Annotated in this window: 111 protein-coding genes and 1 other RNA gene (1 of these 112 running past the window's edge); 32 read left to right on the top strand and 80 right to left on the bottom strand. The window is 44.8% G+C overall.

Translation table 11 applies throughout. From position 1 onward, the window contains the following. From Q4549_RS16595 to ampD, 9 genes are all read right to left on the bottom strand, one after another. Positions 1 to 757, bottom strand: partial view of a winged helix-turn-helix domain-containing protein gene (locus Q4549_RS16595; protein WP_303513841.1) — the 5' portion only. 62 nt of this gene lie to the left of the window's left edge; the window shows 757 of its 819 coding nt (coding positions 1-757); its start codon is at positions 755 to 757; the stop codon falls past the left edge of the window. A 229-nt stretch (positions 758 to 986) separates the two neighbouring features. Next, the gene (gene acnB, locus Q4549_RS16590; protein ID WP_303513844.1) at positions 987 to 3,584 is read right to left on the bottom strand and encodes a bifunctional aconitate hydratase 2/2-methylisocitrate dehydratase; all 2,598 of its coding nucleotides are present in this window, start codon (positions 3,582 to 3,584) and stop codon (positions 987 to 989) included. 234 nt (positions 3,585 to 3,818) lie between these two features. Beyond that, positions 3,819 to 6,035: a patatin-like phospholipase family protein gene (locus Q4549_RS16585; protein WP_303553466.1), complete on the bottom strand. Its 2,217-nt coding sequence runs from the start codon at positions 6,033 to 6,035 to the stop codon at positions 3,819 to 3,821. 80 nt (positions 6,036 to 6,115) lie between these two features. Continuing rightward, positions 6,116 to 7,546 (bottom strand): dihydrolipoyl dehydrogenase, encoded by a 1,431-nt coding sequence (gene lpdA / locus Q4549_RS16580; protein ID WP_137673704.1) that lies wholly within the window; start codon positions 7,544 to 7,546, stop codon positions 6,116 to 6,118. Between the two features lie 131 nt (positions 7,547 to 7,677). Continuing rightward, positions 7,678 to 9,540, bottom strand: a complete 1,863-nt coding sequence (gene aceF / locus Q4549_RS16575; RefSeq protein WP_303553465.1) for a pyruvate dehydrogenase complex dihydrolipoyllysine-residue acetyltransferase — start codon at positions 9,538 to 9,540, stop codon at positions 7,678 to 7,680. Between the two features lie 11 nt (positions 9,541 to 9,551). Then, positions 9,552 to 12,209, bottom strand: a complete 2,658-nt coding sequence (aceE, locus tag Q4549_RS16570) for a pyruvate dehydrogenase (acetyl-transferring), homodimeric type (RefSeq protein WP_303553464.1) — start codon at positions 12,207 to 12,209, stop codon at positions 9,552 to 9,554. A 56-nt stretch (positions 12,210 to 12,265) separates the two neighbouring features. Next, entirely contained in the window at positions 12,266 to 13,030 is a 765-nt protein-coding gene (pdhR, locus tag Q4549_RS16565; protein WP_303553463.1) for a pyruvate dehydrogenase complex transcriptional repressor PdhR, read from the bottom strand. A 257-nt stretch (positions 13,031 to 13,287) separates the two neighbouring features. Beyond that, positions 13,288 to 14,142, bottom strand: a complete 855-nt coding sequence (ampE, locus tag Q4549_RS16560; RefSeq protein WP_303553462.1) for a beta-lactamase regulator AmpE — start codon at positions 14,140 to 14,142, stop codon at positions 13,288 to 13,290. 74 nt (positions 14,143 to 14,216) lie between these two features. Next, positions 14,217 to 14,756: a 1,6-anhydro-N-acetylmuramyl-L-alanine amidase AmpD gene (gene ampD, locus Q4549_RS16555; protein WP_303553461.1), complete on the bottom strand. Its 540-nt coding sequence runs from the start codon at positions 14,754 to 14,756 to the stop codon at positions 14,217 to 14,219. Between the two features lie 157 nt (positions 14,757 to 14,913). Here ampD and nadC point away from each other — a divergent pair, with 157 nt between their 5' ends. From nadC to yacG, 8 genes are all read left to right on the top strand, one after another. After that, on the top strand, positions 14,914 to 15,753 hold the full coding sequence (gene nadC, locus Q4549_RS16550) for a carboxylating nicotinate-nucleotide diphosphorylase (protein ID WP_303553460.1): 840 nt from the start codon (positions 14,914 to 14,916) through the stop codon (positions 15,751 to 15,753). A 254-nt stretch (positions 15,754 to 16,007) separates the two neighbouring features. After that, a complete protein-coding gene (locus tag Q4549_RS16545; protein ID WP_303553459.1) occupies positions 16,008 to 16,466 on the top strand; it encodes a prepilin-type N-terminal cleavage/methylation domain-containing protein in 459 nt (152 codons plus the stop codon). A gap of 6 nt (positions 16,467 to 16,472) precedes the next feature. After that, on the top strand, positions 16,473 to 18,179 hold the full coding sequence (pilB, locus tag Q4549_RS16540) for a type IV-A pilus assembly ATPase PilB (RefSeq protein WP_303553458.1): 1,707 nt from the start codon (positions 16,473 to 16,475) through the stop codon (positions 18,177 to 18,179). Positions 18,180 to 18,265: 86 nt separating this feature from the next. Further along, positions 18,266 to 19,513, top strand: a complete 1,248-nt coding sequence (locus tag Q4549_RS16535) for a type II secretion system F family protein (RefSeq protein WP_303553457.1) — start codon at positions 18,266 to 18,268, stop codon at positions 19,511 to 19,513. A gap of 2 nt (positions 19,514 to 19,515) precedes the next feature. Further along, positions 19,516 to 20,394 carry an A24 family peptidase gene (locus tag Q4549_RS16530; RefSeq protein ID WP_303553456.1) on the top strand — a complete coding sequence of 293 codons (879 nt, stop codon included), beginning with the start codon at positions 19,516 to 19,518 and terminating at the stop codon, positions 20,392 to 20,394. Continuing rightward, on the top strand, positions 20,394 to 20,996 hold the full coding sequence (gene coaE / locus Q4549_RS16525; protein WP_303553455.1) for a dephospho-CoA kinase: 603 nt from the start codon (positions 20,394 to 20,396) through the stop codon (positions 20,994 to 20,996). The genes Q4549_RS16530 and coaE overlap by 1 nt, the downstream gene beginning before the upstream one ends. Before the next feature lie 58 nt (positions 20,997 to 21,054). Next, a complete protein-coding gene (zapD, locus tag Q4549_RS16520) occupies positions 21,055 to 21,795 on the top strand; it encodes a cell division protein ZapD (protein ID WP_303553454.1) in 741 nt (246 codons plus the stop codon). Further along, positions 21,795 to 21,995, top strand: a complete 201-nt coding sequence (gene yacG / locus Q4549_RS16515) for a DNA gyrase inhibitor YacG (protein ID WP_303553453.1) — start codon at positions 21,795 to 21,797, stop codon at positions 21,993 to 21,995. The genes zapD and yacG overlap by 1 nt, the downstream gene beginning before the upstream one ends. Here the strand turns inward: yacG and mutT are convergent. The 3 genes from mutT to Q4549_RS16500 all read right to left on the bottom strand — a co-directional run bounded on the left by mutT (position 21,992) and on the right by Q4549_RS16500 (position 26,134). After that, positions 21,992 to 22,399 carry an 8-oxo-dGTP diphosphatase MutT gene (gene mutT, locus Q4549_RS16510; protein WP_303513883.1) on the bottom strand — a complete coding sequence of 136 codons (408 nt, stop codon included), beginning with the start codon at positions 22,397 to 22,399 and terminating at the stop codon, positions 21,992 to 21,994. The genes yacG and mutT overlap by 4 nt on opposite strands. A gap of 61 nt (positions 22,400 to 22,460) precedes the next feature. Then, entirely contained in the window at positions 22,461 to 25,175 is a 2,715-nt protein-coding gene (gene secA, locus Q4549_RS16505; RefSeq protein WP_303553452.1) for a preprotein translocase subunit SecA, read from the bottom strand. A gap of 35 nt (positions 25,176 to 25,210) precedes the next feature. Then, a complete protein-coding gene (locus Q4549_RS16500) occupies positions 25,211 to 26,134 on the bottom strand; it encodes a peptidoglycan DD-metalloendopeptidase family protein (RefSeq protein WP_303553451.1) in 924 nt (307 codons plus the stop codon). A gap of 18 nt (positions 26,135 to 26,152) precedes the next feature. Here Q4549_RS16500 and Q4549_RS16495 point away from each other — a divergent pair, with 18 nt between their 5' ends. After that, positions 26,153 to 26,608, top strand: a complete 456-nt coding sequence (locus Q4549_RS16495) for a DUF721 domain-containing protein (RefSeq protein ID WP_137673687.1) — start codon at positions 26,153 to 26,155, stop codon at positions 26,606 to 26,608. Between the two features lie 22 nt (positions 26,609 to 26,630). Here Q4549_RS16495 and lpxC read toward each other — a convergent pair whose 3' ends face one another. The 18 genes from lpxC to rsmI all read right to left on the bottom strand — a co-directional run bounded on the left by lpxC (position 26,631) and on the right by rsmI (position 45,790). Further along, on the bottom strand, positions 26,631 to 27,548 hold the full coding sequence (gene lpxC / locus Q4549_RS16490; protein WP_137673686.1) for a UDP-3-O-acyl-N-acetylglucosamine deacetylase: 918 nt from the start codon (positions 27,546 to 27,548) through the stop codon (positions 26,631 to 26,633). Positions 27,549 to 27,655: 107 nt separating this feature from the next. After that, positions 27,656 to 28,804 carry a cell division protein FtsZ gene (ftsZ, locus tag Q4549_RS16485; protein WP_137673685.1) on the bottom strand — a complete coding sequence of 383 codons (1,149 nt, stop codon included), beginning with the start codon at positions 28,802 to 28,804 and terminating at the stop codon, positions 27,656 to 27,658. Between the two features lie 38 nt (positions 28,805 to 28,842). Then, a complete protein-coding gene (gene ftsA / locus Q4549_RS16480; RefSeq protein WP_137673684.1) occupies positions 28,843 to 30,099 on the bottom strand; it encodes a cell division protein FtsA in 1,257 nt (418 codons plus the stop codon). Further along, the gene (locus Q4549_RS16475) at positions 30,080 to 30,838 is read right to left on the bottom strand and encodes a cell division protein FtsQ/DivIB (RefSeq protein WP_303553450.1); all 759 of its coding nucleotides are present in this window, start codon (positions 30,836 to 30,838) and stop codon (positions 30,080 to 30,082) included. Before Q4549_RS16475 ends, ftsA begins: the two co-directional genes overlap by 20 nt. Then, positions 30,838 to 31,761, bottom strand: coding sequence for a D-alanine--D-alanine ligase (locus Q4549_RS16470; RefSeq protein ID WP_303553449.1), 924 nt, complete (start codon positions 31,759 to 31,761; stop codon positions 30,838 to 30,840). The genes Q4549_RS16475 and Q4549_RS16470 overlap by 1 nt, the downstream gene beginning before the upstream one ends. Next, positions 31,761 to 33,215, bottom strand: coding sequence for a UDP-N-acetylmuramate--L-alanine ligase (gene murC / locus Q4549_RS16465; RefSeq protein WP_137673681.1), 1,455 nt, complete (start codon positions 33,213 to 33,215; stop codon positions 31,761 to 31,763). Before murC ends, Q4549_RS16470 begins: the two co-directional genes overlap by 1 nt. Next, positions 33,216 to 34,301: an undecaprenyldiphospho-muramoylpentapeptide beta-N-acetylglucosaminyltransferase gene (gene murG, locus Q4549_RS16460; RefSeq protein WP_303553448.1), complete on the bottom strand. Its 1,086-nt coding sequence runs from the start codon at positions 34,299 to 34,301 to the stop codon at positions 33,216 to 33,218. It abuts the gene before it with no gap. Then, positions 34,294 to 35,502, bottom strand: a complete 1,209-nt coding sequence (ftsW, locus tag Q4549_RS16455) for a cell division protein FtsW (protein ID WP_303553447.1) — start codon at positions 35,500 to 35,502, stop codon at positions 34,294 to 34,296. The genes murG and ftsW overlap by 8 nt, the downstream gene beginning before the upstream one ends. Next, complete coding sequence (gene murD / locus Q4549_RS16450; protein WP_303553446.1) at positions 35,499 to 36,803, bottom strand: UDP-N-acetylmuramoyl-L-alanine--D-glutamate ligase; 1,305 nt, start codon at positions 36,801 to 36,803, stop codon at positions 35,499 to 35,501. Before murD ends, ftsW begins: the two co-directional genes overlap by 4 nt. A 21-nt stretch (positions 36,804 to 36,824) precedes the next feature. Then, positions 36,825 to 37,907 carry a phospho-N-acetylmuramoyl-pentapeptide-transferase gene (mraY, locus tag Q4549_RS16445; RefSeq protein WP_137673678.1) on the bottom strand — a complete coding sequence of 361 codons (1,083 nt, stop codon included), beginning with the start codon at positions 37,905 to 37,907 and terminating at the stop codon, positions 36,825 to 36,827. Beyond that, complete coding sequence (murF, locus tag Q4549_RS16440) at positions 37,901 to 39,280, bottom strand: UDP-N-acetylmuramoyl-tripeptide--D-alanyl-D-alanine ligase (RefSeq protein WP_303553445.1); 1,380 nt, start codon at positions 39,278 to 39,280, stop codon at positions 37,901 to 37,903. Before murF ends, mraY begins: the two co-directional genes overlap by 7 nt. Then, positions 39,277 to 40,752 (bottom strand): UDP-N-acetylmuramoyl-L-alanyl-D-glutamate--2,6-diaminopimelate ligase, encoded by a 1,476-nt coding sequence (murE, locus tag Q4549_RS16435; protein WP_303553444.1) that lies wholly within the window; start codon positions 40,750 to 40,752, stop codon positions 39,277 to 39,279. Before murE ends, murF begins: the two co-directional genes overlap by 4 nt. Further along, entirely contained in the window at positions 40,739 to 42,469 is a 1,731-nt protein-coding gene (locus Q4549_RS16430; protein ID WP_137673675.1) for a penicillin-binding transpeptidase domain-containing protein, read from the bottom strand. The genes murE and Q4549_RS16430 overlap by 14 nt, the downstream gene beginning before the upstream one ends. Then, positions 42,469 to 42,786: a cell division protein FtsL gene (gene ftsL / locus Q4549_RS16425; RefSeq protein ID WP_137673674.1), complete on the bottom strand. Its 318-nt coding sequence runs from the start codon at positions 42,784 to 42,786 to the stop codon at positions 42,469 to 42,471. Before ftsL ends, Q4549_RS16430 begins: the two co-directional genes overlap by 1 nt. Further along, a complete protein-coding gene (gene rsmH, locus Q4549_RS16420) occupies positions 42,786 to 43,721 on the bottom strand; it encodes a 16S rRNA (cytosine(1402)-N(4))-methyltransferase RsmH (RefSeq protein WP_303513902.1) in 936 nt (311 codons plus the stop codon). The genes ftsL and rsmH overlap by 1 nt, the downstream gene beginning before the upstream one ends. A gap of 1 nt (position 43,722) precedes the next feature. After that, the gene (mraZ, locus tag Q4549_RS16415; protein WP_137673672.1) at positions 43,723 to 44,178 is read right to left on the bottom strand and encodes a division/cell wall cluster transcriptional repressor MraZ; all 456 of its coding nucleotides are present in this window, start codon (positions 44,176 to 44,178) and stop codon (positions 43,723 to 43,725) included. Between the two features lie 347 nt (positions 44,179 to 44,525). Continuing rightward, positions 44,526 to 44,909: RNase P RNA component class A (gene rnpB / locus Q4549_RS16410), an RNA gene on the bottom strand. A gap of 41 nt (positions 44,910 to 44,950) precedes the next feature. Then, entirely contained in the window at positions 44,951 to 45,790 is an 840-nt protein-coding gene (gene rsmI, locus Q4549_RS16405; protein WP_303553443.1) for a 16S rRNA (cytidine(1402)-2'-O)-methyltransferase, read from the bottom strand. Positions 45,791 to 45,929: 139 nt separating this feature from the next. Between rsmI and Q4549_RS16400 the strand changes: the two genes are divergently transcribed. Genes Q4549_RS16400 through dolP form a run of 4 tightly spaced genes read left to right on the top strand, consistent with a single transcriptional unit; the run spans position 45,930 to position 49,312 of the window. Next, a complete protein-coding gene (locus Q4549_RS16400) occupies positions 45,930 to 47,804 on the top strand; it encodes a penicillin-binding protein activator (protein WP_303553442.1) in 1,875 nt (624 codons plus the stop codon). Further along, positions 47,797 to 48,144: a YraN family protein gene (locus Q4549_RS16395; RefSeq protein WP_303553441.1), complete on the top strand. Its 348-nt coding sequence runs from the start codon at positions 47,797 to 47,799 to the stop codon at positions 48,142 to 48,144. The genes Q4549_RS16400 and Q4549_RS16395 overlap by 8 nt, the downstream gene beginning before the upstream one ends. A 1-nt stretch (position 48,145) precedes the next feature. Next, positions 48,146 to 48,736 (top strand): SIS domain-containing protein, encoded by a 591-nt coding sequence (locus Q4549_RS16390; protein WP_303553440.1) that lies wholly within the window; start codon positions 48,146 to 48,148, stop codon positions 48,734 to 48,736. Positions 48,737 to 48,739: 3 nt separating this feature from the next. Next, the gene (dolP, locus tag Q4549_RS16385; protein WP_303513911.1) at positions 48,740 to 49,312 is read left to right on the top strand and encodes a division/outer membrane stress-associated lipid-binding lipoprotein; all 573 of its coding nucleotides are present in this window, start codon (positions 48,740 to 48,742) and stop codon (positions 49,310 to 49,312) included. Positions 49,313 to 49,356: 44 nt separating this feature from the next. Here the strand turns inward: dolP and Q4549_RS16380 are convergent, their stop codons facing one another. The 8 genes from Q4549_RS16380 to zapE all read right to left on the bottom strand — a co-directional run bounded on the left by Q4549_RS16380 (position 49,357) and on the right by zapE (position 55,421). Beyond that, the gene (locus Q4549_RS16380; protein ID WP_303553494.1) at positions 49,357 to 49,758 is read right to left on the bottom strand and encodes a ClpXP protease specificity-enhancing factor; all 402 of its coding nucleotides are present in this window, start codon (positions 49,756 to 49,758) and stop codon (positions 49,357 to 49,359) included. 11 nt (positions 49,759 to 49,769) lie between these two features. Then, positions 49,770 to 50,405, bottom strand: a complete 636-nt coding sequence (gene sspA, locus Q4549_RS16375) for a stringent starvation protein SspA (RefSeq protein ID WP_303553439.1) — start codon at positions 50,403 to 50,405, stop codon at positions 49,770 to 49,772. Positions 50,406 to 50,491: 86 nt separating this feature from the next. Beyond that, positions 50,492 to 51,226 (bottom strand): cytochrome c1, encoded by a 735-nt coding sequence (locus Q4549_RS16370; RefSeq protein ID WP_303514037.1) that lies wholly within the window; start codon positions 51,224 to 51,226, stop codon positions 50,492 to 50,494. Further along, positions 51,226 to 52,437: a cytochrome bc complex cytochrome b subunit gene (locus tag Q4549_RS16365; protein WP_137673665.1), complete on the bottom strand. Its 1,212-nt coding sequence runs from the start codon at positions 52,435 to 52,437 to the stop codon at positions 51,226 to 51,228. Before Q4549_RS16365 ends, Q4549_RS16370 begins: the two co-directional genes overlap by 1 nt. A gap of 1 nt (position 52,438) precedes the next feature. Then, on the bottom strand, positions 52,439 to 53,029 hold the full coding sequence (gene petA / locus Q4549_RS16360) for a ubiquinol-cytochrome c reductase iron-sulfur subunit (protein WP_137673664.1): 591 nt from the start codon (positions 53,027 to 53,029) through the stop codon (positions 52,439 to 52,441). Between the two features lie 242 nt (positions 53,030 to 53,271). Next, positions 53,272 to 53,664: a 30S ribosomal protein S9 gene (gene rpsI, locus Q4549_RS16355; RefSeq protein ID WP_040306930.1), complete on the bottom strand. Its 393-nt coding sequence runs from the start codon at positions 53,662 to 53,664 to the stop codon at positions 53,272 to 53,274. Positions 53,665 to 53,681: 17 nt separating this feature from the next. Beyond that, a complete protein-coding gene (rplM, locus tag Q4549_RS16350) occupies positions 53,682 to 54,110 on the bottom strand; it encodes a 50S ribosomal protein L13 (RefSeq protein ID WP_137673663.1) in 429 nt (142 codons plus the stop codon). 192 nt (positions 54,111 to 54,302) lie between these two features. Beyond that, on the bottom strand, positions 54,303 to 55,421 hold the full coding sequence (gene zapE, locus Q4549_RS16345; protein ID WP_303553438.1) for a cell division protein ZapE: 1,119 nt from the start codon (positions 55,419 to 55,421) through the stop codon (positions 54,303 to 54,305). Positions 55,422 to 55,528: 107 nt separating this feature from the next. Here zapE and Q4549_RS16340 point away from each other — a divergent pair, with 107 nt between their 5' ends. The 3 genes from Q4549_RS16340 (at position 55,529) to degS (ending at position 58,576) form a co-directional block, all read left to right on the top strand. After that, positions 55,529 to 55,936 (top strand): YhcB family protein, encoded by a 408-nt coding sequence (locus Q4549_RS16340; protein WP_137673661.1) that lies wholly within the window; start codon positions 55,529 to 55,531, stop codon positions 55,934 to 55,936. A gap of 80 nt (positions 55,937 to 56,016) precedes the next feature. Beyond that, positions 56,017 to 57,384 (top strand): DegQ family serine endoprotease, encoded by a 1,368-nt coding sequence (locus tag Q4549_RS16335; RefSeq protein WP_303553437.1) that lies wholly within the window; start codon positions 56,017 to 56,019, stop codon positions 57,382 to 57,384. Positions 57,385 to 57,430: 46 nt separating this feature from the next. Continuing rightward, the gene (gene degS, locus Q4549_RS16330; protein WP_336622628.1) at positions 57,431 to 58,576 is read left to right on the top strand and encodes an outer membrane-stress sensor serine endopeptidase DegS; all 1,146 of its coding nucleotides are present in this window, start codon (positions 57,431 to 57,433) and stop codon (positions 58,574 to 58,576) included. Here the strand turns inward: degS and murA are convergent. The 7 genes from murA to Q4549_RS16295 are packed head-to-tail and all read right to left on the bottom strand — an operon-like array spanning position 58,560 to position 63,080. Continuing rightward, positions 58,560 to 59,825, bottom strand: a complete 1,266-nt coding sequence (murA, locus tag Q4549_RS16325; protein WP_303553436.1) for a UDP-N-acetylglucosamine 1-carboxyvinyltransferase — start codon at positions 59,823 to 59,825, stop codon at positions 58,560 to 58,562. The genes degS and murA overlap by 17 nt on opposite strands. Positions 59,826 to 59,840: 15 nt before the next feature. Next, positions 59,841 to 60,095, bottom strand: coding sequence for a BolA family protein (locus tag Q4549_RS16320; RefSeq protein ID WP_137673657.1), 255 nt, complete (start codon positions 60,093 to 60,095; stop codon positions 59,841 to 59,843). Between the two features lie 22 nt (positions 60,096 to 60,117). Continuing rightward, complete coding sequence (locus Q4549_RS16315) at positions 60,118 to 60,396, bottom strand: lipid asymmetry maintenance protein MlaB (RefSeq protein WP_137673656.1); 279 nt, start codon at positions 60,394 to 60,396, stop codon at positions 60,118 to 60,120. After that, positions 60,396 to 61,034 (bottom strand): phospholipid-binding protein MlaC, encoded by a 639-nt coding sequence (locus Q4549_RS16310; RefSeq protein WP_303553435.1) that lies wholly within the window; start codon positions 61,032 to 61,034, stop codon positions 60,396 to 60,398. Before Q4549_RS16310 ends, Q4549_RS16315 begins: the two co-directional genes overlap by 1 nt. Positions 61,035 to 61,036: 2 nt before the next feature. Beyond that, the gene (mlaD, locus tag Q4549_RS16305; RefSeq protein WP_303513935.1) at positions 61,037 to 61,504 is read right to left on the bottom strand and encodes an outer membrane lipid asymmetry maintenance protein MlaD; all 468 of its coding nucleotides are present in this window, start codon (positions 61,502 to 61,504) and stop codon (positions 61,037 to 61,039) included. 14 nt (positions 61,505 to 61,518) lie between these two features. Beyond that, positions 61,519 to 62,295 (bottom strand): lipid asymmetry maintenance ABC transporter permease subunit MlaE, encoded by a 777-nt coding sequence (mlaE, locus tag Q4549_RS16300; protein ID WP_303513937.1) that lies wholly within the window; start codon positions 62,293 to 62,295, stop codon positions 61,519 to 61,521. Further along, positions 62,292 to 63,080 (bottom strand): ATP-binding cassette domain-containing protein, encoded by a 789-nt coding sequence (locus Q4549_RS16295; protein ID WP_303553434.1) that lies wholly within the window; start codon positions 63,078 to 63,080, stop codon positions 62,292 to 62,294. Before Q4549_RS16295 ends, mlaE begins: the two co-directional genes overlap by 4 nt. Positions 63,081 to 63,239: 159 nt before the next feature. Here Q4549_RS16295 and Q4549_RS16290 point away from each other — a divergent pair, with 159 nt between their 5' ends. The 12 genes from Q4549_RS16290 (at position 63,240) to mgtE (ending at position 72,436) form a co-directional block, all read left to right on the top strand. After that, entirely contained in the window at positions 63,240 to 64,208 is a 969-nt protein-coding gene (locus Q4549_RS16290) for a calcium/sodium antiporter (RefSeq protein ID WP_303553433.1), read from the top strand. Between the two features lie 40 nt (positions 64,209 to 64,248). Next, a complete protein-coding gene (locus tag Q4549_RS16285) occupies positions 64,249 to 65,214 on the top strand; it encodes a KpsF/GutQ family sugar-phosphate isomerase (protein ID WP_303553432.1) in 966 nt (321 codons plus the stop codon). Next, on the top strand, positions 65,214 to 65,765 hold the full coding sequence (kdsC, locus tag Q4549_RS16280; protein ID WP_303553431.1) for a 3-deoxy-manno-octulosonate-8-phosphatase KdsC: 552 nt from the start codon (positions 65,214 to 65,216) through the stop codon (positions 65,763 to 65,765). Before Q4549_RS16285 ends, kdsC begins: the two co-directional genes overlap by 1 nt. Next, positions 65,762 to 66,319: an LPS export ABC transporter periplasmic protein LptC gene (gene lptC, locus Q4549_RS16275; RefSeq protein WP_137673648.1), complete on the top strand. Its 558-nt coding sequence runs from the start codon at positions 65,762 to 65,764 to the stop codon at positions 66,317 to 66,319. The genes kdsC and lptC overlap by 4 nt, the downstream gene beginning before the upstream one ends. Further along, entirely contained in the window at positions 66,282 to 66,821 is a 540-nt protein-coding gene (lptA, locus tag Q4549_RS16270; protein ID WP_303553430.1) for a lipopolysaccharide transport periplasmic protein LptA, read from the top strand. Before lptC ends, lptA begins: the two co-directional genes overlap by 38 nt. Positions 66,822 to 66,823: 2 nt before the next feature. After that, positions 66,824 to 67,549, top strand: a complete 726-nt coding sequence (lptB, locus tag Q4549_RS16265) for an LPS export ABC transporter ATP-binding protein (RefSeq protein WP_303513952.1) — start codon at positions 66,824 to 66,826, stop codon at positions 67,547 to 67,549. A 50-nt stretch (positions 67,550 to 67,599) separates the two neighbouring features. Next, positions 67,600 to 69,102, top strand: coding sequence for an RNA polymerase factor sigma-54 (locus Q4549_RS16260; protein ID WP_303553429.1), 1,503 nt, complete (start codon positions 67,600 to 67,602; stop codon positions 69,100 to 69,102). Between the two features lie 23 nt (positions 69,103 to 69,125). Next, a complete protein-coding gene (gene hpf / locus Q4549_RS16255) occupies positions 69,126 to 69,413 on the top strand; it encodes a ribosome hibernation promoting factor (protein WP_137673645.1) in 288 nt (95 codons plus the stop codon). Between the two features lie 8 nt (positions 69,414 to 69,421). Continuing rightward, positions 69,422 to 69,865, top strand: a complete 444-nt coding sequence (gene ptsN, locus Q4549_RS16250; protein WP_137673644.1) for a PTS IIA-like nitrogen regulatory protein PtsN — start codon at positions 69,422 to 69,424, stop codon at positions 69,863 to 69,865. A gap of 26 nt (positions 69,866 to 69,891) precedes the next feature. Further along, positions 69,892 to 70,749 carry an RNase adapter RapZ gene (gene rapZ, locus Q4549_RS16245; RefSeq protein ID WP_303513958.1) on the top strand — a complete coding sequence of 286 codons (858 nt, stop codon included), beginning with the start codon at positions 69,892 to 69,894 and terminating at the stop codon, positions 70,747 to 70,749. Further along, complete coding sequence (locus tag Q4549_RS16240) at positions 70,715 to 71,005, top strand: HPr family phosphocarrier protein (protein ID WP_174235950.1); 291 nt, start codon at positions 70,715 to 70,717, stop codon at positions 71,003 to 71,005. The genes rapZ and Q4549_RS16240 overlap by 35 nt, the downstream gene beginning before the upstream one ends. Before the next feature lie 69 nt (positions 71,006 to 71,074). Continuing rightward, on the top strand, positions 71,075 to 72,436 hold the full coding sequence (gene mgtE / locus Q4549_RS16235; protein ID WP_303513962.1) for a magnesium transporter: 1,362 nt from the start codon (positions 71,075 to 71,077) through the stop codon (positions 72,434 to 72,436). Between the two features lie 82 nt (positions 72,437 to 72,518). Here the strand turns inward: mgtE and pmbA are convergent, their stop codons facing one another. Then, a complete protein-coding gene (gene pmbA / locus Q4549_RS16230; RefSeq protein WP_303553428.1) occupies positions 72,519 to 73,856 on the bottom strand; it encodes a metalloprotease PmbA in 1,338 nt (445 codons plus the stop codon). A gap of 104 nt (positions 73,857 to 73,960) precedes the next feature. Here pmbA and yjgA point away from each other — a divergent pair, with 104 nt between their 5' ends. Further along, positions 73,961 to 74,464: a ribosome biogenesis factor YjgA gene (yjgA, locus tag Q4549_RS16225; protein WP_137673639.1), complete on the top strand. Its 504-nt coding sequence runs from the start codon at positions 73,961 to 73,963 to the stop codon at positions 74,462 to 74,464. 25 nt (positions 74,465 to 74,489) lie between these two features. Here yjgA and tldD read toward each other — a convergent pair whose 3' ends face one another. The 32 genes from tldD to Q4549_RS16065 all read right to left on the bottom strand — a co-directional run bounded on the left by tldD (position 74,490) and on the right by Q4549_RS16065 (position 109,818). Next, complete coding sequence (tldD, locus tag Q4549_RS16220) at positions 74,490 to 75,935, bottom strand: metalloprotease TldD (protein WP_303553427.1); 1,446 nt, start codon at positions 75,933 to 75,935, stop codon at positions 74,490 to 74,492. Between the two features lie 5 nt (positions 75,936 to 75,940). Then, positions 75,941 to 76,765: a carbon-nitrogen hydrolase family protein gene (locus tag Q4549_RS16215; protein ID WP_303553426.1), complete on the bottom strand. Its 825-nt coding sequence runs from the start codon at positions 76,763 to 76,765 to the stop codon at positions 75,941 to 75,943. Beyond that, the gene (locus tag Q4549_RS16210) at positions 76,765 to 80,631 is read right to left on the bottom strand and encodes a YhdP family protein (RefSeq protein ID WP_303553425.1); all 3,867 of its coding nucleotides are present in this window, start codon (positions 80,629 to 80,631) and stop codon (positions 76,765 to 76,767) included. Before Q4549_RS16210 ends, Q4549_RS16215 begins: the two co-directional genes overlap by 1 nt. A gap of 4 nt (positions 80,632 to 80,635) precedes the next feature. Further along, positions 80,636 to 82,105, bottom strand: coding sequence for a ribonuclease G (rng, locus tag Q4549_RS16205; protein ID WP_303513977.1), 1,470 nt, complete (start codon positions 82,103 to 82,105; stop codon positions 80,636 to 80,638). A 6-nt stretch (positions 82,106 to 82,111) separates the two neighbouring features. Further along, positions 82,112 to 82,687 (bottom strand): nucleoside triphosphate pyrophosphatase, encoded by a 576-nt coding sequence (locus Q4549_RS16200; protein WP_303553424.1) that lies wholly within the window; start codon positions 82,685 to 82,687, stop codon positions 82,112 to 82,114. Next, a complete protein-coding gene (mreD, locus tag Q4549_RS16195; protein ID WP_303553423.1) occupies positions 82,687 to 83,172 on the bottom strand; it encodes a rod shape-determining protein MreD in 486 nt (161 codons plus the stop codon). The genes Q4549_RS16200 and mreD overlap by 1 nt, the downstream gene beginning before the upstream one ends. A 27-nt stretch (positions 83,173 to 83,199) precedes the next feature. Next, positions 83,200 to 84,015, bottom strand: coding sequence for a rod shape-determining protein MreC (gene mreC, locus Q4549_RS16190; RefSeq protein ID WP_137673633.1), 816 nt, complete (start codon positions 84,013 to 84,015; stop codon positions 83,200 to 83,202). Positions 84,016 to 84,091: 76 nt separating this feature from the next. Then, positions 84,092 to 85,135, bottom strand: coding sequence for a rod shape-determining protein (locus Q4549_RS16185; protein ID WP_016400728.1), 1,044 nt, complete (start codon positions 85,133 to 85,135; stop codon positions 84,092 to 84,094). Positions 85,136 to 85,316: 181 nt separating this feature from the next. Continuing rightward, on the bottom strand, positions 85,317 to 89,222 hold the full coding sequence (locus tag Q4549_RS16180; RefSeq protein ID WP_303553422.1) for a DUF6701 domain-containing protein: 3,906 nt from the start codon (positions 89,220 to 89,222) through the stop codon (positions 85,317 to 85,319). Then, complete coding sequence (locus Q4549_RS16175; RefSeq protein WP_303553421.1) at positions 89,219 to 89,683, bottom strand: hypothetical protein; 465 nt, start codon at positions 89,681 to 89,683, stop codon at positions 89,219 to 89,221. The genes Q4549_RS16180 and Q4549_RS16175 overlap by 4 nt, the downstream gene beginning before the upstream one ends. Further along, on the bottom strand, positions 89,655 to 90,488 hold the full coding sequence (locus Q4549_RS16170) for a PilW family protein (RefSeq protein ID WP_303553420.1): 834 nt from the start codon (positions 90,486 to 90,488) through the stop codon (positions 89,655 to 89,657). The genes Q4549_RS16175 and Q4549_RS16170 overlap by 29 nt, the downstream gene beginning before the upstream one ends. Further along, on the bottom strand, positions 90,488 to 91,015 hold the full coding sequence (locus Q4549_RS16165) for a prepilin-type N-terminal cleavage/methylation domain-containing protein (RefSeq protein WP_303553419.1): 528 nt from the start codon (positions 91,013 to 91,015) through the stop codon (positions 90,488 to 90,490). Before Q4549_RS16165 ends, Q4549_RS16170 begins: the two co-directional genes overlap by 1 nt. Next, complete coding sequence (locus Q4549_RS16160; RefSeq protein ID WP_303553418.1) at positions 91,002 to 91,478, bottom strand: type II secretion system protein; 477 nt, start codon at positions 91,476 to 91,478, stop codon at positions 91,002 to 91,004. The genes Q4549_RS16165 and Q4549_RS16160 overlap by 14 nt, the downstream gene beginning before the upstream one ends. Before the next feature lie 47 nt (positions 91,479 to 91,525). After that, entirely contained in the window at positions 91,526 to 91,987 is a 462-nt protein-coding gene (locus tag Q4549_RS16155) for a prepilin-type N-terminal cleavage/methylation domain-containing protein (protein WP_303553417.1), read from the bottom strand. Positions 91,988 to 92,023: 36 nt separating this feature from the next. Next, on the bottom strand, positions 92,024 to 92,674 hold the full coding sequence (locus Q4549_RS16150; protein ID WP_303553416.1) for a Tfp pilus assembly protein FimT/FimU: 651 nt from the start codon (positions 92,672 to 92,674) through the stop codon (positions 92,024 to 92,026). A gap of 25 nt (positions 92,675 to 92,699) precedes the next feature. After that, positions 92,700 to 93,191 (bottom strand): hypothetical protein, encoded by a 492-nt coding sequence (locus Q4549_RS16145; RefSeq protein ID WP_303553415.1) that lies wholly within the window; start codon positions 93,189 to 93,191, stop codon positions 92,700 to 92,702. After that, the gene (locus Q4549_RS16140; RefSeq protein WP_137673625.1) at positions 93,192 to 94,421 is read right to left on the bottom strand and encodes a type II secretion system F family protein; all 1,230 of its coding nucleotides are present in this window, start codon (positions 94,419 to 94,421) and stop codon (positions 93,192 to 93,194) included. It abuts the gene before it with no gap. Then, positions 94,421 to 96,169 carry a GspE/PulE family protein gene (locus tag Q4549_RS16135; RefSeq protein WP_303553414.1) on the bottom strand — a complete coding sequence of 583 codons (1,749 nt, stop codon included), beginning with the start codon at positions 96,167 to 96,169 and terminating at the stop codon, positions 94,421 to 94,423. The genes Q4549_RS16140 and Q4549_RS16135 overlap by 1 nt, the downstream gene beginning before the upstream one ends. 2 nt (positions 96,170 to 96,171) lie before the next feature. Further along, positions 96,172 to 97,377 (bottom strand): lipopolysaccharide assembly protein LapB, encoded by a 1,206-nt coding sequence (locus Q4549_RS16130; protein ID WP_303553413.1) that lies wholly within the window; start codon positions 97,375 to 97,377, stop codon positions 96,172 to 96,174. Next, entirely contained in the window at positions 97,374 to 98,279 is a 906-nt protein-coding gene (locus tag Q4549_RS16125) for an ExeA family protein (RefSeq protein ID WP_303553412.1), read from the bottom strand. Before Q4549_RS16125 ends, Q4549_RS16130 begins: the two co-directional genes overlap by 4 nt. A 9-nt stretch (positions 98,280 to 98,288) precedes the next feature. Continuing rightward, the gene (mshL, locus tag Q4549_RS16120; RefSeq protein WP_303553411.1) at positions 98,289 to 100,004 is read right to left on the bottom strand and encodes a pilus (MSHA type) biogenesis protein MshL; all 1,716 of its coding nucleotides are present in this window, start codon (positions 100,002 to 100,004) and stop codon (positions 98,289 to 98,291) included. Between the two features lie 3 nt (positions 100,005 to 100,007). After that, positions 100,008 to 100,349, bottom strand: a complete 342-nt coding sequence (locus Q4549_RS16115) for a hypothetical protein (protein ID WP_303553410.1) — start codon at positions 100,347 to 100,349, stop codon at positions 100,008 to 100,010. Next, complete coding sequence (gene gspM, locus Q4549_RS16110) at positions 100,342 to 100,995, bottom strand: type II secretion system protein GspM (protein WP_303514012.1); 654 nt, start codon at positions 100,993 to 100,995, stop codon at positions 100,342 to 100,344. The genes Q4549_RS16115 and gspM overlap by 8 nt, the downstream gene beginning before the upstream one ends. After that, positions 100,988 to 101,599 carry a PilN domain-containing protein gene (locus Q4549_RS16105; protein ID WP_303553409.1) on the bottom strand — a complete coding sequence of 204 codons (612 nt, stop codon included), beginning with the start codon at positions 101,597 to 101,599 and terminating at the stop codon, positions 100,988 to 100,990. Before Q4549_RS16105 ends, gspM begins: the two co-directional genes overlap by 8 nt. Further along, positions 101,596 to 102,477 (bottom strand): hypothetical protein, encoded by an 882-nt coding sequence (locus Q4549_RS16100; RefSeq protein ID WP_303514016.1) that lies wholly within the window; start codon positions 102,475 to 102,477, stop codon positions 101,596 to 101,598. The genes Q4549_RS16105 and Q4549_RS16100 overlap by 4 nt, the downstream gene beginning before the upstream one ends. A 185-nt stretch (positions 102,478 to 102,662) precedes the next feature. Further along, the gene (locus tag Q4549_RS16095; protein WP_303553408.1) at positions 102,663 to 104,555 is read right to left on the bottom strand and encodes an EAL domain-containing protein; all 1,893 of its coding nucleotides are present in this window, start codon (positions 104,553 to 104,555) and stop codon (positions 102,663 to 102,665) included. Positions 104,556 to 104,705: 150 nt separating this feature from the next. Beyond that, positions 104,706 to 105,200, bottom strand: a complete 495-nt coding sequence (gene ilvN, locus Q4549_RS16090; RefSeq protein ID WP_137673615.1) for an acetolactate synthase small subunit — start codon at positions 105,198 to 105,200, stop codon at positions 104,706 to 104,708. Beyond that, complete coding sequence (locus tag Q4549_RS16085) at positions 105,200 to 106,918, bottom strand: acetolactate synthase 3 large subunit (RefSeq protein WP_303553407.1); 1,719 nt, start codon at positions 106,916 to 106,918, stop codon at positions 105,200 to 105,202. The genes ilvN and Q4549_RS16085 overlap by 1 nt, the downstream gene beginning before the upstream one ends. A 285-nt stretch (positions 106,919 to 107,203) precedes the next feature. Continuing rightward, a complete protein-coding gene (locus tag Q4549_RS16080) occupies positions 107,204 to 107,359 on the bottom strand; it encodes a hypothetical protein (protein WP_174235948.1) in 156 nt (51 codons plus the stop codon). Positions 107,360 to 107,376: 17 nt separating this feature from the next. After that, positions 107,377 to 108,483: an MJ1255/VC2487 family glycosyltransferase gene (locus Q4549_RS16075; protein ID WP_303553406.1), complete on the bottom strand. Its 1,107-nt coding sequence runs from the start codon at positions 108,481 to 108,483 to the stop codon at positions 107,377 to 107,379. A 10-nt stretch (positions 108,484 to 108,493) separates the two neighbouring features. After that, positions 108,494 to 108,982: a phosphatase PAP2 family protein gene (locus tag Q4549_RS16070; RefSeq protein ID WP_303553405.1), complete on the bottom strand. Its 489-nt coding sequence runs from the start codon at positions 108,980 to 108,982 to the stop codon at positions 108,494 to 108,496. A 182-nt stretch (positions 108,983 to 109,164) separates the two neighbouring features. Then, positions 109,165 to 109,818, bottom strand: coding sequence for a short chain dehydrogenase (locus Q4549_RS16065; protein WP_303553404.1), 654 nt, complete (start codon positions 109,816 to 109,818; stop codon positions 109,165 to 109,167). A 180-nt stretch (positions 109,819 to 109,998) separates the two neighbouring features. Here Q4549_RS16065 and leuA point away from each other — a divergent pair, with 180 nt between their 5' ends. Next, complete coding sequence (gene leuA / locus Q4549_RS16060; RefSeq protein ID WP_303514029.1) at positions 109,999 to 111,573, top strand: 2-isopropylmalate synthase; 1,575 nt, start codon at positions 109,999 to 110,001, stop codon at positions 111,571 to 111,573. Positions 111,574 to 111,598: 25 nt separating this feature from the next. Further along, positions 111,599 to 112,564: a hypothetical protein gene (locus Q4549_RS16055; protein WP_303553403.1), complete on the top strand. Its 966-nt coding sequence runs from the start codon at positions 111,599 to 111,601 to the stop codon at positions 112,562 to 112,564. Here the strand turns inward: Q4549_RS16055 and Q4549_RS16050 are convergent. Together Q4549_RS16050 and Q4549_RS16045 are read right to left on the bottom strand one after the other, a co-directional pair. Then, a complete protein-coding gene (locus Q4549_RS16050; protein WP_137673608.1) occupies positions 112,548 to 112,826 on the bottom strand; it encodes a PilZ domain-containing protein in 279 nt (92 codons plus the stop codon). The genes Q4549_RS16055 and Q4549_RS16050 overlap by 17 nt on opposite strands. Before the next feature lie 10 nt (positions 112,827 to 112,836). Next, complete coding sequence (locus Q4549_RS16045) at positions 112,837 to 114,222, bottom strand: PhoH family protein (protein WP_303514033.1); 1,386 nt, start codon at positions 114,220 to 114,222, stop codon at positions 112,837 to 112,839. A 221-nt stretch (positions 114,223 to 114,443) separates the two neighbouring features. On the opposite strand from Q4549_RS16045, the gene Q4549_RS16040 reads away from it, so the two are divergent. After that, a complete protein-coding gene (locus Q4549_RS16040) occupies positions 114,444 to 114,938 on the top strand; it encodes a hypothetical protein (RefSeq protein WP_303553402.1) in 495 nt (164 codons plus the stop codon). The last annotated feature ends 405 nt before the right edge of the window (positions 114,939 to 115,343 follow it).

The raw sequence follows: 115,343 nt of genomic DNA, 5'->3' as shown, positions 1-115,343 counted from the left end.
CAAGATCGTACGCTACATTAGGCTTTAGTTTGAAACGAGCCGCTAACGCAGATTTAATCTGTTTTTCTAGCACTTCGTTATTAACCGGTTTAACCACTAAGCCCTGCACGTCCATCAACACGTTAAAGCCTAGCAACTGCTTGCTAGCCTCCGACGCCATTGACAAAATAGCAATGTCTGAACTGGCAAGTGTTTGCCCAGTACGGATAGCTTTAATTAGTTTTAAGCCTTCGGCATTCGCCAAATCAGTATCTACAATCACAACCTGAAACTCATTGGTCATTAGGCGATCATGTAATAAGCCTGCATTAGAAAACATTTCCAAATGCTTTAATTCGCCATCTTCCATATGTGATTGGATCTGTTGGCATGTTGCAGGGTCACTCAACAGCAGCGCTTTAGCTTGCACTTGAGCCGGTTCAGCTTTAGTTCGGTTAGGTTGACCTACTGACTCACATCTAGCGATATAGCCCTTTTTAGGGATCGTCGCAATGGTTAAGTCGGTATTGTTTAGCGTGGTAATCACTTTACGTAACTGGGATATATGTTGATTAATAGTATGGTCGGAAACACTACGTCCCCATACTGCGTCAGACAAGTCGTCTCTCCCCACAACTTGATTGACATGTTTACATAAATATCCCAATAAATGGGTTCTCAATGGTCCTAAATAGGCACTTTTATCCTTAAACGTAATACTATTTTGGCTCATATCTACGGCCAAAGGGCCAACTACAACAACATCATTAAAGGACATATAGTTTTCCAACAGCAAGTAAATGAGCTAGTCAAATCTAGCATGCACTTTATACCAGTAAATACTAAAATATCCTATGACAAATAGCGCAAAATAGCAAAAAATTACAAAAAACTTACATAAAAACAGCTACAAATTGACAAATGCGGCATAAAAAATGTAAAAAAGGTAAAGTGAAAGGCAAAAAAAAAGCACAGCTATTAGCTGTGCTTGTCGATTTTGCAGAAGGTTAAACTGCAGCTTGAACGATTACCTCATCAGCGACTTTGGTGTAGTCACTAATTTGATCAAAGTTTAAGTAGCGGTAAGTATCTGCTGCAGTTGCATCAATTTGTTTAGCGTATTCTAAGTACTCGGCTGGAGTAGGAAGCTTACCTAAAATGGCTGATACAGCGGCTAACTCTGCCGACGCAAGATATACATTGGCGCCAGTACCTAAGCGGTTCGGGAAGTTACGTGTAGACGTAGACACCACCGTTGAGTTGTCGGCTACGCGTGCTTGGTTACCCATACACAATGAACAACCTGGGATCTCGGTGCGAGCACCTACACGGCCATAGATTCCGTAATAGCCTTCTTCAGTTAACTGCTTTTGGTCCATACGTGTTGGCGGAGCAACCCACATGCGTGTAGGTAACGAGCCAGTATGTTTATCAAGTAGTTTACCAGCAGCTCGGAAATGACCAATGTTGGTCATACAAGAGCCAAGGAACACTTCATCAATTTTTTGGCCGGCCACTTCAGACAGCAAACGTGCGTCATCTGGGTCGTTTGGTGCACACAATACAGGCTCACCAATATCAGCTAAGTCAATCTCGATAATTTCAGCGTACTCTGCGTCTTTATCGGCTTCCATTAACTCTGGATTAGCTACCCACTCTTGCATTGCAGTAATACGGCGCTCAATGGTACGGCGGTCGCCATAACCTTCAGCAATCATCCACTTCAACATAACAATGTTAGAGTTTAAGTACTCAATGATTGGCTCTTTCGCAAGCTTGATGGTACAACCCGCGGCACTACGCTCAGCAGAAGCATCAGACAATTCAAAAGCTTGTTCAACTTTTAAGTTTTCTAAGCCTTCAATTTCTAGAATGCGACCAGAGAAAGCGTTTTTCTTGCCTTTCTTCTCAACAGTTAACAAACCGTTTTGAATCGCTGCGTAAGGAATGGCATGAACCAAATCACGCAATGTGATACCAGGCTTCATCTCACCTTTAAAACGCACCAAGATTGACTCAGGCATATCCAATGGCATAACACCGGTTGCAGCTGCAAATGCCACAAGGCCAGAACCCGCAGGGAATGAAATACCAATTGGGAAACGTGTATGTGAATCACCACCAGTACCCACAGTATCTGGTAACAACATACGGTTTAGCCAAGAGTGGATAACACCATCACCAGGGCGTAATGAAACACCACCACGGTTCATGATGAAGTCAGGCAAAGTATGGTGAGTGGTTACGTCTACTGGCTTAGGGTAAGCCGCCGTGTGGCAGAATGACTGCATGGTTAGGTCTGCAGAGAAACCTAAACACGCTAAATCTTTAAGTTCATCACGGGTCATTGGTCCGGTTGTATCTTGCGAACCCACAGTTGTCATTTTAGGTTCACAGTATTGGCCAGGACGGATCCCTTCAACACTACATGCTTTACCTACCATTTTTTGCGCCAGCGTAAAGCCTTTGCTTGAAGCAGCAACATCTTGAGGACGTTTGAATACTTCTGATGGTGCTAAACCTAAAGAAACACGGGCACGGTCAGTTAAGCCACGGCCAATAATTAGAGGAATACGGCCACCAGCACGTACTTCGTCTAACAACACCTCTGTTTTAAGTTCGAAGGTTGATATCACTTCATCACTACCGGCTTTTTTCACTTCACCAGCAAATGGGTAAATGTCGATAACATCGCCCATTGCAAGTTGCTCTACATCTAGCTCAATCGGCAACGCACCCGCATCTTCCATGGTGTTGAAGAAGATAGGGGCAATTTTACCACCTAGACAGAAACCACCACCGCGCTTGTTTGGTACATTAGGGATATCGTCACCCATCAACCACAGCACTGAGTTAGTCGCAGATTTACGTGAAGAACCAGTACCAACAACATCACCTACGTAAACTAAAGGGTGACCTTTTTCTTGTAGTGCTTCAATTTGCTTCATTGGCCCAATAGTGCCCGCTTGATCAGGTTCAATACCTTCTCGTGCGTTTTTAAGCATGGCTAAAGCATGTAATGGAATGTCTGGACGTGACCAAGCATCAGGTGCTGGAGACAAGTCATCGGTATTGGTTTCACCGGTTACTTTAAATACAGTTAGTGTCGATTTCTCAGCTAACTCAGGACGGTTTAAGAACCATTCTGCGTCAGCCCAACTTTGCATCACTTGTTGTGCAAAGTTGTTCCCCGTTTTGGCTTTTTCTTCCACGTCGTGGAAAGAATCAAACATTAGCAGGGTATGTGATAAGGCTTTAACTGCTATCGGGGCTAATTCGGCGTTATCCAATAATGAGATAAGCGGCTCGATGTTGTAACCACCTTGCATGGTGCCTAACAACTCTGTTGCATAAGCAGCTGACACGATAGGTGAAGTCACCTCTCCAGTAGTAACAGCGGCAAGAAAACCAGCTTTTACATAGGCGGCTTCGTCTACACCAGGGGGAATTCGATTAGCTAATAAATCCAGAAGGAATGCGTCTTCACCTGCTGGCGGAGCTTTTAATAACTCTACTAATCCTGCAGTTTGTTCAGCATCTAGGGGTTTAGGTACAATACCTTCAACAGCACGCTCTTCGACGTGTTTGCGGTAGCTTTCTAGCACGGCTCGCTCCTTATTGTAATAATGCCCGTAGGGGATATCCATATATATGGGCCATTGGGTTAGCTGGCCTCATCGGGCTGAGATTATAGCGGTTTTAACTATAAATTAAAATATCGGCATTTTTAATAAACCACCAAAAATCAAACAAAAACCTTTAATTACAATAAGATAAATGCATTATTATACTTTAGCCACAAAGCCTAAAGTTACAATTTATTCACATTTGTCACGTATTTAGAAGTCATTGCCAATAAACAAATATAACGTTTGCTCAGTTTGATTATGCCCATAAGCCAACACTATCGGCCCTAGCATGCTGGTATCTAGAGCCATAAATACGCTCCCAGCCCAAATAGCGCTTTCATATGAAATGTCGCTAGAGTTGTTCCACACCCCACCATTTTCTAGTGAGCCGCCAACAAATACAGGCGCTTGAAAAGCCGGCGATTGGTAATGATGAAGTTGGTAAAAATACATTAAGCCGGTTAGCGCTTTGTAGCGGCCAGATAACTGCTCGTAGGTAAAACCAGACAACCTTAGGAAGCCACCAAGATCTTGAGCATCAGTAGGAATAATAAAATCACTGCCGGTGCTTCCGTATTCACCAAACCAATTGAAATTGTGCTTATCCCAACCAAACGGCACCTTCCAACGCGTTTCAAAACTGGGTGCTAGTACGCTAGAAAACTCATCCACATCCTCATGATAAAGCGTGAAATTAACATCGAGCATTTTCCCCTGAGTTGGAAAGGCCCAACTATTTAGGGTGTCGTAATCAAACTTAAAATAAGGCCCATACAGCCAATAATTTGCTTCTGCTGCGATACCATTAACTTTAATATTGCCATGTTTTGCCGCTAGACCTACCGCCCATTCTTGCCAAGGTTGATAATTCCACGCCAAGTGAGTGCGAAACTGCAGATCAGAGAAACTAGCCTCTAGGTACTCAAAGTCTTCAGATATTCCGTAAAGGCGACGATTACGTTTATCGTATTCTGCCGAAATCGCCCAAGAGTACTTTAAGCTTTCGGTTATTGGTGAGTAGTATTCGGTATACAGTCGTTTAATCGAACCTATTTCAACTTCATTGCGCCACTCGGCGCCCAAATCGTTTAAATTAGTTAAGGTAAAACCTAAGCCAATATTGGCTTCAGTTCTATCGGAGAAGTTCTCTTGTAAGCCTATCTTCATGTCAAAGTAGCCCGGACCCCAGCTTTTCTCCTGAGTGTCCACATGAATTACATTCTCGCCTTGCTCTGTGCTAATGCGATAATCTACCCGCTCAAATGTTCCTAAGGCATACAGCTGGCTAATTTTTTCTTCTAGCTCAGCCTTAGATAAAAGCTCACCTTGATTGAGTTTCAAACGCGCCAAAATAACCTCATCACTAAGGCTTGAGTCGTTGTTTAGCTCGATACGGTTAACTACAAACTCTTCATGTAACTTGAGCTGTGCTTTACGCTCAGTAACAGTTTGCCGATAGGCTAAATACTCTTGATGCTGCTCGATAACACCTATCCGTTTAGCTAGTTCGGCAATAGGCTCCCTGCCCGCTTCTTTACCTCGCTGTAACGCTAGCGGCATAGCAGAGAAGTCTGCGGTATCTACTCCCGTCATATCAGGAGAAATTAATAAATCATCGGCGCTTAACAACGCTATTTGTCGTTCGGTGCCTGAGCGAGTTAAAAAGATAGATAGCTGGTCCACCACATCAACCGCGGTATTAAGTTGGCCCTGCTTTTTAAGCCGTGAACCAATATCAACTGCGATAATAATATCGGCACCCATCTCTTTAAGTACATCTACCGGCATGTTGTTTACTACCCCTCCATCAGACAGCTGTTTACCGTCTAACTCCACTGGACGTAGTGCTCCCGGCACCGACATACTGGCTTGCATGGCGACAGCTAAATCACCTCGCTCAAGTATATAAGGTTTCATTTCAGCCATATCGGTGGCGACTGCGCGATAGGGAATTGCGAGCTCGTCAAAGCTTGCTAGTGCTTCTAGATTACTGGTGGCAAAACGGAGAATTTCGGCCATGGTTTGACCTTGTACAGCGCCTTTGGGTATTTGAATACCTTGCTCATTTAGCCCCAAAGGTAGAGAGATCTGATAATCGTCTTGTTGTTTTTTACTGCGTAGCGACAACTCGCTTCGTGTTACGTCGTCAACAAAGCCGCTTTCCCAATGAATAGAAAATGTTAATGCTTCTATTTCTTCAGCGGTATAGCCCATTGCCAACATAGCGCCGAAGTAAGCGCCCATACTGGTACCTGCTACATAATCAACGGGAACATTGTATTCTTCTAAAAGTTGCATAACCCCAAGATGCGCAGCACCTTTAGCGCCACCACCACTTAACGCTAAACCTATTTTAGGGCGCGCTACTACGCTAAAAGCAGTAGATAAAAAAACTAACAGTAATAGGCTATTGCGCAAACGCGGCATCAAGAGTCATTCCTTTGAAAACAAACAATAAAGGCAGCCAAGGCTGCCTTTATAACTTTAGTTTTTAAAACTATCTGAGTCTATTTTTTCTTTTTCTTAGCTTTGGCATTTGGAAGGTCGGTAATGCTGCCTTCGAAAATTTCTGCCGCTAAACCTACAGACTCATGCAAGGTTGGGTGAGCATGAATAGTTAATGCAATATCTTCGGCATCACAACCCATCTCAATGGCTAGGCCAATTTCACCAAGCAATTCACCGCCATTAGTACCCACAACTGCGCCACCAATTACACGACCAGATTCTTTATCAAAAATCATCTTAGTCATGCCGTCTGGGCAATCTGATGCGATAGCGCGACCAGAAGCAGCCCAAGGGAATACCGATGCTTCGTAGTTAATACCCTGTGCTTTAGCTTCTTTCTCGGTTAAGCCAACCCATGCCATCTCGGGCTCGGTATAAGCAATAGAAGGAATCACTTTAGGATCAAAGAAGTGCTTCTTGCCAGAGATAACTTCGGCAGCAACATGGCCTTCGTGCACACCTTTATGGGCCAACATAGGTTGACCAACAATGTCACCAATAGCATGAATGTGCGGTACGTTTGTACGAAGCTGCTTATCAACTTCAATGAAACCACGTTCGGTTACTTCGATGCCTGCTTTTTCAGCTTCTAAGCCCAAGCCATTTGGTACACGGCCTACAGCTACTAGTACTGCGTCGTAACGTACTGGTTCATGTGGCGCTTGCTTACCTTCGTAAGTCACGTATAAACCATCAGTTTTAGACTCTACGGCTATCACTTTGGTTTCTAACATGATGTTGAACTTGTCTTTCACCTTCTTGGTGTAAGCACGCACAACGTCTTTATCTGCAGCAGGTACTAGCTGGTCGGCAAATTCAACTACATCAATTTCACTGCCTAATGCGCCGTATACTGTACCCATTTCTAGGCCAATAATACCGCCGCCTAATACCAACAATTTGCCTGGAACTTCTTTTAGTTCTAGTGCATCTGTTGAATCCCAAACACGTGGATCATTGTGTGGGATAAATGGCAATTTTACTGGGCGAGAGCCCGCAGCAATAATCGCGTTATCGAAGTTGATAGTTGTAACGCCTTCGTCACCTTCAACTTGCAATGAGTTAGCGCCAGTAAACTTACCTAGGCCCTGAACTACTTTAACTTTACGCATTTTAGCCATACCGTCGAGGCCGCCAGTCAGTTGACTGATGACTTTTTCTTTCCAGGTACGGATTTTATTAATGTCGGTTTGTGGCTCACCAAATACAATGCCGTGCTCAGCCAGTGATTTTGCTTCTTCAATCACTTTAGCTACGTGCAATAGCGCTTTTGATGGGATACAGCCCACATTCAAACATACTCCGCCGAGGGTGGCGTAGCGTTCTACAATTACTGTTTCCAAACCTAAATCGGCAGCACGGAAGGCAGCAGAATAACCTGCAGGGCCTGCACCCAGTACTACCACCTGGGTCTTGATTTCCTTACTCATTGATGACCTCTTGGTATTGTTATGTTGTAAAGCTGCTGTAGGGTAAATCTGTTAACCATGCAGCTAAACTGAGTTTACGGTTAATCGGTATAAAAAAGAAGAGCCGGGTGATAAACACCCAGCTCTTATTACTAAAGTACTAGTCGGCGAATATCACCTAACAAGCCACTTAAGGTGGAGATGAATCTTGCTCCATCAGCACCATCAATCACTCGATGGTCATAAGACAATGCCAGCGGTAGCATTAACTTCGGAACAAAGTCTTTACCATTCCACTTAGGTTTCATCTCACTGCGTGATACACCTAAAATGGCCACTTCAGGCGCATTTACAATAGGCGTAAACTGCGTACCACCAATGCCACCAAGGCTAGAGATAGTGAAACAGCCACCTTGCATGTCTGAGGCAGTTAGTTTACCTGCTCGTGCTTTCTTCGAAATTTCTACTAACTCTTCTGAAAGCTGGTAAACACCTTTCTTATTCACATCACGTACTACCGGTACAACCAAGCCGTTTGGCGTGTCTACCGCAATACCAATGTGAATGTATTTCTTCATGATAAGGCTATTGCCATCATCAGAAAGCGCCGAGTTAAACTTAGGCATAGCTTCTAGGGTTTTAGCTGCTGCTTTTAGCATAAATACCAGCGGCGTAATCTTAAAGCCAAGCTGTTGCTTCTCAGCAATCACATTCTGCTCTTTACGGAAGGCTTCCATTTCTGAAATGTCAGCTTCGTCAAACTGAGTAACGTGTGGGATCTTCACCCAGTTACGGTGTAAAGCAGGGCCAGAGATTTTCTGAATACGTGATAACGGAACTTCTTCCACTTCACCAAATTTAGAGTAATCAATACTCGGCCAAGCTGCTACAGCCATACCCGCGCCACCAGCAGAAGCACCAGACTCAAGTACTTTAACTGCTTGTTTAACGTAAGCTTGTACGTCTTCTTTAACGATACGGCCCTTACGACCAGACGCTTTAACCTTGGCTAAATCAACCCCGAATTCACGAGCTAAACGACGAATAACCGGTGAAGCATGTACGTAGGCACTGTTTTCAACAAACTCACCCGCTTTTGCTGGCACACTCGCAGGCTTACTAGCTGACGCAGGAGCCGCTGCAGGTTTAGCTACTTCGGCTGGTGCCGCCGCTGGTGCGCTAGCAACAGGCGCTGCAGATGTAACTTCAAACACCATAATCAGCGAGCCAGTTTTTACTTTATCGCCAGTCGCAACCTTAAGCTCTTTAACCACACCAGCAAACGGTGCAGGTACTTCCATAGCGGCTTTGTCACCTTCTACAGAAATCAGAGTTTGTTCAAGCTCAACAGTGTCGCCAACCGATACTGTTACTTCGGTTACTTCAACTTCGTCGTCACCAATATCAGGGATTAGAACTTGCTGCTCTTGCTTAGCTGCTGGAGCGGCAGGTGCGGCCTCAGCAACAGGAGCTGAAGCAGGCGCGGAACCAGCTACTTCAAATTCCATAATAAGAGAACCGGTAGTCACTTTATCGCCTACCGTTACGCTAATCGCTTTTACCGTGCCAGCAAATGGTGCAGGTACTTCCATAGCGGCTTTATCGCCTTCTACAGAAATAAGCGTTTGCTCAGCGTCAATAACGTCACCCACACTCACTGCGATTTCAGTAATTTCTACTTCATCATCGCCAATATCTGGTACGTGCACTAACTCTACCGAGCTAGCGGCAGGCGCTGCTGATGCAACCGGTGCTTCTGCTGCTGGCGTTGCAGCTGCAGCACCTTCGGCTTCAAAGATCATAATCAGTGCGTTTGTCGCAACACTGTCACCCACCGCTACTTTAATTTCTTTTACAACACCCGCTTGAGATGCTGGTACTTCCATAGCGGCTTTGTCGCCTTCTACCGAAATAAGCGATTGCTCTAACTCTACGCTGTCGCCCACATTGACAAGAATTTCGGTAACTTCTACTTCATCATCGCCAATATCTGGTACAAAAATTTCAATACTCATATCACTCGCCCTTACGCGTAGAGAGGGTTAACTTTGTCAGTGTCGATGCCATATTTTTCAATCGCTTCTACCACTAACTTCTTATCAATAGTTCCAGCTTTAGCTAACTCAGCTAACGAAGCTACAACAATGTAATCGGCATTCACTTCAAAGTGACGACGTAAATTTTCTCGGCTATCACTGCGACCAAATCCATCGGTACCTAATACTTTGTAACTACCAGGAATGTAAGCACGTACTTGCTCGGCGTATTGCTTCATGTAATCGGTAGCGGCAATGGTCGGTAAATCACTTAAAGCTTCAGTAATAAACGGTACTTGCTCTTCCGCTTCTGGCTTAAGCATGTTCAAACGCTCAACAGCTTGGCCTTCGCGGGTCAGTTCGTTAAACGAGGTAACACTGAATACTTCAGAGGCTACGTCATATTCTTCACTCAACACTTTAGCGGCCTTAAGTACTTGCTGCATGATAGTGCCAGAGCCCAATAACTGAACCTGCGCCTTGCTGCCTTTATTACTCTCAAACTTGTAGATACCTTTGCGGATACCGTCAGCTGCGCCTTCTGGCATAGCTGGTTGATGATAGTTTTCATTCATCAAGGTCAAGTAGTAGTAAACATTCTCTTGCTCACCGTACATACGGCGCAAACCATCTTGCAGAATTACGGCGACTTCAAAGGCAAAGCTTGGGTCGTAAGAAATACAGTTTGGAATGGTGTTAGCTAAAATTAAGCTGTGACCATCTTCGTGCTGCAAGCCCTCACCATTTAGCGTGGTTCTACCGGCAGTTGCGCCTAATAAGAAACCGCGCGCTTGTTGGTCGCCCGCCATCCAACACATATCACCTACGCGTTGGAAACCAAACATAGAGTAATAGATGTAGAACGGAATCATTGGTACATCGTTGGTGCTGTATGACGTAGCAGCAGCAACCCACGAGCTCATGGCACCTAATTCGTTAATCCCTTCTTGCAATACTTGACCGCTTGTATCTTCTTTATAGTAAGACACTTGCTCTCTGTCTTGCGGGGTATAAACCTGACCGCCTGGGTTGTAAATACCCACTTGGCGGAACAAACCTTCCATACCAAAGGTACGTGCTTCATCGGCAATAATCGGCACGATGTTTTTACCAATGCCTTTGTTCTTAAGCATGACATTTAATGCTCGAACGTAAGCCATGGTGGTAGATATTTCGCGCTTTTGCTCACCTAATAAGGCATCAAACTCGCTCAACTCAGGGATCTCTAAGTCTTTAGTAAATTTAGGCAAACGTGTTGGCGTGTAACCTTTTAACTCTTTACGGCGAGCATGTAGGTAATCGTATTCTGCTGTACCAGGTTTAAGCTCAATGTAAGGCAGATTAGGTAAGTCAGCATCACTTACATCTACACCTAAACGGTCACGGAATTGCTGAACATAGTTCATGTCCATTTTCTTAACGCCGTGAGCAATGTTTTTACCTTGAGCTGCTTCGCCCATACCGTAACCTTTAACCGTTTTGGCTAAGATAACAGTAGGTACGCCGGCTGTTTTACGTGCTTTATCAAAGGCGGCGTAAAGTTTAACCGGATCGTGACCACCACGACGCAGAGCAAAAATTTCGTCGTCACTCATATCTTTAACTAATTCAGCGGTTTCGCTGTATTTACCAAAGAAGTGCTCACGCACATAAGCGCCATATTTTGCTTTAAAGGTTTGGTAATCGCCGTCAATGGTTTCGTTCATCAACTGCAACAACTTACCAGAACTGTCTTTCGCTAGCAGGCTGTCCCACTCACTACCCCAAACCACTTTAATCACATTCCAGCCAGCACCTTTAAATAGGCCTTCTAGCTCTTGAATGATTTTGCCGTTACCCATTACTGGGCCGTCTAAGCGCTGTAAGTTACAGTTAATAAGGAAACATAAGTTATCTAACTTTTCACGAGCAGCGAAAGAAATTGCACCACGTGATTCTGGCTCGTCCATCTCGCCATCACCCAAGAACGCGTAAACACGTTGCTGAGTACAGTCTTTTAAGCCACGACCGGTAAGATACTTAAGGAAACGGGCTTGATAAATAGCAGAGATAGGGCCAAGACCCATAGACACAGTAGGAAACTGCCAGAACTCAGGCATTAACTTAGGGTGCGGGTAAGAGCTTAAACCGTTACCGCCTACTTCTTGGCGGAAGTTATCTAGTTGCTCAGTCGTTAAACGCCCTTCAACAAATGCGCGTGCGTAAATACCCGGAGAGATGTGCCCTTGGTAATAAACCAAATCACCGCCATCTTGCTCATTGCGCGCACGGAAGAAGTGGTTAAAACACACTTCATAAAATGCAGCAGAAGACTGATAAGACGCCATGTGACCGCCTAGGTCGAGGTCCTTTTTAGAGGCACGCAATACAATCATAATTGCATTCCAGCGAATAATAGAACGAATACGACGCTCTATTGCACTGTCGCCAGGGTATTCAGGCTCATCTGACACTGCGATAGTATTGATGTAATCGCTAGTGATAGACCCGCCAGGGCCGGCTAATCCATCAATCTTAGCGTTAGCAATGACCTGCTCTAACAAGAACTGTGCACGTTCAACGCCTTCCTCACGGATCACAGATTCAATGGCGTCGATCCACTCACTGGTTTCTAGCGAGTCAACATCATGCTTCAGTACCTCTGACATGGCTGTTTCCTTATCAGTTATTAATAGTTTTCCAAACCCTAACTTTAAGGTTTAGGTTACACTTTCAATTGTTTTAAACGACGATTAGACCGCTCTACACGGCTATCTTCTCGCTCAATCAGCAATAGCGTTTCTTCAATAAACGCCAAATGTTTGTGTGAAGCTTCTCTCGCATCATCTGGCTTACCATCTAATATGGCCTGCAGCATTAACGACCGATGATGGCGAATTTTTTCGGCAACATCTGGGCGTGTATACAAGAGTTGAAAATTGTCCATAATGTTTTTTTCCAACAATGGACTTAAGCCTCTAATTAAATGAAACAACACCAAGTTATGTGACGCCTCGGTAATCGCTTCATAAAAATTTAAAACTGCTTTTGCTTCGTCTTGAGTATTTCCATCATGCTGAGCTAACTCTATGCGCTCGTGACAAGCCTGAATTTTATCTAAATCCGCTTCTGTCCCTCTTAGGGCGGCATAATAAGCAGAAATCCCCTCAACAGCGTGACGAAACTCCAACAAGTCTAGTTGGCTTTCATCATGATTGGACAATAAATCAAACAAGGGATCGGTAAGCGCTTCGCGCAACTTTTGCTGTACGTAAGTACCGCCACCTTGTCGCCTTACCACCAAGCCTTTCGCTTCCAATTTTTGAATCGCTTCACGCAGTGATGGACGTGAAACATCGAACTGAATAGCCAACTCGCGTTCGGCAGGCAAACGCTCACCTGGCGGTAAACTCCCTTCTACAATCATTCGCTCTAATTGCTTAGCAATTACGTCGGCGAGTTTAGGTGGTTTAATTCGTTGGTAGCTCATCGATTCCTATCAATCTGAATATTGGTAATACCAATTTACACGCAGCAAATTAACAAATCAGAAACACCCTGTCCAGAAAAATTGACCCACATCAATTTAGCCAACACCTATTGCCAGATATGTAAAGCCTATTGTCCTACAAATATAATTGGTCAGACCTCTTTTTGTGCACAAGATCGTCCGAATGTAACAAAGGGGAAGGAGTTAACAATGAAATGTGAAAATTAGTCGAGTTTGCTACAACCCGACTGACAGGGCTAAATTAACCAACCAGCGATAGTTAGCATGGCAATAATCGCAATCGCAAACATAATTCCGCGCTTAGCTAAACTAACGAAACGGCAGGTAGTCGCCACACACAACATCTCGTGTTCAGACTCGTCGCCTGAAAGCTCTGCAGCTACCGCCACCTTGGCCAGCCAATAGCCGTTGCTATGGGTAGTATCTTTTAAAGCTTGTAACCAAATGGGTAAAGCTGCTGAGGTATTGCCTACCGCCAGATAACATAAACTCGCTAAACGGCTTGGCAACCAATCAATATAGTGCATGAAATTATTTACCGTAGGCGCAAGCGCTTGTACCTCGGTGCTTTTATGTAAATACAAGCCGCGGCTGCAACCATAAAACACAGCGCCAGCTGGCCCCGCTAATACATAGAAAAAGATCACCGCAAAATAGTAACGATAGTTAAGCCACATGAGCTGGGTGCCAGTAGAGAGAGCAATAGACTCCTTTTCATCAGTTTGATGCAGCGGGTGAATTTGGTTCAATAGCTGTTGGTTAAACTCATTACAGGCTTGCTCATTACCACTAGCGGCAGCCCTAAGGTAATCACGATAACCTTGCTGCAATGGCGGGCAACCTAAGGTAAGCAGTGGAATAAAAATCCATAAAGCTAAACTGGGTAAACCAAACAGCCAACCAGCTAAGCTAACTTGCAAGTAAGCAAGCAGCAGCGTAGGCAATACCACCGCCATAACAATCTGCCATGTTGCAGATAAACTGTCGAAACGCTGCAACCACCAATGAAATACATGCTGCCACCACCAACTGGCACCAATTCGGCGAGCACGTTCTAAACTCAAGGCTAACAAAAGTGAAATTAAAGACATGTTGCTGAATTTACTCCATAAACGTCAGCTTGATAATAAATATTAAGTTAATTACTTAGCGATATCTAGCGACTTTATAATGCGTCTAGGTATTGGCACCAATCAAACTCCGAACCAGGATCGGTTTTCCTCCCTGGAGCAATATCACTATGTGCTACAATGCGCTGCTTGGTAATGGCTGGGTAGTTACTTTGCAGTAACTTAGTGACCTCTATTAAGCATTGATATTGCTCTGAAGTATAGCGGCTTGTATCGGTGCCTTCTAGCTCAATGCCAATGGAGTAATCATTGCAGTTTTCATGATTATCGAAAGAAGATACACCAGCATGCCAAGCCCGCTTATCAAAAGGTACGTATTGAGTTACCCGTCCCGCTCTATCAATTAACAAGTGGGCTGAAACTTCTAGACCTTGAAGATCATGAAAGCTTGGTTCTGCGGAACAATCAAGGCAACCACTAAACAAGTCATCAATATACTGATTACCAAATTTCCCCTCTGGTAAACTTATACAGTGAATAACTAATAAACTCACTTCGCCCATAGGCCGCAAATTATAGAATGCACTGGGTATTTGCCTAGCTGAAACCAGTTGATGTTGTGCGTTGATTCTCAAGCCTAAATCTCCGTATAAGCAATACCAAATGTAGCCTCTCATAATAAAGACTAGATTAGCCCATGCAAGCGTGAAGCTTCTGCGTTAAAATACGCCAATATTATGATGATAATTCACTTATCTACTTCACATCTACTAACCACCAGAGAAACGATGCATGAACGCTGAACAATTGCGTGCCAACATAAGCGCCGCTTTAGTTGAAGATTTAGGAACACTCGACGCAAACTTAGACATTACCGCCGCCCTTATTCCAGAGCAACAAGTAAGCAAAGCAAAAATCATTAGCCGTGAATCCGCCACCTTTGCGGGCAAAGCATTCGCCGATGAAGTGTTTCGTCAGCTTGGTGATGAAGTAGACATTGAGTGGTTAGTGGCCGATGGCGATAAAGTAGTTGAAGACCAAGCACTTTGTTTTTTAACTGGCCCAGCAAGAATCCTGCTCACTGGCGAGCGCTCTGCGCTTAACTTTATTCAAACCCTATCCGGCATTGCCACTCAAGTTGCCGAATACATGGACTTGCTAGAAGGCACTAACTGCAAGCTACTCGATACCCGTAAAACTCTCCCTGGATTACGTTATGCCTCTAAATACGCAGTAACTTGTGGTGCAGGAACCAATCATCGTTTTGGCTTGCACGACGCATTCTTAATTAAAGAAAACCACATCATGGCCTGTGGTGGCATTAAACAAGCTATCGAAAAAGCCCGCCTTTTATCTCCAGGTAAAAAGGTAGAAGTAGAAGTAGAGAATCTCAATGAGCTTGAGCAAGCATTAGATGCCAATTGTGATGTGGTAATGCTAGACAATTTCTCAGTGGCCTTAATGAAACAAGCGGTGGAATTAAACCAAGGCCGAGCAAAATTGGAGGCTTCAGGAAACATGACTATAACAACGATTCGTCAGTATGCCGAAACTGGCGTGGACTTCATTTCTGTGGGTGCTTTAACTAAACATGTCAAGGCCTTAGACCTAAGTATGCGATTTGTCGCCTAATAAATGTTAATGCGAACATCCTTGTGTACACCTAGATGTACACAAGGGATTTAATAAGTGTTGCTAAGATCACGATATCATTGCCTTTTTTCAATAAAAGCTATACTTTTTTAAGTCGTATGCTTTAATGTGAAACTCATTTATAGCATCGTGGTATCAGGGACGTAGAAACAACTCAATTGTTTCACCACAACTCTGAACAAAAACAACGGTAAATGAATAACTTCAAAAAACTTGTGTAAAGGAAAGACGCAATGAAAACCATCCAAAACCTTCAAACCAAAGTTGCTAACAAGCAATCAGGTTTTACTCTTATTGAATTAATGATCGTAGTAGCGATTGTAGCTATTTTGGCTGCAGTGGCATTACCGGCATACCAAACTTATACTGACCGTGCTAAATTCTCTGAGGTTATTGCTGCTGCAGGCCCAGCAAAAACAGCCTATGAAGTATGTTGGCAGAGCGATCCTGGTGCAAGTGGTGCGCAAACAACTTGTTCAACAGCATCAGATAACGCTGGGGCGAAATCATCTGGCGGCCCAGAAGTCAAATCAGTTGATGTTACTAGTGGTGTAATTACAGCTTCAGCGCAAAACATCCAAGATTCGGGTAATGCTGATGTAACATATACCCTAACTGCTTCTGCATCTACGACAACGGGTCAAGTTGTTTGGACTCGCGGTGGTACATGTCGCACTGAAGGGCTTTGTTAATAGCTAATGTCAGTCGAGATTAAACTTAACGGCCTAGCTTCTAGCTTGGCCGTTTCTTTTCCAGAAAAAGAAACTCAACTTGTGGAGTTGTTCAAACGCTGCATTCAAGAACAGCGCGCCTTTACAACAGTCCTTGTAGAAAACGAACTAATTTCCAGTAAAGATCTTGCCGATTTCTGTGAAGCGCAGTTTGGCATTCCCTTACTCGATCTCGATGCCATTGAACTAACCGAAATACCGCAAGACTACCTTAACGAAAAGCTCATTTTTAAACACCACGTACTGCCAGTTTATAGCCAAAACCAAACTCTTTATGTAGCAATGGCGGATCCAAGTAACGTTGTTGCTTTGGAAGATTTTGGTTTTAGCTTTGGACTACATGTCGAAGCACTTTTGGTTGAAGAAACTAAGCTCCTCAAAGCAATTCAATCTTTAGTCGACGATACTGCCAACCTAGACATTGGTGACATCTCTGATGAAGACATCAGCGATTTAGAGGTGAGTGACGAAAACTCTCGACTTGACGAAAAACAGAATAATAAAGAAGACGACGCACCGATTGTTGTTTACATCAATAAAATATTAATGGACTCCATTCGACGTGGCGCCTCAGATTTACATTTTGAACCCTATGAACATAAGTATCGTATTCGTTTTCGTATTGATGGTATCTTACATGAAATAGCCAGCCCGCCTATTAACCTTGCTAATCGCTTTTCTGCTCGGCTTAAAGTAATGGCGCGTATGGACATTGCAGAGCGCCGCCTGCCGCAAGATGGGCGAATTAAGCTGAAAACTGGCCGTAACAAAGCCATTGATATGCGGGTTAACTCACTGCCCACCATGTGGGGAGAAAAAATTGTAATTCGTATATTAGATTCCTCAGCAGCCAATCTAAATATCGATATTCTCGGTTATGATGACAAGCAAAAGAAACTATACCTAGACGCTTTAGCGCGACCACAAGGTATGATCTTGGTAACCGGCCCCACCGGTTCTGGTAAAACAGTATCTTTGTACACTGGCTTAAACATTCTAAACACTACCGAAACAAATATTTCTACAGCGGAAGACCCTGTGGAAATCAACTTGCCAGGTGTAAATCAAGTATTGATTAACAATAAAGCGGGAATGACCTTTGCAAGCGCCTTACGTGCATTTTTACGTCAAGATCCCGATATTGTGATGGTGGGGGAGATTCGAGATTTAGAAACTGCTGAAATTTCGATTAAGGCAGCACAAACTGGTCACTTAGTTTTATCTACTTTACATACCAATTCAGCGGCAGAGACTTTAACTCGACTGTTAAACATGGGTGTCCCCGCCTTTAACATTGCTTCTTCCGTTAGTTTAATAATTGCCCAGCGACTAGCCCGTAAATTATGTGAACATTGTAAAAAACCGAAAATGGTTGAAGCCATATTGCTACCCAAAATGGGCTTCACTCAAACACAAATCGACTCTGGTATTAAGCTATTTGAGCCCGTTGGCTGTGACAAATGCACGGGCGGATACAAGGGACGAGTAGGCATTTATGAGGTCATGCCTATGAGTACCGAAATTTCCAAGTTGATTATGTTAGAAGGTAACTCTATTCAAATCGCAGAGCAAGCGGCCATTGAGGGCATGTATTCACTACGTATGTCTGCCTTAGAAAAAGCCCGCTTAGGCGTAACTAGTCTTTCTGAGGTAGAGCGGGTCACAAATGTGTAAACCCACCCACTACGTAGCGTAATTATCTGATAAATTAAATAATTAGCTTCATACCAAATTAAGTATCAACAATTAGCAAGGATGTTATGGCTACCGCAACCAGCACAAAACGAAAAGTCGCCGTCAAAAAAATCAACGCTTATAATTGGAGCGGGGTAAACCGTAAAGGCGATAAGGTTAGCGGAGAATACCAAGCTGAAACCATTAGTCAGGTTAAGGCAGAACTACGTAGACAAGGCATTACCGTAACAAAAACTAAAAAGAAAACAGAAAGTTTTCTTTCTAAGCTCGGTAATAAAATTAATGCCATGGACATTGCCGTTATGTCGCGGCAAATAGCAACCATGCTGCAAGCTGGCGTGCCATTGGTCCAAAGTTTTAACATAATTTCGAAAAGTGTAGAAAAACCAGCAATGCGTGAGCTCATCTCTGAGATCGCTGCTGAAGTGGAGTCAGGTACCGCGCTATCAGAAACCTTGCGTAAACATCCGCTCTACTTCGATGCCTTATATTGTGACTTAATCGAAGCTGGCGAGCAAAGTGGTGCTTTAGAGACGATTTATGACCGCGTAGCGATTTATAAAGAAAAAGCAGAAGCGCTTAAATCAAAAATTAAAAAAGCCATGTTTTACCCCGTCTCAGTTATTATCGTTGCCATTATCGTTACTACTATCCTTTTACTGTTTGTAATTCCACAATTCGAAGAAATCTTTGCAGGTTTTGGAGCAGAGCTTCCAGCATTTACCCAGTTTGTTATTGCTATATCTCGTTTTGTACAGGACTATTGGCCAGTCATTTTTGGTTCCTTGTTTGCTTTAGCTTATGGCTATGTACAGTCCTTTAGGCGATCCCAAGCAGTTAAAGACGCCACTGACCGGTTCGTTCTTAAAATTCCGGTCATTAACCCTATTTTACATAAAGCAGCTATGGCCCGTTTTGCTCGTACCTTATCAACTACCTTTGCTGCAGGTATCCCATTAATTGATGCGCTTCGCTCGGCTTCAGGGGCTTCAGGCAACGTTGTATACCGCAATGCCATTGACGCAATTAGAATTGAGGTTACAGGTGGTATGCAAATGAATATCGCCATGCGAACCGTTAATATATTTCCAGATATGGTGACGCAAATGGTGATGATTGGCGAAGAGTCTGGCTCCTTAGATAGCATGCTAGAAAAAGTAGCCAATATTTACGAGCAACAAGTAGATGACGCTGTTGATGGCCTCACAAGCCTGATCGAACCACTTATTATGGCTGTGCTTGGCGTATTGGTTGGTGGTATGGTAATCGCCATGTATCTACCAATCTTTAAATTAGGCTCAGTTGTCAGTTAAGCATGCAAACCTTTATTGAACTCTACCCAGCCACTGCGCTGGGTTTCTGCTTATTAATAGCCCTATGTATTGGGTCTTTTTTGAACGTGGTGATTCACCGTTTACCTATAATGTTGCAGCGAGAGTGGAAAACAGAATGTCGCTCTTTTTTGGCTGATGAACTAAAAGATAACACCAAATCAGAAGCCGACACTTACAACTTAATGATTCCCCGGTCAGCCTGCCCAAACTGCAATAGCCTAATTACTGCTTGGCAAAATATCCCAGTAGTCAGTTGGTTAATGCTACGAGGAAAGTGTGCTACCTGTAAGGCACCAATCAGTGCTCGTTACCCTCTAGTAGAGCTAGCTTCAGGCTTGTTAACTCTGGCGTGTTGGTGGCAATTTGGTCTTAGTTTACCGTTTGTTTTTGCGAGTCTGTTTTGCATCATTTTGCTCTGCCTCACCATGATCGATTTAGATACCATGTATTTGCCAGATCAAATCACTCTACCGACCTTATGGTTAGGTTTGCTCATCAACTTGGATACGGGCTTTGTTAGTTTGAACGATGCAGTGCTTGGTGCGGCTATCGGTTATGGCTTTTTATGGAGTTTATTTTGGGTATTTAAACTACTCACAGGTAAAGAAGGTATGGGTTACGGTGATTTCAAACTGCTAGCAATGATAGGCGCTTGGTTTGGCTGGCAAGCTCTGCCCCTAACCATCCTGTTATCTTCGTTTTCGGGAGCGGCGATCGGTATTGGGCTAATTGTGTTTCGCAAACACCAACAAAGCAAACCTATTCCATTTGGTCCTTATCTCGTTTTAGGGGCGCTTTGCTATTTACTCTTTGGTGACACTATTCATAATTGGTACTTTTCTTACCTTGGAATTGCCTAATGATTGTTGGCCTAACGGGAGGCATTGCCAGTGGTAAGAGTCAGGTATCCCGTTGGTTTGAAGAGCTTGGAATAACGGTTGTAGACGCAGATATTGTTGCTAGAGAAGTGGTGAATATAGGCCAGCCTGCTCTAGCCCAAATCGAAGAGTATTTTGGGCAAACTATTTTGCTTGAAAATGGCCAGCTAAATCGCGCTAAATTACGCCAAGAAATTTTTGCTGATGAAGATAAAAAAAACTGGCTGAATCAACTGATGCACCCACTCATTCGCGAAACAATGCTCACCCAGCTAAATCAAGCTCAAGGGGCTTACAAAATCTTAGTTGCCCCGCTGCTTTTAGAAAACCAACTCCACAAGCTAGTAGACCGAGTGCTCGTTGTAGATGCATCAACAAATGTGCAAATAGAACGCACCATGGCTAGAGATAATGTAAGTGCTAACCAAGCGCAACAAATTATCGATGCCCAAATGAAACGCGAAGCAAAACTCGCCGCTGCCGATGACATCATTGAAAACGATGCCGATCTTCCGACCCTACAGCTAAAAGTTAAAGCATTACACCAGTTTTACCTTGATCTCAGTAAAAGCCATGACAGTTAATCCTCCAATGGTTACACTAGCGCAGATAAGCCACCCAAAGCTGTAAAACTGAGTTCTCATGGCCGCATTGATTTTTGAACACCCTTTAAACGAAAAAGTAAGAAACTACTTACGCTTAGAGCAATTGTTTGAGCAACTAATGCTGTCCAAAGCACTGCAGCACCCATTGCAACAGCAGCAGTTTTTTCGAGTGCTGTTTGAAGTGGCTGAAGTATTAGAACGCTGTGAATGGCGCGCCGACTTACTTAAAGATTTAGCTAAACAGGCTGAAAAGCTCGACCAATGGGCATCAATGCCAAATGTTGATACCAGTAAAATTGAAGAGCTCTTGTTACAAGTTAAAACCTTTATCGCAGCCATAGCTAAGCATACTCGTGTATCTGACCACCTTAAAAATGATCGGCTACTTGCGAGTATTCGACAGCGACTTTGTTTGCCAGGCGGAAACAGTAGCTTCGACTTGCCCTATTTGCATTTGTGGTTAAATCAGCCACAAGCGTTAATAAACTCTCAAGTCCAGCAATGGTTAAGCCCATTTCAATTAGTGGCTGAAGCCATCAAACACTTATTAAATCTACTCAGAGAACAGCACAGTGATGCTGAAGTAATCGCCCATAAGGGCTTTTATCAAGGGGTTGCAGCCGAATGCGGCCTGTTGCGTATTGAGTTAGATACCGAGTTTCAATGTTATCCAACCGTTAGCGGGCATAAACACCGCTTTGCGATAAAATTTGTTAGTGCGGTGAATGCTGAAGTAGCCGATATTCCCTGCCGCCTTTATTGTTGTAAGATTGCTTAATGAAAAAACCTAATGCTCCAGTAGTAAAATGCCCTACCTGTGATTCTACCGTTATTTGGCAAGCCAGCAGTGAATACAGACCTTTTTGCAGTGAACGCTGTAAGCTTATTGATTTAGGCGAATGGGCCAATGAAGAGAAGTTTATCGCCGGACAAGACCTACAAGAAGACGAAGATAAACCCGATAGCTGGGAATTTTAATCCGCACTAAAGCCAGATTTAAGAATTTCTTCTAGAATTACCTCATTGGCTTCTGGAAAATTTAAGTCAACCAGTTCATTTCTGTTTACCCAACGAATTTCTTGTTGTTCGGCGCCTTGTGGCTCACCTGAGTAGCGAGTTAGCGTATAAACATGTAAACATACCTTTTTATCGCCATAGTCGTGCTCAACGCGAATAAGAGGCTTACAGCTATCTTTATCTACAACGATTAACAGTTCTTCCTCCAACTCTCTAGATAACGCATCTACAACAAGCTCTCCATCTTCAATTTTGCCACCTGGAAACTCCCACTTTCCACCTTGATGCTGTGCTTGGTTACGTAAACTAAGTAAGATTCTCTCACCATCAACAATCACGCCCACAGCTACATTTACAATTTTCATTATCTTTCCTTACTCATAAAAAAAGAGAGCCTGAGCTCTCTTTTCAATAGACTTTGTAACCTTAAGAAAGCTTACCGTGACATTGTTTGTATTTCTTACCAGAACCACATGGGCAAGGGTCATTACGACCCACTTTTTGTCCATCGCGAACGACCGTATGCCCGGGCTCAGCTGATTCCTCAGTTTGGCCCTGCGATTGTTGCTGGCGCAATTTCATTGCTCGCTCTTCAGCTTCACGACGTTTGGCTTCCATCGCTTCAACTTCTTCAGGAGCTTGAACTTGAACACGACTCAAGATACTTACTACATCCAATTTCAGCGCTTCGAGCATTTGCATGAATAACTCGTAAGACTCACGCTTATACTCTTGCTTAGGATTTTTCTGAGCATAACCACGTAAGTGAATACCTTGGCGAAGATGATCCATTGCTGCTAAGTGCTCTTTCCATAACTGGTCAAGCGTTTGCAACATTACAGATTTTTCAAATTGCTTAATAGGATCGGCACCTACTGTGTCAATTTTAACCTGGTAATCAGCTATAGCGGCTTCTAGGATTTTTTCACGAAGTTTTTCTTCATGTAATTTATCGTCTTCATCAAGCCATTTTTGAATCGATAAATCTAAACCAAAGTCGCTTTTTAAGCGCTGTTCAAGTTCGCTAACTTGCCACATTTCTTCTAGCGATTGCTGGGGGATATATTCATCTATGACACTTGAATACACGTCCTCACGAATGGCTTCAATGGTTTCGGTGATGCTATCACTGTCCATCAAGTCATTACGCTGTTCGTAAACGACCTTACGCTGATCGTTGGCTACGTCATCAAACTCAAGTAGAGATTTACGCACATCAAAGTTACGCCCTTCTACTTTACGCTGAGCATTCTCAATAGCGCGAGTCACCCAAGGGTGCTCAATCGCTTCACCTTGCTCCATGCCTAGTTTTTTCATCATACCGGTTACCCGATCTGAGGCAAAAATACGCATTAAGCTGTCTTCCATTGATAGGTAGAAACGGGTAGAACCGGGGTCACCTTGACGGCCAGAACGACCACGTAGCTGATTATCAATACGACGAGATTCATGTCGCTCAGTGCCAATAATATGTAATCCGCCAGCAGCTAGCACTGCATCATGGCGTAATTGCCATTGTTGTTTTACTTCAGCAATTTTCTGTTCAGTCGCGTCTTCGCCTAACGCGCTGATCTCTACCTGTAAGTTACCACCCAATACGATATCGGTACCACGTCCGGCCATGTTGGTAGCAATAGTCACAGCACCTGCAGTACCTGCTTCAGCAACAATGTCTGCTTCTTTCTCATGGAATTTAGCGTTTAGAACATTGTGCTTAACTTTTTCTTTCTTAAGAATACTAGAAAGCAGCTCCGAGTTTTCAATAGAAACCGTACCCACAAGAACGGGTCGCTCGGCTTTCACACATTCGCGAATATCGTCAATAATCGCTTGGTATTTTTCTTCTGCAGTCAGATAAACCAAATCCCCTTGGTCATCACGAACCATTGGTTTATTGGTGGGCACTACAACAGTGTCTAAGCCATAAATTGATTGGAATTCAAATGCTTCGGTATCAGCAGTACCCGTCATGCCAGACAACTTCTCGTATAAACGGAAGTAGTTTTGGAAGGTAATTGACGCCAGCGTTTGGTTTTCGTTCTGAATAGCTACGCCTTCTTTAGCTTCTACAGCTTGGTGTAAACCTTCAGACCAGCGGCGACCAGGCATTGTACGACCAGTGTGCTCATCTACAATCACGATTTCGTTAGTATCGCTAACGATGTAGTCAACGTTACGCTCAAACAAAGTGTGAGCACGCAAACCAGCATTAACGTGGTGAAGCATACTAATATTAGCGGCGTTATATAAAGAATCGCCTTGCTCCAACATGCCACGTTCTTGCAGTGTTTCTTCTACAAATATCTGACCATTTTCGGTTAGGTGAACCTGCTTGTTCTTCTCGTCGAGAGTATAGTGACCGTCGCCAATAAGCTCTTCGGTATCTTCCTCTGCTTGGCGAACCAATAATGGGATGATGTCATTAATCTTCTTATATGATTCTGAGCTATCTTCAGCCGGACCAGAAATAATTAATGGCGTACGTGCTTCATCGATTAAGATTGAATCCACTTCATCGATAACTGCGTAATTGAGTGGACGCTGAACGCGTTGCTCAGGCGCAAAAGCCATATTATCGCGCAGGTAGTCAAAACCAAATTCGTTGTTAGTTCCGTAGGTAATATCAGCTGCGTACGCCGCTTTTTTCGCTTCATGGTCCATACCAGAAACGTTCACAGCAACACTTAGGCCCAAGTATTCAAACAACGGGCGATTCCAATCAGCATCACGCTGAGCAAGATAATCGTTCACCGTAATAACGTGCACACCTTTGCCCGTTACGCCGTTTAAATAAGCCGGTAAGGTTGCGGTTAAGGTTTTACCTTCACCGGTACGCATTTCGGCAATTTTGTTGTCGTTAAGTACCATGCCGCCAATTAACTGCACATCAAAATGGCGCATTTCAAATACACGCTTAGAGGCTTCTCGCACAACCGCGAATGCTTCTGGCAAAATGGCCTCTAGAGTCTCGCCCTTTTCTAAGCGCTCTCTAAATTCGCCCGCCTTAGCTTGTATTTCTTCAGCAGACAGTTTCTCGTACTCGGGCTCTAAAGCGCTAATAGTGATAGCGACTTTACGCATCTTTTTGATGGTACGATCATTTCGAGTACCAACGATTTTTGTTACTAATTTACTAATCATGAAACACTACTTTTGCTAAGACGAAATCCAATTTTCTAGGCACTGGCTTTGCGGTAAATAAACTTACTGGGATTTAGCGGACGACCGTTTTTCAGCACTTCAAAGTGCACGTGAGACCCAGTTGAGCGACCGGTACTGCCCATCAACGCAATCTCATCCCCTTTACTTACAACATCACCCTCTTTTACTAATACAGCTTTAGCATGCGCGTAACGTGTTACCATTCCGTTACCATGCTCAATTTCAACTAGGTTACCATAACCAAAGCGGCTTCCCGCCCAAACAACGACTCCAGCACCTACCGAGCGTATTTTGGTTCCTTCTTTACCCGCGATATCTACACCTTTATGGCGAGCCTTACGCTTAGTAAAAGGATCTACTCGAGAACCAAATGGCGAAGAAATCCAAATACCCGGTCCCTTTGCAGGCCAACCAGATATATAACTACTATTAACTAGATGGTGACTTTGTTGCCAAGATTCAAGCAGGTTCAGTGATTTTTTCTTTGCACCCACTTGAGCTTCTAGCTGGCCAAGGTCAAAAATGAGAGTATCACTGCGATGGACGGTACTATCTACATCTAACATTGGGCCGCCCATAGGCGGCGTATTGGTGAAATCAAACTCTGCAGCGAACTCTGTGTCTTCAATGAGCCGAGCACCTAAGGCATTTAGCCGCGTCATTTCCACCTGCATTTGGCCAATTTTTGCTGCCAACTGGCTATAACGATGCCGCAACTGTTGCTCGTATTGCTCGAGCTTCGGTTCTGCCTGCAAGCGGTCTAGTTGCCCCAGTAATATTGTTTGCTGTTTGGCGAGGTTTTGATATTGCTGTACGCCCCATAAGCTAATACTGCAGAGCAAAGCGACTAACAAGAATGCGAACCAGGCTAATCGCAAGGGATTAAAACGAACGGTTCTGGTCTCACCTTTATGGGCGTATACTAAACTTAATTTCATATATAAATGTTAACTTTAATGTCCAAACGTCAGCATCAGCCGATTTCGATAGAACGTATATTTCACCAGAAACAGTTCACGCAAATCGAGCAGCCTTTACAACAACGTGTGCAGCTACAGCAACTTGGCAGCGAAATTTTGGCGCGCTACAAACTACAGCAATGCCGTATCGTTAATATGCGTCAAGGAGTCGCTATTATCGAAGCACCCAGTTCAGCCTGGCTAACGCGTTTAAAACAGTTTCGTTTTGATTTACTCAGCGAGCTGCGCAAAGCCATACCAGGGGTTGTCAGTTTGGAACTAAAAATAAATCCCGAATTGAAAAGTATTAAACCAGAAGCTGAGGTAAAAAGCACTGGAAAACGCCAGCTAAGCGCCCAAGCAGCCAAACATATCACAGAATTGGCAAAACACGTACCCGATGAACTGAGGGAAAAGCTGGAAAAATTAGCGGCGCTGAGCGGAGAGAGTTAGCCAGCGCCGACCAAATTGGATTTTAGAAGCTGTATACCGGTTGTTGATATGCAGCTGGTGCTTCGGCTTTGTCTTCGAAAGTGACAATTTCCCAAGCATGTTGTTGCTCTAGCATTGCGCGAACTAAATTGTTGTTTAGCGCGTGACCTGATTTATGAGCACGTAAATGACCAAGGATAGGTAGTCCTGCCATATACAAATCGCCCACAGCATCAAGAAGCTTGTGCTTAACAAATTCGTCATCATAACGAAGGCCATCTTCGTTCAGAATTCGATATTCATCTAACACTACTGCGTTCTCTAAACTTCCGCCTAAGGCTAAGTTTTTAGACTGCAAGTACTCAATGTCACGCATAAAACCAAAGGTTCTCGCACGGCTAATATCTTTAACAAAACTATCTGCAGAAAAGTTCATTGAAATCGCTTGATTACGCCCTTCCATTGCTGGGTGGTCAAAATCAATTGAGAAATCAATTTTAAAGCCTTCATTACTTGGCAGTAATTCGGCCCACTTATCTTCATGCTCTACACGAATAGCTTGTTTAATTCGAATAAACTTTTTAGCTGAAGCTTGCTCTTCAATACCCGCTGATTGCAATAAGAATACAAACGGGCTTGAGCTGCCATCCATCACTGGAAGTTCAGGAGCATCAACATCAATAATTACATTATCCAAGCCTAACGCTGCAATTGCGGCCATTAAGTGCTCTACCGTAGATATACGGTTGCCTGCATCGTCAATAAGACAAGTACATAACATGGTATCGCGCACTAACTCTGCTTTTGCAGGGATCGTTACAACCGGATCGAGATCGGTACGATTAAACAGAATACCGGTATTCGCAGGCGCTGGACGTAAGACCATGGTGACCTTGTGCCCGGAATGCAAACCGATGCCTGTCGCTTGTACTGACTTTTCAAGAGTCCGTTGTTTAAGCATAAAAATTCCTCTGCTTTACGACCAATAAACTAGATGGTCGGACATCTTAACACAAGTTTGATATACATCACAAACTTTTGTCTAAAACTTCAGCAATCGCCAACAGATTAATCTGCTTGGCGACGCAAAAATGCTGGGATATCTAAATAATCACCATCACCACCGGCACTGCGTGGTTCTGCATTTACTACTGCTGCTGGTTCTTCAACCATAGGAGCGGTATCAACAGGCATAGTGCGGGCTACAGGCTCGGCATTTACTGCTTGCTGCGGCTTAACAATTGAGATGTCTGGGCGACGTTCAGCGCCAATACCGGTTGCGACGACAGTAACACGCAACTCATCGCTCATTTCAGGGTCAATAACTGCACCTACTACTACTGTAGCGTTCTCTGAAGCAAAACCTTTAACGGCATTACCCACGGTTTCGAATTCTTCGATGCTCATATCAAAGCCAGCGGTAATATTTACCAAAATACCGCGTGCACCCGCTAAATCAACGTCTTCAAGCAATGGGCTTGAAATAGCTAGTTCGGCAGCTTCCTCTGCACGATCTTCACCAGCAGCAATACCTGTACCCATCATTGCAGTGCCCATTTCGCGCATTACTGTGCGAACATCGGCGAAATCCACGTTAATTAAACCAGGGCGTGTGATTAGCTCAGCAATACCTTGTACTGCGCCGAGTAATACGTTGTTCGCGGCTTTAAAGGCATCTAACAATGAAACACCACGACCAAGAACTTTTAACAGCTTATCGTTAGGAATAGTGATTAACGAATCCACATTTTTGCTGAGTTGTTCAATACCTTGCTGAGCATAACTCGTGCGCTTCTTGCCTTCAAAGCCAAAAGGTTTAGTTACAACCGCTACCGTAAGAATACCGAGTTCTTTGGCAACTTCAGCAACAACGGGTGCAGCACCAGTACCTGTACCACCGCCCATACCAGCAGCAATAAATACCATATCGGCCCCTTGCAATTGGCTCATTAGCGCATCGCGATCTTCCATCGCAGCTTCACGCCCCACCTCTGGGTTAGCGCCAGCCCCTAATCCCTTGGTGATGGCCCCACCAATTTGTAGAGTATTGTCAGCACCAGAATTACGCAGTGCTTGCGCGTCTGTATTGATGGTGATGAACTCCACCCCTTCAATAGACTGTGCAACCATATGCTCAACAGCGTTACCGCCGCCGCCACCTACGCCTACAACTTTAATTACCGCTTCATCGGTATGACTATCCATAATCTCAAACATAGTTCTCTCTCCGCTTGGTTTCTGCCAACTAGCAAAAACTAAAATTCACCTTTAAACCAACTGTGCAATCGCTTCGCGATATTGCCAACACTACTAATGTTCTTTACTTCAATTGGTTTTTCACTTTGGTTTTCCATTCCGTAATGCAACAAACCTACTGCAGTTGAGTAAGTGGGTGCTTGTACGTATTCTGTTAGGCCAGCTACGTTATTGGCAGAACCAACCCGCACCTGGCATTGTAAAATTTTCTCGGCGCATTCAACTACGCCCTCTATTTGCGAGGCGCCACCGGTTAGCACAACCCCTGCACCTAGTTGTAACTTGGTTCCCTGCGCCTGCATATCTTCGGTTAGTTCGTCTAACTTAGATTTAATCATGCCAAACAACTCACTGTAGCGAGGTTCAATAACCTCGGCTAAGGTTTGGCGCTGCAAGCTACGAGATGGTCGCCCGCCTACACTTGGCACTTCAATGGTATCGTCACGGCTTACCATGCTACCTAGCGCACAGCCATAACGAACCTTAACCGCTTCAGCGTCATTTAATGGCGTACCAAATACCGTTGCTATATCACGGGTCACCGAGTTACCCGCAAACGGGACTACCGAGGTATGGCGCAGCGCACCGCCAGTGTATACTGCAATATCCATGGTGCCCGAGCCAATATCGACCACACACACACCTAGCTCTTTTTCATCGTCGGTGAGTACCGCATAGCTCGACGCCAACGCTGAGAAAATAAGTTGATCTACTTTAAGGTCGCAGCGCTCTACACACTTAACAATATTTTTAACCATGTCGTTATGGCAAGCAATCAAGTGTACCTTCGCCTCCATACGCACACCGGATAAACCAATCGGGTTTTTAATACCTTCTTGAAAGTCGATGGCGAACTCTTGAGGCAGTACATGCAGAATGCGATGCTCGTCAGGCAACTTTACTGACTTTGCAGTGTGAATAGCATTATCTACATCATCCTGCGTCACTTCTTCATCGCTAATGGGCACCATGCCTTTTTCATTCAAACAGCGAATATGGCGACCGGAAACGCCTAAGTAAACAGAGCTTATTTTGCAGTCGGCCATGAGTTCAGCTTCTTGCAGAGCGCGTTGCACAGTTTTGACCACAGAGTCGAGGTCATTCACTCCGCCTTTGTCCATGCCTTTAGCCGGATGACTGCCCACACCAATAATGCTCATTTCATTGCTAGGCAATACCTCACCAATTAATGCGGTGATTTTTGCACTACCAATGTCTAAGCCAACTATTAGTTTTCTATCCGTTACTTTGGTCATTTGCTACCAAACCTTCCTGTTTCTTCCATCCCACTGCAAAACCAGTGTCATAGCGTAAATCTATGTATTCCACAGCGTCTTGTTTAAGCTGAGGGTAAACCGCAACAAAACGCTCGATGCGATTAAGTTTGTCTTCTTTTCCTAGCTTGAGCACCATGCCGCCAGCTAACTCTACTTGCCAAGCGTGTCGTTCGTTTAACGCCAAGCCAACAATAATCAATTGGTGACGCTGCAATACCCGCTGCAATTGCTCAAAAGTGGTTAATACCGCTCCAGCTTGTTCATCAGGCCCGCTTAAAGTGGCTAGTTTATTCACCACCCGTTGTTGCGGTGCTTCAAATATTTGTCCTTGCTTATTGAGCAAAGCTGCATTGTTCCAACGAGCCACCACTTGCTGCTCTCGTAAGGCAATTGATAACTTATCTGGCCATTGCTTACGCACTGTAACTTGCTTTACCCAAGGCAATAGCTCTAATTGCTGCTTCACCTCAGACACATTTAAACTGAAAAAATTACCCGCTTCAGGTAACGCCGCTAAGCTTTCTTGTAATTCGTTGTCCAATACATAATCGCGTTTTCCTGATACCAGTAAACGGTTCATTGGGCTTAGCTGCTTATCGCTTACGCTGTTATAAACTGAGTACACCCCATAAGCTAAACTCAGCAGCACCAGAACAAAAAAGACAACACCAGCCCAATAGTCGGTTTGTTGCTTTTGCTGGTCGCTTAGCGTCATCATTAATGCGCCAAATCCAAAATACTAACCACTAACTGGTCAAAATTAATGCCTGTTTGCTTTGCCGCCATAGGCACTAAACTTTTCTCTGTCATACCTGGAGAAGTGTTCACCTCTAACAAGTACCAATTACCTTGTTGGTCAGCCATAAAGTCTACTCGTCCCCAACCCTCGCAATCTACCGACTTAAAGGCTTGCATGGCAATATTTGCCAGCTCTTGTTCTGCTTGCTCGTCTAAGCCACTTGGGCAGAAATACTCAGTAGAGTTACTTTGGTACTTAGCGTTGTAGTCATAAAATGTGTGAGGCGTTTGCATTCTTATAGAAGGCAATACCTTATCTCCCACAATCGATACCGTGTATTCTGCGCCCGTGATCCATTGTTCAACCAAAACCCGCGAATCAAACTCAAACGCATTGGTAATCGCTTCTTCTAGCTGCTCTACCGTTTCTGCTTTGGCCATGCCAATGCTTGAACCCTCTAGCGCTGGCTTAACCATTACTACACCAGATAAACGCTCTAAAATGCCGGCAGCATCTGCCGCTTGATAACCTTGTTTATCTACAATCGCGTAATCGGCGGTAGGCAAACCAATATTTTGCCAAATTTGCTTACAGCGAATTTTATCCATCGCTAGCGCTGATCCCAATACTCGGCTGCCAGTGTAAGGCAACCCCAAGTACTCCAAAGCTCCTTGCAACGTACCGTCTTCGCCACCGCGACCATGTAAGGCAATAAACACATGGCTGTACTTGCGCTGCTTTAGAATATTTAGATCAAACCCTTTAGTGTCTATACCTTCAGCTTGAATCCCAGCTCTTAACAAACCAGCCAACACCGCATTGCCAGATTTTAGCGATACTTCTCGTTCGGCAGAGTCTCCGCCAAATAACACCGCTACACGATTCATACGTAAACTGGCCATTAACTGTTACTGCCTTTTAATTTATCGATACTCAGTTTTAACTCACCCAACTCGCGCGCTAATACACCAATATTTCCCGCACCTTGGGTTAACACCACGTCACCATCTTCAATCACATCGGCGAGCAAGGCGTTTAACTCGCTAGGTTGTTTAACGTAAATCGGCTCTAAACCACGTTGGCGTAAGCTTCGACACAAGGCTCGACTATCGGCACCAGCAATTACATCTTCACCCGCCGAGTAAACTTCAAGTAACAATAAGCTGTCTACTTGGGCCAATACATCAACAAAATCTTCGTAAAGATCACGCGTTCGGCTGTAACGATGAGGCTGAAATGCCATCACCAAGCGGCGCTCTGGCCAGGCCGCACGTGCCGCTTTTACTGTGGCCAACACTTCGGTTGGGTGGTGGCCATAATCATCGACTAACAACGCGGAGCCATTTCCTGTAGCAAACTCGCCGTATTGCTGGAAACGACGACCAATACCGGCAAAGCTATTTAACGCTTCAACAATCGCGCTATCTTCGATGCCATCTTCGGTAGCTACTGCAATCGCTGCTGCAGCATTTAAAGCGTTATGTTCGCCTGGCATGTTCAAGGCTATGCTTAACTGCTCGTGACCAACGCGATTTACCGTGAACGAACAACGGTCTCCCTGCTGAGCAAAGTTCTCAATCCGAACATCAGCGTTATCTGAAAAACCGTAAGTGATAATTTGACGACCGATTTGCGGCAACAAAGTTTGTACACCTTCGTCATCGATACACATCACCGCTACACCGTAAAATGGTAGGTTGTGCAAAAAATCGATAAACGTGGCGTGCAACTGCGCTTCGTCTCCACCATAGGTTTCCATATGGTCTGGTTCAACATTGGTCACTACCGCGACCATGGGCTGAAGATGCAGAAAAGAAGCGTCACTTTCGTCAGCTTCTGCAATTAGGTAACGACTTTTGCCTAAGCGCGCATTAGTACCCGCACTGTTTAACAAACCGCCAATAACAAAGGTAGGGTCACGTTCTGCTTGACCATAAATACTGGCGATTAAACTGGTGGTTGTGGTTTTACCATGAGTACCGGCCACGGCAACACCATGACGGTAACGCATCAGTTCAGCCAACATTTCGGCGCGACGCACTACAGGAATACGCGCCGCCCGAGCTGCCTGTACTTCGGGGTTATCTTCACGAATAGCGGTAGAAACCACCACTACGTTAGCGCCCTGAATATTGCCTTCGTCGTGGTTGAAAAAAACTTCAGCTCCAACCGATTGCAAGCGCTCAGTCATCGCGCTAGCGGCTTGGTCAGAGCCAGATATTTGGTAGCCTTCATTAGCCAATACTTCTGCAATGCCGCCCATACCGGCGCCACCAATCCCTACGAAGTGAATTCGCTTCACTTTTCGCATCTCTGGAATCATGGTTCGTAACTTGGCTAATTCAACTTTACTCATCTAACTACTCTTTGTTAACGCTTGGCACACTGCGGCTACTTTTTCAGTGGCATTCACAGAGGCCTGCTGTCGAGCATTACGTGCGCAAGCTAAGCGCAATGCTGGGTCAGCAAATTCATGTAATAACGCCGCAATATTTTGCGGCAAAAAATCGCTTTGTTTTAATAAACGTGCGGCATTAGCTTTTACCAAAAATTGTGCATTCTTGGTTTGATGATCATCAACGGCATAAGGCAGAGGTACAAATAGTGCTGGAATACCCGCTGCGGCCACCTCTGACACCGTTAGCGCGCCAGCGCGACAGAGTATCACATCAGCCCACTGGTAAGCTGCAGCCATATCATCAATAAATTCAACTATTTTAGGTGCATCACTCAAATTTTCATCAAGTCCTTGGCACTGATAGGCATCAACCGCACTTGCCTGCTTATCTTTACCAGCTTGGTGCCAAATATTTAGGTCTAAACCACTGTGTTTTATACCCGCCGCAAGCTTCTCGTTAAACACTTGAGCACCTAAACTGCCACCGATAACCAAAAGATTATAATCAGTTCGGTCGGCCAGTTCTTTTTCTGGCAAAGTTATTACCGAGTGGCGAACCGGATTACCCACAACGTCTGCATTTGGCAGCGCATCAGGAAAAGCCATTAATGATTTTTTGGCAATTTTCGCCAACATTTTATTGGTTAAACCTGCTGCCGCATTTTGCTCATGCAATACCAAAGGTTTGCCCATTAGCCATGCAGCAATGCCTCCTGGGCCACTAGCAAAACCGCCCATTCCCAACACTACGTCGGGCTGAAAGCGCTTAATCACTGCTCGCGCTTGCCTAACAGCATTAAGTAGCTTAAATGGTGCAGCAAGTTTGCGAAGTAAGCCGTTACCACGCACGCCTTTGATGCTAATAAAATCGATCGGATAACCATGTTTAGGCACCAGTTGAGCTTCCATTCGCTCAGCAGTACCTAACCAAGAGATTTCCCAACCTTGCTCTTTTAAGTAATCAGCCACCGCTAGCCCAGGGAACACATGCCCGCCAGTGCCACCAGCCATAACTAACAGCTTTTTCTGAGTAGTATCAACCATGAGCATCCCTCGTATAGGCCTGGCATTTTGCCAAACGGAGTTCGTGGTCGATTCTTAATAAAATAGCTACCGCAATAGACATCGCTAATAAACTAGAGCCACCATAACTAATCAATGGCAAAGTAAGACCTTTAGTGGGCACTAACCCAGATGCCGCCCCAACATTCACCATGGTTTGGAAGCTAAACCAAATACCAATACCGCAGGCCAAATAGCCTGCAAACGCTTGTTCCGCCAATAACGCGCGTTTACCAATGATCATGGCGCGTGACACCAACAATATTTGCAATAACAACACCGCGCATACGCCAATAAAACCGAGCTCTTCGGCTAATACCGCAATAACAAAATCCGTATGTGCCTCGGGCAAATATTCTAACTTTTGAATAGAGTTACCTAAACCCTCACCCAGCCAATCACCACGGCCAAAAGCCATCAACGATTGGGTTAATTGATAACCACTTCCAAAGGGGTCTTGCCATGGGTCTAAAAACGAAGATACACGGCGCATTCGGTAGGGTTCGGCAATCACCAAGGTCACTACCGCAACAATGCCTGTGAACATCAAACCAAAGAATTGAACCAGTTTTGCACCTGCTAAAAACAACATGCCAACGGTGGTAACAAACATCACAATCACACTACCAAGATCAGGCTGAGCCAGCAGCAGTACCGCTAAGAAGAAAAACACCACAAGTGGCTTTAAGAAACCTTTTAAGTTTTCGCGCACTTGCTCATGGCGACGCACTAAATAGCCAGCCAAATAGGTAAACAACGCCAACTTAGCGAACTCTGCCGGTTGAATATTAATTGGCCCTAAGCCAATCCAGCGGCTACTGCCGTTAATGTTACGGCCAATAATCAAAACTAAAACTAAGGCCACTCCAGCAAGCAACAACAACTTAGCGTTATGCGACTGCCACCAAGCAATAGGGATTTGCACCACCACTGCAACCGCAGCCAAACAAAGCACCAAATAAATGCCATGGCGTTTAGCAAAACGAAATGGGTCGTCATTTAAGGCAATACCTTCTGGTATTGACGATGAAGCCACCATGACCAAGCCTGTCACCATTAGGCACAAAGCCAACCAAAGTAACTGGCGGTCAAACAACAGCGGCTCTTGAGCGTCTTTAGTCTCTGGGTTCAATCTCAGCCAAAGGCTGCTAAACCAAGCTTGAGGTTTTGCCACTATATTCATAATGCCTCCACCAGTTCGCAGAAGTGCTGACCGCGCATTTCAAAGTTCTTATACATATCTAAACTGGCGCAGGCTGGCGACAACAACACAATATCACCAGCTTGAGCTTGCTCGGCACACCACGCAAAAGCTTCGTTGAGATCATTTTTTAATTGAATGCTATGTTCGAGTTCTTGGAAACGGTGCTTGTCTTTACCAAAGGCCACTATTCCAGCTAACTTTGCAAAAGCAGGCGCTAACTCAGCTAACTCACCACCTTTACTATCGCCACCAGCAATCAACCATAAATTAGCCTTCCCGGTGCTCAGGCCGTGAAGCGCTGCCAAGGTAGCGCCTACATTGGTAGCTTTTGAATCGTTAATCCACGCAATATCGTTTTTACGTGACACTAATTGGCAGCGATGGGCCAAGCCAGTGAACTGCTTAGCAGCCTCTACACAAGCGCCTAACTCTAGACCTACCGCCTCTGCCAATGTTAAAGCAGCCAAAATATTAGCGTAGTTATGGGTGCCTACCAAGGGCAGTTCATTGGTATGAACTAAAACCTCGTCACCGCGCATTAACTGTTGCTTATCAACACTTAAGCAATAATCTGCAATTTGGTTCACCGAAAAGCTTAGCGTTGGATGAGAGCCGGTAATCGGCGTAGATTGCGCATCATCCAAATTAACAACCGCCCATTCGGCACCCTTGTAAATTTTTTGTTTTGCCGCGGTGTAATCCGCCAAACCTTGGTAGCGATCCATATGGTCTTCGCTAACATTTAACAAAGTCGCCGCTTTCGCAGTTAAGCTAGTGGTGGTTTCCAATTGGAAGCTAGATAACTCCAGCACATACAGCTCAACTTCATCGGCTAACAAGTCCAGAGCTGGCACTCCAATATTGCCACCAACAGCAACCTTCATCCCAGCCTGCTTAGCCATATCGCCCACTAAACTGGTTACCGTGCTTTTGCCGTTAGATCCGGTTATCGCGACAATCGGTGCCGCGACATAGTGGCAAAACAGCTCTACATCGCCAATCAGCTCAATTCCCGCCTTAGCTAAGGTCTGTAGCTCGGGCGTAGCCAAAGCAATTCCAGGGCTAACAATAACAACATCGCAATCAAGTAGCTTAGCCAGTGGTAACTCACCGCATACTACCTCTAAGTGTTCAGGAAGCTGAGCAAGGCCAGGCGGTTGTTTGCGGGTGTCACATACCAACGGTGATACGGCATGCTTGAGTAAAAAGCGCACGCTACTAAGGCCGCTGGCGCCAAGGCCAACAACTGCGTAACGTTTATCTAGCTGCAATCTACTCACTGTATTCACTCGTTCCTAACTCTATCTAACTTTTAATGTTGCCAAGCCAATCAAAACTAAAATCAGCGATATAATCCAAAAGCGCACAATCACTCGTGGTTCCGGCCAGCCTTTAAGCTCATAATGGTGATGAATAGGCGCCATACGAAAAATTCGCTGTCCGCGTAACTTGTAAGACCCCACTTGCAAAATCACCGACACAGTTTCCATGACAAAAACCCCGCCCATAATCACTAGCAATAATTCTTGGCGAACCAACACGGCTACTGCACCTAGTGCAGCACCAATGGCTAATGAACCTACATCGCCCATAAATACCTGCGCAGGATAGGTATTGAACCAAAGAAATGCCAAGCCAGCGCCCACCATGGCCATACACACGATAACTAGCTCACTAGACTCAGGAATGTATGGAATGAACAAATAGCTAGAAAAGTTAACGTTACCGGTTAAATAAGCAATTAGCGCAAAGGCCGATGCCACCATTACGCTCGGCATAATGGCTAAGCCGTCTAAACCATCGGTTAAATTTACCGCGTTGCTGCTACCCACAATTACCAAATAAGTCAGCGGAATAAACAGCCAACCCAATTGAGGCATTATGTCTTTAATAAACGGCAGCACCAGCTGAGTTTGCGCTGCTGAGTCAGCGCTCCAGAACAAATACACAGCAACAATAAGCGCAACCACCGATTGCCAAAAATACTTCCAGCGGGCAATTAATCCTGCAGGATCTTTACGTATAACTTTGCGGTAATCATCAACAAAACCAATGGCACCGTAACTACCAAAAACAAACAACATAACCCATACATAAGGGTTATCTAAACGTGCCCACAGTAAGGTAGATAAAAATACTGAAGCAATGATCAATACACCGCCCATCGTCGGCGTGCCTGACTTGCTTAAATGCGACTCAGGACCGTCGTTACGGACTGTTTGGCCAATTTGTAGTAGTTGTAAACGACGAATCAGTTTTGGCCCCATCCACAAACCAAATACCAAAGCCGTTAACGCACTAACAATGGCGCGAAAAGTTAAGTAACCAAATAGCGAAAATCCACTAAAGTATTGCTGCAGATATTCCGCCAACCAAACTAACATTCCAAACCCTTCTTATAATATTGCTGTAACTGTTTAACGACATTTTCCATGTGGGTCGAACGCGACCCTTTCACCAGAACAAGCGAGGCTTTACCGGCTTGCTCCTCTAAGCTTTTAATCAACTGCTTAACTAGCGTGTCATGGCTGTCAAAACCTAGTGAGGACTGACCAATTTCAGCCAGCACCTCGTCAAAAGACGCGCCATAAGAATACAAGCTGATGTTGCTGTCAAGCGCTCTGCTCACTAAGTCTTTATGCACCTGTTTAGTTTGCTGCCCCATCTCTCCCATAGCACCAGCAATAAGGAAGCGCTTGCCTTCAAAACTTGCCAGAATGTCCACCGCAGCATTAAATGATGCTGGGTTTGCGTTGTAGCTATCGTCGATCAAATTGATAGACGCACTCAACGATTGAAGGTTCACCCTGCCAGGCACTTTCTCAAGCGAGGCCAAGCCTTGTTGAACGTGCTGCAAATTAGCCCCCATAGCCATAGCTAACGCCGCAGCAGCAACAGCGTTTTTAACATTATGCTCACCGGCTAAATTTATTTGAACATCAACCTGCCCTAGAGGGGTATGTAAACTAAATCGACTGCCTGTTAAGCCAATCGAATTGATGTTGCTGGCAAAAAAATCGGCTTGTTTATTGTCCAAAGCAAAATGCTGCACGGCAGCTGGGCTTGCGGCTTTATCAAGATAAGCTTGATATTCAGAACCTAGCTCACAAATAGCGATTTGCTCAGCGGTTAAGTCCAAAAACAATTCTGATTTTGCTTTTAGCACGCCATGTTGGTCGCCAAAGCCTTCGATGTGAGCGTCAGAAACGTTGTTGATCAATGCAGCTTGAGGCTTAACTAAGTTAACGGTGTAGGCGATTTCACCAATATGGTTTGCCCCCAATTCCAAAACACCCACTTGATGCTGAGGCTCTGCACGCAATAAAGACAGCGGAACACCGATGTCATTGTTAAAATTGCCTTGAGTGGCTAGCACTTGTTTTGACTGAGTCAAAATAGCACTGCACATTTCTTTTACTGTTGTTTTACCGTTACTGCCGGTAATCGCACAGCACGCTAGGCCTAGTTTCTCACGTAAGTAACTGCCTACTTGCCCTAAAGCAATACGGCAATCCGCCACCACTAATTGAGGCACATTTAGCGCTAGCTTACGCTCTACAATTAAGGCTATAGCGCCTTGTTCAAGCGCTTTATCGGCAAATTCATGGGCATCAAATCGCTCCCCTACTAGGGCAATAAATAACCCCTTAGGCATTGCTTGGCGAGTATCAGTACTCACCTGCTCAATGGTTAAGTCTTCGCCATGTAGCTGGGCATTTAACGGGGCTTGTAATTCAGCAAGCGTTAATGGAATCATCCTGATGCTCCCACTAACTGCTCCACTAACGCACGCTCATCATAATCTCGTACTTCTGCACCAATAACCTGATAGCTCTCATGGCCTTTACCGGCCACCAAAATAATGTCTTTCGCGCCACTTTGTTCAATCGCTTGAGCAATAGCAGCCGAGCGTTCATGAATTACCGTTACTTGCTCCGTATGCTGAAAGCCCAACAGAATGTCTTCTACGATTGCGTTAGCATCTTCAAATCGCGGGTTATCGTCGGTCACTATCACCTGATCCGCTTTTTGCTCTGCAATGGCCGCCATTAGTGGCCTCTTACCCTTGTCACGATCACCACCACAGCCAAAAATACAAATAAGCTTGCCATGACAATGCTGACGCAGCGCGCTTAGCGCTTTATCTAGGGCATCAGGTGTATGTGCATAATCCACGACCACAGAACACTTACCCGTAAACAATTCCATTCTTCCGGGCACTGCATTTAGCGTTGGAAGCGACCCAATAATATCGGCTAATTCAAGGCCAATATGCTGCAAACAAGCTATCGCCGCTAATAAGTTGTCGGCATTAAACCGCCCTAATAGCGGGCTTTGAAAATGCACTTTTTCATGGCTGGCATCTGGGCTGAGTAAATAGCCACTCGCCCCTAGTTCACTGAACTGTAAATCACCAATTTGCCAAGCGGCTCGGCTATCTTCCAGAGACAAGGCTTGAGCGCTTGGATAATGCTGTAATAACTGCTTACCAAAGCCATCATCGGCATTGATTAAGCGACACTCTAAACTTGGCCAATCAAACAAAGCTTGCTTGGCGCGGCCATATTCCGCCATGCTGCCGTGATAATCTAAATGGTCACGGCTTAAATTTGTAAAAATAGCTACCTTGAAAGGCACACTCGCCACACGTTGTTGTACTAAACCGTGAGAAGAAATCTCCATCGCTACTAACTTGAATCCCTGTTGGTGCATCTCTGCTAGCTGGCGTTGAATTGTAATTGCATCAGCAGTGGTATTCTCGCTAGCGATCAACTGCCCGGGCTTACCATTACCTAAAGTACCGGTTACAGCTGCAGGTACTCCATTTAAGTTGGCTAAATTAGCAATTAAATGAGTAACCGTGCTTTTGCCGTTTGTGCCAGTTACCCCAACCAGTGTTAGAGGGTTACCATCAGGGAAATAGGCCGACGAAGCCAATTGTGACAACTGACGATTTAAACGCCAAAATTGAATGCAAGGCACTTTATTTAGCCACGAGATATGGCCATGATCCTTTTCATCATCGGCGTCGATAATGACCGCCACAGCACCCGCATAAATGGCTGCTTCAATATAATTTCTACCGTCTACTTGATGGCCTTTTACCGCCACGAAGATGTCACCAGAGGTAATCTCTCGGCTGTTAAGCGAGAGATGTTTAAAACTAATGTCGGGTGCAACCGTAATGGCAAATCGGGCTAACAGGGCAGATAAATCAGGTGTTGCCATTGCTGCCTCCGTTTAGCTGTACAACTTTGCTGTTGTTGTCGTCAGGGGCTACATTTAAATACTGCAATCCACCCTGCATCACTTTTGAAAACACCGGTGCAGCAACATCGCCACCATAATAACGATCATTTTTCGGCTCATTAACAAATACAGCAATGGCCAGCTTGGGGTTACTCACGGGGGCTACACCAGCAAAAATAGCAACGTAGTCATCACCATAGCCACCACGCACCGCTTTACGGCTTGTGCCAGTTTTACCCGCAACACGATAGCCAGGTACGGCAGCTTTTTGCCCAGTACCGCCATCTTGAATCACCGACTCCATCATCTCCAATACGGCTTGAGCCTTATTTTGCTCAAACACCCGCTCTCCGGTAGCCGCTTGTTGTAACTTAATAATTGACGTTGGGCGGAATACGCCGCCAGAGCCCATGGTTGCATAGGCTTGTGCTAACTGTAACGGCGTGACCATCAAGCCATAACCAAAGGATAAAGTAGCTAACTCGAAATCTGACCAGCGGCGACGCTGCGGCATTTGGCCGCCAGACTCACCCACTAAACCTAGGCCTGAGTCGTTACCAAATCCCACGTCATAGAAAGTATCTAACATACCTTCTACGCCCACTTTAAGAGCTAATTGACTCGTGGCAACGTTGCTGGATTTTTGAATAACCTTGGTGAGGCTGATTTCTCCGTAGTTCCGTGAGTCTCGTACACGTCTGCCGCCAATCTGCATCCAACCAGGATTAGTATTGATCATGCTGGTCGCGCCAATGTGGTCACGTTCTAAAGCCGCAATAACCGATAGCGGTTTTACTGTTGAACCAGGCTCGTAACTATCGGTAATCGCGCGATTGCGATAACGATAACTTTGAAATTCGTTTCGGTTATTAGGATTAAACGACGGGCTGTTAGCCATCGCTAACACTTCGCCGGTATCAATGTCTAACACCACCACACTGCCCGACGTAGCTTGAGTATCTGCTACCGCTTTTTTGAGCTCACGATAGGCGATGGCTTGAATTCGTTGGTCGATACTTAGAGCGATGTTTTGAGCTTGTTTCGCTTGATGAATGACCGCTAAATCTTCAACCACTCGGCCAAGGCGATCTTTACGTACTTTACGCTTGCCCGGCTCACCCGTTAACCAGTCATCGTAGCTACGTTCAATGCCTTCTAAGCCATTATCGTCAATATTGGTAAAGCCAACAAGGTGAGCACTCACTTCACCGGTAGGGTAAAAACGACGGGACTCAGGCTTTAAGTAGACACCTTTAATTTTTAGTTTTTCTACGTACCCTGCCACTGCTGCACTGACTTGGCGTTGCAGATATACAAAGCGACGCTTCGGGTTACTAACCCGTTGCTGCAGGCTATCTACATCGGTATCAAGTACTTTGGCAAGAGCAACCCAGGCTTCTTTGTTTTCAAAACTATGTTGATCAGCAACATGCTTAGGATCGGCCCACACCGCTCGCACCGGTACACTAACAGCCAGTTCGTTGCCTAAACGGTCGGTAATTACGCCACGTTCAGCGTAACCCGTCTTGGTTCGAATAGAACGTAAATCGCCTTGCTCAATTAACATATCAGGCGCAATTACTTGGATATAGGCAGCGCGACTAACCAGAGCGGTAAACACCAGGCAAACTACTGCCATCACTAGCACAAAGCGCCAATGAATAAACAGTCCATGTTTGTTTGCTTTACTGTTCATTACTGCCTTATTACCACTTGATCTTTAATTTTAGGTCGATGCATATCCAAGCGTTTCTTGGCGATGCTCTCAATGCGGCTGTGCTCAGCCAAGGCATTCTGTTCAATTAATAGGTGTCGCCACTCTACATTTAACTCGTCACGGCTCATCATCAACAACTCACGTTGCTCCACAAACATACGAGTATGGTGAGTGGCCCATACCACGCAAAAAGCCGATACTACGGCGGCAATTAACAACAAAAATTGCTGTTTGTTACGCCACAGGTCTTTTAACATTGCCCGTAACAAATTGGGCTGGCGATTAAGCTCGCTCATTACAATCGTCTAGCTACTCGCAATACTGAACTGCGCGAACGCGGGTTCACTTCTATTTCGGCGGCGCTAGGCTTGATAGCACGACTCACCGCTTTTAAGTAACGGCCACTAGCCAGTTGCTCTTCGGTTAATGGCAAACCTCTTGGATATTGCTCACCCTTTTCTTGCTTGCGAATAAAGCGTTTTACCATTCTGTCTTCTAAAGAATGGAAGCTAATTACCGCTAGTCGTCCATCAGTCGCAAGGCTATTCATTGCGCCCAATAAAGCTGTGTCAATTTCATCCAACTCACTATTTATATAGATGCGTATAGCCTGAAAGCTACGGGTAGCAGGATGTTTAAATTTGTCTTTAACTGGGCAGGCTTCATCAATAATCTTGGCTAACTGCAAGGTACCGGTGAGCTCGGTTTCCGCTCTAGCATTCACAATGCCGTGAGCAATACGTTTACCAAACTTTTCTTCGCCAAAGGTTTTTATAACCCAAGCAATGTCTTCTTCGGCCGCGTGAGTTAACCACTGTGCAGCCGTTTGGCCTTGCGAAGTATCCATGCGCATATCTAATGGGCCATCACGTAAAAAGCTAAAGCCACGCTCTGCATCATCTAACTGCGGTGAAGACACACCAAGATCGAGTAATACGCCGTCTATTTTTTTGGCTAAACCTAGCTCAGTAATGTATTTTTCTATCCCCGAGAATGGCCCATGAACAATTTGAAAGCGCGGGTCGTTAGCAAATTGCTTGGCCGCTTCAATAGCACGAGGATCACGGTCGATAGCAATGAGTCGGCCGTTTGGGCCTAATTGCTGCAAAATAGCGCGACTATGTCCACCTCTACCAAAGGTGCCATCTACATAAATACCATCTTCTTTAATGGCTAAACCGTCGATACATTCCTGCAGCAGTACCGAGGTATGGGCAAATTCAGTACTCATGCTAAAGTGAAAAATCCTTTAGGTTATCGGTTAACATATCAACGTCCTCTTCTAGGGCAATGTCTGCAGCAATTTGTTGCTGCCATTGCTCGTCTGACCATAACTCAAACTTATTGAGTTGCCCGACTAGCATAATTTTTTTCTCCAAGCTGGCATGTTGGCGCAGCGGAGGCGGAATGAGCAAGCGGCCGTTTTTATCCATTTCACAATCATCGGCATAGCCCAATAGCAAACGCTGCAAGCGGCGCTCGGCAGGATTCATGCTAGAAAGGCGTTTAAGTTTGCGCTCTATTTCTTCCCATTCGGCTAATGGATAAAGCAATAAACAACGATGATTAATGTCGATGGTGCACACCATTTGCCCGTGGCACTCGTCCATCAACCACTCGCGATAACGGGTCGGCATTGTAAGCCGTCCTTTCGCGTCTAGATTGATTGAGCTGGCACCACGTAACATCAGTGTTAATTCCCCATTTATCCCTAACTAAATTCAGTTGTTGGTCAAATAGATCCACTTAGATCCACTTTATCCCACAATTCACTAAGTTTAAGGACGAGTCTCCCCCTTTGCAAGCGACCTTGAGCAAGAAAATGAACAAATTTCCACCAGCTTTAAATAAGAAAAGGCTAAAGACTTGATATACAAAGCAGCAAGGCAGATTTACTGTAAAAAATAATTCAAATTAAATGTCGTTTTTTTGTTTAAAGACAAACAGTGAAGGCTGAGTTAACAGAGATTCGCTCGCAGTTTTTGATGATAAAAACAGAAAAGCCCTGTTGGCATAGCAACAGGGCTTTAAAATTAGAGGGAGTTGGCCGATAAGCCGGGTTTTGTCGTGAACAACCATTCGTCTAGGCCGTTAATTGCTTAACGGCTCAAGCAGCCTACCCGCCCCCAACGCGGGTCGCGCCTTAAGGGGGCCTATTTGGCCTTGCTCCGGGTGGAGTTTACCTCGCCGCAATCTGTTACCAGATGCGCGGTGCGCTCTTACCGCACCCTTTCAGCCTTACCTGTACTCACGAATGAGCCATCGGCGGTCTTCTCTCTGCTGCACTTGTCGTGGGCTCGCGCCCCCCAGGCGTTACCTGGCACCCTACCCTATAGAGCCCGGACTTTCCTCCCCTTCGCCCGTCTGCCACTCTCGAAAGAGCACACAACGACGAAGCAGCGGTTGTCTAGCCAACTCCGGTGGCGGACTATAGCAAACTATAAGCAGCAAGAATAGCGCTTATTCTGCTTGTTTTAAGCCATATTCATAGAGCGCGTTTTTCTTCAATCCGTAGATTTTAGCGGTAAGCGCGGCCGCCTTTTTTAAAGGCAATTCGGTTTGCAATAATTTAAGCGTATCTAAAGCGTCTACCGGTAATTGAACACTGTTTTTTTGGTGCCCCGACACCACCAACACTATTTCACCTTTCTGTTGATTGGCATCCGCCTTTACCCACGCTAATAGCTCAGCGGCCGGTAACGACTTTATCGTTTCAAAGGTTTTAGTGATTTCGCGCGCCATCACAACCTGACGCTCATCCCCTAAACACAAAACTATATCCGCCAAGCTATCAACGATACGGTGAGGTGACTCGTAATACACAACCGTACGCGTTTCTTGGCGTAACTCGTTAAGTCGCTCTTGGCGCGCTTTAGTTTTAGCAGGTAGAAAGCCTTCATATAGAAAGCGGTCAGTAGGCAAACCCGCTACCGATAAGGCCGCTATCGCCGCACATGCGCCCGGTAATGGCACTACTGGGTAACCTTTCGCTCGAAAAGCATTGACCAAATGATAACCAGGGTCATTAATCAGTGGCGTGCCAGCGTCAGACACTAAAGCAATGTCTTTACCCTCCAACAGGTTTTGCTCTAACCAAGCAATTTTTTGCTGTTCGTTATGGTCGTGCACGGCAACACACCGAGTACCAATTTCGTAGTGGGACAATAAACGACCGGTATTGCGAGTGTCTTCTGCGGCAATCATCGATACGTTTTTTAGCACCTCGATAGCACGTAATGTAATATCAGCCAAATTGCCGATGGGAGTTGCCACAATATATAAGGTGCCGATAGCTGACATAAACTAACCTCTGGTAAAAACGGCCTCTACTTTAATCAAAAGCGTCACTTGCCTCAATCTTTCGCCACTTCGATTGTAGATTATTTAGCGTTAGGCTCTTAATATATGCACTAACTAATCAATACTAGTGGTATGAACCTTGAAACATAACCTGATTTCAGCGCTACGTTATATCAGTTTAAGCCTTGTGCTTATACTCGCGGCCTGTACAAGTGGCCCAACCAAGCCACCCGTTGTTGCCATTGAATTACCGTCAATTGCACTTGCGCCAGAACATAACGCAGAATTTTACTTGGATCAGGCCAGCATCGCGCCGGTTGAACAAAGCTTTGACTGGGAGTTGCTTGCGGCTAAAGCCTACTACCAGCAAGGTATGTATCAAGCAGGTGATGCGGTAACCACATCACTCAGTAAACAAGCCGCCACGCCCAAGCAAGCAGCAGGTTTACGAATCGTGCAAGCCTATGCCCAACAGCAGCAAGGCAATTACACAAAAGCGCTGGGCATATTAGATTTTGATCCTCTTTGGCAACTGCCTGATGATTACTGGTTTGCTTATTACCTGAGCCGTGGTGATATCTACCAACAACAAAACAACCCACTAGCCGCAGCAGGCGCGTATATTGAGCTAGACCGCTACTTAGCAGAAGAGTCTCGCGAAGGTAATCACCAAAACATTTGGCAACAACTTAAACCACTAACAGCATTTACCCTGCGCAGCTTTCAGCAGCCTGGTAACGAGCTAAGAAACGGCTGGTTAGAAATTGTAGCGATTAGTAATGAACCCAAGCAGTCTCCAGAAAAGTTGATAGCTACTCTACAAAATTGGAAAACTGATTACCCAGAGCACCCAGCTCTAGACTATGTCGGCGGTGATTTGGCAAAAGCATTAAGCATTAGTCCTTACGCCCCTAAAAAAATCGCCGTGTTGTTGCCATTAACCGGTAAGTATCAAAGCAACGCTTTAGCGGTAAAAGACGGCCTAGTATCGGCTTTCTTAGATCAACAAAGCGAGTTTTATAGTGATGCCGAGTTGGTATTTTACGACACTCAAGCCCAGGCTATGGAAACGCTATATCCACAATTGGAGCTAGACCAAATAGACTTTATTGTTGGGCCATTGCTTAAATCGCAGCTACGTAGCTTGGTAAATCTTGCCCCGAGCATGCCAGTGTTTGCACTTAACGATATTCAAGCAACCGAAAATGACGCTCAATTCTTCTTCCCGCTGTCTCCAGAAGACGAAGCTAAACAAGCCGCGCAATTTATGGCTCAGCGAGAAGAACAAAACCCACTTATTCTAGCGCCACAAAGTAGCTTGGGCACTCGCATGGGAGAAGCCTTTAGTGAAGAGTGGAAACTGCACTCAAGTTCGCCGGTAGATGTTGTTTTTTACGCAAACCGCAACGATTTACAGCGTGCGGTACGTAAGCTGTTACACACTGATACCAGCCAACAACGCATTAGTCAGTTTAAACAAATTGTTGGCCAAGATATTGAAGCCGAAGTACGTTCTCGCAGTGATGCAAATTCGCTGTACTTAGTCGGTACCAATACTGAAACCAAACTGATAAAGGCCTTTATTGATGTTACCGTAAGCCCCTTTGCTGTTAGCCCACGTTTATATGCAAGCTCGCGCAGCTACGATAAAAATGATGAGACCAGCGAGAATGAGTTAGACGGTATTTACATTAGTGAGATGCCTTGGATACTTGAACAACAGTCGGTGAACTCGATTCGCCACCAACAGCTATGGCCGAGTTCATCAGACTCGCAAAAACGCCTGTATGGCCTAGGTTACGATGCTTACAGCTTAATTAACCAATTGGCGCAGATGCGGGGTTACTCTGAGTACCAGTTTAAAGGCTTAACTGGAAATCTAAGCGTTGACCAACAAGGTTTAGTCGTACGCCAGCTAACGTGGACACAGTATAAAAATGGCCAATTGGTTCCCTTGGAAATTCAAGCTGACACGATTCAAGAAAGCAACATTCAAGAAAGTCCAGTTGAATAAAGGCCAAGCCGCCGAACAACAAGCGGCTGACTACCTAAAACAACAAGGGCTAACGCTGGTCGAGCAGAACTATCATTGCCGACGAGGCGAAATAGATTTAATTTGTAAGCAGGCTGACACCTGGGTATTTGTTGAAGTTAAATACCGAAAAAGCCGTGATTTTGGCGGTGCAGTAGCAGCAGTTGATCAGCATAAAATACGCCGAATATTGCTAAGTGCGCAACACTACTTACAACAACAAAATTTAAACCAATTTGATACTGCCATGCGTTTTGACGTAGTGGCCATTCAGGAACAAGCACCGCACTTGGAATGGTTCCAAAACGCCTTTGGGGAATGAGATGCAAGAACGAATAAAAGAAATCTTTAGAGAAAGCATTCAGACAAAGATAGCCGCAGCCGAGGCCCTGCCTGATGCTATTGAAAAGGCCACTATTATTATTGCGCAAGCTCTACTTAATGGTAATAAGTTGCTGATTGCTGGAAATGGCTCGGCTGCAGCACTGGCTCAACAGTTCTCGGCCAACTTAGTCAACCGTTTTGATACCGAACGCCCAAGCTTACCGGCATTAGCCTTAAGTACCGACAGCTCAGTGTTGTCGGCTATCGCTAACGATTACTCTTTTGATGAAATATTTGCCAAGCAAATTCGCGCTCTAGGGCAACAAGGCGACATTTTGGTGGCCATTTCCGATTCAGGCAACTGTCGTAATGTGATTAAAGCCATGGAAGCGGCGGTGAATCGCGACATGAGTATTATTGGCCTCACTGGTAAAGATGGCGGAGAAATGGCAGGTTTACTTAGCGAGCAAGATGTAGAGATTAGGGTACCAGGCGAGCAAAGTGTTCGAATCAACGAAGTACACTTACTGGCCCTAAATAGTTTATGTGATTTGGTCGACCGTACGTTGTTTCCCCAACAAGAGGATTAGAGGATGTTACGTTTAGTCAGCATTATCGTTTTAGCTGGGCTGCTTCAAGCTTGTGCTGGAGCGGTAGTAGTAGGAGCAGGGGTTGCAGCAGGCGCAGCCACCGATAGACGCACAATTGGCACGCAGTTTGACGATCAAGGGATTGAGCTACAAGCATTAAATGCCTTAGGTCAATCAGATGAGATTTGGCGTAACAGTAAACTTTCTGTTGTGGCCTTAAATGGTCGAACGTTAATTGTTGGGCAAACACCAAGCGAAGAAAACTTTAACCAAATTACCCAAATTGTAAAAGAGGTTGAAGGAGTTCAGCAGGTACTGAATGAAGTTCGTATCAAGCCCCCCGTCTCACTGGGTGTACGCAGTAACGATTCGTGGATCACCACCAAAGTGAAGTTTAAGATATACGAAGACAGTAAGCTTCCGCCAGGAAAAATCAAAGTAATCACAGAAGATAGCGAAGTGTTTTTGATTGGTGTTGTTACTGCTCAAGAAGAGAGCCTAGCCATTGATATTGCCAGACATGAAACAGGTGTAAGCAAAGTCATTAAGGTATTTGAGTTAGTAGACGAAAGCTAAACGCTCAAATTAAGACATAAAAAAAGCGCCAATTGGCGCTTTTTTTATTTAACGATCGTTAGCGTAGGTTTCTTTGGTGGTTCTTCTACCACCTCAGTCTGTACATCGCTTTCAAGCTCTTCTACTGGCTCGTAAGCAGCTTCAGGCTCAAATACCGTACCAGCGCCATTCTCGCGAGCGTAAATGGCTACAACCGCGGCCATGGGCACATACACTTGAAAAGGCTTACCGCCAAACCGCGCACTAAAGCCAACATGCTCCAAATCCATACTGAATACACCTACCGCAGAGGGGGCAATATTCAATACTATCTGTCCGTCATTAACAAACTGACTGGGAACCGTTACGTTGTTTTGCGTTGCGTCTACCACCAAATGCGGTGTCAATTCGTTATCTAACAACCAGTCAAAAAAAGCCTTAAGTAAATAAGGCCTATTTGGCGTCATCTCACTAGTCATTAACCTAAGAACCCATCGCGAATTTCGCGTTCAGAATCAGTTAATGATGCTTGGAAAGATTCTCGGTCGAATACACGAATCATGTAAGACTTAATCTCTTTCGAGCCATTACCGACTAGTTCAATACCTAAAGTAGGTAAACGCCACAATAGCGGTGCTAGGTAGCAATCTACTAAACTGAATTCTTCACTCATGAAGTAAGGCATTTCAGCAAATACAGGCGCGATACCAATTAAACTCTCGGTTAATTGTTTGCGAGCCGCATCGGCGTTTTCACCTTTCTCAATTTGCGCAACTAAGGTGTACCAGTCATTCTTGATACGGTGCATCATTAAACGACTTGAACCACGAGATACAGGGTAAACCGGCATAAGTGGCGGATGAGGAAAACGCTCGTCTAAATATTCCATAATGATCTGAGATTGGTATAACACCAATTCACGATCAACCAAGGTAGGAACAGAGCTGTACGGATTCAAATCAATCAAATCTTCCGGCAAGTTATCCGGGTCAACCTGATTAATTTCTACGCTGACGCCTTTCTCAGCCAATACGATACGTACCTGATGACTATATAAGTCGTTAGCACCAGAGTATAGCGTCATTACCGAACGCTTGTTGGCAGCTACAGCCATTGAATCCTCCAAAAACCATCAAAAATAAATACACAAACGGCAACAGCATAAATGCTATTGCCGATAAACAAATACTAGCTTAAGACTTAGTGTACGTCGCGCCAGTATTCTTTCTTCAATAGATAACTAATAATAAAGAAGATAAATAGGAACCCTAACACCCAATAACCTAGGCGTTTACGCTCTAGTTGAATAGGTTCAGCTGAATAAACCAAGAAGTTAACGAGGTCTAATACTGCGTGGTCATATTCATCGTCGCTCATCTCACCGCTACCATCTGATTCGATGCCAACATAGATTTGCTGTTCTTCACCATCAATCATTCTAGTTTCGTAGACCGCATTAGGTACGCCTTGCAACTCTTGCAATACGTGTGGCATACCAACACTTGGGAAAACTTTGTTATTCACCCCAAATGGACGAGTCTCATCAACGTAAAATGTACGTAGGTAGGTATAAACCCAATCTGCTCCACGCACTCGAGCAACTAAAGTTAAATCTGGTGCTGGTGCACCAAACCATTTAGCTGCATCATCTTCCTGAATCGCATTTTCCATCAATTCACCCGGTTTTACCCCGGTAAAAATCAAGTTTTCTTCCATTAATTTAACTGGAATACCTAAATCTTCAGCTACGCGGTTATAACGTTGGTACTGAGTACTGTGACAACCGAAGCAATAGTTCATGAACAACTTAGCACCATTTTGCAACGAGGCGTTGTCAGTCAGGTCGTAATTGGCTTTGTCTAAGTGTACGTTGCCACCCGCCCCAAACGCTAAGCTAGGGACAAGTAACGCTAATGCTAAAAAGACATTCTTCATCATTTAGTTACCCTATCTGGAAGTGGCTTAGTTTTCTCATTCTTACTGTAAATCCAGAGTAATAAGAAATAGGCAAAGTAACCAAAAGAGGTGATTTGCGCCAATAACGTTAGAGCAGGAGTTGAAGGCAATACACCTAGAACCCCCAAGATAATGAAACAAATTACAAACTGTGCAATGTTTAGTTTATGTATGGTGCTGCGATAACGAATCGACTTAACCTTACAACGGTCTAACCACGGCAGAACAAACAGCACAGCGATAGACAAGCCCATCATTACTACACCCAATAGTTTATCAGGCACCGCACGTAAAATGGCGTAAAACGGTGTGAAATACCAAACGGGGGCAATATGGTCTGGTGTTTTCAGAGGGTTAGCCGCTTCAAAGTTTGGTTTTTCGAGGAAATAGCCTCCACCATCAGGGAAGAAGAACATCACCCAACAGAAGAAGAACAAGAAGCCTACAATCGCCGCTAAGTCCTTTACCGTAAAGTACGGGTGGAAAGGAATACCATCCTTTGGCCAACCGTTTTCATCTTTGTTCTCTTTAATTTCGATGCCGTCTGGGTTATTTGACCCTACTTCATGCAAAGCAACAATATGTAAGAACACCAACATAACCAATACTAGTGGCAGTGCAATAACATGCAGTGCAAAGAACCGGTTAAGGGTTGCGCCCGAGATTACGTAGTCACCACGTATCCATAGGGTTAAATCATCGCCAATAACGGGGATAGCCCCAAATAGCGAGATAATTACCTGCGCACCCCAGTAGGACATTTGCCCCCAAGGTAACAAGTAACCCATAAAGGCTTCAGCCATTAATACCAAGAAAATTAACATCCCGAACAACCAAATCAGTTCGCGAGGTTTCTGGTAAGAGCCGTAAATTAAACCGCGGTACATATGCAAATAAATCACAACAAAGAAGGCTGAAGCCCCCGTTGAATGCATATATCGCAGTAGCCAGCCATATTCCACATCACGCATGATGTATTCAATAGAGGCAAAAGCACCATCGCCAGATGGGTTGTAATTCATGGTTAGCCAAATCCCAGTGAGGATTTGGTTAACTAATACCACCATGGCGATAAAGCCAAAAATATACCAAAAGTTGAAGTTTTTTGGCGTTGGGTATTGGCCCACATGTTTGTTGTAGGTCTTGGTCAACGGGATCCGTTCATCGATCCAACCGATAAGTGCCTTCATCTTATGCCTCTCCCTGGTCCAAACCGACCAAAATGGTTGTTTCATCAACGTAATGATGAGGAGGTACAACCAAATTCAGTGGTGCGGGTACACTTTGGAAAACCCGTCCAGCCATATCAAATTTCGAACCATGACATGGGCAGAAGAATCCGTATTCAACACCTTGAACTTGCTCACCAAAGCTACCAGGTAAGTAAGTAGGTGAACAACCGAGGTGAGTACACAAACCAACACCAATGAACAGCTCAGGCTTAATTGAGCGATGCACATTGACTGTGTATTCAGGCTGTTGAGGCTCCTCAGAGTCAGGATCACGTAACTTGTCACCAAGGGTGTTCAAGTTATCGAGAACCGATTGAGGACGGCTAACCACCCAAACAGGCTTACCACGCCATTCTACACGTAGTAATTGTCCAGGTTCTATTTTGCTAACATCCACTTCTACCGGTGCTCCAGCTGCTTTAGCTTTGGCACTCGGATTCCATGAACTGATAAAAGGTACTGCGGCAAACGTTGCTCCTACACCACCGACAACAGCTGTTGTCCAGGTTAGGAAGCGACGACGGCCAGCATCGACAGGAGCGTTGCTCATCCAATGTCTCTCCGGTAAGGATCCGCGCAATTATTGTAATTTTCCTTGCGGCATGCTGCACAAGGTAGCGTTTTTCTGCTACTGGTAGCGTTTACTTGCTACTACATTATTGCAGGTAAATGCGAACAAAATAGTAATAAAAAACACACAAATTGACAAGGGAAATCAAGGTTTTTAACCTTTTAGAATAAAGAAAAGCCCGGCATAGCCGAGCTTTTTTGTAACACGAATGTGCGTAGCAATTAACGTTTAGAGAACTGCGGACGACGACGTGCTTTACGTAGACCAACTTTCTTACGCTCAACTTTACGAGCATCGCGAGTAACGAAGCCAGCTTTACGTAATTCAGGACGTAGACTTTCGTCGTATTCCATTAGTGCACGTGTAATACCGTGACGAATAGCACCAGCTTGACCAGTTGTGCCACCACCTTTAACTGTAACGAGTAAGTCAACTTTTTCTAACAATTCAGTTAGTTCAAGTGGTTGACGAACTACCATACGAGCAGTTTCACGGCCAAAGTAAACGTCCAAAGTGCGGTTGTTTACAGTGATGTTACCACTACCTGCTTTTAAAAATACGCGAGCAGTAGAGCTTTTGCGACGGCCAGTGCCGTAGTATTGATTCTCAGCCATTATTAAAATTCCGTAACTTAAATGTCTAATACTTGTGGTTGCTGAGCCGCATGAGTGTGCTCAGGTCCAGCGAATACTTTCAGTTTACGGAACATTGCACGGCCTAGAGGACCTTTTGGCAACATACCTTTCACTGCAGACTGGATAACACGCTCAGGTGCTTTATCGATTAACTTTTCAAAGCTAATTGATTTTAAGCCACCAGGGTAACCAGTGTGCGAGTGGTAAATTTTACCTTTCGCTTTGTTGCCCGTTACGGCTACTTTCTCAGCGTTGATTACGACGATGTAATCGCCAGTATCTACGTGAGGAGTATATTCAGCTTTATGCTTACCGCGTAGGCGAGAAGCGATTTCAGTTGCGATACGACCCAGAGTTTTACCATCTGCATCTACAACGTACCAGTCGCGTTTTACGCTGTCTGGCTTGGCTACAAAAGTTTTCATTTGTATATATAACCCAAAATAACTGTTACACACGTGTTTGTGAAAATCACAAACGTGAAAATAGCCACTCATGGTATCCCTTCGAATACGGAGTAGACTTGACTGTTAGTGCCACCAAATCGGTGACATGTAACGTGGGGTGGCAAGATTATAGGGGAAGTACAAAAAAAAACCACCTTTAATCTAGATTATTTAAGGTAAGTGCTCTCTTTCTAGATATTCGTGAGACTGCATTTCCTGTAAACGAGACAAACAGCGTTCAAATTCAAAACTTAAGCGTCCCCCTTTATACAATTTCTCTAGCGCCACCTCGGCAGCAATAATAAGCGTAACATTACGCTCATAAAACTCGTCAATTAGGGCAATAAAGCGGCGAGCAGCGTCGTCATTTTTAGCACCCATGGCCACCACGCCCGATAGCAATACCGTGTGGTAGAGCCTTGCCAACTCAATGTAATCCAATTGACTACGCGCGCCTTCACACAGTTCAGCAAACTCTATATGCAATACACTGTCGGCTTCATTGACAAAATTAATCATCCGTTGATTTATTTCAATTTGACCAAGTTGCTGGCGAGGCTCGTTAGACAATTGTAAAAAATATTGCGCTAGATTTTGTTCGGCTTGTTTATCTAAAGGGTAATGATAAATCTCAGCCTCATTAAGGGTACGCATTCGATAATCGCTACCACCATCTACATTCAGTATTTGGCAGTGTTGTTGAATTAACTTTATAGTCGGCATGAAACGCTGACGCTGTAAGCCATTTCGGTAAAGATCTTCAGGTGGAATATTTGAAGTCGCCACCAGCGTAACGCCACGCTCAAACAAGGCCTCAAACAAAGTGCCCAACAGCATTGCGTCAGTAATGTCTGAAACAAAAAACTCGTCAAAACAGATAACCTCTGCTTCAGTAATTAAGCGGTCGGCGACTGTTTCAAGCGGATTACTTTGCCCATCAAGGGTTTTGAGTTCGTGATGAACTCGCTGCATAAAGCGGTGAAAGTGCACCCGCATTTTACGCTGCTGCGGCAGGCAATTAAAAAAGGTATCCATAAGATAGGTTTTCCCCCTACCTACTCCGCCCCACATATAAAGGCCTTGTACACTGTGCTGGCGGGCCACTTCCTGGCTCCTCGAAAAGCGTGCTTTTAGTTTTCCGAATAAAGAAGGTTGGCTTAGTGTTAACGCTGGTTTATCAGAGAGTTGTTCGTAAACTCTTTGTAACTGAGCCACTGCAAAGGCTTGTGCATTGTCTTTTACAAAATCATCACGTTGCAGATCTTGCTCATATTGTCGCTGTGGAGTCATCCTTTCCCTATTCCCAAAACCCGCAAAAATTAGACCAAAATTGATAGTACCATGTGAAACCATTCTCAAGTATATTGAAAGTTCATCAAGACCAACAAAGGAATAATATGAGCGCAATTAGCAGTATGATTTTTCTTCTTATTGGTGTCGCTATTGGTTTCTTCCTTAGTCGTATGGCATCTAAACCAGCCGGAACTAACGACGCCAGCATGAAGCAAGAGTTAGCACAAAACAAAGCCGAATTAGATAGCTATAAAGAGCAAGTTCAGGAGCACTTTTCTACCAGTGCCCAACTACTTGAAGATATGGCTAAGCAGTACCAAGGCATTTACGAGCATATGGCAAGTCAGTCAAAATCATTGATTAGTGATGACGTAGCCCAGCCGCAGCTATTCGCCGATTATCAAGAAAAGTTAGAAGTAGATGACAGCGTTGAATCAAATGACGCTCAGCCTAAAGACTATTCTAACGAGCCATCAGGTTTATTTACCGAAGCGCAGCGTAAAGCTAGCTAAATCATTGAACTTTTTAAACTAAGCAGGGTCTTTAAGATCCTGCTTTTTTATCATGACAACTGTTTATTGAGGGTATTTAAATGAGCAAGTCCACAAAGAAATTTGTCATTTTGCTGTTTTCACTTTTCCTTGGCACCACCACACTGCAAGCTCAGGCTGCACTGCCGTTTTCTGTAGGTGGAGAGCCTCTGCCTAGTTTAGCCCCAGTACTGGAGCAAACCACCCCCGCAGTGGTGAATATCTCAGTTGCAGGGACTAAAGTCTCTCAGCAACAACTCCCAGAGTTATTTAAGTATTTCTTCGGACCCGGTGGTAACCCAGATACAGGCGAACAAGAGCGTCCATTTCAGGGTTTAGGCTCGGGCGTAGTGATTGATGCTAAAAAGGGTTACGTGATTACTAACTATCACGTTATTCATGAAGCTGACGAAATCGTAGTGACCTTAAAAGATGGCCGCACCTTTGAAGCAGAAGTATTAGGCAGTGACCGCCACACCGATATTGCCCTACTAAAAATTGATGCCGACGAGCTGGTTGATATAAAGCTGTCTGATTCTGATGAACTCCGAGTGGGTGACTTTGCCATCGCTATTGGCAATCCATTTGGTCTTGGCCAAACGGTTACCTCAGGCATTGTTAGTGCACTAGGTCGTAGCGGCTTAAATATCGAAAACCTCGAGAACTTTATTCAAACTGATGCTGCCATTAATAGCGGTAACTCAGGTGGCGCGTTAATTAACTTACGCGGTGAGTTAATCGGTATTAACACCGCCATTATCGCTCCTAATGGCGGTAATATTGGTATTGGATTTGCCATCCCAAGCAACATGGTACGTAACCTCGCAGACCAAATTATTGAATTCGGGGAAGTACGCCGCGGCGTATTAGGCGTTACTGGTGGCGAACTAAACAGCGATTTAGCCAAAGCCTTTGGTACCGACTCGCAGCACGGCGCATTCGTAAACCAAGTGATGCAAGGCTCAGCAGCAGATCAAGCAGGCATTAAGCCAGGCGATATTATTATTGCTGTTGATGATAAAAAGGTGAAAAGCTTTGCTGAGCTGCGCGCTAAAATCGGTACCATGGGTGCAGGCAAAACCATTAAGATCGGCGCGATTCGAGATGGCGAAGACATTAGTTTTAAAGTTACTTTGCAGCAAGCTGAAGAACAAAACATTAATGCTAAAGTTATGCATCCAGCCCTAGAAGGCGCAAGTTTGAGTTCTACCGCTAAAGGCGCAGATATTTCTGGCGTAGTGGTCAGCAAAATTCAACGCAACTCAAAGGCCTTTGCTAACGGTTTTGAAGAAGGCGATATTATTATCGGCATTAACAAAATCCGAATTAGCAGCATCGCCGACTTACGCGAGCTACTAGAAACCGAACCCAAAGTACTCGCTGTAAATATTCAACGCGGTGACGAAAACTTGTACCGCATCATTCAGTAAACTGAATAAGCTAACAACAAAGGCGACTTATTAGTCGCCTTTTCTTTTGTCTCTAGAATCAGCGTGCTATGCTGAGACTCTAGCTGGAGAAGAACAATTGTTAGCTATAATCAAGTATTTACTCAAGCCTGCTATTTTTGGTTTAGCAATGGCAATCGGAATTTTGTTTGCCTTCCCTGAGTTTCGGGAGAACAGCAAGCAGCTATTAGACGACTATACCGATACCCCATTGGTTAGTTACGCACAAGCCTCTAGACGAGCGGCTCCTGCCGTTGTAAACATTTATACTCGCAGCTTCCTGCAATCTTATGTGAACGTAGACAGCCAGCTAGAATCTCAAGGTTTGGGATCGGGCGTGATCATGTCGAAGCAGGGCTTTGTTTTAACCAATCTGCACGTGATTGCCAATTCAGACCAAATTGTTATTGCCTTACAAGACGGACGAGTATTTAACGCTGAGTTAGTCGGTGGAGACATCATCACTGACTTAGCCGTGCTGAAGATTGACGCCTCTCCAGATTTACCGGTAATTCCGCAAAACGACCAACTTGCCACCCAAGTGGGTGACGTAGTACTGGCTATTGGTAACCCATATAACGTGGGCCAAACGATTACTCAAGGTATAATTAGTGCAGCGGGCCGTAGTGGGATGAGCTCTACCGGTCGTCAAGACTTTCTGCAAACAGATGCTGCTATTAACCGTGGTAATTCTGGCGGTGCCTTAGTCAATACTCGCGGTGAGTTAGTAGGCATTAATACCTCGGCCTATCACTTAAACGATGCAGCAGATACTTACGGTATTAGCTTTGCTATCCCTTTTGTATTAGCTAAAAAGATCATGCAGAGCCTGATTAAAGACGGCACGATTGTACGTGGTTATTTAGGTTTAGATGGGCAAAAAATCACTCCACTACTGGCTTCACGTCTTAAATTAAATGAAACACGCGGAGTTATTGTTAGTGGTATAGACCCACAAGGGCCAGCAGGAAAAGCTGGTATTTTGGCTAACGATATTTTAGTGAGTTTAGCCGGCCAAGATATTGAATCGATTAAACAGGCCATGGATATTGTTGCAGAAACACGACCGGGTTCAGAGATCATGGTTCGCTTATACAGAAACGGGGAACTGCTAGAGCTCCCCGTTACTATTACCGAACTAAAACTGCCAGTTCGACCTACGAGCGGTCGTTAAAACGCGTTATTTTGGCGCCTAATTTAGCAAACTTAGTTTCAATATTTTGATAACCACGGTCGATATGGTAAATCCGGTCGACCACGGTTTCGCCTTCAGCCACCAAAGCCGCAATCACTAAGCTTGCAGAAGCACGTAAATCAGTCGCCATTACTTGGGCGCCCGTTAGGTGATCTGAATGCTTACAAATAGCGGTGTTGCCTTCCAGCTCTATTTCTGCGCCCATACGCATCAGCTCGGGTACATGCATAAAACGGTTTTCAAAAATCGTTTCAGTCACATGACCAGTCCCTTCGGCCACAATATTTAGTACCGTGAACTGGGCTTGCATGTCGGTAGGGAAAGCTGGGTGCGGCGCTGTTTTAACATTAACCGCTTTAAGTGAGCAGCCTTGCATGTCTACTTCAATCCAATCACTGCCACTGCTTACATTTGCACCCGCTTCTTCAAGCTTGGCCAATACCGATTCCATCAGTGTAGGGTCAGTATGAGTACAACGCACTTTACCGCCCGTTACCGCTGCCCCTACTAGGTAAGTACCGGTTTCTATGCGGTCTGGCAATACACTGTATTCACCGCTGTGTAGGCTGTCTACGCCAGTAACTACGATAGTGTCGGTACCCGCACCTTTAATATCGGCGCCAAGGGTGTTTAAGAAGTCGGCTAGGTCTACCACTTCAGGTTCACGAGCAGCGTTTTCAATAATGGTTTCGCCTTCAGCTAACGCCGCCGCCATCATCAGGTTTTCAGTGCCAGTTACGCTCACCATATCCATGAAGATTCGGGCGCCCTTCAAGCGGCCGTCTACACGGGCTTTTACATAACCGTCTTCAACACTCATGTTGGCTTGCATTAGCTCCAAACCATGAATATGCAAATTAACTGGACGTGCACCAATGGCACAACCACCAGGTAGTGATACGTCGGCTTCACCATAGCGGGCAACTAATGGACCTAGTGCCATAATAGAAGCACGCATGGTTTTTACTAAATCGTAAGGCGCAACAAAGTCATTAGCTTTACCGGCTTTAACAATCACGGTTTCGCCGCTGACTTCTACTTCGCGGCCTAAATGCTCAAGCATTTTACAGGTTGTGCCAATGTCTCTTAATTGAGGGACATTGTGCAAGGTCACTTGCTCTTCACATAACAAGGTAGCAAAAAGGATCGGCAAAGCCGCATTTTTTGCACCAGAGATGGCCACTTCGCCTTCTAAACGACAGCCACCTTCAATTCTAAACTTATCCACAACTACTCCTAGCGACTACAGTTGGCCAAATTTTTGTTGCTTTTGCCATTCATCAGGAGTGAACGCCTTAATCCCTAAAGCGTGAATTTCGTTACTCGCAATGTACTCTTTCAGTGGTGCGTATACCGCTTGTTGTTTTTTAACGCGCGATAGTTCCGTAAACATTGCACCAACAGCAACAACTTGAAAGTGATTACCTTCCCCAGTTACTTGCACATGGTCTAGCTCAAGCGCTTGCGATAAAATTTGTTCAATTTGTTCTGGTTGCATTATAACGCTCCGCTAATGTGCTTTAGTTTTCAAATTGCAGCAAGGCGTCTAACTCATAGAGAGTAAACAGCTGCTTGGCTTGATCAGGGCAATGCTTAACAATTAAGCGATTGCTAGGTTCAGGTTTTAAGGCGGTGATGATAGCGGCTATTCCTGCAGAGTCAATCCGCTTAAGTTTGGCCAAGTCGAGTTCTGTGGCTTGGCACTTTGCTAACTGGGGCCACTGAGCGGCAACATCATCTGCGTTCCACTCACCAATTAAACGAAGCGTTTGCTGCTCAAGCTTAAGCTCAGCGCTCATTACTTGGCCTCGTGTGCGGCAAAGTTTTTGTCTTGCAGCAACTTAATGACACCGTCTATACCGTTACTACGAATTAAACTGTCCATTTCTGATTGCTTCGTTGACAGCAAACTAACACCTTCAGCGATCAAGTCGTAAGCCAACCAACGGTCGCTGCTGTCTTCGGTTTTTTTCTTGAGTTTACGAAACTTAAACTCGAGTTTAATCGGCGGGCGTTCGCCATCAATAAATTGCGCTTTTACGCCGACTTTCTTTTTCCCTTCAACTGACTTCTCAGGTTCAATCGACACCTGCTGCTGCTTGTATTGCCCTAAAGCCTGCTTGTAAGTACTCACTAAGTATTCTTTGAACGCAGCGGTAAACTCACTTCTTTGTTCTTTAGTGGTTTTTTTTATTTGTTTTCCCAACACCACAAACGACGCATAGCGATAATCAATATGCGGCATCAGCTGCTCGCGCACAATGTCTTCGATTTGTTGGTCAGCATCAGCGGCTTCACGATCCACTTCAGCCAAGCGGCTAAAAGTTTGATCTGCTACATAAGCCATTAAGCGATAAGGGTTGTCGTCAACTTCATCGGCCCAAGCACTGGCACTAAGCAATAGCGACACTACCAACATCAAGCTGCGTATAAACATGCTTACTCCTCCGATACCGAAAATAGAAACTGACCAATCAGTTCTTCTAATACTATGGCCGATTTGGTGTCTTCAATCACGTCACCGTCATTCAAGTTCTCTATGTCTTCTAATACAAAACCAGGAGTTAGACCAATGTACTGCTCACCTAACAAACCAGCAGTAAGAATTGATAAGGAACTGGTTTCTGGATAATAACCGTATTGGCGATACATGCTTAACGTTACCTTTGGCATGTAATCTTCTATATCTAGGTTAATCTGTTCTACACGACCGACGACAACGCCCCCTACTTTCACTGGTGAACGAGCTTTTAAACCACCAATATTGTCGAACTTGGCATACAAGGTATACGTATCAGTATTGTTTCCAAATTGGCTATCTGCGATTTTTAAAGCCAACACCAATAAGGCAGCAATGCCTAACAAAACAAATGCGCCTACCGACAACTCTACTTTATTTACTTTCATGTTATTCCCTAAACCTAGCTGCCAAACATTAATGCGGTTAATACAAAATCTAAAGCTAATACCAACAACGACGCGTGAACCACGCTGCGAGTTGTAGCTTGACTAATCCCTTGAGCACTGGGCAAAGCGTCGTAACCATTAAACAATGCTACCCATACAACGGTGATGGCAAACACCGCACTTTTTATCATGCCATTGCCAATGTCTTGGCCAAATTCAATAGAGGCTGCGGTAATCGACCAAAAGCTACCGTTATCGACACCTAGCCACTCTACGCCAACCAAAAAACCGCCCCATATTCCCACCAGGTTAAACATTAAGGTCAGTAGTGGCATAGCAATAAAGCCAGCCCATAAGCGTGGAGCAACCACTCGTTTAAGTGGATCTACCGCCATCATCTCCATACTAGATAGCTGTTCTGTTGTTTTCATCAAACCAATTTCAGCGGTTAAGGCGGAACCTGCCCGCCCTGCGAACAACAACGCGGTAACCACAGGACCTAACTCACGCAATAAAGACAAAGCAACCATAGGACCTAGGCTAGTCTCAGCACCAAAGTCGACTAAAATATGATAGCCCTGCAGTGCCAACACCATGCCAATAAATAAGCCAGAAACCAGAATAATTGGCAGAGATTGCACCCCCACCACATAAACTTGTTTAACCGTATCTTTTACAAGCTGAGCACTCGGCCAAGTCGCCAATGCATGCCAAAGCATCAAACTCGCTCGGCCAATGGCGCTAACTCGAGCTAAAGCGTTACGCCCTAACCTTGCAATAAATTCAATCATAAGCTTGCCTTCAGTGCGCTAGCGTAATCGTCTGCGGGATAATGAAAAGCAGCTGGGCCATCGGCTTGACCTTTTAGAAATTGCGCTAAACGCAGGTTTGGATTCGCCGCGATGTCGGCAACACTGCCTTGGGCTAGTACGCTGTGGCCGTCTATCACAAAAACGTAGTCAGCAATGCTAAGTACTTCGTTTACATCATGAGAAACAATCACTGAGGTAAGCTGCAAGCTTTGATTAAGCCCTTGAATTAACTTAATCAATACCCCCATTGAAATAGGGTCTTGGCCCACGAACGGTTCATCATAAAGGATTATTTCGGGTTCTAGCGCTATCGCTCTGGCCAGCGCCACTCGACGAGCCATTCCGCCGGATAGATCGCTCGGCATCAACTTAGCTGTACCGCGCAAGCCCACGGTTTGCAGCTTCATTAATACCAGGTTGCGTAATACTGCTTCCGGCAACTGAGTATGCTCACGCAGCGGGAATGCAACGTTCTCAAACACATTTAAATCACTAAACAAAGCGCCACTTTGAAACAACATACCAATGCGTTTACGCAGTTTAAATAATTCATTCCGTTTGAGCTGATGCACATTCTGTCCATCAATCAATACCTCACCCGCGGTGGGTTGTAACTGCCCACCAATAAGCTTGAGCAAGGTAGTTTTGCCAATTCCGCTGGGGCCCATAATGGCTGTGATTTTACCGCGTTGGATACGCAAATCTAAGCCATCAAAAATGACTTTATTAGCGCGCTGAAATGCCAGTTTTTTTACTTCAATCAAACTATCCGCCACTCCGTGAGCAATCTTGATTGGCCAAGGCAGACATATTATTGAGATAATTGATGACACTCAAGGCTAAACTCTTCCCTTTTGCAGGGAAAATGCCGACAATGCTCCGATTTTTTTGCATCGTTGATGTTTTATAACTGAAGGATTCACATGTTAGTTGAATGTTTATTATTGGTATTGGGCCTCGCACTGTTGGTGTGGAGTGCCGACCGCTTTGTTTATGGTGCAGCCGCCATTGCTAATAATTTTGGTTTACCACCAATGATCATCGGCTTAACTATTGTGGCTTTAGGTTCTTCTGCACCAGAGGTTATGGTGTCAGCCACTGCCGCCCTAGAAGACAAAATGAATACCGCCGTGGGCAACGTAATTGGCTCTAATATCACCAACATTACTCTGGTACTAGGCATCACCGCCTTACTTAAACCGCTGATAGTATCCTCCTCTACCCTGTTTAGAGAGCTACCTATGGTATTAGTGGCCACCGCAGTTGCCGGCTGGGTGCTTCATGATAAACACCTAGGTTACCAAGAAGGGTTTGTATTACTCACTCTGTTTGTAGCGTTAATGGCCTACTTAATTATCAACTCATTGCGCCAGCGCAAAGGCGCCAACGTTGACCCAATGATCGAAGAAGCAGAATCAGAAGTACCTAACGATGTACCAACTGGCAAAGCATTGCTTTGGCTAGCGGTGGGTATGGTTGTACTTCCACTTAGTGCTGATTTATTAGTGGGTTCTGCCTCGGAGATTGCTCGTTACTTTGGTATGAGCGACTTGGTGATTGGCCTCACCATTATTGCCATTGGCACCAGCTTGCCAGAGCTAGCAGCCTGTGTAGCCGGTGTCATCAAGAAAGAGGATGACCTAGTTCTGGGCAATATTATCGGCTCTAATCTGTTTAACATTCTAGCAGTACTGGCTGTCCCGGCGTTCATAGCGCCAGGGGCAATTGACGCCAACGCCGCTGGTCGCGATTTTTATGTGATGATGGGTGTTACTGTACTGTTGTTCATCATGGCGATGGGCTTTGGTAAAAGCCGCAAAATCACTCGTTGGGAAGGCGGCTTATTGTTAAGCGGCTTCATAGGCTATCAACTGCTATTATTTCTAGCCTAAGCAGCTGTTATTACTGATTTAAGAAACTAAGGGGAAATGAGTGTCGTTTGATTACATTGCTTCAGCCAAGCAAGTCCTTGAGATTGAAAGCTTAGCTATTGAAAATCTCCATCAATATATTGATCAAGAATTTGCCGCCGCCTGCGAAATGCTATTAGCCTGTAAAGGTAAGGTGATTCTTACGGGTATGGGTAAATCAGGCCACATTGCCAATAAAATTGCCGCTACTTTAGCCTCTACCGGCACCCCTGCATTTTTTGTTCATCCTGGCGAAGCCTGCCATGGTGATTTAGGCATGATTGCCGCCGAAGACATTGTATTAGCCTTGTCTAATTCTGGTGAATCTGAAGAGATACTCTCGCTCTACCCTGTATTTAACCGAATTGGTGTTCGTTCTATTGCGATGACCAGCAACCCTAACTCGTCTATGGCCAAGCTTGCCAACTACCATTTATGTATCTCAGTGCCTCGTGAAGCCTGCCCATTAGGGTTAGCGCCTACCGCCAGCTCTACAGCAACCTTAGTAATGGGCGACGCGTTGGCAGTAGCACTATTAGAAGCCCGTGGGTTTACTGCCGATGATTTTGCTCTCTCTCATCCTGGCGGCACTTTAGGTAAAAAATTATTGTTAAGTGTGAGTGACTTAATGCTAAGCGGGGAACAAATCCCTCTAGTAACAGTCGAACAAACTATTCGTGAAGCATTGTTCGAAATTACTGCCAAAGGTTTAGGTATGGTGGGAATTGTTGATGCTAAACAGCAATTGGTCGGTATTTTTACTGACGGCGACTTACGTCGAATACTTGATCAACGCATCGATATACATGACACACCAATTGGCCAAGTAATGACTCAAAACCCAAAAGTCATTGAAGACTCTTGGTTAGCCTTTGACGCCTTAAAGCTGATGAAAGCAAAATCAATTAACGGCTTGTTTGTATTGAACCAACAGACCGTAGTGGGTGCCTTTAACATGCATACCCTGCTGCAGGCTGGAGTATATTAATGACTATTGACACACCTTATGGCTCGGTAAGCTCGCAAAACTTTACCCGTGCTAAAAACATCAAATTGCTTATTTGCGATGTTGATGGAGTGTTTTCCGATGGCCGAATTTACCTTGGCAATGATGGTGAAGAGCTAAAAGCCTTTCATACTCACGATGGCTTTGGCATTAAAGCCTTGTTAAACATTGGTGTAGAAGTGGCCATTATTACCGGCCGCCAATCTACTATTGTAGAAAAACGCATGCAGGCTTTAGGTGTAAACCGCATTTACCAAGGCCAACAAAACAAGATGGTGGCCTACCAACAAATGCTCGAACAACTCAACCTGGCAGCTGACGAAGTGGCATACATTGGCGATGATGTGGTTGATACGCCGGTAATGCGCGCGTGTGGCTTAGGTGTTGCCGTACATGACGCCCACCCGCTGTGTAAACAAGATGCTAACTTAGTTACCATTACCCCAGGTGGTTTTGGCGCGGTACGCGAGCTTTGTGATCTGATACTGCAAGCCAAAGATCAGCTAGAACATGCTCAAGGTATGAGTGTATGAATCGCGTTACGCTGTTTTTTGCTAGCCTGTTCGTTCTCGCCTTGGTGTTGTGGCAATTAAGCCCCTCAGATCCTAAACAACAAAGCGCTCAACGCGAAGCCAGCAAGCCCAACTTTGTTGCAGAGAAACTCTATAGCGTCAGCTTTGGCGAAAACGGCAGCCCACGTTACCGTATCTACGCCGAACAAATGGAGTTTTTTGAACAACTTAAGCACACAGAATTTACTCAACCAAAGATTTTGGTTTACCCAGATCCTCGTCAACCTGTATGGCAAATTGTGGCTGATCACGCTACAGTACAGCAGCAACAAACTGTCACCTTAAATGACAATGTAGTGATTAAAAACTTAAGTCGTGGCGAGTATGTTCGCGACATAATTACCGAAAGTTTGGAAATCGATCTGCAAAGCGAAACCATGAGCAGCGATCAACCTGTTACCGTGTATGGCCCATCGTACGAACTGTATGGTGTTGGCATGGACGGTGATCTAGCTAACGAAATAGTGACTTTATTAGATGATATCGAAGCGGTTTACCACAACCCACAAGAGTAAGTTAGCGCTAGCGGCTAGCTTGTTTATGCTTTCTTGGGGTTCTCAAGCACTTGAAGACGACTTCAACAAACAAATTATTGTTGATGCCGACCGCCAGCAGGTCAACATCAAAGAAAACCGCGTCACTTTCTACAATAATGTAGTGGTGACTCAAGGTTCAATAAAAATGCACGCCGAAGAACTCAGCGTAATAGGTAGTGAAGAAAAAGGCAGCGAGGTGATGATCGCCAAAGGCGAACCGGCAACTTTTTACCAACTACTAGACAGCGGCAAGCCAATTGAAGCAGAGGCCAACGAGGTGCGTTACGATTTAAAAACGCAGACCCTCACCTTAACTAACAATGCTCAGCTCAAGCAAGAAGAGAGCTTAGTAAAAGGCCAAATGATTAAATACAGCATTAATAAACAAGAGATGGTTGCTCAAGGCGATGAAAATAATCGTGTGACCACTATTTTCCTGCCTCAGCAATTAGAAGAACTCTCCCCCGAGGACAATGAGTAATCATGAGTACCTTAATCGCTGAGAACCTTGCCAAAAGCTACAAAGGTCGCAAGGTAGTAAAGAACGTCAGTTTAAATGTAGAAACCGGGAAAATTGTTGGTTTACTAGGGCCAAACGGCGCCGGTAAAACCACTACCTTCTACATGGTGGTTGGTCTAGTGCCACGAGACCAAGGCCGAATACTTATCGATGACGATGATCTGTCTAGCACCGCTATGCATACTCGAGCACGAAAAGGCATTGGTTATCTTCCCCAAGAAGCCTCTATCTTTCGCCGTTTATCGGTAGAAAAAAATATTCTAGCAGTATTAGAAACCCGTAAGGATTTGGACAAAGAGCAGCAAATTGGCGCACTGGACGATTTGCTAGAAGAGTTTCATATTGGCCATATTCGCAAAAATCTCGGTATGAGCCTATCAGGCGGAGAGCGTCGCCGGGTAGAAATTGCCCGCGCCTTAGCCGCAGCCCCTAAGTTTATTTTGCTTGACGAACCCTTCGCTGGGGTAGATCCTATTTCCGTTATTGATATTAAAAAAATCATTGAACACCTGCGTGATCGCGGTCTAGGTGTATTAATTACCGACCACAATGTAAGGGAAACTCTCGATGTTTGTGAGCATGCCTATATCGTTAGTCAGGGTGAATTGATAGCCTCAGGTAAGCCACAAGAAATACTTGAAAACGAGCACGTGAAACGAGTTTATCTCGGTGAACAATTCAAGCTATAGTTAAAGTGCAGCTTAGAAAATAATATAAAAAGAAGGGATAGCGGTAGTTAATGAAAGCATCTTTGCAGTTGCGTCTTGGTCAGCAGTTAACCATGACCCCCCAGTTACAACAGGCCATACGCTTACTCCAGCTTTCAACCCTGGATTTACAGCAAGAAATTCAAGAGGCTCTGGAAAGTAACCCTCTGCTTGAGGCGGATGAGTCACATTCGAATGATAGTGACGCAACAGACGCTAAGTCAGCCAATGAAAAATCTACAGAAGCCGAATCTAGCGCCGACGTAGACAGCAGCCAAATGGAAGCTGGCGATGCCATTAACCAAGAAACTGTTTCTGATGACCTACCCGTAGACTCCACTTGGGACGATATTTATAGCGCCAGTTCCGCGCCAGCTAGCTCATCGAGCGGCAGTGGCGGTGGTGACGACAACGATATGTTATTCCAAGGTGAAACCGTTGATTCCTTACAAGATCACATGCTGTGGCAAATGCGCCTTACTCCTTTCAGCGAAGTAGACCAAGCCATTGCTTTAGCCATTATTGATGCAGTAGATGAATCAGGTTACCTCACACAGGATTGTGAACAATTATTAGATGGCCTCAATTCTAGTGACAATAACGACTTAGATGTAGAGCTTGACGAAATTGAAGCAGTACTAAAACGGATTCAGCATTTCGACCCCGTAGGCATTGCCGCGCGCTCGCTACAAGAATGCTTGTTAATTCAATTAAGTCGTTTTTCCCCAGAAACACCATGGCTAAATGAAGCCAAAGATGTGGTGTCTAACCATATCGATGTATTAGCCAATCGAGATTTTCGCTTATTGGCTCGAAAGACCAAGTTAAAAGAAGACCAGCTACGCGAAGTGATGCGTTTAATTCACACCTTAGAACCACGCCCGGGTAACGCTGTTGAGCCAAACCAAGCCCAATACGTTATCCCCGATGTTTCCGTAGTGAAGCGCCAAGGTCGCTGGGTGGTAGAGCTAAACCCCGATGCGATGCCGAAGCTAAGAGTAAACTCTCACTATGCATCCTTAAGTAAAACGTCTAATGCTACCGATACTCAGTTTATCCGTAGCCACTTACAAGAAGCCAAGTGGTTTATTAAGAGCATTGAAAGCCGCAACGAAACCTTACTCAAAGTCTCTAACTGTATCGTTCACCACCAACAAGCCTTCTTCGAATACGGTGAAGAAGCAATGAAGCCAATGGTGCTGAACGATGTGGCCGAAGCAGTAGAAATGCACGAATCAACGATTTCTCGAGTAACAACTCAAAAATTCATGCATACACCTCGCGGCATTTTCGAACTTAAATATTTCTTCTCTAGCCATGTGGCTACCGATGGCGGCGGTGAATGTTCATCTACCGCTATTCGTGCATTAATTAAGAAACTGGTTGCTGCCGAAAATACCAGTAAACCTCTCAGCGATAGTAAGATTGCTGATATTTTGGCAGATCAGGGGATCAAGGTGGCAAGACGTACGATTGCAAAATATCGTGAGTCTTTAGCGATACCACCTTCTAACCAACGTAAGAGCCTACTTTAAGGCCAATCAAGGGGACTATATTTATGCAAATTAATCTTACCGGACACCACGTTGATATTACTGAGTCTTTAAAAGAATATGTCCATAACAAGTTTGCCAAGCTCACTCGACGATTTGACCAGATAAACAATGTTCATGTCATCCTCAACGTCGAGAAGCTCAATCAAATCGCAGAAGCCACCTTACATTTAAATGGCGGTGAATTATTCGCTACCGCTGAACATTCAGATATGTACGCCGCCATTGATGGTCTCATCGACAAACTTGACCGCCAAGTTATCAAACATAAAGAAAAACTTAACAAACATTAGTCACCTCCATGCAAATAGATAAAGTACTAAGCTTGGATTGCACTCAAAGTGCAGTCCAATGCTCTTCAAAAAAACGCGCCTTAGAAATTATTAGTGAACTAGCCGCTGGCCAACTAGATACGACAGCTCAATGTATATTTGAGAGTTTGTTGAATAGAGAAAAAATGGGCAGCACCGGTATCGGGCAAGGCGTGGCAATACCTCATGGCCGCATTGATAAACAGCATCAAACAACCGCTGTTTTTTTACGTTGTGATCCCCCAATTGCTTTTGACGCCATTGACAATAAACCTGTTGATTTGGTTTTTGCCTTACTGGTACCAGAAGATCAGTGTAAACAACACCTCAACACCTTATCTCAAGTAGCTGAAAAACTTAACGATAAGCAAGTATGTAAACAACTTCGTTGTGCACAAAGTGATGACGAATTATACGACATCATGGTAGCCTAATACTCTAATCACCGTTAGGGATAGTCATGGAACTCATTATCGTGAGTGGGCGTTCAGGTTCAGGAAAAACCGTCGCCTTAAGAGTACTAGAAGATCTGGGCTACTATTGCGTAGACAACCTCCCGGTTGTGTTATGGCAATCTCTTATCGATAACTTAAAAAATACTTACTCTAAAGTAGCAATAAGTATCGATATTCGAAACCTCCCAGACGAACCTTCACCGATAGGCCAAATTATTCGCAACGCCGGCCCTGATGTGAATCTATTAAGCATTTTTTTAGATGCCAAAGACGAAGCGTTGATCCGCCGTTACAGCGAAACTCGGCGAGTTCACCCGCTGAGTCAAACTAATTTGTCTCTGGCGGAAGCGATTGAATCGGAAACCGAGCTGCTGGCACCGTTATCTCGAAATGCTGATTTACGCATCGATACTTCACGCTTATCAGTGCATGAGCTAAGTGGCTTAATTCGCTCTAGAGTAACTGGCGATCAGCAACAACAGTTAATTTTAGTGTTTGAATCATTTGGCTTTAAAAACGGCGTGCCTAATGATGCTGACTATATGTTTGATGCTAGATTTCTGCCTAACCCTCATTGGCAAGAAGAGTTGCGGCCACTGACAGGCTTAGATAAACCTGTTCAAGAGTATTTATCTGCACAAGCTTTGGTCAATCAATACATTGAGCAAATTCGTGATTTACTACAATCTTGGTTACCGCATTTGGAAGCCAATAACCGCGCTTACCTAACCATTGCCATTGGTTGCACTGGTGGCCAACACCGCAGTGTTTATGTAGCAGAAAAATTAGCTGAACACTTTAGTGCCCAGCGTAAAGTACAACGTCGCCATCGCACTTTGGAACACCGTCTTGAAGCTCACTAGACAAGTTATCGTTAAAAACAAGCTGGGGCTGCATGCTCGCCCAGCGACAAAACTGGTAGAGCTGGCCCAGAAATTTGATGCTGAACTAACCATTATCGATGGCGAGAAAACCGCCTCTGCCGCCAGTGTAATGGGCTTGTTGGTGTTAGCCAGCGCTCAAGGAAATACCTTAACCATTATTTCCGAAGGGGACGATGCCACTGCCGCTTTAGATGCCGTTCAAGCGTTAATAGAAGCGAATTTCGACGAAGAATAAACCAAAGCGCAATAAACACACGCTACACTTAGCAAGCGCCGCTTAAACAAACAATAATAGGGAATGCTTATGCCGGAAGAGATGGAGTTAAACCCTAATCAGCACAAACGTTTACAGGAGCTTAACCAAGCTCTAGACAGCGGTATGTTTGTGCATGTTAGGCGCATGCTTCATCAAATGCCGGCCTGTGACGTAGCCTTACTGCTAGAATCTAGCCCCCCAGCAGGGCGGAAAGTGTTATGGCAACTCACCGATCCTGAACAACACGGCGAAATTCTCGAAGAACTTAACGAAGACGTAATGGAAGGCGTGCTGCAATTAATGGCGCCTGAGACGCTTGCCGCAGCCACAGAAGGCATGGATACCGACGACATCGCGTACGTGCTGCGTAGCCTGCCTGATAGTGTTTATCAAGAAGTATTAGAACAGATGGACGGGCAAGATCGCCATCGCGTAGAAGCCGCCTTAGCCTACCCTGAAGATACTGCCGGCAGTATCATGAACACTGATACCATCACCATTCGTGCCGACGTCACCATTGATGTGGTATTACGCTACTTACGGGTGCGCGGTGAATTACCCGAAGCCACAGACGCCCTGTATGTGGTGGACGAGGATGATTCACTACTCGGTGATATCCCCTTATCCACCCTGCTTACCGTTAACCCCAATGTTAACGTACGCGATGTAATGGACAGTAAAGCAGAGACCATTCCGGTAGCGATGGATGAAGATGATGTAGCTGCATTATTTGAGCGCCACGACTGGATATCCGCCCCTGTCGTCGATGAACAAGGTCACTTATTGGGTCGAGTAACCATTGATGATGTGGTTGATATTATTCGTGAAAATGCCGAGCACAGTATGATGGGTATGGCAGGCATGGATGATGACGAAGATACCTTTGCGCCAGTAATAAAAAGTACTCAACGTAGAACCTTTTGGCTAGCAATAAACTTGTGTGCAGCGTTAATCGCAGCCTCTATCAGTAACATGTTTGAGTCTACCTTGGAACAATTAGCCACCTTGGCGATTTTAATGACGATTGTCCCTAGTATGGGAGGCATTGCCGGTAATCAAACACTTGCCTTGGTAATCCGTGGCTTAGCTGTGGGGCATATTGGGGAAGGTAACTCACGCTGGCTCATCGGCAAAGAAGCGGCTATTGGCATGCTTAACGGTATGATTTGGGCCACGGTGATTGCGCTAGTAGTAACCTTTTGGAAAGGGGATTGGACACTGGGAGTGATCATTGCAGGCGCGATGTTTGTAAATATGTCATTAGCCGGGCTTGCTGGCGTCACTATTCCTCTGCTAATGAAGAAATTTAACATCGACCCAGCATTAGCTGGCGGTATGGCTTTAACCACCATTACAGATGTAATGGGCTTATTCTCTTTCTTAGGAATGGCCACCTTAATACTGGCTTAAACAAAGCTAGAGGCCAGAAACGAGAACAGAGCTAGAGCAAGCAATTCAGCTTCTTTGTCGCTCTAGCCCAATCCAACTGTCTTTAGCTACCTGCAATCTTCATTGAAGAAATCAATATCGAGCCCGTTTGAATAGCACTCTCTTTATCGAAGTCATCAGCAATAGCGACAACATTCGCAAACATTTCAGGCAAAGTACTGGCCACGGTGATTTCATGTACTGGAAAAGCAATTTCACCGTTTTCTACCCAGTATCCAGCAGCGCCGCGAGAGTAGTCTCCAGTTACCGTATTTACCCCTTGGCCCATCATTTCGGTTACCAATAAGCCTGTCCCCATTTGCTTTAACAGCTCAGCCCTATTTACACCGCTGTTTTTCACAAGCCAGTTATGAATACCGCCCGCATGCCCTGTACTTTGCATCCCCAACTTACGGCCCGCATAAGTCGTTAATAAATAAGACTCCAAAACACCATCGGCAATAATGTGTTTAGCTTTAGGTGCTACACCTTCGCTGTCAAAAGGCGTACTGGATAAGCCCTTTTTAACAAATGGGTCTTCGTAAATAGACAACCAACTCGGGAACAATTTTTTACCCAAACTATCGAGTAAAAATGACGAACGACGATATAAATTACCGCCACTAATCGCTCCAATTAAATGGCCAAACAAGCTACCCGCCACTTCTTGGTCAAATACTACCGGCACTTCACAAGTAGAAATTTTGCGACTACCTAAACGCCCTAGGGTTTTACTGGTCGCTTGAGCAGCAATCTCTTCAATACTGTCGAGGTCAGAGAAGTCACGCGCTACGCTGTAGGCGTAATCACGTTGCATATCTTTTTCACCGGCGATCAACATACAACTAATACTATGACGACTGGTCGGGTAACCGCCAACAAAGCCGTGGCTATTCCCAAATACTTTAACCCCGTAGTGACTATTAATGTTCGCCCCATCACTGGCTTTTATTTTAGGGTTAGCCAACGCTAATCCCTCACACTTTTTGGCAAGCTCAATAAAACGGTCAGGCTCTAGTGGGTGTGGGTGGAATAAATCTAAATCAGGAATATCAGTGGCGAGTAGCTCTTTGTCGGCGATTCCGGCAGCTTTATCTGCCGAAGTGAATTTAGAAATATCGTAAGCCGCTTTCACTGCATTCTTAATCGCTTCTGGGCTTAAATCTGAGGTTGAAGCACTGCCCTTACAGTTAGCCGTATAAACCGCGATCCCCAAGGCACCATCGTGATTAAACTCCAGCGTTTCCACTTCTTGATCACGAGTAGCCACGCAAATTCCGGTTTGCTTAGAAATCGACACTTCCGATTCGTCGGCTCCTAGTTGTTTGGCTTCTTGAATGGCAAACTCTACAGCCTGTTTTAATTGGCTTAACTCTTGGCTAACTTGTTTTTCAGGGCTCATTGTTATTCTTCATCTCCATGCATTTCCCTAGCATAACAAAACTCATCGAGCGACCATATGCAAGAACTGGTAAGATATGAAAAAAAGTACCATGAGAGTTAAAAATGAAGAAAGAACAGCCCATTGATGATGACGATTGGATCAGTAAATCCGAAATCAAGCGAGAAGCAGACCGGCTGAAAAAACTAGGTGCCGATTTAGTTGGATTAACCAATCCGCAGCTAGCCACCATTGAGATGAGTCCAACCTTACGCGAAGCCATTGCCCTAGCTAAACGTTTGAAAGACAAACGCGAAGCCTCACGCCGCCATATGAACTACATTGGCAAAGTGATGCGTACTGAAAATGAAGAGCAAATTAATGCTGGCTTAGACAAGATCCGTAATAAACATATTTATCAGGCTCAAGCGCAACTTGCGTTAGATAAACAACGTGATCTGTTAATTGCCGAAGGCGATTCAGCGATTAATAACTTAGTAGCTGAGAACCCTAACTTTGAGCGCCAAAAGCTTCGCCAATTAGTCCGCCAAGCTAAAAAAGAATTAGAGCAAGAAAAGCCAGACAAAGCCCATCAAGAACTGGCTAAGTACCTAAAAGAACACCATTAAAAAAGGGGCTTAACGCCCCTTTTTACTATGCTGTACCACCTACAGTAAGCTCATCCAGCTTCAAGCTAGGCTGTCCTACTCCTACCGGTACACTTTGACCTTCTTTACCACATACACCAACACCTTGGTCTAGCGCGAGGTCATTGCCAACCATCGACACTTGCTGCATCACTTCTGGTCCGCTACCAATTAAGGTGGCGCCTTTAATTGGCGCGGTAATTTTGCCGTCTTCGATGAGGTAAGCTTCTGAGGCAGAAAATACAAATTTACCTGATGTAATATCTACTTGGCCGCCACCAAAGTTGGGCGCATAAATACCTCGTTTAACCGAAGCAATAAGCTCTTCGGGTTCACTTTCACCGGGCAACATATAAGTATTTGTCATACGCGGTAGAGGCAAATGGGCATAAGACTCGCGTCGGCCATTACCGGTAGAATGCGTATTCATAAGCTGGGCGTTGTGCTTGTCTTGCATGTAGCCTTTAAGCACACCTTTTTCAATCAATACATTGTATTGGCCTGGCGTACCCTCATCATCGATACTGACCGAACCACGACGATTTCCCATCGTGCCATCATCTACCACTGTACATAAGCTGGAGGCGACTTGCTCACCCATGCAGCCACTAAATGCAGAGGAGCCCTTACGGTTAAAATCTCCCTCTAAACCATGACCTACCGCTTCATGCAGCAACACGCCTGGCCAACCGGCACCTAACACTACCGGCATAAGTCCAGCTGGGGCATCTACTGCTTCCAAATTCACTAAGGCTTGGCGTACGGCTTCATCAACAAAGCCCATCGCCCGTTCGCGGCCATTTACGTCTTCCAAGAAATAGCTATAGTTGCTTCGGCCACCGCCACCAGCAGAGCCTCGCTCACGGCGCTCGTTTCGCTCTACCAATACGCTACAGTTAAAGCGAATTAACGGGCGAATATCTGCAGCTAAGGTACCGTCACTGGCAGCTACTAACACTTCTTCATAAACGCCACTTAAGCTAACGATCACTTGTGTCACTGAAGAATCTAAGCTTCGCGCATATTTATCTGCACGTTCTAACAAAGCAATTTTTTGTTGGTTGGATAAGCTGACTAAAGGGTTGTCTGACTGATAAAACTGCTCAGCGCTAACTCGAGTAAATGGTTTTACTTTTGCGGAACCTGCTTTAGCATTAATACCTCGGGCAGCCTGGCAAGTTTGAATTAACGCGCTTTGATTAATCACATCTGAATAAGCAAAACCCGTTTGTTCGCCGCTAATCGCGCGAACACCAACGCCTTGCTCAATGTTATAGCTACCTTCTTTTACAATGCCGTCTTCTAGCACCCAAGACTCATGGCGACTATGTTGAAAATACAGATCAGCGTAATCAATTTGGTGTTTTGCTACCTCGGTCAGCGCCATTGTTAATTCTTGCTCGCCAATGCCACCCGGCACCAGTAATGACTGACTGACTTTTTCAAACGACATAGTGTTTATTCTCTCCACCCTAAATATAATTGACCATGCAACGGCACAGGCATCCGGTCCCTAACTTGCTTTAACAACTGCGGATTAAATTCGGCTCTTGCTGGCGCTATTCCGCTTGTTTGTAGATCTAAACAACGCCCCCATGGATCCACTATCATCGAGTGTCCCCATGTTTGGCGTTGGTTGTCATGTGTTCCAGTTTGATTTGCAGCAATCAGATATAACTGATTTTCGATGGCTCGAGCTTGTAACAGTGGCTGCCAATGGGCTTCCCCCGTTAGCGCAGTAAACGCTGCAGGAACTAATACAATATCACAGCCCTGTTGGCGCAGCAGCTGAAATAAATAAGGAAAACGCAAATCAAAACAAATCGCCATACCAACACGAATTCCATCAATATCAAACCAAGCAAGCTGCTGGCCCGCAACAAAACTATCTGATTCTCTATAGCTGCCTACGTTGTCGGCAACCTCAACATCGAATAAATGCAATTTATGATAATGCTGCAGTAACTCACCATCAGGAGAAAACGCTAAACTGGAGGTATAACAACGAGCATTATCATCAGCTTGTGTTGGCACGCTTCCCGCCACCAAATAAATAGCATAGCGTTTGGCCTGTTCGGCTAACCATTGTTGAATAGGGCCATTTGCAAGTGGCTCAGCAATACTGATATACGCTTGGTCTCCGCCACCATATTGAGCAAAGTTCTCTGGCAACAATACCAAATCTCCCGCGTGTGGCTGGGCCTGCTTTAGCAACTCTTCAGCTTGGGCTAAGTTGTCCACCAGTGAACTTCCAGAAGTCATTTGCAAGGCAATTAAATTCATCAGCGAGACTCCTTAGGACGAAACTTATCTGGCACTTTGATTTCTTGTTTAACCCGCTCTAATTCTATCAACTCTGGCTCACCAATATTGCCAGTGAGCGCAAAATCAATTTGCGTCACCACTTCCACCACTGGTTCTAACAACTTAGATAAAGCCAATACAGCGACCCCAGTAGCGGGAGTGACCAAAAATGCTGCCAGTACCGGCAAACTTGAAGTAACTTTAGGAGAGTAGCTCACTAGATAATCAATTTGACCATCTCGAAAATCAACCTCGCCTTTGCCTCGCATAGAGCCCGCCACGCCATCAAAGAAAAAGTCCTGATTATTACCAACGCCCTGTTTAAAGGTGATGCTGCCGCTCAATGAGTCAAAGTGCATGCCTTTTTCAAATACGTCGCTAAAATCCAGTTTAAGTCGGCGACGAATAGTATCCAAACTGGCTAAGGTTAATAAACGGGTACCTTTATCGCTCATTTCCGTCACCACGCCTTTGTCGGCTTGAACCTTGATATTGCCATCTAAGCTGCTCATTTCAGGACTCAATAAACTATCGCGCCAGTTAACATCAAAGGTGAAACGTGCAGGCGTGCCTTTCAGCGGGCTTTCTTGGCCGAGATCCTCAAATACTTTTTCCATACTGGTGCTCTCAAAAGAACCTGCTAAGCCAGCTTGCTCGGCACCGTCTGGGGCATTCCAAAACAAAGCTGAAGTTAATTGGCTATGTCCCCAATCAACCCATAAGCGGCCGTTTTCCATCGCTTGGTTCTCGATCGGCAAATCAACTTTTACATTTCCTAAACGGTAATCTCCAAGCTGACAACCGCTGCAGCTGAGCTTGAGAGGCGGCAAAACTTTTAACAAACTATGACCGCTGGTTTCTGAAGTAGTTTGTCGTGACTCCAGTTTTTGTAAGTCTTGTTCTACTTGTTCTTCAAAACGGCCAAAATCAATTTGTTCTAAATTCGCCTTTTCAATAACAATATTTACTGGCTGTTCAACCGAGGGATGCTTAGGTGCCGCAAGGCTAGCCACTAACTGCTCGGACTCTATTTGTAACTGGGTTTTACTGCGCGGTAAAAACGCAATATCAAAGTTATCCAGTGTTTGATCCAGCAAGGTTGCTTTAGTGACTGCGCCTCGTACAAACATTAACTCTGGCACTTCTAAACTCACGTTGGTGTAGTCTGTTTCAGGCTTCTCAGGGGTAAATTTAATTTGCTCTTTTGCCCAAAAAAGCCACGGTTCCAGATCCAGCTCAGGAAAATCGAAAGACATGGCTAAGCCTTCCCCTTCCCACAACAAGTTGTTATCAGCACCTAAATTAAGCAGTGCGTATTTCAGCTTCTTTTGGTCGTCAGCAAATTCTACTTTAGCCGTAGCGGAGACCAACTGATTAGACTCTAATTGAAATTTACTAGTAAGGTGATCGCCGTTAACGCTAAGCGCAGTAGGCCAGCTAAGGGTTGACGCTTTTTTCATTGGTGCGGGCAAGTTCATGCTTACCCCCAGTAAATCGCTTCGAAAATCACCGTTGTAATCAAACAAACCTTCCGGCTTAAGGCGAATATCTAAATCCCCTTGCCAACGTAAATTACCTTTTGCGTACTCGGTAAGTGGAATACCAAAAGCACGCTCAGCCTCCACCAATGGCCATCGCCCTGCTAAATCAAAGTTAAGCAGATAATTATCAGCGTCCGCTTCAGTATTAAACTTGATGTCTAAGGGCATCCCCCGCCACAGGGCTGATAAGTTATTGGTACGCAATTGCTCATTCTGAAAATACAAGCGGCCGTTTAGCTGACTAAGGCTCATGCCCGCTGGTAATACTTCAATGCCATTACCATTGAAGTCTACATGGCCATTTACCTCAACATCTCCGTCAGAGAGCGGAATATTAAGGTAAATTTCACCCGCTACATCACCATCTCCTAACGGAAGCTGCTGCAGGCTTGCACTTAAGGCTTCAATCGGTGATTGCAGTAAATAGTCTTGTACCGCGCTGGCTGGTCCGGCAATTTCGCCAGTAATAAACAGTTCCGACCCACTATAAAATTTAGGAATACTGGCACTAATACGTTGTGCAGGAACCTCTCCTAAACGCGCCCGATTACTCTCCATAAACAGGCCATCATTCTGAAATAGCAAATCTAGCTGCAACTCTTCTAAGGCAGGCCAATCTGGGTCAAACTTAAAGGTAGCATCATCTAGCGGTACAAAGGCTTGGAAAATGCCATTGTGTTGGTCATAGGGATAGTTGTTTAACTGCCCGTACCAAAGGATTTGGCTATCTTTTGCGGCACCTGCTAAGAGCGCGCCTTCTAAATAGGAGAATACCTTATCCGGCATTACATTTGGGTAGTACCAATAGGCCTTACCGGCATCTTTAATCTCGGCATTAGCCATTAAACTCAGTAGTGGCCACTTGCCTTGTTCCGGCCAAATAAGCGCCCATTGACCAGCAAAATCTAATTCAGGAGTAAGCAATTGGGTAGCCTCACTCTTTAGGCTTAAGCCCGCATCACCAAAGCTAATTTCAATCTCTGATGCGAGTTGTTGTACTTGCCAAGTTTCTACAAATTGAGCTGCGAGCTGGAATGCCCCTTGCTGTTGCAAGCTTAAGTGAGCACCTTGTTTATCGCCACGAATGTTTGCATTTAGCGCGTGAATACTAGGCAGGTAAGATTGTCCCACGGTGCTCAAGCCAGAAATATCAGCTTGATAGGCCAGGGCTTTGTCGGCATGTGAGTAATTGAGTTGCAACTGGTCTAATTGGCCTTCGGTGATCAACCTTGACCAAGCAATCTCCCCTTCCTGTTCAAGCGCCACTAAGGCAGGTGACCAGGTGGCTAGGTCATACTTGGCAAGGCGCCATGCTTGGCCTTGCTTATTGAGCAAGGCTTGCAGGGAAAAATCAGCGTCAAGGCTATTAACACTAATCTCCCAGGGCAGCTTATCGATACGCCAATCATCGGCAACTTTGAGACCTTGGGCTAAACCACTGTCGATAACCAAATGCTGTTCGTTGTCAGCTCCCCAATAAACATAACTAGGTTGCCATTGCACTACCCAACGCTGCTGTTGATCAGCACCAAAATCAACCCATAAAGACAGGTTTAAATCACTACCTAGATGTTCTGAACTTCGCCCTAATAAACGCGGCATAGCATTTAAGTTAAGCTGTTGCCCTTTAGCAAATAACTTACCGCTTAAAGAGTCTACATTTGAGGCATCACCAACCAAATCTACTCGAAAGCTTATTCGGCCATTTTGTAAATCTTGGCCAATAAGTATTTCACCGTTTCCTTGGTGTAGTTGACCATTGTTCACCCAATCTAAACTGGCGATATCAAAGTTCATACTATGTTCAGGAAACTCAATTTCTATCAAGCTATTGGTTAAGCTAAAACGAGTTAATTGGCCAAGAAATACATCGGCAATGGCTTGATAACTTTGGCTAAAATCTCGCTGAGAACGCGCACTATGGGGGTCAATAGCTAACTGAAAATTGACTTGGTCGAGCACCAAGTCTTTAAATACCACTTGGCCTTGCTCAATACTTTGCCAGAGATCTAACTCCAACATCAATGCGCCTACACTGAAGGTAGTTTCTCGGTTTTCTCCAATGGCTACTTGGCTATCTTCAAATACCAACATAGGGCGAAAATTATGCATCCGCGCACTAAGCTGGCCAATAGTTAAATCGGCTTGCTGTCCATCCACCAGCCAAGACGCTAAGTCGTCTTTGTAGTTAGTCGCAAAACTTAAAATGCCGCGTGCAATACTCAAGCACACGGCAACAATAACCAATAATAACGCTAAACCATGCCAGCACTTTCTCGCCCCGCGAGCAAAAGGAGTTGCCATAGATTTACATTAACACCACGTCAAACTGCTCTTGGCTATACATAGGTTCGGTTTGAACACGTACTTGCTTTCCAATAAAGACCTCTAATTCAGCTAAACTATGCGACTCATCTCCCATTAGCATTTCAGCTACTTTGGTTGATGCATACACGATGAAGTTATCGGCGTCGTAAGCCCGGTTAACCCGAATGATTTCTCGTAAAGCTTCGTAACAAACAGTCTCAACTGTTTTCACTGTGCCGCGGCCACGACAAGTTGGACACTCGCCGCATAGGATATGTTCAATACTTTCACGAGTACGTTTACGTGTCATCTCAACTAAACCAAGTTGCGAGAAGCCACTAATGTTAGTTTTAGCACGATCTTTAGCCAGCGCTAACTCTAGGCTATGCAGTACTCTGCGCTGGTGTTCCGAATCGGTCATATCAATGAAATCGATAATCACAATGCCACCCAGGTTACGTAAACGTAGCTGACGAGCAATAGATTGAGTGGCTTCAATATTGGTGTTAAAAATGGTTTCTTCGAGATTTCGATGACCAACAAAAGCGCCGGTGTTGATGTCGATAGTGGTCATCGCTTCGGTTTGATCGATAATCAAATAGCCGCCAGACTTTAAGTCTACACGGCGTTTTAGCGCTCGCTGAATTTCATTCTCTACATCAAATAAATCAAATATCGGTCGGTCGCCAGCGTAATACTCAAGAATTTCAGTAAACTCAGGAACAAATTCTGCGCTAAAAGAGATTAGTTGCTCATAAGTCTCTCGCGAGTCAACCCGAATCCGGTCTAAATGGGTACCCACAAAGTCACGAATAATACGCAGCGCTAAATTCAGTTCTGCATACAACTTACTTTTACTAGGAGAGCTCTCTTTGCGTTGCAGTACTTTACGCCAAACGCGTTTTAAAAAGGCGGCGTCTTGCTCGAGCTCATCGGCACCTACTCCTTCGGCAGCAGTACGAATAATAAAGCCACCTAAATCATCAACAAAATCACTACAGATTTCTTTAAGACGATCACGCTCTTCTTCACTTTCAATGCGCTGCGATACCCCTACGTGACTGCTACCTGGCATAAACACTAAGTAACGAGAAGGGAGGGTAATATCAGTGGTTAAACGCGCGCCTTTGGTACCAAGTGGATCTTTTACCACCTGCACCATAATATCTTGGCCTTGGCGTACCAATTCAGCAATATTGCCTGCTTGAAAGTGTTCCTGCTCAGTAACATCCACGCACTCAGTGTGTGGCACAATGTCAGAAGCATGTAAAAACGCAGCTTTATCTAAACCTATATCTACAAATGCCGCTTGCATACCGGGTAATACTCGACTCACACGGCCTTTATACATATTACCCACAATGCCACGGCGGGCATCTCGTTCAACATGGGTTTCTTGCAAAATCCCGCTATCAACTAGGGCAACACGAGTTTCTGTAGGTGTAACATTGATCAATAATTCTGCTGACATAATAACCTAGCGAGTTAAATGTAAATGAAGTAAACGGTCAGTCTCTACCAAAGGTAGGCCGACCACCGAGCTATAACTACCTTCAATACGCTCGACAAACTTACCACCTACACCTTGAATGGCGTAACTGCCTGCTTTGTCACAAGGTTCTCCACTATCCCAATAATCCACCATTTGTTTGGCAGAAAGAGCGCAAAAATAGACCGAGGTAGTGACTAACTGCGTATGCGCTTTTGAGTGATGATACAGGCTGACCGCCGTCATTACTTGGTGCTGCTTAGCACTTAGTAAACTCAACATGCGTTGGCTGTCATTTGCATCTTGTGGCTTACCTAAAATATGGCCATCACATACCACAATAGTATCTGAGCCCAACACAGCAATAGAAGAATCGTTTTGCTGATGATAAATCGCCGCGGCTTTTTGCTCAGCTAACCTGCGTACCAGTTGTTCTGGAAGCTCACCAACAATCGGGGTTTCATCAATATCAGCAGCTTGGGTGGTAAATGGCCAGTCAAGTTGAGCCAACAACTCTACTCGTCTTGGTGAGGATGAGGCTAAAATCAGTGAAGTTGACGACATTAAGAAATCTTCCATTGGCGACGTAGTTTGCGTAACAACAAAAATATCCAAGGCCAAGCCACAGATGTAGTAATCACTGGGTAAAAGTACCCTGCAGGTAACTGAATATCTTGCACTAGGTATTCAGCCCAAAACACCACAATTTTGGCTAAACCAGTCATGCCACCCACAACCAGAGCTTGCTGCCACACTGAAAAATTGCGTAAACGGGTAAAGTTAGTTGCGACAATATACGCCACAATAGACATCGCCAATGCTCTAACGCCTAAAGTGGAGCCTAGCAATATATCGAGAATGACCCCTACAACAAAAGCGACGCCCACATTGCTGCGATGCGGTAAGGCAATGGTCCAATAAAAAACACATACCAATACCCAATCAGGGCGGAACGCATCGGCCACTATGGGTAGCGGAATAATCGCTAAAATTAATGCGATAAACAAACTGCCAATAATGGCGCCACGGCCATTAATCTTCTCAATCATGTTGTGCCTTTATACTGCCACTCAAACTTAGGGCCAAATCAACAATAGGTAGCGCAAGCGGTCCAATTCAACCACCGGTGTCGCCACCACATCGGCATAGGGTTTACCTTCTTGATAGTCGAATCGATTCACTACCGCTACCGGATACCCTTCAGGAAACACTCCACCTAAACCAGAGGTTACTAACACATCACCTTCACCAATATCGGTGCTGCGCGGAATATGTGGTAGCTGTAATCGACTGAGTTCACCAGTACCGGTGGCTACCGCGCGAATATCGTTACGAGCAATCCGCACCGGAATACCATGGCTAGCATCAGTAATGAGTAATATTCGGCTAGTAGTCGTGCCTACATGTAATACTTGGCCAATAACACCGATATCATTAATCACCGGCTGACCTTCGTAAACACCATCCAATTTGCCTTTATCAATCACCACTTGGTGAGAAAAAGGATCTGAATCTACCGCCATAATTTCAGCCACCAGCTTGCGGCTGTCATTTCGAACAGGTGAGCCTAATAACGCGCGCAAGCGGGTATTTTCTTTAGCAAGGCTTTCCATTAACAGTTGGTCTGCTCGGTTAAGTATCAACTGTTCTTTTAAGGAGCTGTTTTCTCGTTTGAGCTGTTCACGAGTAATCACTTGATTAGACATCGAGTCCATAAGTTGACCCGGCATGTTAGCAATGTATTGCAGAGGGCTTACAGCGGAATGTAAATAAACACGAACCTGTTTGAAGGCTATCAGTTTACTATCGATAAAAATCAAAGAAATTGACAATACAACAGCGAGCGCAAGGCGAAGCTCTAGAGATGGACCTGGGCCGAAGATAGGTTTCATCGGTCGTTACCTGAGTAGTTGTCGAGTTGTTTCAAATAAAGCAACGGGCACAATACTGTGCCCGTGCTACAGCAGCTTATTCGTAGTGGAATAAGTCGCCGCCGTGCATGTCGATCATTTCGATAGCTTTACCGCCACCACGCGCCACACAAGTTAGCGGATCGTCTGCAACCACAACTGGAATACCCGTTTCTTCCATGAGTAAACGGTCTAAGTCACGCACGAGTGCACCACCACCTGTGAGTACCATACCACGCTCAGAAATGTCTGAGGCAAGCTCTGGTGGGCTTTGCTCAAGGGCAACCATTACTGCACTAACAATACCGGAAAGCGGCTCTTGCAGTGCTTCTAAGATTTCATTGCTGTTTAAAGTGAAGCTTCTTGGAACACCTTCAGCTAGGTTACGACCACGTACTTCAATTTCACGTACTTCATCTCCCGGATAAGCAGAGCCAATCACATGTTTGATGCGCTCAGCGGTTGCTTCACCAATGAGGCTGCCGTAGTTACGGCGCACGTAGTTTATAATGGCATCGTCAAATTTGTCGCCACCAATACGTACTGAAGATGAATACACCACGCCGTTCAAAGAGATAATAGCCACTTCGGTGGTACCACCACCAATATCTACCACCATAGAACCGGTTGCTTCAGATACCGGCAAACCGGCGCCAATAGCTGCAGCCATTGGCTCATCAATAAGATAAACCTCACGCGCTCCTGCTCCCATGGCCGATTCACGAATAGCTCGACGCTCAACCTGAGTAGAACCACAAGGTACACACACTAAAACTCGAGGACTAGGACGTAAGAAGTTGTTGTCATGCACTTGCTTGATAAAGTGCTGTAACATTTTCTCTGTCACGTAGAAATCTGCAATTACCCCGTCTTTCATTGGGCGAATCGCTAATATGTTACCTGGAGTTCGTCCGAGCATTTGCTTAGCGGCATGTCCTACCGCTGCTACACTTTTTGGGCTACCAGCGCGCTCTTGGCGAATCGCCACTACTGAAGGTTCGTTAAGAACGATCCCCTGATCTTTAACATAAATAAGTGTATTAGCTGTTCCTAAGTCGATAGACAAATCGTTAGAAAACAAGCCTCGAAGCTTTTTAAACATAGCTGGGAAAATCCTGAGAAATAGTGTCGATGATACGCGATTAAAACTTGGCTCACTTTACCAACGCAGGCACCGATGAGCAAGCATACTATAGAGAGAAGCCAAGGATAGTGAAGACTATCACCTAGCTAATCCAATATCTTTGAACCAAGGTGTACATTTTTCATACAAAACTTAAGATTTATAGCATCCGGCGATAAATAACCCTGTCACTTTGGCGGAAAATACCAAAGGTGACTTGTCCAGCACCTGCTGCGTCGTCTGCATTCTCAAAGCTTCCATTGCCATTCCAATCTTCACGAAGCCAATTCAAGTTAGTGTCTAGGTTAAACCAATAATCGACACTACCAGTGTTACCTTCGCCCGGAGCGGTAAAGTCGACCCAAATGACACCTTGGTTAGCAATACCAGGGCTACGGAGACTAACAGTTGAAGTACCGCCACCTACCGTTGCATTTGTAGCATCTGTTTTAGGAGAAAAATCTAGAGGTGCAAGATTTAAGTTACTACAAGCGTCTTCGGTATTGCGAATGTACTGAGTACCGTCGAAGTACTGTAAATCACCAGTAACGGCAATCGCTTGCAACTCAGAACCAAAGCCGTTGTTGAGTTTTATGCGGCCATGGCGTAGTTCCGGTACGGTGCCTAAATCACAATAAGAACCTTCATCAGAATCTATACCGCAATCAAAGCCACCAGCATCAGGATCGGAAACAATATCTGCACTAAGCAAAGTCGCATCATCAAAATATAGATTATAAAACAAGCGTAACTTGCCATCTGTTACTGGGGCTTGTGCCGCTACAGGTTTTAACAAACCAGCCATTACTTCATCGGTTTGCGCAAAAATGCCTTGGCTCCATATCGCGGTAACATCATCAATCTCCAATCCATCGTCGAAACCTAAGATGCTAGAGCTGCTATTAAACTGCCAACGGCTAAAATCAGTATTTACAAGATAAATACTATCTGTGTAATTTTCTGTGATCGAGCCATTAGCACTCTCGGCTTGTAATATCCAAGTCACTTTTTGTTCTTTCTGGCCAATATAACTAAAGTCCCCTAAAGTACATGCTGCCCCTAGCACTGCCGACGACAGTTCAAAGTGATGAGGGTAAAACATACCCACCTCAGTATTTGCCACACTGACGTCATAATCTATAACGGTATTTAGATCTGTATCGTCAGGATAGACAAAAGTGTAATTCAAATACTCGCTGATCCAACCGGAGTAATTGATACTTCCCACCTCGTGATACTCGTTTTCGTCAACCACCACGATGCCGGCAATCTGACTGACAATAACGCCATCATTAAATGTGCCTAATACGCCACTATCTGGCGAGGCGAGATCGGCTTTGAGCCCAAGCTTATCGGTGTCAGCGATAAAATTAGCCGCATCACATGAAGAATCGGTTACCGAAGACGGTGTGCAATTTGCTATTCGCGCCGCTAACCAAGATTTAAAAGGCGTGCCAGCCCTGGCAAATGGCACTGTATCATTACTTGAACTCGGGTTAGTTTCATTGACTTCATTTTCAATCAACGCCCACTCAAATCTATCTGGTATCAATTCAGCGCTAGCACTGCCTAACAAGGTAGTGGTATTTCCATCCACCACAGAGCCCTCTTCATCCCAAAAATTAATGCCTAAGCGGCCTACATCTGGGTACCGAAGATCTATTTCTGCTAAACCATCAACAAAGTTAATAGCTACTGCTGTACGTAGTGCTTGGGTAGTGCTTACATCCACATAATTATTGGTGCTTTGGTTCTTTACTGCTAACTGCCGAGTGCCAGATGCTGGTAGCGTATAATCAGTCCAAAAACGAAGATTCTTCTGCCCTTCATAATTAGCGATTGGACGACACTCGGTTCCATCAGGGTCTTTACCCACAACTGTAAGTTGTAATTTAAACTCTGTATTTGCCTTATGAGGATTCTCGCCCCATGCTCCCACCAGTTTTTCTTCAAAACCATAAGCATTGAAAGTTACTAAGGTAGAATCACCTACCGTGCCATCTACAACAGTTATAGTTACGGGGCCTTCCAGAGGATGAAATAAACCTAAACTCACCTCACCTAAATCAGCAGCAGTGAAACCATAACTTGCTTTGCCGTTGTTATTTTCTGGTACTAGGTTGCCTAGTCCGTTTCCTTTCGACCAGGTACCTTTATTGCTGGAGGTGGATAGATTCACCGTTCCTACAAAACTTTGATCCACTTGCCCATCAAGAGTTGCTTGAATGGTCACCTCATGAATATCACAGGTTAAACCAAATTCCTGAGCAGAGATTTTAAGCCCAGGAACAGCCACCGAAGCATTAGAACTAAATGCCATGTAGCTGTAGCTTTCCGCTAAATGGCTTCGTTCATTATCAAGGTATTGGTCTTCCTCTGTAATCATTGAGAAATCAGCCGCGTTGTGCTGACAGCGTCTCAACCAACCGCCATTGTTACCTCTACGTTCATTTTTGCTGGCCACCAATATAGGCGGCGAAGAGAACAAGTTGTTTTGATAAGGAGTGGTGTAATCACACGTTGCTTGCGGTGTAATAGTGCTTCCACCACTACCGTGAGTTAACGAGTTACCAAATTGATAATTAATAACTTCATTATCTACAGTAATGGCTCCTACTACTGGCTCTGTTGCGAGGTAGGCGACGGTTTCATCTTGTAAGTCAGTGTAATAAATTGAGTCATTTTGTGAGTTACAATAACGTGCGAAAAAGCGGAAGTCGTAGGCTTCACTGTTATCAATCGCTAAGCGAATACCATTATTGTTATATTCTGACGTGGTGGTGAGCCAGCAATTGTTGTTACGCGACTGGCTTTGATGCAACACCACCGACAAATTGTTGGGCATATCTACATTAAAATAGTCTCTGTCGGGAAACGGAAAAGCAGTATTGGTGCTTATCTTGCCCGCTCTTAACTCAGTGCCGTCTTCGAGAAAATGCTCACCTTCATTAACAGCAATCCAATCTACTGCTTCTATGTTTTTTGATGCCGTGGAGTTGAAAGGAGGCTCTTGTCGTACCCATGTAAATTTATCAACATCTACACTGGTGACTAGCGCAGCTACCGGTCCGTCATTGTTTGGATCGTTAGCATCGATAGGCGTCATCAAAAAGACTAGAGGTTTAGACAGATAAGTTTGGTCAAATGTAACCGTACCACCATTTTGCCCTGCGCCAGCGCTGCCAAACTGCAATAGAAGTGGTTCTGTCACGCTAGTATTACACAGAGGAGAAAAATCAACTTCTCCTGGATTAGCAATTCCTCGAACAATCGACTCGTTTACCATTACCACATCGCGTTGCTGGGTGAATAACGCCCCCTCTAATTCGGCTTGGTAATTTAAAGCAATGTTCCGTCTAGCGTAACCAATAAAAGCAGACTCAGTTTCATTGGCTAAATCGATGCCCTCTCGGGTATAAATGGCCAAACGTAAAGGGTCGCCATTTACATTCAACTTAGCTTGGTAACCTGCGGTGACGTTGCCACCCACAAATATTTTTATCGTACCACTGGAGCCAAGCAATTCTAGTGTGGCCTCCTGGCCGATGGCAAAATCACCATCTATCCAATACGTCCCTGGTGTGAGGCGTAAAGCAGATTGATAACCTACATTCACATTCTCAATAAAATACTCATTGCGATCACTAGAAAAGTTGATAGTACTTTGAGTAGCCCCTTGAATATCTGCAAAATTATTTGTGTTATAGCTTCCTGATCCAAGCGTGACCGTTTGTTGATAACCTACATTAACGGACTGCCCGTTGTTAATTTTTTCAATATTAACATTGCTACCCGCCGAGGCTAAACTTCCGCTAGCCACACAATCGGTATTGGCATCAGGACAAGTATTTCCATCTGACGAGCTAACTTTATCAACGCTAGCTATATCTAATCGCCCTTGATTGCTTCCATAGACACGCGCTAACCAATTTATCTCCAAACGACGATTATTTTGTGAAGATGCTATAGGGCTGGTAAATACGTCTACACAATCAACGGCTAAAGCTAACTGAGGAATCACCAGAAGACTAATAAGAAGAGGGCTAATTAGTGCCGTTAATCTCATAAGCCGCTCCTCGCTTGAATTTGTTGAGAACGTTGGACGAGAACCTCACCAGAGCCGCAAGAAGCGGTGGCTTGCAAATCAAAAAAGCGCGCATTTAATTGCGCTATATCGTTTTTTTGACAGGTAACTGCCACACTGCAGCTACCAAAAGCTTGCCCATTTAAAGTAGGATTCGGCGTCACATCGCTGCAATTGCCTGGGGTTGTATTCGGTGTATTTAAAGGAAACAGTTCAGACAAGCTTTGTTCTAAGCCAGAATAAGCGGCTAACTCGGCACGAGTACCTAATACATCCCAAGCTGCATTGCGAGAGGTATCTTGTAGCATCACCGTTAATGCAGCACTAATTAAAGCCATCACCACAATCACAAAAATCGCAATCACCAACGCACTACCCTGCTGCTTAGCAGTGTGGCTAACTAGTTGTCCCTGCTTAAGGCTGGTTGAGAATGACGATGTCATGATTAAATTCCACTACCTCATTATTTTCAACAAACCGCAAGCGTAAGTTCACTAAGCCGTTTCTGGTCAAGCTAGGCTGTACCACCTGAAAGGGTTGCACGGTACTAGGGTTTTCGAGTTTACTCGCCATTAGTACACCGGTACCACTGTCAGCTGGCTGAAAACGCAGCAAGCGATTGTTTTCAACACAATAGCGAATCGGCTCCCCCAATATAAAAGTTCTCTGTGAGGGTGAGTCAGTAGTAAAACTCACTGATGTTGCATTATTTGAAGAATCGGAAAAACCTAGGGTACTGGCTCCCGAGCTAGCATCTTCACTTATGTTAGCTAAGCAAAACACTTTGCCAGTTGCAGAATTACAGCCTGCGTTTACCAAACCTCCAGACGCCAGTAGCACTTCATCGGAGTTGAGTATGTAAGTGCTTAGCCAGGCTGGTTCTGCGGTAGAGATACTCAATGGTTGACTTGGTGAAGTAACTACCGCTACTGACGCCGAACTACTCGGGGCAACAGGAATGTCAATATAAGTATGCGCCGAGATGGTAGGCACAAAACTCAAACAATAATCAGTGATACCGGCCCCATTAGGATCTAAGCGAGCACTATTCGGTAAACTATTGTGCAACTCTCTGTTTAGGCGCTCAATGGCAAAACGCGCCTCACCTAGCAACACCTGTCTATCAGCACTTTGACGGTAAATAAGGCTGCCGGTACGCAAAAAGTCGGTGGTAGCAATCGCCAGTATGGCCAATAACACCATGGTAATGACGAGTTCAATAAGCGTAAAGCCCATTTGCTTAGTCATTAGTAATTCCACCGATAAGCACTAAAGGCGTAATCCGCTCCATTAGGCGCCCTTATCCACAAATCGATGCGTTTAGCTGCATTAATGCCATTTTCGGAACTGTCGATAGCTACTCGATAAGAATAGTTGCGATAGATGTTGGCTAAGTTAGTTCCTAAACTGTCGTCAATAGCGATAAAATTACCATTAGTATGGTAATCATCCACATCGTTATATTGAGAGCGAGTTTCTCCGTCCGGACCATAGCTATCTGCGGCTGTACAAGCGGGCTGCCCTGTTTCACCACAACGCCACAGCCCTCCGCCAGTATGATCCGAGTTTTCGTCAAATGACTTTGACAATATTTCATTCATTAGGCTAGACCCTAATTCGGCCGATCGTACTTGGTAAATAGGATCAATGCTACGCACCGCTTGAGGTGCTAAAAATGAGGTAATGACTACAAGCGAAATCGCAAGCACGACTATGCCAACAATCAGCTCAATCAAAGTAAACCCGCTATTTCTGTAGCTTTTACAAGGGCGCATGAATATAGCCCTCTGACTCTATAACAATGGTGTGAGTTTCTTCACCTTGAACACTAATGATGCAGGGGAATTGCGAACATAAGCTAGAATCAACCAGCCTAACTCGCCCAAGTCCATCAAAACGAATAACACCTTGGCTAACAGTGAGATCGCTAGAAAAAGAGATATCTTCTAAGAAATCAGCAGAGTTAATACAGTTGCCGTTGGTAGCAAGCTCTCCAGAAAAATAATTATCGCTGTTTATCTGCAAAAAAAAGCAATCTTGATAATGGTTCATTGCTTGGGTTTGTACTAAATGTAAACGACTTAGCAATTGCTCGCGCAGGCTTATTTCAGCAAAGCCACCGCGAAAAAATTTGGGTAGTACTGTTATGGCAAGGATGCCAATGAGGATAAGCGTAATCACCAGCTCAATAATGGTAAAGCCGGAATGTCGAGGATGAGGTTTAGAATGATTTATCAATCTAATAGTTCAGAAGTTAAGGCTAGCCGAAGCTAGCCTTAAGACTATTAACAGCCAGTATCAACCCCAATCTCGGCAGTCGCAGGCGTATTTTCATCTGCTGCATCCGTGTATACAACTGTGCAATCGGCACCCGATGCTACTGAGCTTGGGCGGAAAGTGATTTGACCTGAAGTTGTTGTATCCGCATTCCAATCATTAGCATTAGCATCAACCCAAAATAAATAGTTAGCATTTGATTCTGGGTAGCCATAAACGGTATTAATAGTATTATTTCCATCTGAAACAGAACCAGTAGATTCTTTCTCGATACCACCAATAGCCGATTTACTGTAAACCAAATTAGCGCCGCCTTTGAGAGCAGCTTCTAAGCCGCTTAAGGTAGATTTACGTGCATCACTGCTTAAATCTAAAAACTTAGGTGCGGCAGTTACTGCCAAAATACCTAAGATGATGATAACAATCACCAATTCAATTAGCGTAAAACCTTGCTGTTTAGTTGTCTTCATTTCTATATCCTTAGAAAATTATTGATTTATAAATCGTTAGTTAGAAATATTTGTAAAAACTCGCCCTGCGGCGGGTTGGTACGTAAAGTTATTAAAAGAGCCTTCGTCATTGCCAGGATCAACATAAGACCCATCGCTATTTTTTGCCAAGGAGTTAACTTGGTAGAAAATACATCTGGTCGCTTCTGCAGCGCCGGTCACCGTGGTGTAATACTTAAAATAATCGCCTTGAGCGGCAACCTCAGCAAAGGTGCTAGTCGCTCGAGCCGGGTTTTGTAAAATAGCGTCCCATACTTTTAGGCACTTTTCACCACTAAGTGAGCCTGGGTCAACGTCTTCATCATCACTGGTTACAGGGTAACCAGGCGCAACACTACCGTTAGATATTTGAGCAGCAGTAGGGGTTGTTAAATACACCTTCTGAGTATCGTAAATAACGGCATTCTTACCGTTTTCACTCGGTCGACCTTCAGCTTCCCATTGCGCTCGCGCTAAAGAAACGCCTGTAGCAAACCCACCCGCTACGCCCTCAAGGCTGGCTACCTTGGCTTCTTCTGTTACATCCAAAAATCGTGGCAATGCGGTAACAGCGAGGATCCCCAACACCACAATAACAATCACCAACTCGATCAATGAGAAGCCGACTTGCCTGTATTTGTTAGCACTTAGGCTAGGATAAATTGTCACTTGTTAGTTACTCCTCAAATCAGCTTTACAGCCATTCCTTTGTAATCGAACCTTGTTGCGGGCTGTACACCATCACCGCTAACTGCTCAAAGGTAAAAAAACAACGCTGTTGTAAAAATTCAGCATCACTTGCCTTCCCTTCAAAACTCAACTCAACACCCACTATTTGCTGCCATAAAACCAAGCAATCTTGTCGACTGCTAACGACTGGCCAACCAGACTTAGTCATTCTAAGCGTGATAGGTTCTAGTGCCTTTTGTTCACCGGTTAAACTATCGAGTTGATAAAGATTTACCTCTAAGAACTCGGGTCTAAATCTGGCGATCCATAAACCGTGAACCTGCGCTAACTGATTGACCCAAGTTTGAGTATATTCTTCTACAACTTGCTGCTCTGCTTGCTCAATTGTCCTAACAAAGCTAATTAAAAGCAATAATACGACTAATAAAACTATGCAGAATGTCACAATCCAGCTGAAGCGAGAACGGTTATTTTCCAGTAAATCCTGCCGATTCACTTAACCACCTCGAACTGCACGCATCATGTCCCACATTGGCGTAAAGATACCCAAAGCAAGAATTAGCACCATACCTGCGACCACGCTAATTAGTATTGGTTCAATTCGCGCGGTTAAACTCTTTAAATCATAGTCCACTTCACGCTCATAAAACTCAGCAGCTTCAGTCAGCAATTCATCCACTTGGCCGGTTTCTTCACCCACCGAAATCATCTGTAATACCAAGGGCGTAAACAACTCGCTAGCGATGGCATTGCGTAACAAGCTCTCTCCGCGTTCAATACCTCTGCGCATCTCTACAATACGCTCTGCCATAAAGGCATTATCTACCGCACTGGCCACTAGTGATAAAGCTTGATTTAACGGAACGCCTGCGCCCAACATCATGGCAAAACTACGAGAAAAGCGCGCTAATAAAGAACGTTCAATCACCGAGCCAACCACCGGTAAACGCAAGCGGGTTTTATCCCACAACATCCGCCCCTTAGGAGTGGCTACATACCATCTCACCAAAAACACCGAACCAATTGCTAACACTAATAACAGCGGCCAAAAGTTCACAAAAAAGTTCGACGTTCCTATCAATATTCTGGTGGCTAAGGGTAACTCCACGTTAAATCGGCCAAATATTTCAGCAAATTGTGGGATAACAAATATATTCAAAATCACCATGGCGATAACAATCGCCAAAATCACAAAAGTGGGATAACGCATCGCGGTTTTAATCCGCTTTCGAGTATCCATTTCTAATTCTAAGTACTGTGATAACTGCAAAAACGCTTGCTCTAGTTGGCCAGTGTTTTCGCCCACATGCACAATACTTACAAACAACTGTGAGAATACTTTTGGGTATTCCGCCATTGATGTGGATAACGCCCGCCCACTACTTAGGGCATCCGATACCCCTGCCAAAGAACGGCGTAATAGCTTACTGTGAGCCGTTTCGGCCAGGCCATTTATCGCCCGCATAATGGGTATACCAGCTTTGGTTAGCGAGTACATTTGACGAGTGAATACCACCAACTCATCAATTTTAATTCGCCCTTCCCATAAGCTACTGACATCTAAGCTACCAAAACCCTCGCCTTGCACTTTTCCTTCGGCAATTTTAATCGGCGTTAAGCCGCGACGAAGTAAGCTTTCTGCTGCAGCATTTTGATTAGCCGCCTCAATATCGCCGTTAATTAGGCGACCAGTGCTATCGCGAACTTGATAGCGAAAAATAGCCATTACACAGACTCTTCCGCTTGATTCACTACACTCCCGTAAACATCAATTTCTTCCACTAAACGCAGCACTTCTTCAATCGAGGTAACGCCTTGTTTGGCGTAATCCAAGGCGGCTAAAGAGAGAGGTCTATATTGCTCAGACGCTTTGGCGACTTTGGAGAACTCATCGGGGTCATCACGACGTAAACACTCCATCATTGCTTCGTTTAACTCAAGCATTTCAAATACACCAATTCGACCTTTGTATCCGGTGTAATTACAGGTTTGACAACCTCGGCCTTTAAAGAAAACTTGCTGACTTAAATCTTGGCTACTGATGTGCTCTAGCCAGACTTTTTCTTCTAGCGTGGCGGCTTGCTCTTGTTTGCAGTTGTCACATAAACGACGAACTAAACGTTGAGCAAGAATGGTTCTTAAGGAGCTTGCTACCAAATAACCCGCTGCGCCCATATCAATTAAACGCAGGGCACTAGTAATGGCATCGTTAGTGTGCAAAGTGGTAAGCACCAAGTGACCGGTTAAAGCGCCACGCAAACCAATCTCTACCGTTTCTTGATCACGCATCTCGCCCACCAGCAAAATATCGGGGTCTTGACGTAAAGTTGTCCGTAAAATACTGGAAAAGTCGAGACCAATTTTGGTGTTTACTTGTACTTGGTTAATCCGCGGAAGACGATATTCAACCGGGTCTTCTACGGTAATAATTTTTGATTCTGGCTGATTAAGCTCACTTAAAGACCCATACAAAGTGGTCGTTTTACCACTACCGGTTGGCCCCGTTACCACGATCATGCCATGAGGGCGATGCAATTGGCGGCGGAAACGTTCCATAATGTCGGGCGGCATACCGGTTTGCTCTAAAGACAAAATGCCCGCAGACTGATCGAGCAAACGCATTACTACCGATTCACCAGCCTGAATAGGCATGGTAGATAAACGTACGTCAATAGAGTGGCCACGCACTTTAATATTAAAGCGGCCATCTTGTGGTAAACGTTTCTCAGAAATATCTAGCCCAGACATCAACTTCAAACGCAGCACCATGGCCGAGGCAATTTGCACCTCGTTTAATACACTTTCTTGTAGTACGCCATCTACCCGTTGGCGGATCCGTAATACTTTGTCGTCTGGCTCAATATGAATATCTGACGCACCAACTTGTACCGCATCTTCAAACAAAGATTGCAGCAACTTAACAACGGTGGTTTCGTTACTTTCGTCATCGGCAGTAGCCAAACCAATATCAAACTCATCGGCGCTGGCATATTCTTCTTTTAGCTCTTGGGCAAAACCTTCAATTTCGCGAGTACGGCGATAAAAGCGGTCAAAAGCTTCTACCACTTGTGATTCACGAGCTACTACATATTTAAGCTGACTTGGCGCTAACAATCCGGCTAAGGTATCAATAGCCGAGAGATCGGCGGGGTCAGAAATGGCGACAGTAAGTACGTCTCCATCTTTATGAATGACCAAAGCTCGTAAGCGTCGAGCATGAACTTCACCCAACATAACTACGGCATTAGCGTCTACAGAGACCTGAGCTAAATCGACAAAAGGAATACCGAGTTGGCGAGCCAAAAACTCCAGTAACTGCACTTCGGCAATTACCCCAAGTTCAATTAATGTCGCGCCTAACTTTCGCCCGGTTTGCTTTTGTTGAGCCAGTGCGCTCATTAACTCGGCTTCACTAATAACTTGCTCACTCACGAGCAAGTCACCTAAACGCATTCGTAATTTGGGTTGCGCCATGTTTATTGCTCCAACTGTCGAATACGGTTTGCGACAAAATCGCGTGAATGACTAGAAAGCTGTCCCATTAGTTCCGCTTGGCGATAGGCGGCTAACGCCTCGTTATAATGAGTTAACTTGTCGTTGGCAATGGCATAGCCCATCCACCAGCGCGCGCGGCTCGGCTCATGCTTCACCAGTTTTTGATAAGCACTTAAGGCGAGCTCTTGTTTGTTCAGGTTTTGCGCTAGGCCGGCTAACATGGCGTAGTAATCTACATTGCCACTCACCTCAGGCTCGGCACTCTCTAAATAGTAAATGGCTTGCGGCAGGTTTTCTTGTTGCACAAAGATACGCGCTAACATCACCCTAAATGAACCACGCAATGGGCTAAGTTGAACCCCCTCTTCTAACAAGCTCACAGCAGCACTTTCGTTGCCACGGCCAAACTCTAAGGCGGCTAATTGCTCTCTCACTTCATGTGCTTGATGATCGAGCTGTAGGGCTTTATTAAACTCTAAGCGCGCTTCTACTAATTGATTTTTGTCTAATGCTTGAAAACCGCGCCGAGTGTACAAGGCAACTTGTTGCTCTCGGTTAAGTTTCAGAGGTTTTATTTCCAAGCTCGACTCGTTGCTTTCTACATTCTTAGAAAGCGGAGTTTGGCGGCCTACTGTTTCTAGGGGTTTGTTAGCTTCGGGCTCACTCTCAACTCTAGCTTCAACAACCTTATCTGTAGCAACGACATCATTTGATGTCGCTATTTTTTCTGGCTCAGCCTCAACGGTGGGAGTTGGTAGCGTCTGTTCAACGTCTGATTTAGGCTCTGGAGTCGCAACCGACTCCAACTCAGTAGTTGTCTTCGGTGGTAAGTCATTAATGCTCAAGGTATCCGCTGGTTCTGCTATCAGCTCAACACTGCTTGAAGGCTCGTTTAACTCAACGTCTATCGCGGCAGCTACTGCTTGAAGCTGTTCAGTCTCGGGAGAAATGGAGAGCGAACTGTTGTTCGTTGCTTCCGTCACGACTTCCACGTCACTTTTTAATTCTAAGTTGGTAAAGTAACGAAGCGCCAACCAAGCGGAAATCATTAATGCAATTAACACTAAACCCATAAGGATGTAGGCTCTAGCACTGCGGCCTGACTCTTCCACCAGTGGTGCCATACTTTGCGGGTTAGTTTGCTGACGCTTATCTAAATCTTTCAGCATTTGATTGATGACACTCATCGTAGTGCTCCCCACCAAATAACTAAACCAAGCAAGAAACAAGCGGAGAAACCCAACACCAACAACGCTGTTTTAGCTGCTGGTAACGCCGCATCCTCGGTATCTTGTACGGCGGTTTTCACCATATTTACACTAACTTGTTGAGCACCTTGGCCGTAACACAGCATCAATACCTTGTGGGCTAATATATTGATTAAACGCGGTATTCCGCGGCTTGCCCGAGTTAGTAGTTTTAATGACCCTGCAGTAAACAATGGCCCACCACGGTAACCACTTAAATGTAAGCGATGCTGAATGTAACTAGCCACCTCATCCTTTTCTAAGGCGCGTAAGCGGTACGAGAATGTGATGCGTTGGCGTAATTGGCGAAGTTGCTGGCTGGCTAAGCGCTCATCTAGCTCTGGTTGGCCAAACAGGACTACGTGTAATAATTTACGTTGTTCTGTTTCTAAATTTCCAAGCAGCCGAATTACTTCTAATGCTTCGTCACTTAAGGCCTGAGCTTCATCAATCAATAATACAACTGGTCGCTGTTGACTGGCTAATTCAATTAAGCAGTGATGAATCTGTTCCAATAAACTGTGCGAAGAGGCACTTGGGTCGACCTTCAAGCCCAATTCGTTGGCTAATGCGGCATGGATTTGTTCAGCTGATAAAGAAGGATTAGGCAAGTAAGCAAACTGGTACTCATCGCTCATTTCATTAAGCAGTTTGCGACAAAGCAACGTTTTACCGGTACCCACTTCGCCACTGACTTTAATAAAACCTTCGCCAGATTTAAGCGCAGTTTGCAGTACCTGTATCGCCTCGTCATGAGGTAATAAAGCCTGATACAAACCCGTGTTCGGCGTTAAACCAAACGGTGCTTGCGAAAGTCCAAAATGTTCCAGATATACTGCCACTTATGCCGCCTAGTTTTCTTCTGGATACCAAGTGTTCAGCAAATCCTGAGACTTCTGTAGCTCAATTTGCCAAGTATCTTCGGTCACCACTGTAGGCTGAATCAAAATTACCAATTCGGTTTTTTTGCTCGATATCGCTTTGTTGGTAAACAACTCGCCCAAGCCAGGAATAGAACCAATAAACGGCACTTTAGAAATAATCTCTTCCTGTTTGGAGCTCATCAAGCCACCAATCACTACCACATCGCCAGAGTTCGCTTTAATAACCGTATCGGTTTCACGAATATCACTTTGGGCTAAGGGCAAATCAAGTTGCTCACTAGAGCTACCAAAGCTAATCACTTTGCGTTGCTCTTTAACTTCTGTCACCGAGGGGTGAACGTGCAGCAGCACTTGCCCGTTATCGTCAATTTGTGGAGTAACATCTAAAGCAACACCCGAGAAAAATGGTGTTAGCTCTACGCTAGGGTTGGTCACTGGGTTGGTGCCCGAGATAGTAGTATTTGATACGTCAGTAACAAAGTACTCGTCGGTACCCACTTTAATAACAGCTTTTTGGTTATTTGAAGCCGTAATGCGTGGGCTAGACAGTACGTTCACATCACCTTGAGTTTGCAACAAACTCACCACCGCTTGAAAGTTGCCATCGGTAACGGTTAATGCGCCACCGCCCCCTAATATTGCACTAATCGCATCACCAGGAATTTGCGAGGTATTGTTAAACAATACTTCTGTTGAGCCAATCACATCACCGGCGTTGGTCCAATCAATACCTTGTTGGTAACCATCACTTAAGGTGACTTCGATGATCTTGGCTTCTAAAATCACTTGACGCTGCAAGTTCCTTTCAGACTTAGCCAAAAAGGTTTTAATGGTACGAATTTCATCTGGAAACGCGCGCACCGTAACCAAACCAGCTTGTGGGCTAACAACTACCATGCGGCCGTCATTGGCGTAAGAGGTATCATTGCCACGATCTCGACGCATACTAATACCGATCATGCCGCGTAAGGTTTCTTCAAGCTCATACCAGAAACGCGTTTCAGTCGCAGACTCAATTTTAGTGCCGTTAAAACTGTCACTCCGATTAGAATTACGGCTGCTGTTATTGTTGTTACTGGAGTTATTACTAGATGAATTGTTATTCGACGAGTTATTCGAAGAATTATTGCTCGAGCTATTATTATCGCTATCGCCACCAGTGATACCACCCGAATTAATGCGGGTGCGGGTATAACCATAACGCTCTAACATTAAGTAGTTAAGTGGAATAGTTTCAATACGCATTCCCGCAGGGTAAACATGTAATATTTTACCGCTACGTTTAACGTCGTAACCATACATGTCAGACACCACATCAATGGCTTCTTTTAAGGTCACTTCTTTGAGTTTTAAGGTAATTTTACCCTCTACGCCCGGATGCATCGCCACGCTAAGAGGAGAACCTTTAATCAAAGCAGGGAAAAAGGTTTTTGCATCCACATTGCGCGCATTTACGTCAAAGCGATGCTCAACTTGAAGCAAGTCCCCTTGCTGCAAGCCAAGTTCTGGCATTAGCTCCGCTTGCACTTCTGCGGGTAACTCTGGCGCTTTTATCGTAGACGGCACTGGTTTTTGCGCTTCAGAGATAGCTTGCTTAGCTTCTACAGGATCAGGCCTAGAGGTGGACTGGCAAGCACTTACCAATACAACGACACAGCCTATAAAAATCCGTTTGATATACATGTATTACTGCCCCTGCCCAGTGACGCGTTTCACTGACACCTTGTCTAATTGAATTCGATACTGCTTATTTGCTCGTGTTAACACTACGTAATCTTGATGCACACGGCTCAAGGTGTAACCTGATATTGATTGTTTTACGCCCACAAAGCGCTGATTAAGAATCGCCCCTGGCTCTTTCCCACCAACAATAATTGCTTGGATACTGGGTAAAGATACCTGCTTGGTGGCACTACTCGTGCTACTGCGACTATTAGGTGGCGCAGTGGGATCACTTAACGGCGCAGCCAACACACTGCTGGTAAGCACTCCACATGAGAGCATTAACGCTAAAAAATGCTTAGCCACTAATAAAATCCTTATTGGTGCTTAAGGTATAAATATCGATAGTAATATCGGCCCTTGGGTACTCAAGCACTTGGTAATCGATAAGTTGCCACAGGAATCGCTGCGGTAACTCTTCAACTACCTGCAAATACTTAACTAAAGGAAAATAGCCACCATTAAGTTTTAATCGAATACCGTGGCGATAAAAATTAAGGCTATCGGCGCTGCTCTCTGCACTACTTAATATCGCTTCAGGCGCTAAAGAATCCATAGAGACCAGCATCAAACCGTCACTTTTTTGCAGCAGTTTTTCCAGTACTTCGGTCATCTGCTCAACAGGGATCAAGCCCGCCTGCTGTAGCTCTAGTTTCTTATCTACTTGTTCTAGCTGAGCGTGTAACTGTAACAACTCAGCTTTAATGTCTTTATTAGGATCTTCGCGCAGTTTCATTTTACTGAATTCAATTAAATCGGCATTTTCAGCGTATTTACGCGTTGCTTCTGCCAACTCTGTTTCGGCTTTATTTTGCTTAATACTGGCGGGTTCTATCCACAGGTAATAACTCGGTAATATAATCACCAACAAGCCGGTAACAAGAATCAATAGGCGTTCTCGTAAACTAAGACCTGCGAAGGTAGCTTGCCACTGTTGCCACTGCTCACTCATTTGGGGCTCCTAATATGCTTTCGCTCTTAGTTGAACCACTTAAACTAAAGTGCAGTTGCTGGTCTTCATCTCTAAATATCTTCAAGCCAGCGAACTGTTGCTGAGACAAATCGGGGTAGGCCTTAAACTGCTTAAGCCATTTAGGCACGGCATCACTGCTGGTTGATTGCCCCGCTAAGGCCATACGACCACGCTGAATATTTATTTCAGTCAGCCATATTTGGCTATCTTCAATAGACGCCAAAGCATTAAGCGATGAAGAAAAGCCGCTGTTTGCATAACCATGTCCTTTAAGGCGCTGGTCTAACAATTGTTTCAATTTTAGCTCTTGTTGCACCAGGCTAACTTCACGCTGCAATCTTGGGTCTAAAGCGCGCTGCTCGATAGCGGCTTTTAGTTTATTAAGCTGTTGTTCTTGTTGATTAAGTAATTGGCGTTGAGCACTCGAGCTTACAACAGCGGAATTGGTTTGCTGTTGCTGCCAAAATCCCCATACCAAAGCTAACACGCCAACAATTACCCAAGATATCACCGCTTGCCTTAGTGAGCCTCGTTCTGGCTTTGGACGAAACTCCTCAACATAAAGGTTAATTCTCGTTTTCACGACAACACCCCTTCTTGTAATGCAGCCAAGGCTGGCAAGTGATAATAGTACTCACTACTTTCAATCGACGAGAGTTCTAATAAATTAACTTTTGGGGTTAGATTTTGCTGTAACTGGCGAGCAATTTCATCACAAAAACGGCTAGGAATCGCCAACTGAATAACGCTAACTTCTGGCAACTTTAGAGTGGCGCTAATGTAGTCTATTGAACGTTGTAGCTCTAAGCTCAAGCTATCAAAGAAAGATTGGGTAAATTCAATTTCTTGCATCTGGCCCAACGCAGAAAAGGCACGTAGCTGACGAGTAAAAGATACTTGCCCTTGGCGAACCACAATAAGTTCTAAATCACCGCCTTTGGGCTGCCATAACAACATTTGGCAACGCTCATTGGCCTCAAGAAAATTAATCGCAGCGAGGCTTTCAATGGTGATGCCTTCAATGGTTAAATCTTGCTGATTCGCCATATTCACCAGCTGCTGAATAATAGGTTTACGAACACACACTACATTGAGCTTTTCACTGGCCATTGGCGCGGCTGGCGCTTCGTAATAATCAACCGCTAAATCCAAGACCTGCTCTGCCACCATGTCTTTAATGGTCCACGGCACTGCCCCCGCCAACTCTTCATCGGCCACTTTGGGTTTTTCTACCTGAAACTGTTGATAATGCGCATTGCCTAGAACAAAAACAATTTGATGGTCGGCACCGAGTTGTGCCTCTTTACATAATGATGCTAACGCTTCTGGCCATTGCTCGATAGAGCTAACCGCCTTCTCAAAGGTTTGCTGTTGGTGATCGGCTAAAACCACAAGATCTGAGCGCAAATAGGCACTGCAACGAGTCTTCGCTGTATTTCTTCGCCAAAACGCTAAACCCATCCCTTTTCCTTTGAGTAATCCATGTAAAATCTACACAAGTAGTCTAAACTTTTCTGTTATTTTTTAAAGCATTGGCCGACAAATATGTGCTAATTCTCAAGATTAACGGCGGTATATCTAGTAACTGTAGATTAGACACTCAAATAACTCATACTTTTCTCACCAAAACGCCACTCTGAGATGATTTAAATGGGCTCTGGCTTGCTAAATAAGAAACCTTGCCCGTAGTGCACACCTAAACGCTGCAAAACACGCCATTCTTCGTTGCGCTCTACACCTACAGCAATAACCTCTACGCGGTCAGCACAACTGGCCACTAATGAGCTCACTGCGAGCTGGTTAACTTGTCGAATCTGAATGTCTCGCACTAAGCTAGTATGCAACTTCAAGTATTCAAGCTTTAACTCGCTAATATATTGAGTACTCACTACCCGCTGCCCCGCTCGCTCCACCGCTAATTTAATGCCCTTTTTATTCAGTGCTTTTAAACGTAGCATTTCGGTGTCATTTAACTGCGATAACTGTATCTCGGGAAACTCTAAGACTAGTTTCTGACACTCTTTGTAAGGGACAGAGAAAACCCACTGCAGCAATTCACGCATCACCGACTGCTTTATTACAGTCGCAATATTCAAGTTAACACTGATAGGCTGGCGAGCGTATTTCACATACTTCATGGCATAAGTTAAGGCATGCTCATCAAAGCTCGCTTGCAAACCGCTTTTCTCCGCCCAAGGTAAAAATACGCCAGCGTTTATCACTTCACCTTGGTAGTCGGTAATTCTGGCTAATAACTCGCGATAACAAACCCGGCCATCTTCATCAACAACATCTTGCTGATAATAATGTAGCCCTTCATTGCTTAAGACATGCTGCAACAGGGTGCGCCAGCGAACCGAACCCTTTCCGGTTTGGGTTGAACTTAATTCGCGAGGTACCACATACCACCCATTGTGGCGCTGCATTTGGGCAACACGCAATGCGTCTTCGGCTTGTTCAATCACTAATTGCGCGCTGTCACCATATTGATAACCAGCAATGCCAATGTAGAAAAAGTCATCCTCGTCCGCCACTTCAGGCAAAGGAATGCGCTCTAGCAGCTTGAGAATGCCCGCCGCTGTATCTTCAGCTTCATCTAAAGTGGAAAGCGGCATTAATAAGGCAAAGGCATCACCACTAAAGCGAGCTAAGTTCACATCTATGTTGCGGCGAGTGTACTGCTTTAATGCATCGGCACTTTGCTGCAAAATAGCATCGCCTTCGTTACGGGCGTACTGGTAATTAACATCATCCATGCCCCGCAAATAAACCAATAGTACCGCGCCGGTGTGTGCGTCGGCATCACCAATTTCCGCTTCTAACTGATTATAGAAATGGGTGCGGTTTGACAACTGAGTGAGCTCATCGACAAAGGCGTGATTACGAATAATACAGTCAAACCGGCTACGCTCTTGGCGTGCTTCTAGTAATTGTGTAATAAGTTGTTCAATGGCTTTACTGGCCGCATTAGGCCATTCCTTGGGACTACCCACTTGGACGTCGCGCAATCGCCCCGCCAATATTTGGTTACCGCGTGTTTGCAGTAATTCTGCACCGAACATAATCTTTTTAAGCCAGCGGAACACCGCAATTAAGCTGAGTGCAACAATCAATACGCCGCCACCAATACCCAACATGGCTTCGGGTTCGTAGGTAAGCTGTTTGAATGGTCGCTCTACCCAAATTTGAATCACAAAATCAGGATGAGCCATTAAGGGGTAACGGTACGACACCAAGCTATTGCTATTGCCGGTATAATTGAGTTCGCGAAAGGTATAAATCACCCCTCCACGGTTAGACACTTCTAATACTTGAATATTATGGGCCCGCAGCCAGTTAGGCAGCCATTGGGCAAACTCGGGCGTTTCGGGTTGAACACTCAACTGGCCATCAATGACCTCAACTACCGAGCGCAACTGGTGCTGCTGCTGATTGAAGGCAAGTTGTCGGAAAGTTAATGCTCCACCTAGCAGCACAAGCAGTACCGCGACTACTACGCAACTAATGGTAAATACAATGATCCGACTAGAGAATTTCATGCAAGGTGTTCCTCACCATCAAGCGCAATGGGCTCTACCATCCTTTGGTTTAGCCATCGCTTGAGTATATCAGTAATTATCGAAATGCTTGGAATCAATACAAAAAAAGACCAGCCTAAGCTGGTCTTTAACTCGACATTTCGAAAAGATTTATGGTCGAAGCATTCTCTCGCCGCGGCTCATGCCACAAACACCACTTCGCACTACTTCCAAAATCTCGGTTGATTGCGCTAAGGTTTTTACACAAGCATCCAGTTTGGCGCTATCGCCACTCAATTGCATGATATACATGCTTGGCGTTACATCAACGATTTGACCGCGGAAAATATCACAAGTTCGCATCACTTCCTCGCGGATTGCTCCAGCCGCACGAACTTTAACCAACATTATCTCACGCTCAACATGCTCAGCTTCGGTTAACTCCGATACTTTAAGCACATCAACCAGCTTGTTTAGCTGCTTGGTGATTTGCTCAATGGTATTTTCATCACCATAAGTGCAAATGCTCATACGTGAAAGGGTTGGATCTTCTGTGGTAGACACGGTTAATGAGTCAATATTAAAACCGCGCTGCGAGAATAAGCCAGTAACACGAGACAGAGCACCAGCTTCGTTTTCTAATAAAACTGAAATAATTCGGCGCATTATGTTCTCTCCGTTTTACTTAGCCACATGTCTTTCATCGCTTCGGTTTTTATTTGCATTGGATAAACGTGTTCTTCAGGGTCAACCATGATGTCCATAAACACGACGCGGTCTTTCATAGAGAAGGCTTTTTCCATGGCAGCATCTAGCTCATCAGGGTGATTCACTTGCATACCTACGTGGCCATAAGCTTCAGCAAGTTTGACAAAGTCTGGCACTGAATCCATGTAAGAATGAGATTGGCGACCATCGTAGAACATTTTCTGCCACTGCTTAACCATGCCTAGCGAGCGATTGTTTAAAGAAACAATTACCACCGGTACGTTGTATTGCAAGCAAGTCGATAACTCTTGAATGTTCATTTGAATAGAACCATCACCAGTTACACAGGCAACCGTAGCATCGGGGAAAGCAAACTTAACCCCCATCGCAGCAGGGAAACCAAAGCCCATGGTGCCTAAGCCACCAGAGTTAATCCAACGGCGAGGCTTATCAAAAGGATAATACAAGGCGGCGAACATTTGGTGTTGACCAACATCAGAGGTGACATAAGCATCACCTTTGGTCACCCGGTACATTGATTCAATCACCTGCTGAGGTTTAATCAAGGTATCGCTTTTTGCATAATCTAAACACTTGCGGCTGCGCCATTCGTCTACCTGAGCCCACCACTCTTTCAAGCTGTCGGCTTCGTTTTTAATGCCTGTTTCTTCAATACATTCCAGCATTTGCTCAATCACTGAATCAACAGAGCCAACGATAGGAATATCGGCACGAATGGTTTTTGATATAGAGGTTGGGTCAATATCAATATGCAAGATAGTCGCGTTAGGGCAGAACTTTTTCACGTTGTTCGTGACGCGGTCATCAAAGCGTGCACCCACTGCAAAAATCACGTCGGCATTGTGCATCGACATGTTGGCTTCATAGGTGCCGTGCATACCCAGCATGCCCACAAAACGAGGGTCGGTGGAGGCAAATGCCCCTAAACCCATCAGGGTTGAGGTAACGGGCATATTAAACAAATCAACCAGCTTGCTAATTTGCTCGCCAGCTTCAGCCATAATTGCGCCGCCACCAATGTAAAGCACTGGACGTTCGGCAGCAGCTAAAGCTTTAACTGCCTTTTTAATCTGACCTTTATGACCGGTTAACGTAGGGTTATACGACCGCATGTTAACCGATTTGGGATATTCGTAAGGGAACTTAAGCAGCGGATTCTGCACGTCCTTTGGTAAATCAATAACAACCGGACCCGGGCGCCCTGTAGAAGCGATGTAATAAGCCTTTTTAATCGCGGCAGGGATCTCTTCGGCTTTTTTTACTAAAAAGCTGTGTTTAACCACTGGGCGAGAAACACCGATCATATCGGTTTCTTGGAAGGCATCTTGGCCTATCAAGCCAGTAGGCACTTGGCCGGATAACACCACCAAAGGGATTGAATCCATATAGGCGGTAGCGATACCGGTGATCGTGTTTGTAGCACCGGGACCAGAGGTCACCAATACTGTACCTACTTCGCCAGTTGCGCGCGCATAGCCGTCGGCCATATGTACAGCGGCTTGCTCATGTCTAACCAAAACATGCTCAATATCACTGCTGTCAAATAGCGCATCGTAGACATCTAATACTGAGCCGCCAGGGTAACCAAAAATATGTTTAACACCCTGGTCCTGCAAACAGCGGATGACCATTTCGGCGCCGGATAACTTCTCCATGTTCAAGCCTCCAGGCTTTATTTATTTTAATTGTTGGGGATAACTCTTGTTATGTTGCGGGAAATTGGACTTATAATCCTGTCTTCCAAGGCTAGCACTTTAACGTTTCTTGCCCCCTAGCGTCTACGCTTTTGTCTAGTCTTTCTGCTCTTTTAAGCAGCTCATCCTATAAAAAATCTCAAGCAGGATAGAGCTTCAACAGACTATTCCCCCAAACAAGCAATAAAAAACCGGATGATAAATAGATATCACCCGGTCACTTAGCGCTACACACAAGCATCATTATCACTTAATAGAATCATGCTCTTCTGTTAGCCAAATCTGTTGTTCTGGATCGGCATCTTCACTTAGCGAGATGCTTACTCCCATATCGTATAATTCTTGTAAGGTCATGTTATTGGCTAAGTCCATGACCTGGCCGTCTTCATTAGTAAAACGCATACTCACTCCTTGTAGGCTCATCCCGACACTTTAATTTTAGTCAAAGATTCAGCGCTTGGGGCTCGGTCACTCATGATATTCGCCATGAGCAACTGGCTAGCCGCAGGGTAGCTCACTTGCTGCCACATATCTTTAGCCATTGCTTCAAGGTTTTGCCACTGGTCTTTCTTGATATAAGTCGCCAGCAACTCGGCAACATTGGGGTAATAAACCGGCTCAGCTTGATCCATCTGTAACCATGAATCCAATTGATAAGGTTCTAAGCTCTCAGCTACATGGGCTAAACCTAAGCTTTGCAGGGTATAGGCATTGGTCACTTGCTCGAATTGGCCAAACAGCGGTTTAACTAGCAATTTTTTGCCAGCAGCCATTGCTTCCGAAGGTAACTCAAAACCGGCATTACAAAACACCCCAGCACATGCGCGAAGATTGTCTAAAAACTCGTTGCGACTTATTGGCTGTAGCTGAATATTTCCATCCGATACTGGATGCTTTATCTCAGGATGAAAACACACAAATTGATGACCCGTAAATCGCTTCAACAAGGGCAGTATTTGATGCAAAGACTCAAACGGTAAATACACTAAAACCTTTCCGTTATTGCTTATGTTTTCTAACGTTTCCACCAGTGGCGGCACAATGGTCTGCTTAAAGTCGGCCCAATGTACACCCAGGTTGTACTTGCAGGGCGCAAAGTTGCGTACTAAACGACGATTCCAAAAGCCCATTTCTTTAGTAGGAATATCATGCAAGAACGCAGCTTGGTGAGAAATAGAAAGGCTATCTACACCTTGTTGCTTGGCAGCCCATGCACTTACTGGCTCAAAATCGTTAATCAATAGATCGTAAGATGACAAATCGAGCGCTTTCACATCTTGGGCAAACTGCCTTAATGACAAATCGTGAAACGTCGCCCATTTGTTCACACGCCCACCTTTATGGTGAAAACTCACTCCCTTCACCTTGCGATAGCGGCCAAACTCAGGAACATCTGGCATTTCACCTTCGCGACCAGACATAAGTACATCAACCTGTATACCTTGTTGCTTTAAGGCCAAGCAAAGCAAACGCGCACGAGTAATATGGCCATTACCTGTACCTTGAACACCGTAAAGAATTCGCATTTTTCTTAACCTAATTGATGCTGTAAACGATAAACAAACCTAAACTTGCTCCGGCGATAACATCACTAATGAAATGCACACCAAGCAATACTCGCGAGCAAGCCACTAAACTTGCCCAGGTAAATGCAATGCCAGACCAGCAGGGAAAAATTTGGGCGATACTTCCGGCCATGACAAAGGCGCCAGCACTGTGTCCTGATGGAAAGCTAAAGCGATCGGAAGGGCAGATAAATACCGGTAGTGACTTGGGGCGGTCTCTGCGAAATACTTGCTTAAGCACCAAGTAGCACATCAGCTCAATAACAAAGGCAGGTAAAGCAAGGCTCAAAAATGGGCCGGCAAATGGAGTGAATGCGATAATCCCGCCAAATAAGGCGTAGTAATAACCATCGCCGGAATGAGAGACCACCCGCGCTGCCTTAGCCACTTGCGCATTAAAGCGGTGGCCTAAACATGTGGCTGATATTGCATAATCCCACTGGCTCAATCGTTGTAACATACCAAGCTCCTTCCTGTGCTTTTCCACAGACTGGATAATTTGCTTTACCGCTAAATGAAGGTAACTTGACAAAACCATGACAACGTTCAGCTTAGTGATAACTTACACACTTAGAAGAACCTTACGAAGTAGGTGGATTAAGGGGACTTGAAGAGTTAATGACTAATGACAGTATTTTTCCATCAAGGTTGAAACAAGGCTTCTCCATGAACAACTTGTTTAGCGATATTGTCATCTAACAACGCGTAAACACTCATAGTGTGGGCTAATTGATCCGCAGAAATACCTCGCCAAGCACGTAATGGCGAATAAGGTGCTCTAAATATTGGCTGCATAGCTGCCACCACCTGCTCAGAAAAACGCGGTTGTTTTCGCTTTCCAAGCAAAGGCCCCGGTCGAAAAGCAATAAAGCGTTGAAAACCTAGCTGAGCCAGTTGGTTTTCAAGTTCGCCCTTCAGCCGCAAATAATGTGACAGTGAATGTGCGTTTGCTAGATACGAAGAGATAAGCAAGCAATCGTTAACACCATTGCCTTTGGCCAATGTGGCGAACGCTAGCGGTAGCTCCAAATCAATCTTACGCATCGCCGCTTTGCTGCCTGCTTGGCTAAGTGTAGTGCCTAAACAAATAAACAAACTATCGCCTTCAATGTCTGCTTGCCACTGTGGCATCTCAGCAAAATTAACCACGTGCTCACGCAGTTTGTCATCAGACACATTTAAGCTAGAGCGAACAAATACCACTACTTTGTGCCACTGCTCACTAGCCAGAAGTTGCGTCACTAATTGCTGCCCCACCAAACCAGTAGCGCCAATTACAATTGCTGTTTTTGTCACGCTTATTACTCCTATTAATTTGTCGTTGAGTCACTGGCTCTATTTTTACTTAGCCGTTAAGATGTCAGCTTGCTAAAATAGCCGATATATTGTGCGCCTCGCATTCAATAACTAATAATAAACCTAATCACTATAACGTGCAGTTAGGCAAACACAGATAACATAGACAAGGATTAATGAATGTCTGACCTAGTCAAAATTTTTGATACCACCCTTCGTGACGGCGAACAAGCCTTAGCAGCCAGCTTAACGGTTAAAGAAAAGCTGCAAATTGCATTCGCCTTAGAACGTTTAGGCGTAGACATTATGGAAGTGGGCTTTCCTATCTCTTCCCCTGGCGATTTTGACTCAGTACAAACCATTGCTCGAGAGATTAAAAACTCCACTGTCTGTGCATTATCTCGCGCACTACCAAAAGACATTGATGTCGCCGCCGAGGCACTAAAAGTCGCTGAAGCCTTCCGTATTCATACCTTTATCTCTACATCAACCGTGCACGTAGAAAGCAAACTTAAACGTAGCTTTGACGATGTATTGGATATGGCAGTAAAAGCAGTAAAACACGCGCGTAACTATACCAACGACGTTGAATTTTCTTGTGAAGATGCCGGACGCACCCCTATTGATAACCTTTGCCGCATGGTTGAAGCCGCGATTAAAGCCGGCGCTACCACGGTAAATATTCCAGATACCGTTGGTTACACGCTTCCTAGCGAGTTTGGTGGCATTATTAGCAACCTATTTAATCGCGTACCTAATATTGACCAAGCCGTTATATCGGTTCACTGTCACGATGATTTGGGTTTATCGGTAGCTAACTCTATTGCGGCAGTGCAGCAAGGCGCTCGCCAAATAGAATGTACCTTAAACGGGATTGGCGAACGTGCAGGCAACTGCTCACTCGAAGAAGTAGCCATGATCATCAATACTCGTAAAGATCAACTTGGCGGTTTAACCAGCAATATTAAGTCTCAAGAAATTTACCGCGCGAGTCAGTTAGTCAGTCATTTGTGCAACATGCCAGTACAAGCTAATAAGGCCATCGTTGGCAGCAACGCCTTTTCACACTCTTCAGGCATTCACCAAGATGGCATGTTGAAGAATGAAAATACTTACGAAATCATGACACCCGAGAGCATTGGTTTAAACAAAAACAGCTTAAACCTTACCTCTCGCTCTGGTCGCCACGTAATCAAACACCGCATGCAGGAGTTAGGCTACAGCGAAGACGATTACGACTTAAATGAGTTATACGAGAGCTTTTTAGCACTCGCAGATCGTAAAGGCCAAGTCTTTGATTATGACTTAGAAGCCTTAGTATTCTTTAATAACTTACAAGATGAATCAGAGCATTATCGATTAGAGTACTTAAGTGCTCAAAGTGGTTCTGATGTGGTTTCGACCGCTACCGTTAAGCTTATCGCCGGTGAAGAGACAATACTCGAAGCCTCTACCGGGAATGGTCCAATCGATGCAGCCTACCGTTGCCTACGTAAAATAACCGGCTACGACATTAAAATTGACGACTACACCATTGAAGCCGCTGGCGGTGGCACAAGTGCTGCGCAAAAATCAGATATAAAAGATGCACTTGGTAAAGCTGATATTGTGGCAAACTACCAAGGCCGTAAATATCACGGCATGGGCCTAGCCACCGACATTGTTGAAGCTTCGGCTAAAGCCTTTGTCCACGTATTGAATCATATTCATCGCGCAGAACAGGTCGCTAAACAGAAACAATCTAAACTAGGCTAATAGTATTAAATCAGCCGGAGTAACAATGAAAAAAGGATTAATTCACTTACTCATTATCTCCGGCTTGATGAGTGCATTTTCTCAAGCAGAACAGCTGAGCTTTGATAGAAATGCAGGCAATTACAACTACCTCTGGAACGATCAACAAGGTAAGCAACAACAAATAGGCTTTAGCTTACTCAACTATCCACACCACCTCACAAAGTTTACTCAGTATCGCCCTCAACATGCTCAGCAATATGTACTCTCTCAGCTAAAAAGCAGCCTAAGCAACATAGACCCTAAACAAGCACGAGTAACCTTTAATACTCAAAACAACCAACTCTCTTATCAGCTGCAGGGCAATGACCAAGCACTATTAAAAGAAATAAATACTCAACTACATCAAGACATTGAACAGCATTACCAAGACTATTTAAACCAACAATACTTTGTAGAACAACGTACCGTGGATGGTTCAATAGGAATTATGCCAGACCATAACCGTTTGGCTAAAGAGAGCGCCGAATATCTCACAAGTTGGTTAAACAGCAGCTTAAATGCTCTAGGGGACAAGGAAAGTAGCCCTAGGGAAGTCACTAATTATTTACTGGGGTTTGTACAATCTATTCCTTACAACCAACTACGTTCAAAAGACAATCTACGTGGTGCTGGTTACCTCACCCCAATTCAAGTTATTCGTAATAATGTAGGCGACTGCGATAGTAAATCAACGTTGATTGCTAGCGCCCTGAAAACTGCTTTTCCAAGGCTAGATATTGCCATTGTTTATGTGCCAAATCATGCTTTGATTGCTTTGGCCATTCCAGCAAGAGCTAGTGATGAAACCGTGGAGATAAGAGGTAAGAAATTTGTACTTGCTGAACCCACTGGGCCAGCGTTGTTTCAATTAGGGAAAATAGCAAAAAGCAGTTCCCAGTACATCCATTCAGGGCTTTATACCTATCAACGAATGGACTGGGAACCCCCAAAGTTTAAGAGAGTGAAGTAAACTCAACAGCGTAATCAATATCGCCTTCAGCTATACAACGTACCACTTTGCCCTTAGCACTAAAAGGTGCAACACCTTGACCACTTAAGGCGACTTCAACGTCATCGCCTAAGGCCAGTTTTACATCTTTTAAACTAATCCCCATGCCAGTAGCACTTAAGTCTTTACACAAACCCGAATAGCTTTGCTGGCCAACCCAGATACGTAACTCTGCATCAATTAGCATACGGTGAAATGCGCGCTTGTTTTCGTCTCCAATCATCTTTTACCTTCTATAGTTTTTCTTCTGCAAACGAGGCTAAACGGCTCCTCACTACGCCATTTAAGTAAACATTTGCACTTCCTTCAAAATCTTTAAAGCGCTCAACAATGTAAGTTAGCCCTGAGGTCACTGCCGACAAGTAATTGCTGTCAATTTGCGCTAAGTTACCACAGCATACCAATTTGGTTCCTTCACCGCAGCGAGTAATAATGGTTTTGAGCTGGGAAGCTGTTAAATTTTGACACTCATCCAAAAAGACAAAGGAATTTTGAATACTCCGTCCACGCATAAAGTTAACGGATTTGAACTGGATGTTGGCCTTTTCCATAATGTAATTCATTGAGCCTGACATCGATTCATCGTGTTTGTGCAGCACTTCCAAAGTATCAGTAATCGCTGCCAGCCAAGGGGCCATTTTCTCTTCTTCAGTACCGGGTAAGAAACCAATCGATTCAGCGATTTCAGGGGTATTTCGAGTAACAATAATCTTGTCGTAGATCCCTTTTTCTACCACCATCTCTAAAGCAGCAGCCATTGCCAGCAATGTTTTACCACACCCGGCAGGGCCAGTAAGAATGACCAAATCGATACTTGGGTCGAGCAAGGCATCAAACGCCATACCTTGATAGATATTCTTAGGATGAACACCCCAAGCATGTTTGGCCATCAGCCGTTCATAACCTAAGTCTAATAGCTCGACCTTTTGTTCATCCTTTTTTACAACTCGCGCAGCAAAACTTTCGGTATCATCCACAATGTATTGATTCACATAACATGGGCCTAGGATCTCAGCATCAATAACATGGTGGGTATCTCGACCTTCAGAGCTGCTTTCACAGTCTTTAACGCGCCCCCAAAAGCTACCTTCAAACTCTACAAAGCCCTTAGCTAATAAGCGAATATCATCTATCAATTGATCGGTACGATAGTCTTCAACAAGTTCTAGGCCGGCTCCTTTAGCCTTTAAGCGCATATTAATGTCTTTAGTAACAAGAACCACCTTTCGCGGGGCGTGCTTTTCTTGCAAATAGATAGCCGCATTAATAATACGGTTGTCGGGTTCATCAGCAGTAAAGTTTTGCTGGTCTTTTTCTAAAGCATGATCCGCAAAAATGGCGACTTTACCACTAGCTTGATTATCAGCTTCATTTTTAAGGTTAATACCATTAACAATTTCTTCTGGAGACGCATCGGCAAAGACATCCTCTAGAGAGCGAATAGCTACTCGAGCATCGCGACTTACGTCTTTTTGCCTATCTTTAATTCGGTCTAATTCTTCGAGTACCGTCATCGGGATGACAACATCGTGTTCTTGAAATGAGTAAATAGCGAGGGGTTCGTGCAGCAGCACATTAGTGTCGAGAATGAACAGTTTACTTGGAGCGTTATTTTCCATATTTGCCCTCCATAGGCCAACAGGCGATGTGAGAAGTATTGCAAACGTTCATCCTCAGGCTAAATCATCCTGATCGGCATTACAAACATTTCATCTAATAGAAATATCGACTGCTTATATTTCAAACAACTGAGTCTTTTGTCACGATTTGTTAATAATGACTAATCTTCGTGTAATCAGCGGTGTATATTCAAAGCACGTTAACTCATGGACTATATAATTTGGATCAGGCTCAACAAGCACAACACGACTCCTTAACGGCGGGGAAAATGCTATCAGCTCTATTTTGTATCATCATAGGCATAGTAATGCTTATGTCTAAAGATGAAGCAATAAGCTATTTAGCAATAGAATCAAATCTTGAAAGAGCAACCGGAAAGATAGGTCACTTAGATAGCCATAAGCACGGTGTCGATATCAGGGTAAGTTATATTTTCGCAGCAACTAGCGGCGATAAAATTAAAGGGGATAGCAAAATCCTAAAAAGTGACGACAATTCATACATTCAAGGTGATGACGTGAGTATCGTGTACTCTAGTTGGTTTCCAGCATTTAACGAAGAAGTCACCGCTCATGGCCAAAATCAGGGAAATGTTTACATTTTTCTATTTAGTCTTCTAGGGATAATCATCAGTGGTTTCCACTTTATTAGATGTTCGCTAATCCAATTACAGATTAAACAGAAATCTGATCTCCAACAATACCAAAACAGTTAGTTTTTTGTCTTTACCATAATTTAGGTTTTACGCTTTTCTAAGGAGCAACAGCTGATCTGCTATCAACTAGTTTACTGGTAAGTAGGCTTAACCGTAGCTGTAACGTTTTACACATAAAGTGCCACATTTCTTACAGCTAAATCTGCACACAATATTAGCGAGTACTAAATCGCAGGCAATAAAAAAGCCCGCTCATTGAGCGGGCTTAGTATTTGGCGCCTGGCGGTGGAACAGGTGCGCAGCATAGCGGCTTCCGCTTCGGCCTAAAAAAGCACGCTTTTTCCTGGCGGCCTTCGCCCTACTTGAAAGTAGCCCACTTTATTTTGTCCAATAAAAAACCCCACTGTCTTGCGACAATGGGGTCATCTAATAAGAGCCTGGCGGTGACCTACTTTCACATGGGGA

Origin of the sequence: Agarivorans sp. 2_MG-2023, assembly GCF_030548085.1 — a bacterium.
Taxonomy (GTDB): domain Bacteria; phylum Pseudomonadota; class Gammaproteobacteria; order Enterobacterales; family Celerinatantimonadaceae; genus Agarivorans.
Note: the sequence above shows the minus strand (reverse complement) of the source record. Positions and strands in the feature narration are given on the sequence as shown.

Excerpts from the sequence above, each read along its gene's own strand:
- Q4549_RS16585 (WP_303553466.1), bottom strand. The coding sequence starts at position 6,035 with ATGCCGCGTTTGCGCAATAGCCTATTACTGTTAGTTTTTTTATCTACT.
- lpdA (WP_137673704.1), bottom strand. The coding sequence starts at position 7,546 with ATGAGTAAGGAAATCAAGACCCAGGTGGTAGTACTGGGTGCAGGCCCT.
- aceF (WP_303553465.1), bottom strand. The coding sequence starts at position 9,540 with ATGAGTATTGAAATTTTTGTACCAGATATTGGCGATGATGAAGTAGAA.
- aceE (WP_303553464.1), bottom strand. The coding sequence starts at position 12,209 with ATGTCAGAGGTACTGAAGCATGATGTTGACTCGCTAGAAACCAGTGAG.
- pdhR (WP_303553463.1), bottom strand. The coding sequence starts at position 13,030 with ATGAGCTACCAACGAATTAAACCACCTAAACTCGCCGACGTAATTGCT.
- ampE (WP_303553462.1), bottom strand. The coding sequence starts at position 14,142 with ATGTCTTTAATTTCACTTTTGTTAGCCTTGAGTTTAGAACGTGCTCGC.
- nadC (WP_303553460.1), top strand. The coding sequence starts at position 14,914 with ATGAACGCTGAACAATTGCGTGCCAACATAAGCGCCGCTTTAGTTGAA.
- Q4549_RS16545 (WP_303553459.1), top strand. The coding sequence starts at position 16,008 with ATGAAAACCATCCAAAACCTTCAAACCAAAGTTGCTAACAAGCAATCA.
- pilB (WP_303553458.1), top strand. The coding sequence starts at position 16,473 with ATGTCAGTCGAGATTAAACTTAACGGCCTAGCTTCTAGCTTGGCCGTT.
- Q4549_RS16535 (WP_303553457.1), top strand. The coding sequence starts at position 18,266 with ATGGCTACCGCAACCAGCACAAAACGAAAAGTCGCCGTCAAAAAAATC.
- Q4549_RS16530 (WP_303553456.1), top strand. The coding sequence starts at position 19,516 with ATGCAAACCTTTATTGAACTCTACCCAGCCACTGCGCTGGGTTTCTGC.
- coaE (WP_303553455.1), top strand. The coding sequence starts at position 20,394 with ATGATTGTTGGCCTAACGGGAGGCATTGCCAGTGGTAAGAGTCAGGTA.
- zapD (WP_303553454.1), top strand. The coding sequence starts at position 21,055 with ATGGCCGCATTGATTTTTGAACACCCTTTAAACGAAAAAGTAAGAAAC.
- yacG (WP_303553453.1), top strand. The coding sequence starts at position 21,795 with ATGAAAAAACCTAATGCTCCAGTAGTAAAATGCCCTACCTGTGATTCT.
- mutT (WP_303513883.1), bottom strand. The coding sequence starts at position 22,399 with ATGAAAATTGTAAATGTAGCTGTGGGCGTGATTGTTGATGGTGAGAGA.
- secA (WP_303553452.1), bottom strand. The coding sequence starts at position 25,175 with ATGATTAGTAAATTAGTAACAAAAATCGTTGGTACTCGAAATGATCGT.
- Q4549_RS16500 (WP_303553451.1), bottom strand. The coding sequence starts at position 26,134 with ATGAAATTAAGTTTAGTATACGCCCATAAAGGTGAGACCAGAACCGTT.
- Q4549_RS16495 (WP_137673687.1), top strand. The coding sequence starts at position 26,153 with ATGTCCAAACGTCAGCATCAGCCGATTTCGATAGAACGTATATTTCAC.
- lpxC (WP_137673686.1), bottom strand. The coding sequence starts at position 27,548 with ATGCTTAAACAACGGACTCTTGAAAAGTCAGTACAAGCGACAGGCATC.
- ftsZ (WP_137673685.1), bottom strand. The coding sequence starts at position 28,804 with ATGTTTGAGATTATGGATAGTCATACCGATGAAGCGGTAATTAAAGTT.
- ftsA (WP_137673684.1), bottom strand. The coding sequence starts at position 30,099 with ATGACCAAAGTAACGGATAGAAAACTAATAGTTGGCTTAGACATTGGT.
- Q4549_RS16475 (WP_303553450.1), bottom strand. The coding sequence starts at position 30,838 with ATGATGACGCTAAGCGACCAGCAAAAGCAACAAACCGACTATTGGGCT.
- Q4549_RS16470 (WP_303553449.1), bottom strand. The coding sequence starts at position 31,761 with ATGGCCAGTTTACGTATGAATCGTGTAGCGGTGTTATTTGGCGGAGAC.
- murC (WP_137673681.1), bottom strand. The coding sequence starts at position 33,215 with ATGAGTAAAGTTGAATTAGCCAAGTTACGAACCATGATTCCAGAGATG.
- murG (WP_303553448.1), bottom strand. The coding sequence starts at position 34,301 with ATGGTTGATACTACTCAGAAAAAGCTGTTAGTTATGGCTGGTGGCACT.
- ftsW (WP_303553447.1), bottom strand. The coding sequence starts at position 35,502 with ATGAATATAGTGGCAAAACCTCAAGCTTGGTTTAGCAGCCTTTGGCTG.
- mraY (WP_137673678.1), bottom strand. The coding sequence starts at position 37,907 with ATGTTAGTTTGGTTGGCGGAATATCTGCAGCAATACTTTAGTGGATTT.
- murF (WP_303553445.1), bottom strand. The coding sequence starts at position 39,280 with ATGATTCCATTAACGCTTGCTGAATTACAAGCCCCGTTAAATGCCCAG.
- murE (WP_303553444.1), bottom strand. The coding sequence starts at position 40,752 with ATGGCAACACCTGATTTATCTGCCCTGTTAGCCCGATTTGCCATTACG.
- Q4549_RS16430 (WP_137673675.1), bottom strand. The coding sequence starts at position 42,469 with ATGAACAGTAAAGCAAACAAACATGGACTGTTTATTCATTGGCGCTTT.
- ftsL (WP_137673674.1), bottom strand. The coding sequence starts at position 42,786 with ATGAGCGAGCTTAATCGCCAGCCCAATTTGTTACGGGCAATGTTAAAA.
- rsmH (WP_303513902.1), bottom strand. The coding sequence starts at position 43,721 with ATGAGTACTGAATTTGCCCATACCTCGGTACTGCTGCAGGAATGTATC.
- mraZ (WP_137673672.1), bottom strand. The coding sequence starts at position 44,178 with ATGTTACGTGGTGCCAGCTCAATCAATCTAGACGCGAAAGGACGGCTT.
- rsmI (WP_303553443.1), bottom strand. The coding sequence starts at position 45,790 with ATGTCAGCTATCGGCACCTTATATATTGTGGCAACTCCCATCGGCAAT.
- Q4549_RS16390 (WP_303553440.1), top strand. The coding sequence starts at position 48,146 with ATGCAAGAACGAATAAAAGAAATCTTTAGAGAAAGCATTCAGACAAAG.
- dolP (WP_303513911.1), top strand. The coding sequence starts at position 48,740 with ATGTTACGTTTAGTCAGCATTATCGTTTTAGCTGGGCTGCTTCAAGCT.
- Q4549_RS16380 (WP_303553494.1), bottom strand. The coding sequence starts at position 49,758 with ATGACGCCAAATAGGCCTTATTTACTTAAGGCTTTTTTTGACTGGTTG.
- sspA (WP_303553439.1), bottom strand. The coding sequence starts at position 50,405 with ATGGCTGTAGCTGCCAACAAGCGTTCGGTAATGACGCTATACTCTGGT.
- Q4549_RS16370 (WP_303514037.1), bottom strand. The coding sequence starts at position 51,226 with ATGAAGAATGTCTTTTTAGCATTAGCGTTACTTGTCCCTAGCTTAGCG.
- Q4549_RS16365 (WP_137673665.1), bottom strand. The coding sequence starts at position 52,437 with ATGAAGGCACTTATCGGTTGGATCGATGAACGGATCCCGTTGACCAAG.
- petA (WP_137673664.1), bottom strand. The coding sequence starts at position 53,029 with ATGAGCAACGCTCCTGTCGATGCTGGCCGTCGTCGCTTCCTAACCTGG.
- rpsI (WP_040306930.1), bottom strand. The coding sequence starts at position 53,664 with ATGGCTGAGAATCAATACTACGGCACTGGCCGTCGCAAAAGCTCTACT.
- rplM (WP_137673663.1), bottom strand. The coding sequence starts at position 54,110 with ATGAAAACTTTTGTAGCCAAGCCAGACAGCGTAAAACGCGACTGGTAC.
- zapE (WP_303553438.1), bottom strand. The coding sequence starts at position 55,421 with ATGACTCCACAGCGACAATATGAGCAAGATCTGCAACGTGATGATTTT.
- Q4549_RS16340 (WP_137673661.1), top strand. The coding sequence starts at position 55,529 with ATGAGCGCAATTAGCAGTATGATTTTTCTTCTTATTGGTGTCGCTATT.
- Q4549_RS16335 (WP_303553437.1), top strand. The coding sequence starts at position 56,017 with ATGAGCAAGTCCACAAAGAAATTTGTCATTTTGCTGTTTTCACTTTTC.
- Q4549_RS16320 (WP_137673657.1), bottom strand. The coding sequence starts at position 60,095 with ATGCAACCAGAACAAATTGAACAAATTTTATCGCAAGCGCTTGAGCTA.
- Q4549_RS16315 (WP_137673656.1), bottom strand. The coding sequence starts at position 60,396 with ATGAGCGCTGAGCTTAAGCTTGAGCAGCAAACGCTTCGTTTAATTGGT.
- Q4549_RS16310 (WP_303553435.1), bottom strand. The coding sequence starts at position 61,034 with ATGTTTATACGCAGCTTGATGTTGGTAGTGTCGCTATTGCTTAGTGCC.
- mlaD (WP_303513935.1), bottom strand. The coding sequence starts at position 61,504 with ATGAAAGTAAATAAAGTAGAGTTGTCGGTAGGCGCATTTGTTTTGTTA.
- mlaE (WP_303513937.1), bottom strand. The coding sequence starts at position 62,295 with ATGATTGAATTTATTGCAAGGTTAGGGCGTAACGCTTTAGCTCGAGTT.
- Q4549_RS16290 (WP_303553433.1), top strand. The coding sequence starts at position 63,240 with ATGTTAGTTGAATGTTTATTATTGGTATTGGGCCTCGCACTGTTGGTG.
- kdsC (WP_303553431.1), top strand. The coding sequence starts at position 65,214 with ATGACTATTGACACACCTTATGGCTCGGTAAGCTCGCAAAACTTTACC.
- lptC (WP_137673648.1), top strand. The coding sequence starts at position 65,762 with ATGAATCGCGTTACGCTGTTTTTTGCTAGCCTGTTCGTTCTCGCCTTG.
- lptA (WP_303553430.1), top strand. The coding sequence starts at position 66,282 with ATGATATCGAAGCGGTTTACCACAACCCACAAGAGTAAGTTAGCGCTA.
- lptB (WP_303513952.1), top strand. The coding sequence starts at position 66,824 with ATGAGTACCTTAATCGCTGAGAACCTTGCCAAAAGCTACAAAGGTCGC.
- Q4549_RS16260 (WP_303553429.1), top strand. The coding sequence starts at position 67,600 with ATGAAAGCATCTTTGCAGTTGCGTCTTGGTCAGCAGTTAACCATGACC.
- hpf (WP_137673645.1), top strand. The coding sequence starts at position 69,126 with ATGCAAATTAATCTTACCGGACACCACGTTGATATTACTGAGTCTTTA.
- ptsN (WP_137673644.1), top strand. The coding sequence starts at position 69,422 with ATGCAAATAGATAAAGTACTAAGCTTGGATTGCACTCAAAGTGCAGTC.
- rapZ (WP_303513958.1), top strand. The coding sequence starts at position 69,892 with ATGGAACTCATTATCGTGAGTGGGCGTTCAGGTTCAGGAAAAACCGTC.
- mgtE (WP_303513962.1), top strand. The coding sequence starts at position 71,075 with ATGCCGGAAGAGATGGAGTTAAACCCTAATCAGCACAAACGTTTACAG.
- pmbA (WP_303553428.1), bottom strand. The coding sequence starts at position 73,856 with ATGAGCCCTGAAAAACAAGTTAGCCAAGAGTTAAGCCAATTAAAACAG.
- yjgA (WP_137673639.1), top strand. The coding sequence starts at position 73,961 with ATGAAGAAAGAACAGCCCATTGATGATGACGATTGGATCAGTAAATCC.
- tldD (WP_303553427.1), bottom strand. The coding sequence starts at position 75,935 with ATGTCGTTTGAAAAAGTCAGTCAGTCATTACTGGTGCCGGGTGGCATT.
- Q4549_RS16215 (WP_303553426.1), bottom strand. The coding sequence starts at position 76,765 with ATGAATTTAATTGCCTTGCAAATGACTTCTGGAAGTTCACTGGTGGAC.
- Q4549_RS16210 (WP_303553425.1), bottom strand. The coding sequence starts at position 80,631 with ATGGCAACTCCTTTTGCTCGCGGGGCGAGAAAGTGCTGGCATGGTTTA.
- rng (WP_303513977.1), bottom strand. The coding sequence starts at position 82,105 with ATGTCAGCAGAATTATTGATCAATGTTACACCTACAGAAACTCGTGTT.
- Q4549_RS16200 (WP_303553424.1), bottom strand. The coding sequence starts at position 82,687 with ATGTCGTCAACTTCACTGATTTTAGCCTCATCCTCACCAAGACGAGTA.
- mreD (WP_303553423.1), bottom strand. The coding sequence starts at position 83,172 with ATGATTGAGAAGATTAATGGCCGTGGCGCCATTATTGGCAGTTTGTTT.
- mreC (WP_137673633.1), bottom strand. The coding sequence starts at position 84,015 with ATGAAACCTATCTTCGGCCCAGGTCCATCTCTAGAGCTTCGCCTTGCG.
- Q4549_RS16185 (WP_016400728.1), bottom strand. The coding sequence starts at position 85,135 with ATGTTTAAAAAGCTTCGAGGCTTGTTTTCTAACGATTTGTCTATCGAC.
- Q4549_RS16180 (WP_303553422.1), bottom strand. The coding sequence starts at position 89,222 with ATGAGATTAACGGCACTAATTAGCCCTCTTCTTATTAGTCTTCTGGTG.
- Q4549_RS16175 (WP_303553421.1), bottom strand. The coding sequence starts at position 89,683 with ATGACATCGTCATTCTCAACCAGCCTTAAGCAGGGACAACTAGTTAGC.
- Q4549_RS16170 (WP_303553420.1), bottom strand. The coding sequence starts at position 90,488 with ATGACTAAGCAAATGGGCTTTACGCTTATTGAACTCGTCATTACCATG.
- Q4549_RS16165 (WP_303553419.1), bottom strand. The coding sequence starts at position 91,015 with ATGCGCCCTTGTAAAAGCTACAGAAATAGCGGGTTTACTTTGATTGAG.
- Q4549_RS16155 (WP_303553417.1), bottom strand. The coding sequence starts at position 91,987 with ATGAAGACAACTAAACAGCAAGGTTTTACGCTAATTGAATTGGTGATT.
- Q4549_RS16140 (WP_137673625.1), bottom strand. The coding sequence starts at position 94,421 with ATGGCTATTTTTCGCTATCAAGTTCGCGATAGCACTGGTCGCCTAATT.
- Q4549_RS16135 (WP_303553414.1), bottom strand. The coding sequence starts at position 96,169 with ATGGCGCAACCCAAATTACGAATGCGTTTAGGTGACTTGCTCGTGAGT.
- Q4549_RS16130 (WP_303553413.1), bottom strand. The coding sequence starts at position 97,377 with ATGAGTGTCATCAATCAAATGCTGAAAGATTTAGATAAGCGTCAGCAA.
- mshL (WP_303553411.1), bottom strand. The coding sequence starts at position 100,004 with ATGTATATCAAACGGATTTTTATAGGCTGTGTCGTTGTATTGGTAAGT.
- gspM (WP_303514012.1), bottom strand. The coding sequence starts at position 100,995 with ATGAGTGAGCAGTGGCAACAGTGGCAAGCTACCTTCGCAGGTCTTAGT.
- Q4549_RS16100 (WP_303514016.1), bottom strand. The coding sequence starts at position 102,477 with ATGGGTTTAGCGTTTTGGCGAAGAAATACAGCGAAGACTCGTTGCAGT.
- Q4549_RS16095 (WP_303553408.1), bottom strand. The coding sequence starts at position 104,555 with ATGAAATTCTCTAGTCGGATCATTGTATTTACCATTAGTTGCGTAGTA.
- ilvN (WP_137673615.1), bottom strand. The coding sequence starts at position 105,200 with ATGCGCCGAATTATTTCAGTTTTATTAGAAAACGAAGCTGGTGCTCTG.
- Q4549_RS16085 (WP_303553407.1), bottom strand. The coding sequence starts at position 106,918 with ATGGAGAAGTTATCCGGCGCCGAAATGGTCATCCGCTGTTTGCAGGAC.
- Q4549_RS16080 (WP_174235948.1), bottom strand. The coding sequence starts at position 107,359 with ATGCGTTTTACTAATGAAGACGGCCAGGTCATGGACTTAGCCAATAAC.
- Q4549_RS16075 (WP_303553406.1), bottom strand. The coding sequence starts at position 108,483 with ATGCGAATTCTTTACGGTGTTCAAGGTACAGGTAATGGCCATATTACT.
- Q4549_RS16070 (WP_303553405.1), bottom strand. The coding sequence starts at position 108,982 with ATGTTACAACGATTGAGCCAGTGGGATTATGCAATATCAGCCACATGT.
- leuA (WP_303514029.1), top strand. The coding sequence starts at position 109,999 with ATGTCTGACCTAGTCAAAATTTTTGATACCACCCTTCGTGACGGCGAA.
- Q4549_RS16055 (WP_303553403.1), top strand. The coding sequence starts at position 111,599 with ATGAAAAAAGGATTAATTCACTTACTCATTATCTCCGGCTTGATGAGT.
- Q4549_RS16050 (WP_137673608.1), bottom strand. The coding sequence starts at position 112,826 with ATGATTGGAGACGAAAACAAGCGCGCATTTCACCGTATGCTAATTGAT.
- Q4549_RS16045 (WP_303514033.1), bottom strand. The coding sequence starts at position 114,222 with ATGGAAAATAACGCTCCAAGTAAACTGTTCATTCTCGACACTAATGTG.